The sequence below is a fragment of the Phytohabitans sp. LZ39 genome, from assembly GCF_059359075.1.
The window spans coordinates 400,699-512,068 of sequence record NZ_JCADBM010000004.1; the positions used below are offsets into that span (position 1 = coordinate 400,699).

The window sequence follows — 111,370 nt, forward strand, 5'->3', positions numbered from 1 at the left end:
CGCCGTCTCGTCGGGCCTGGCCCGGCTCGGCGTGCCGGTCTCCGTCGAGGTCTCCCCGGTCCGCCGCCACGGCTTCCGGGCCGCTCACCTCCGCGTGGTCGCGCCGTCCTCTGACGTCCACCGTGGACTGTCCGATGTGCTCGGTGTGCTCTCGTCGCTGTCCGGCCCCGCTCATGACTTCGCGGTGGCGGTCTTCACCCGGCTCGCCGAGGCGGAGGCGCGGGTGCACGGGTCGACGGTGGACGAGGTGCACTTCCACGAGGTCGGCGCGCTGGACGCGATCGCCGACGTGGCCGGCTGCGCGCTGGCCCTGCACGACCTGGCGCTGCTGGAGGACACGATTCGCGTGGTCTCGCCCGTCGCCGTGGGTTCGGGCACGGTCCGCACCGCACACGGCCCGCTGCCGGTGCCGGCCCCCGCGGTGGCCGAGCTGCTCACCGCGGCCGGCGCCCCGATCGCCGCACACCCGGCGACGATGGAGCTGTGCACCCCCACGGGCGCCGCGCTGCTGGCCACGCTCGCCACCGCCTGGGGCCCACCACCGGCGATGACCCCGTCAGCGGTAGGCGTAGGCGCCGGCACCGCCGACCCACCCACCCACGCGAACGTGCTCCGCGTGCTCGTCGGCGCGGGAGATCCTTCCGCTTCCGCGGCCTGGCAGGAGGGCGAGCTCTTCCAGGTCGAGGCCACAGTGGACGACCTCGACCCACGCGTCTGGCCCGACCTCCTCGAAGAGCTGCGCTCGGTCGGCGCCGCCGACGCCTGGTGCGTGCCCACCCTGATGCGCAAGGGCCGCCCCGGCCAGGTGCTGACCGTGCTCGTCGACGCGGCACGCCTCGACCTGGCCTGCCGCGTCGTCTTCAGGTGGACCACGACACTCGGCCTCCGCGTACAGCCGGTGCGTCGCCGCACTCTCCGCCGCGACACGCTGACGGTGACGGTGGCCGGCTCGGAGGTCCGCGTAAAGCGCGCGTTCATGGGCGACGAGGTGGTGACCGCCCAGCCGGAGTACGACGACGCGCTCGCCGCCGCCCGCACGCTGGGCCTCCCGGTCACCGAGGTGCTGGACGCCGCCCGCGCCGCCGCGACTGCTCCTCCGCCGCCTCGCTAGGGGCTCCGCAGCGCCGCTTCGCTAGGGGCTCCGCAACGCCGTCTCCACCCGGGTGAGAGCGTCCTGGAACGGCCACGCCTCGACGACGGGCACACCGGCACGGCCGGCGTCGGCGACCAGGGAAGCGTTGTAGCCCACGCTCACCCGGGCCCGGAACCGCTGCTCACCGGCGTGCGGTTCGCGAGCCAGCAGGTTGGCGACAAGCCGGTCCTCGTCCGGCTCGCTGAGCACGACGGCGCGGACTCCGCACAGGCCGACCACGAGGTCTGGCAGGAGATAGTCACCTTCGAGGACGACCGGCGCCGCACTGTCGACGTGGTCGGCGATGACCGCGCGAAACCCGACCGCCAGCTCCGCCGCGACCGCCCGCGTGTGCTCGACGATCTGCTCCACCGACCACGACCGCGCCGCGGGATCGCTCTCCCACCTGTGCAGCGCCGGATGGGTGGCCGGTGTGGTGAGCGCCATCAGCGCGGTCACCACATCGTCCGCCTCGGCCAGCGGCACGCCGAGCCGCACGGCCAACGGACGTGCGACGGTGGACTTGCCGACGCCGGCGGCGCCACAGATCACGGTGACAATCCAATCCACCGTCGAATCCTCGCAGACGCCAGACACCGAGCCCACACGTCCATCCGCGAGGGCGCGCAATAGTACAGTGCCATCTGACTGAAGCGCGCCCCAATCACGTTCGACGATCCAAATTATCTGGAACGTGTCCCTGATGCGCGATTCTTCTCGACTCATTACACCGATAACGTGGTTTCATTGCCCTTGATCGACGAAAAGGACCTGGTGGTCTTGGCGGCGACGCGTGACTATTAGTGGGTGTTGTCGGATGAGTTGGCCCAGCTCAAGGTCCTCGCGACCGAGTGCGCTGACGCATCGACATGGACGCTCTCCGATGCCACGCTTGTCGATTGTTTGGACACCATTCACCAGGTCGTGGCGGCTATTACCGCGGCCCAGTCGCACATTGTTCGGGAAATCGACGGTCGCGGTCTGGCCGTCGCTCAGCACGCTTCCAGCACCGCAGTGTGGTTGCGCGAGCATTTGCGGATCAGCATCCACGCGGCGAAGCGGATGCTCGCTCTGGCGGCGGCGCTCGACCAGCGGCCCGCCCTGGATACGGCCCTGACCACCGGCGCTGTCAACGCCGAGCAGGCCGCCGTCATCGCGGCCGCGATCGCCGAGTTGCCCGCCGACCTCGGCCCCGATCTGGTAGACGAGGCCGAGACGGTGTTGATCGGCCAGGCCGGGCAGTTCGAGCCGACTATCCTGCGCAAGGCTGGCGAGCGGATCCTCGTCCACGTGGCACCCGAGATAGCCGACGCCGCGGATGCTGCCGCTTTGCGGCGGATGGAAGAGCAGGCGTTTGAAAAGCGGGTGTTTCACCTGACCCGGCGCGGTGATGGTCGGGTGCGTTTGACCGGCTGGCTGGACGAGGCCGGCGCGGCCGCGGTCAACGCGGCGTTGGATCCGTTGTGCGCGCCGCGCCATGACCTCTATGAGCCGCGCACTCCCGGCCAGCGGCGCGCCGACGCCTTGGTCGAGGTCTGCGGGCTGGCCACCCGCACCGAGCAGCTGCCGGACAGTGGTGGACAGCGGCCGCATGTGGTGGTGACCGTGCCATTCGACGTGCTGCATCAGAAGCTCGGCATCGGCATGCTCGACACCGGCGGCCGGCTCAGCGCCACCCAGATCCGCCAGCTGGCCTGTGACGCGCGGCTGATCCCCGCGGTGCTGGGCAGCAACGGACAGGTGCTGGATGTGGGGCGCGGGCGGCGGCTATTCACCGGGGCGGTGCGCAGCGCGTTGGAGCTACGCGATCGCGGGTGCGCGTTCCCGGGTTGTGATCGGCCGCCACGCTGGTGCGACGGGCACCACATCCGCTCCTGGGTGGACGGCTGGCCGACCAGCCTGGACAACGGCGTGCTGTTGTGCGGCTACCACCACCGGATCATCCACCGTGGACACTGGATCGTCCGGCTCGGCGAGGATGGGTTGCCGGAGTTCGTCCCACCCGCCTATGTGGACCCGCGGCGGCGACCCCGGCGCAACCTTTACCACCTCAGGACGTGAGAGACGGACGCCGCGCCAACCGCACCCGAAGCGTGCCGGGCTTGGCCCGCGGACGTGGCAGTGGAGGCCGGGGGTTTCGGCGAGCCCTGGCGAGCCGCCGGCCGGAGCGATGCCCGCGGGAGCATGCGGCGGGCGACTGGCACGAACCGGGGCAAAAGAAAAACCCACCCCTAGACAGGGAGTTAGCTAATTGCCATAATCCCTTCGTGCTTGAGGTGTTGAAGGCGCTCGCCAACGACAAGCGTCTCCTCATCCTGGAGTGGCTCAAGGAGCCGACCGCCCACTTCCCGCCGCAGCGCGACGGCGACCTCGTCGACGACGGCGTGTGCGCGCTCTTCATCACCGAAAAGCTCGGGGTGAGCGCGCCGACGGCGGGCGAGCACCTCAAGGTGCTCAGCGGCGCCGGCCTCATCCGCGGCAAGAAGATCAAGCAGTGGGTCTTCTACAAGCGCGACGAGGAGCGGATCGCCCAGGTCAAGCGGATGCTGCACGACGACTGGTGAAAGGCGACGCGGAGATGACGGACACCTACGAACGCTTCATCGGCTTCCTCGACGAGGGCGGCGCGCGCTACCGCTTCGTCGACCACGCCCCCGAAGGGCGTACGGAGCTGGTGAGCGAGCTGCGCGGCAACGCCCTCGCCGCCGCCGCGAAGTGCCTCGTCATCATGGTGAAGCTGGGCAAGAAGACCACGCGCTACGTGCTGGCCGTCGTCCCCGGTGACGCCAAAGTGGACATCGCGGCGGTGCGCGACATGCTCGGCGGCACATACGCGTCGTTCGCGTCGGCGGACCGGGCCGAGGCGCTCGCCGGCAGCGCGAGCGGCACGATCCTGCCGGTCAGCTTCCACCCCGACCTGGAGCTGGTGGTCGATCCGGCGCTGGTCGCGCACCCGGAGATCTTCTTCAACGCGGCCCGGCTGGACCGGTCGGTCGCCCTCGACACCGACGACTACCTCCGCCTGGCGAGCCCACGCCTCGCACAGATCGCTGCCTGAGGCCGCTGGCAGCGGCCGATGACGCACGGTGGACCTTGCAACGCCGCCATTACCGAGCGTAGCGTCGGAGACGCACCGCCTGCCGCTGACCGGACAAGCTCCTGGGAGGCAGCAGTGACCCGGAAGTCCAGCGCCGTCGCCGCCGTCGCCGTCCTGATCGCCGCCGGATGCGGTCAGTCACCGGACGAGCCGGCGGGCCAGGCCGCGCCCACCCAGACAAGCGCGCCACCACCCGCGCCACAGACCCAGGCGACACCGCCACCCACGCCCGCCCAGCCCGCACCGGCACCGCCCGCCGCGCCGCAGGTGCTGCCGGTGCCCGTTCCTGTGCCGGTGCCGTACGCCGTGCCCGAGGGCTATGCGCCGCTCGGTCAGATCGCCATCCTGGAGCAGGAGGCGAACCTGCGGGCCCACCCCAACACGACGTCGACCGTGCTCGCCGAGCTGCCCGCCGGCACGCCGGTCGACGTGGTGTGCTGGGTTTCCGGCGAGCCCACGTACGGCAGCGACAAGTACGGCTCGATGTGGCTCAGCCTTGCCAGCGGCGGCTACGTCCACTCGTATCTCGCGACATCCGTGGACGTAGCCCCCTGCTGAACGTCAGTAGCCGTACCGCGACTTGAGGTGGCGCCACCAGTCGCGGAACATCCACATGTCGAACGTCGTGATCTGGCTCGCGCTGCCCGCCTTCATGATGAAACCCTGGCCAGGCGTGGGGTCCCAGTCGTAGAAGTCGTCCAGCCCGTACGTGTGCCCGAGCTCGTGCAGGAAGATGGTGATGTTTTCGGAGTTGCGGGCGTTGACGAAGTACTCGCGGCCCATCCGCTGGCCCCAGTCACCGCCGGCGCCGCCGCCGAAGCCGTCGGTCAGCCACAGCGAGTGGTCGTAGTGGCGCGACGCGCCGCCGGGGCAGTTGGGGTAGTTGCCGCTCTGGTTGAAGAAGCGTCCACATGGCTCGGAGCACTGTGGAGCGTTTTCGCGGATGTTGTTGACGTAGATGTCGACCGAGTTGTCCGTCCACTGTAGCTGGTTGCGGTCGCGCACAGCCCAGCCGACGATGTTCACCGGCACGTTCGTGTACGGGAAGGCGTTGTGCCCCACCATCACGTCCATCCACTTCTTGTACTGCCGCCTCAGCGCCGCGTGGATCTCGTCGCGCAGCTGGGCCGTCACCGTCGCCGAGGAGTCCCACCGCACGCAGTAGTTGATGTACCCGCGGTTGGCGAAGAGCTGGTCCCAGCCGTAGTTGCGGAACCCGTACAGGTTGCCGTTGTTGTACGTCTGCTCCTGGTGCTGCCACACGGCGTTCAGCGGCGACACGAGGTTGGCCGGCGGGTTCCACCCGCTGGTGGGCGGCGGCGGACTCGTGGTGGGCGGGGGTGCCGTCGTGGGCGGCGGCGCGGTCGTCACGGGCGGCGTCGTCGGGGTGCCCGGCGAGCCCGTGCAGGCCACGCCGTTCACCGCGAACGACGTCGGGTTCGTGTTGGTGGTGCTGAACTGGCCGTTGAAGCCGAACGACACGGTGCCGTTCGTGGCCACCGATCCGTTGTAGCTCGCGTTGGTGGCCGTGACCGCGGCACCGCTCTGGGTGACCGTCGCGTTCCACGCCTGCGCCACCGACTGCCCGGAGGGGAACGACCAGGTGAGCCGCCATCCGTTGAGCGGGTCACCCACGTTGGTGATGCCGACGTTCGCGGTGAAGCCGCCGCTCCACTGGGAGGTGACGGAGTAGTTCACCCGGCAGGCCACGGCCGCCTCGGCGGACGTCGCCACCAGGAGGCCCCCGGCTAAGAACGCCACGACGGCACCGGACGTCAGGACTGCACGTTTCATCATGCTCCTTCGCATGCTCGTGCGACCTCGCCCGGCGACCGCTACATAGTTTGGTCTCCATACATTACCGGGTGATATCGTGCCGTCAACGATCGGAGTGAATATGTTTAGATCTCGATGGCTGGCGGGCCTAACGGTCCTGGCGGCCACCGTGCCACTGGCCGCGGCGGCCCCTGCTCAGGCCGCCATTCCCCTCGACCAGATAACTGTCAACACCACCCAGGTCGCGTTCGGACTCCAGCGTCCCACCGCGATCGCCGGCATCGACAACGGGCGCCTGCTCATCACCGAGAAGCTCGGCATCGTCCGGCTCTACGACCCCACCACCGGCCTTGCCGCCGCACCCGTCCTCGACATCCGCTCGAAGATCGACACATCCGGCAACGAGCGCGGCCTCCTCGGCATCGCGACGGCTCCCGACTTCGCCACCAGCCAGAACCTGTACGTGGCGTACACCGCGCTCCCCGACGGCACGCTCACCCTCTCCCGGGTCCGCCTCGGCGACCCCGCCAGCGAGCAGGTGATCCTGACCCAGGCGCACTCCGAGTTCTCCAACCACAACGGTGGCGAGGTGAAGTTCGGCGGCGACGGCTACCTGTACTGGAGCCTCGGCGACGGCGGCGCGGCCGACGACCCGCTCGCCAGTGGCCAGAACCTCGGCACGCTGCTCGGCAAGATCGTGCGCCTCGACGTGAGCCGCACCTGCGGCACCCAGGCGTACTGCGTGCCGGCGGACAACCCGTTCGTCGGCCGGGCCGGCGCCCGCCCCGAGATCTGGACGTGGGGGCTGCGCAACCCGTGGCGCTTCTCGTTCGACACCCGTGCCGGCGGCGACAACTCACTGTGGATCGCCGACGTCGGCCAGGGCACGTGGGAAGAGGTCAACCACCTCGACGCCGCACAGGGCGGCGCCAACCTGGGCTGGTCGTGCCGTGAGGGCCGGGTGGTCTTCAACGCCGAGCGGTGCGTCGGCGGCGAGACGTACGTCGACCCCACGCTCGTCTACCAGACCAGTGCCGAGGGCTGCGCGGTGATCGGCGGTTTCGTCTACCGCGGCGCCCAGTTCGCCGACATCGCCGGCGGCACGTACTTCGCCACCGACTACTGCTCGGCCACGTTCTGGGGCATCCGCAAGCTCGCCGACGGCAGCCACCAGACCCAGAAGCTGAACACGCCCGACATCGTGCAGCCGACGAGCCTCGGCGTCGACTCCAACGGAGAGCTGTACCTCGTCAACGACCTGCCCGGCCAGCTGCACAAGATCTCGTTCGGCCAGGTCACGCCGCCGGCGCCCTGCCGCGTCACCTACGAGACGCAGGTCTGGGGCACCGGCTTCCGCGCCACTGTCAAGGTAACCAACACCGGTCCCCTGCCGATCAACGGCTGGACGGTCGGCTGGACGTTCTCCGGACCGCAGCGGGTCGGCAGCTCCTGGAACGCCACCATCACCCAGAGCGGCGCGGCCGTCTCCGCGAAGAACCCCGGCTGGAACGGCACCATCGCACCCGGCGCCACGGCCGAGTTCGGCTTCCTGGGCACACCCGGCGGCGCGCAGCCCGCGCCGGCCGCCTTCACGCTCAACGGCAACACCTGCGGGTAGGGAATCCGGCGGCCGGGCTCAGGTCCCGGGTCCGGCCGCCGGACCCACCCCCGTTACCCCGCTACGCGCCCGCCGAATCCAGGCGCGCAAGCTGCTCGGCCTCCAGCTTGACGTCCAGGGCGGGCAAGGCCGCCGCGAACTGTTCGACCGTGCGCGGCCCGAGCAGCGTCACCATCGCCGGATCGGTCTGGTGCAGCAGCCAGGCGATGACGAGCTGGTTAGGCGTGACGCCCAATTCCCCCGCCAGGTCGGTGAGGACGGCCAGCCGCGCCTCGGCGTCCGGCCCCTCGTACGCGGACATCATGTCGTGCCCGCGCCGCTTTTCCGGGTCGTCGTAGATTCCCTTGAGGATCGGCGAGTACGCGACGAGCGTGACCTCCGGGTTGGCCCGCAGGAAGTCCATCTGCTCGTCGTCCACGATGGACGCGTGCGAAAGCCCGGCCCGCCGCCGCAGGTAGCTGTGCTGCTGCTGCAACGCGACCGGCGCCACCCACCCGTTGCGTGAGGCCACCTGCCGCACCCGCTCCAGCCGCCAAGTGCGCACATTGGACCATCCGATGTAGCGCACCTTGCCGGCCTTGACCACCTCGTCCAGCGCCCGCAACGTCTCTTCGATCGGCGTGTTCCGGTCGTCGACGTGCACGTAGTACAGGTCGATGTGGTCGGTACCGAGCCGCCGCAGGCTGTCGTCGACCGCACGCCGCAGCGTGTCACCGCCCGCGCCCTCGTACTCATTGCGCACGACCTCCCACGGCGCGCCCCGCACCTCGTCGGCGCGCTCGACCCACGCACTCCCCTTGGTGGCGAGGAAGACGTCGTCCCGCCGCCCCCGCTTGGCAAACCACCGGCCGAGCAACGCCTCGCTCTCCCCACCGCGGGCTCCGGGCGCGGTCCACCAGGCGTAGCAGTTGGCGGTGTCGACAAAGCTCCCGCCCGCCGCGAGATAGCGGTCGAGGATCTCGAACGAATCGGCCTCGCTGGTGCGGGTCCCCATGAGCATCGCGCCGAGAGCGAGCCGGCTGACCCGCTCCCCCGTGTCTCCGAGTGCAACGGTATCCATGACGCCGACGCTAGGACTTCGAGCGCACGCGAAGTCAAAGCCCATTTTCAAAAAGCACATTTGCCCACGTCCGCGTCACCTGCGGACCGCATGCTCCCGCGGGCACCGCTCCGGCCGGCGGCTCGCAGCGCTCGCCGAGACCCCCGGCCTCCACTGCCAGCTCCGCGCGACAAGCCCACCAGCGCGCGCTTCCACGACCGCGGTTCTCCGCTCCTTCAGGTTTGTCTGGTTGCGGCTAGCGCGCCTCCGGCGGAGCATGGGGCTTCGCACGCCGGCTGCGGCTTGGCGGGTTGGGCCAACGACCATCGCTACCCACGCGCGCCGATCAAGGGACCAGACGACCCTCCCGCCGGCTAGTCAGGGGATATTTCCGGACCACCATGGGTTCGCCGCGCGAGCTTCGCAAGCCCGGTGCCCACCACGCTTCGGTGATCGTTAGCCCAAAACCCGCGTCCGTGCCGGCGTGTCACACGGGTTCCGGGCTAACGATCACGACGCCTCCCAAATCCCGAGCCGATCGTCCCGTCACCTGGGAGATGCAGGTCTGCGGCGGCCGCATCGCATGATCGTTAGCCCGTTATGGGCGTGGTCTTCGGCGTGTCACAGCCATTTCGGGCGAACGATCATGACGCCCCCACACGCCGAGCCACATCCCCAAACAGTGGGAAAGGTAGGCCGGCGATCATCGTGTTTCGCGGCCCGGCCACCTCTAAGCCGCAGCCAGCGGGCGAAGCCCGAGCCGTGCCGTATGCCGTCGTCCACCCGCACGGGGAGCAGACCAGCGCCGGGGCCGCCACGACCCGCGCACCGTGACGATCAGACGGCGGCTGGCGGCCCCGGCGCTGGCCTGCTCGGCTCAGCCTGGACGACGGCATACGACACGGCTCCCCACCGCAACCACCCACCAAGAACGGTGAACAAGCCGGGAACGGCCCGGCCGGAGCCCGAGGCCCCGCCGGAGGCGCAGCAGTAACCGCAACCACAAACCGCTGAGCAAGGGACAAGCGGCTCCTAGATTTCGAAGTTCCCCGGGCTGGTGACGCTGCGTCAGGATTTCGCAGGTAGGGGCTTGTCCCGCGGAGCCGGCAGTGGACGGCCGGGGGTTTCGGCGAGCGCTGCGAGCCGCCGGCCGGGAGCGGTGCCCGCGGGAGCATACGGTCTACAGCTGACGCGGACGTGGGCAAATATGTCCGCCCGAAGGGCGAGAAGCCCGACGCCGAAAGTCTCTACAGCGCCCTGCGGAGCCAGTCCTCGACGCCGGCGACGTGGACCGTCGCCCAGGAGCGGGCCAGCTCGGGCTGGCGCGAGGCGATGGCCTCCAGGATCGCGGCGTGCTGTTCGCGGGTCTTGGCGACCGCGCCCTCCTGGGTGAGGCCGCGCCAGATGCGGGCGCGGGTGGTGGGGCCGGAGAGGCTGTCGATGAGTGAGCAGAGCACGTTGTTGCCGGAGCCGGCCGCGATCCGCCGGTGAAACTCGAGGTCGTTGGCGACCAGCGCGTCGATGGTGGGTTCTTCGCCGAGCTCGGCGAGCACCTCGCGCAGGCCGTCGATGTCGTCGTCGGTCATCCGTTGGGCGGCCAGGGCGGTGGCGGAGGGTTCGAGGATGCGCCGCACCTCGAGGAACTCCAGCACCGTGTCGTCGCGGTGGAAGTCGACGACGAAGCTCAGCGCGTCGAGCAGGAGGCCGGGCGCGAGGCTTGTCACGTAGGTGCCGTCGCCCTGGCGTACGTCGAGCACGCGGATGAGCGAGAGGGCCTTGACGGCTTCGCGCAGGGAGTTGCGGGAGAGGCCGAGGCGTTCGGCGAGGTCGGCCTCGCGCGGGAGCCGGTCGCCGGGGCGCATCTCCCCGGACACGATCATGCCTTTGATCTTGTCGATCGCCTCGTCGGTGACCGCCATATGTCGCCCTCCCACCCAGATCGCCGGTGCCTCCGGGCTACGGTCGTAGATCGTACGTCCGTAGCGCCGTGCCGCCGAACACATCGGCCCGCTCGGTCGCGGACAGCGGCGGTAGCGCGTCGGCGAGCGCCTGCTTCACGCGGCCGTAGGGGGCGGCCAGCAGGCAGACCGGCCAGTCCGAGCCGAACATCAGGCGCTCGGGGCCGAACGCGTCCACCGCCACCGCCACGAACGGGGCCAGGTCGCCCACCGTCCACGTGCTCCAGTCGGCCTCGGTGACGAGGCCGGAGAGCTTGGCGGTGACGTTGCGGAGGGCGGCGAGCGCGTGCAGGGCACCGCGCCAGGTTTCCGAGGCGCCGGCGGCGATCGGCGGCTTGCCGAGGTGGTCCAGCACGAAGCGGACCTCCGGCAGCTCGCCGGCGAGGCGGGCCGCCGCGGCCAGCTGGTCGGCGCGCACCACGAGGTCGAACGGGAGCCCGGCGGCCGCGACGGTACGCAGGCCGCGGCGCACGTCCGCGCGGTCGAGGTAGCCGGGGTCCTTCTCCCCCTGCACCTGGGAGCGGATACCCACCAGGCGCTCGCCGCCGGGCAGGGCGCGGTAACCGGCGAGGGTGTCGGCTAGCGCCGGGTCGGCCGGGTCGGCCCACGCCACCACGCCGGCGATCAGCGGGGAGTCCTTGGCGTGCCCGAGCAGCAGGGCCGCCTCGGCGGTGTCGCACCGCCCGCCCTCGACCAGGACGGTCCGCGCCACGCCGGTGCCCTCGACCGCGGCGGCCAGGTCGTCGGGGCCGAAGGTGCGGCGGATCGGGGCGAGGCTCGGCTGGTCGAGCCAGGTGTACCCCTGGTCGGCGCCCCACAGGTGGTGGTGGGCGTCGACGACGGTCATGTGCCGCCGCCCGGCACCGGGGCGTCGGGGCGGAGCAACCCTTCGGCGACGAGGTCGGCCCACAGCTCCTTCGGTGGCGGGTCGGCGTGCGCGAGGGCGGCGTTGCGGCGTACCTGGTCGGGGTCCTGCGCACCGACCACGACCGACGCGACGGCCGGATGCGCCGCCGCGAACGCGATCGCCGCGGCCGGGAGCGACGTGCCGTGCCGGGCGCAGGTGGCGGCGAGCGCGCGGGCCCGGTCGAGCACAGTGGACGGTGCCGGGCCGTACTCGTACGGCAGGCCCTGGTGCGGCCGATCCTCGGCGAGCAGCCCGCTGTTGAAGACGCCCGCCACGACGGCGCCGACGCCGCGCCGCGCGCACTCGGGCAGCAGCGTGTCGAGGGCGGGCTGTTCGAGCAGGGTGTACCGGCCGGCGATCATCACGAAGTCGACGCCGGTGTCGCGGGCGAAGCGGTGCAGCACCTCCCATTGTTTGCTGCCCACGCCGACCGCCCGCACCACGCCCTGTGCCCGCAGGTCGGCCAGCGCCGGGTACGCCTCGTCGAGCGCCGCCGCCATGTGGTCTTCCGGGTCGTGGACGAGCACCAGGTCGACCCGGTCGAGGCCGAGCCGGGCGAGGCTCTCGTCGAGCGAGCGGCGTACCCCGTCGGCGCTGAAGTCCCACACCCGGCGGTGGTCGGCGGGCACCGCGAAGCCCTCGCCGTCGCGGCGGCCGGCGCCCGCCGGGTCGGGCACGAGCCGGCGCCCGACCTTGGTGCTGACCACGTACTCGGCTCGCGGCAGGCCGCGGACCGCCGCGCCGAGGCGGCGCTCGGAGAGGCCCAAGCCGTAGTGCGGCGCGGTGTCGAAGTAGCGGATGCCGGCGTCCCAGGCGGCGGCGACGGTGCGGGCGGCGGTGGCGTCGTCGACCTCGTGGTAGAGGTTGCCGAGCTGGGCGCAGCCCAGGCCCAGCCGGCCGAGCTCTACTGGCCTGGTCGCTCGCTCAGCGTCGTCGTGGTCCCGGTCCGCCGGGCCCCGCTCACTCGTAGCATTCACGGCAGCTCCCAGACCAGCTTGATCCCGGAGTCGGCGCCGGAGTAGTCGTCTTCGACCTCGAGGAGCTCGGCCATCCGGGCCTGCCACGGGATGTTGGCCGGATGGTCGCGGAGCGCGTCCCGCATCTCCTTGTAGTCGTCGACCTCGACCAGGTGGAAGAGGTCGCGGCCGTCGCGCCAGATCCGCCAGGCGTGCACGCCGGCCGCCCGCAGCGCGGCGTCGAGCTCCGCCGGGATCGTCGCGTGGACCTCCTCGTACTCGCTCTCCTTGCCCGGCTTCAATCGGGTGTGCAGCGCGATGCGGTGGAACGGCCGCCCGATGGTGCGGCCAGCGCCGGGTGTCGACGCTGAGTCTGATGGTTCCCTCGCAAGCTCGGTCACGGCGAACCTCCGATGTTTGGTGTGGGCTCACGGCTGCCGCAGGCGCAGGCCCTGCATCCCGCCGTCGACGGCGAGGACCGTGCCGGTGGTGGACGCGGCGGCCGGGCTGGCCAGGAACACGATCGCGGCGGCCACGTCCTCGGCGCTGACCAGCCGACCGGTGGGCTGGCGGGCGCGGAGCGCGGCGAGCTCGGCCTCCGGGTCGGCCGCGGTGTCGAGCAGGCGGCGCACCCACGGCGTGTCGACGGTGCCGGGGTTGACGCAGTTGACCCGGATGCCCTCGCGCACGTGGTCGGCGGCCATCGCCAGGGTCAGCGACTGCACCGCACCCTTGCTGGCACTGTAGAGCGCCCGCGCGGGCAGGCCGACGGTGGCCGCGATCGAGCAGGTGTTGACGATCGCGGCGTGCGGTGAGGCGCGCAGGTGCGGCAGCGCGGCGCGGGTGACCCGCACGATGCCGACCACGTTGACGTCGAGCACGCGCAGCCACTCGTCGTCGGGGTTGGTCTCGACGGTGCCCTGCGCGCCGATCCCGGCGTTGTTGACGAGCACGTCGAGGCCGCCGAGCGCGTCCGCCGCCGCGGCGACCCCGGCGCGCACCGACGCGTCGTCGCGCACGTCGGTGCCGAATCCCAGCAGTGGCTCGGGCAGCCCCTCGGGCTTGAGGTCGAGGCACGCCACCCGGGCGCCCCGCGCGGCGAGCAGCTGGGCCGTCGCCAGCCCGATGCCGGACGCGCCACCGGTGACGACGGCGCGCCGGCCCGCGAAGTCTGTCAGCTCCATATTGGACCGTCCGGATAGGAGTAGTCGACAAGCGTCTCCGGCCGCATCGTAGCGCTGAAACCGGGCGCGGTCGGCGCGACGTACCGCCCGTCGCGCACCACCGCCGGGTCGACGAAGTGCTCGTGCAGGTGGTCCGCGAACTCGATGACGCGGTCGTCCATGCTCGTCGACACCGCCACGAAGTCGAACATGGACAGATGCCGGACCATCTCGCACAGGCCCACGCCGCCGGCGTGCGGGCAGACCGGCACGCCGTACTTGGCCGCCAGCAACAGGATCGCCACGTTTTCGTTGACCCCGGCGACGCGGACGGCGTCGATCTGCACGTACGACACCGCGCTCAGCTGGAGCAACTGCTTGAAAACCACCCGGTTTTGCACGTGCTCGCCGGTGGCCACCCCGATCGGAGCGATCTGCCGGGCGATCGCGGCGTGGCCGAGCACGTCGTCGGGGCTGGTCGGCTCCTCCACCCACCACGGCTCGAACTCGGCCAGCGCCCGCACCCACTCCACCGCCGCGCCCACGTCCCACCGCTGGTTGGCGTCGATGGCGATGCGCACGTCCGGCCCGCACACGTCGCGGGCGATCCGCAGGCGCCGTACGTCGTCCGCGAGGTCGGCGCCGACCTTCAGCTTGACCTGCTTGAACCCCTGCTCGACGGCCTCCTTGCACAGGCGGCGGAGCTTGTCGTCGTCGTAGCCGAGCCAGCCCGGCGTGGTGGTGTAGGCGGGGTAGCCGCCGTCGAGCAGCGCCGCCTCCCGCTCGGCCCGGCCGGGCTCCGCGCGGCGCAGGATCTCCAGCGCCTCGTCGGGGGTGAGCGCGTCCGTCAGGTACCGGAAGTCGACGAGCGCGACGAGCTCCTCGGGCGACATGCGTGCGAGCAGCCGCCACAGCGGAAGGCCGGCACGCTTGGCCTTGAGGTCCCAGAGCGCGTTGACCACGGCCGCGATCGCCATGTGCATCACGCCCTTCTCCGGGCCCAGCCAGCGCAGCTGCGAGTCGTGCACGAGGTCTCGCCACACCCCGCCGAGGTCGTCGAGCGTGGCCTCCAGGGGCCGGCCGACCAGGTAGGGCGCGAGCGCCGCGATCGCCGCGGACTGCACGTCGTTACCCCGCCCGATCGTGAACGCGAAGCCGTGCCCCTCGTGCCCGTCCGGCGCGTCCGTGCGGAGCACCACGTAGGCGGCCGAGTAGTCCGGATCGGGGTTCATCGCGTCGGAGCCGTCCAACTCCCGGGACGTCGGAAACCGGATGTCATAGGTGTCCAGCGCGACGATCCTCATACATCCGATGTCTACCAGTCCCCTCCGACCGGCACAAGGACACAGCCCCTGTGGGATAGTTGTCGCGATGATCACCATCAGCCCCCTCCGCCCGGAGGACCGCGCCGCATGGGAGGTCCTGGCCCGCGGCTACAAGGCGTTCTACGAGACGCCGGTGCCCGACGAGGGCTACACGGAAACCTGGCGCCGCCTGCTCGGCCCCGAAGACCTGCACGGCACCGGCGCCTGGCTGGACGGCCGGCTGGTCGGCATCGCGCACTACCTCTTCCACGCCACGGTCTGGCAGCCCGACTACTGCTACCTCCAGGACCTCTTCGTCGACGAGACCGCCCGCGGCAAGGGCGCCGCCCGCGCACTCATCGAGGAGGTGGCCCGCGCCGCCCGCACCCGCGGCGCCGCGCGCCTCTACTGGACCACGAAACAGGACAACGTGACAGCGCGGGCCCTCTACGACAAGGTCGCCGTCTTCACCGGCTTCATCCGGTACGACTACGCCGCCCCGGCCTAGAGACCTTTCGGGGTCCGGGTCGCCGCTCGTCGCGGCGTTGCTTCAAGGCAGATTTGCCCACGTCCGCGTCAGCGGCGGACCGTATGCTCCCGCGGGCACCGCTCCCGGCCGGCGGCTCGCAGCGCTCGCCGAAATCCCCGGCCGTCCACTGCCAGCTCCGCGAGACAAGCCCCGCCCGGGGTCTTCGCGGGGCCTACCTGCGCCATCCTGACGCAGCGTAACCAGCCAAAGGGACCAGACTTCGAGATCTAGCAGACTTAGGGTTGAAATAGCGCCCTAACCCTCCTAGATCTCGAACCTCGCGCCGCTCACACCCTCGTGGCGGTTACACACGGCGACGACAACCCCGTTGCCTTCCCGGATCGCCGATTCGGGAACGGGCATTGTGGACAAACGCCGACCACCGCCTGACGCGAGCCCGTCACCCCGCCCCCTTTCCTGCCGGCCGGTCGCGCGCAGGGGTGAGCGCGACCAACGGCGGACGGGTGAGGCCGCGGGAGCAACGGTCCGGACCACGACGGACATCGCGGTAGCTCAAATCTCTGTCCAAATAGGGGTCGAAGCCACCCCGACTCCGAAAGGTCTCTAGTGACCTTCCACCCCCAGACCAGCGGCGCCCCGCACTCACCGCAACCAACAGCGGAGCTGGAGCCCGCGGGAGCAACGACGGGCGACCACACGCGGACGCGGGCATACAAAGAGGTTCGCAACAAACGAGCACGTCGCCGCCTAAGGTGACGGCGTGACCCACACGTCTGCCAGGCGGCCCTGGTACCGGCCGATGGTGGCCCGCCACCCCGACGAGCCGCACCGCGCGTCGACTCCGCTCGAGCTCTTCTTCGACCTGTGCTTCGTGGTCGCGGTCGCGCAGGCGGCCGCCCAGCTGCACCACGACGTCGCCGAGGACCACATCGGGCACGCGGTGCCCAGCTACCTGATGGTGTTCTTCGCGATCTGGTGGGCGTGGATGAACTTCACCTGGTTCGCGTCCGCCTACGACACCGACGACGACGTGTACCGGATCACCACGCTGGTGCAGGTCACGGGCGCGCTCGTGCTGGCGGCCGGGGTGCCTCGCGCGTTCGCGGACGCGGACTTCTCGGTGATCACGTACGGCTACGTGCTCATGCGGCTGGCCATGGTCGTGCAGTGGCTGCGGGTGGCGCACACCGACGTGCACCCGGGGCGGCGGGCGGTCGGGCGGCGGTACGCGATCGGCATCACGCTCGTCCAGGTCGGCTGGGTGCTGCGCCTCGTGCTCCAGGACGGGGTACTCCCGGACGCGGCGCTGGTGCCCGGCTTCGTGCTGCTGGTGCTGGCCGAGCTCGCGGTGCCGATCTGGGCCGAGCGGGTGGCCGAGACGACGTGGCACCCGGAGCACATCGCCGAGCGGTACGGGCTGTTCACCATCATCGTGCTCGGCGAGTCGATCCTGGCCGCCAGCGTCGCGGTGCAGAGCGCGCTCGACGAGGACGCCGAGCTCGGCGGCCTGCTGCGGGTGGCGGGTCCGGGCATCGTGATCGTGTTCGGGATGTGGTGGCTGTACTTCGACCGCCCGGCCAGCCGGCTGCTCACGTCGATGCGGGTGGCCCTCTTCTGGGGGTACGGCCACTATCTGATCTTCGCCTCGGCCGCGGCGGCCGGTGCGGGGCTGGCGGTCGCCGTGGACTACGAGACGCACAAGGCGCACCTGGGCGGCGTCGCGGTCGGTTACGCGGTGGCGGTGCCGGTCGCCGTGTACCTGTTCAGCGTCTGGCTCCTGCACGTGCGGCCGCACCAGCGGGGGTTGATCGTCGTGGCGTACCCGGCCGCCGCGGTACTGGCGTTGCTGGCGCCGCTCACGCCCGAGCCGGTGCCGGTGACGGCGGCCGTGGTGGCCGCGCTGGTCGCGACGACGGTGGTGGCCGCACACCGCGGAGACGAGCGCCTGGCGCCTTCCCTATCCACGTAAACGCGGCGGTGTGGCGGCCAGCGCGTCCCGGACCGGAGCGTCCCACAGGCGGGCGGCCGCCGCGGGATCCACCGTCACCTGGCGGGCGCGGCGCAGCAGCAGGTGGTCGGCGATCCGCCAGAGGGTGTCCTCGACGGCTGCGAGGTCGGCGTCGTCCAGGTCGGGGCGGCGCCGCGCCAGCCGCTCCCGCTCCGCGCGCACGATGAGGCCGACGCGGTACGCCAGGTCGTCGTGCCAGCAACCACCATCGATCGACACGCGTACACTTTAATACTACCAGCCGTAGTAGTCATCGCCCCCAAGGGAAGATCGGGCGGCGCCGTTTAGGCTCATGCTGGTGGACGAGATGGACTGGGCTCTGCTGCGTGAGCTTCAGCGGGACGCCCGGCTGTCCTACAGCGAGCTGTCCCGCCGCGTGCACCTCTCGCCGCCCGCCGTGGCCGAGCGGGTGCGGCGGCTGGAGCGCATCGGCGTGGTGACCGGCTACCACGCGCACGTCGACCTGGCCAAGGCCGGCCGCCACGTGGTCGCGGTGATCCGGATGTCCTGCTACGGCGCGCGCTGCGTGCTGCGCGACCCGGACGTGGCCGCCTGGCCGGAGGTGCTGGAGATCCACCGCGTCACCGGCGACGCCTGCTGCATCCTCAAGGTGGCGACGCGCGCCATGGAGGAGTTCGAGGCGGTCATCGACCGGCTGGCGCCGTACGGGCAGCCCTCCAGCACGATGGTGCTCTCGACACCCCTCTCCTGGCGCCCCGTGGATCCCTAGCCGCGCGCCACCAGCTCCGCGATCTGCACGGCGTTGAGCGCGGCGCCCTTGCGCAGGTTGTCGCTGGAGCAGAAGAACGAGATGCCGTGCTCGACGGTCTCGTCGGCGCGGATCCGCCCCACGTACGTCGGGTCCTTGCCGGCCGCCTGGATCGGGGTGGGCACGTCGGACAGCTCCACGCCGGGCGCGGCGGCGACCAGCTCCCGCGCCCGCGCGGGGCTCAGCGGCGCCGCGAAGCGGGCGTTGACCTGGAGCGAGTGCCCCGTGTAGACCGGCACCCGCACGCACGTGCCGGCCACCTTCAGCTCCGGGATGCCGAGGATCTTGCGGCTCTCGTTGCGGAGCTTCTGCTCCTCGTCGGTCTCGTCGGAGCCGTCGTCGACGATCGAGCCGGCCAGCGGCAGCACGTTGAAGGCGATCGACCGCGCGTACACCCGGGGGGCCGGGATCTGCACCGCCTCACCGTCGAAGGCCAGCTCGGCGGCGCGGTCGGCGACCTTGCGCACCTGCTCGTCGAGCTCGGCCACGCCGGCCAGGCCGCTGCCGGACACCGCCTGGTAGGTGGCCACCACCATGCTCACCAGCCCGGCCTCCGCGTGCAGCGGGCGCAACACCGGCATCGCGGCCATGGTCGTGCAGTTCGGGTTGGCGATGATGCCCTTGGGCCGGTGCGCGGCGGCGTCGGGGTTGACCTCCGACACCACCAGGGGTACCTCCGGGTCCATCCGCCACGCCGAGGAGTTGTCGATCACGACCGCGCCGGCCTCGGCGACGCGCGGCGCCAGCTCCTTGGCGGTGCCCTTCCCGGCCGAGAAGAGCACGATGTCGAGCCCCCGGTAGTCGGCCGTGGCCGCGTCCTCCACCGTGACCTCGGTGTCGCCCCACGGCAGCGGCCGCCCGGCGGAGCGCGCGGAGGCGAAAAGGCGGAGACGCTCCACGGGGAAGGCCCGCTCGGCCAGCACCCGCCGCATGACGCCACCCACCTGGCCGGTGGCACCCACAATCCCGATCTGCATGGCCGCCACGCTACCTGTCCCCGATATCGGCGGCAGCGATGAATTCCCAGGGTGTGGGCGGTCTTACCCCGGATGGCGCGGTGTAAATGGCCGCGAAATGTCGGAGGGGTACGGCACGATGGTGCCGTTCTGGAAGGGGTGATGATGGAAATCGCGATCGAGGCAGACGGCCTCGTCAAGAAATACGGCTCCGTGGTGGCCCTCGACGGCCTAGATCTTTCGGTGCCGCAGGGCACGGTGATGGGCCTGCTGGGGCCCAACGGGGCCGGTAAGACCACCGCGGTGCGGGTGTTCACGACGCTGCTCAAGCCCGACGCGGGCCGCGCCCGGGTGGCCGGCCTCGACGTGGTCGCCGACGCCCGCCGGCTGCGCGGCATGATCGGCCTCTCGGGGCAGTACGCGGCGGTCGACGAGCACCTCACCGGCTTCGAAAACCTCGACATGGTGGGCCGCCTCTACGGCTTCACGGCGAAGGCGAGCCGGTCGCGGGCGCGCGAGCTGCTGGCGCGTTTCGACCTGGAGGAGGCCGCCGACCGCCCGGTAAAGGGCTACTCGGGCGGCATGCGGCGCCGGCTCGACCTGGCCGGTGCGCTTGTCGCGCAGCCGCCGGTGCTGTTCCTCGACGAGCCGACCACCGGCCTCGACCCGCGCAGCCGCCTCGACGTGTGGGATCTGATCTCCGAGCTCGTGGCGGCCGGCAGCACGCTGCTGCTCACCACGCAGTACCTGGAGGAGGCCGACCAGCTGGCCAGCCGGATCGCCGTGATCGACCACGGCAAGGTGATCGCGCTCGGCACCTCCGACGACCTCAAGGCACAGGTCGGCGGCGAGCGGCTGGAGCTGACCGTCAGTACGCCGGCCGACATCTCGAGCGCCACCGCGGTGCTCTCCCCCCTCGCCTCCGGCGAGATCACCGTCGACGAGACGGCCCGCCGCCTCACCGTCCCCGTGACCGGTGGCGCGTCCGCGCTGATGGAGAGCCTGCGCCGGCTCGACGCCGAGGCGGTCAAGGTGCTCGACGTGGGGCTGCGCCGCCCGAGCCTCGACGACGTGTTCCTGACGCTGACCGGCCACGCCGCCGAGGAGGAGCAGTCGTGACCACCGAGTCCGTGATGGCCAACCCGACCCTCAAGCCGCTGCGCGACGGCATCACCGTCGCCCGGCGCAATCTCATCAAGATCAAGCGAGTGCCCGACCTGCTGGTCTTCTCCACGCTCTCGCCCATCATGTTCGTGCTGCTGTTCGCCTACGTGTTCGGCAGCGCGATCGACGTGCCCGGCGTCTCCTACCGCGAATACCTGATGGCCGGCATCTTCACCCAGACGGTGCTCTTCGGCTCGACGCTCACCGGCTACGGCCTGGCCGACGACATCCAGAAGGGCATCGTCGACCGCTTCCGCTCGCTGCCGATGGCCCGCTCGGCGCTGCTCGTCGGCCGCACCACCAGCGACCTGGCCAACAACATCATCGTCATCATCGTGATGTCGCTGACCGGCCTGGTCGTCGGCTGGCGCATCCACTCGTCGGTGCTGGAGGCGCTGGGCGGCTTCGCGCTGCTGCTGCTGTTCGCGTACGCGTTCTCGTGGGTCTTCGCCGTGGTCGGCCTCTCGGTGCGCAGCCCCGAGGTGGTCAACAACGCCAGCTTCATCTTCATCTTCCCGCTGACGTTCATCGCCAACACCTTCGTGGGCGTGACCGACCTGCCGGGGCCGCTGAAGGCGTTCGCGGAGTGGAACCCTGTGTCCGCGGTGACGCAGGCGGCGCGGGAGCTGTTCGGCAACACCAATCCGGCCGTGCCCCAGCCGGATGCCTGGCCCCTTCAGCACCCGGTGATCACCAGCCTTGCCTGGGTCGCGGTGCTGTTGGCGATCTCGGTGCCGCTGGCGGTCAACCGCTACAAGAAGGCCGCCTCGCGGTAGGGCCTTCGCACGACTGGAACACCAGTGCTGTTATCCGAGCGGTTTGACAGCACTGGTGTTCCAGTCGTCGCGACTTTCCGCTCACGATCATCGCCGCGCGCGGGCCGGCCATCGCCAGGCGCGGGCCAGCCATCGCGGGCGCGCGGGCCAGCCACCGCGGGCGCGCGGGCCAGCCATCGCCGGGCGCGCGGGCCAGCCTCAGGGCCAGCGGTCGTCCGGATGTGGCGGGCGGTAGGGGTCCGGGGCGGCTGGGCCGCGGCGTGGCCGACGCTCGCCCGGCACGTAGCGCTCGCCGTCCGGATCGCCCGCCGCGTAGCGCTCGCCGCGCGGCGGGGCGTATCGGGCGTCCCGCGGAGGCTGGCCGGCCCCGGTCTGCGCGCCGACCCCGCTCTGTGCGGCGTCGTCGCGCGGGCCCGCGGGCGCGCGGCGCTGAGCCGGCGGGCGGCGCTCCGGCGCCTGCTCCCCCACGCGCGGCCGCCCACCCGGGCCACCGCGCGGATCACGCACGCCCGGAGCGCCCCGGCCCACCGACGGCGCCGGGTATTGGTCGTCAGTGGTGCCGCGCCCACGTGCGGGGCGAGCGGCCGCCGGCGGCCTGTCCGGCTCCCGGCCGGCAGGGCGGTAGACCCTCTCGGACGCGTCACCACGACCCGACGCCCTGTCCGGCTCCCGCCCGGCAGGACGGTAGACCCTCTCCGACGCCTCACCACGACCCGGCGCCGCCCGCCGGCCAGCCGGCTCCCGGTCGGGCGGACGGTAGAGCCTGTCGGGCGCGTCGCCGCGATTCGGCGCCGCCCGGCGGGCGGCCGGCGGCGGAGGTCCCGCGGCCCTGGCGCCGCCTGGGCGGGTCCGCGCGCCGGCGCCCAGGGCGGCGCGGCGTTCGGCCAGGGCGGCCCGGCGGGCGCGCACGACGGCGCGTCTGCGGCCGGCCGCCAGCAGCATCACGAGCACTATCGCCACCAACGCGACCGTCAGGCCGATCACGGCGGCCGAGGACGAGCCCGGCACCCCGTCCGCGGGGCGGGCGGCGCCCTCGGCCGCCGTGGCCGCGCCGTCGGGGGTGGGTGTCGGCTCGGGGTCCAGCTCGCCGGGGTCGACGAGGCGGCCGACCGAGGCGCCGGCCGGCAACGCGAAGCCCCAGTCGAGCAGCTTGCCGGTCTGCTCGGACGCGCGGATCGGCCGCGCCTCGGCGCCGAGCACCGCGGCCACCAGCGTGCGGTCGCCGCGCTTGGCGGCGCCGACGAACGAGTGGCGGGCCAGCGTCGTGAAGCCGCTCTTGCCGCCCAGCGCGCCGGGGTACTTCTGCAACAGGCCGTTGTCGTTCTGGATCTGGAAGCCGCGCGTGTCCTTGGGCGGTTGGGGCGGGATCTTCGCCGTGCGCGCCGCCACGTACTTGCGGAAGTCGGGCATCGCGAACGCGGCGCGGGCGATCAGCACCAGGTCGTACGCGCTGGTGAACTGCCCCGCCCCGTCGAGCCCCGAGGGCGTGACCGCGTGGGTCTGTAGGGCGCCCAGGCGGCGGGCCTCGGCGTTCATCATGGCGACGCCGCCGGCCCGGCCCTTGTCACCGCCGCCGACGCGGGCCAGCACGTTGGCGGCGTCGTTGCCGGAGTCGAAGAGCAGGCCGTACCAGAGCGTTTCGATCGGGTACTTGCCGCCTTCGAGCAGGCCGACCGCGGAGCTGCCGCTCTCGATGTCGAGGTCGCCGCGCGTCACTTGCACGACCTGCTTGGGGTCGAGCTTGGGGATCATCGTGGCGGCCAGCAGCACCTTCTGCACGCTCGCCGGCGTCTGGTATCCGTGCGCGTCGCACGCCCCGAGGACCTGGCCGGTGTCCAGGTCGGCGACCAGCCACGTGCTGGCGGTGAGCTTCGGCGGCGCGGGCGCGCCGGCGGGGATCGCGAGGCCGGTGGTGGCGAGCGCCTCGCCGCCGACCCGCGCGTTGGCCGGGTCGAGGGCGGGCGCCTTCGGCTTGGGCGGGCGCTTTGGGGGCGGCGAGAGCTTTTCGGTGGGGCACGGCACCGCCGGGGCAGCCTTCGCGACCGGCCCCACCGCCTCGGCTGGCCCGGCCTTCGCGACCGGCCTCACCACCGGCGCCGCCTTCGCGACCGGCGCGTCCTCCGCGAGCGGCGCGGCCACCGCGAGCGGCGCGGCCACCGCGACCGGGGCCGCAGCGGCGACCGGGGCGGCCATGGCGACCGGCGCGGGTCCCAACACGGCCGCGAGCACCGAGCCAACCAATGCCGCGACCAGGACCCGTCCGTTCATCGCGATCAGGCTAGCCAAACAGAGGAGTCCTCGCATCCCCCGGTGGCGCTGAGCCGCGAATCAGGGCCGGCCGCGCTCAGAGCCCGGCCGCGCTCAGGCCAGGAGCGAGCGCAGCTCCGCGTCGAGGTCGACGTATCCGCCCTCGCGGCCGCGCGGCACGATCGCGAGCATATCGGCCGCGAACCGGCACAGCGGCAGCCGCGGCAGGTCGATGCCGAGCACGTCGCGGCCGTTGCGCAGCACCACGCTCACCACGGTGCCGCCGGGCTGTAGGCCGACCAGCACATCGCCCTGCCCGGCCGTGCCGGTCAGGCCCGCGATCAGCAGGTCGCGCGCGAACACCCAGCACGACGCCGCCGTCGCGTCGGCGCTGACGATCAAGTGGACCGCGTACGGGTCGTCCGCGGCATAGCCCAGCCCGACGCTGACCCTGCCGTCCACCGTCGCCGAATACGCATGGCCCTCCAGGAGCTGCCATGCCGAGCGCTTCGTCGCCAACCCATCCTCCTCGTCGAAGACCTTATATGTACGTTGGCAACAGCGCTTCGGTTGAACCCGAAAAGACACATAGGCAAAACCGAGCGTGACCGGGGGCACACGCGCACAGGATGGTCACCCGGAACGCGGACCCGAGGTGGCAGTCTGGAGGTCATGCGGACGCGCACCGATCTTGTCGAAGACCTCATGAGCCGGTTCCCGCACATCCCGCGGGAGGCCGTGCTCAAGGAAGATCTGCTCCGCGGGGGCATGGCGTTCGACGAGTCGGTGCTCACCGACGGTGACGACGGCGAGGTCAAGCCGAAGTCGTACTTCATCTTCTCCTTCGACCACCGCACGCTCCCCGAGCTCGGCGCCGCCGCCCTGCGCCGCCCGCCGGAGGAGGTCGTGCTCACCGGTGGGCCCTACGAGCTGCGCCGCACCGTGGTGTCCGTGCGGGTCAACCCGGACTCCCCGTACCGCGTGATGGCGGGCGACGACGGCGTGGCGCGCCTGCACCTCGACGGCCGGCCGATCGCGGACGTCGGGCTCCCGCCGATGCCCGACTACTACCGCCACACCCTCGCCAACGGCAAGTCGGTGATGGAGGTGGCGCCCACGATCCAGTGGGGCTACCTGATCTACCTGACGGTCTTCCGGGTGTGCCAGTACTTCGGCGCCAAGGAGGAGTGCCAGTACTGCGACATCAACCACAACTGGCGGCAGCACAAGGCGGCGGGCCGGCCGTACACGGGCGTGAAGCCGGTCGAGGAGGTGCTCGAGGCTCTCGCGATCATCGACCGTTACGACACGGCCGGCACCTCCCACGCGTACACGCTGACCGGCGGCAGCGTGACGTCCAAGGTGGACGGTCTCGCGGAGGCCGACTTCTACGGGCGCTACGCCAAGGCGATCGAGGAGCGCTTCCCGGGCCGGTGGATCGGCAAGGTGGTGGCCCAGGCGCTGCCCCGCGCCGACGTGCAGCGCTTCCGCGACTACGGCGTGCAGATCTACCACCCCAACTACGAGGTGTGGGACAAGCGGCTCTTCGAGCTCTACTGCCCCGGCAAGGAGCGGTACGTGGGGCGCGAGGAGTGGCACCGCCGCATCCTCGAGTCGGCCGAGGTCTTCGGGCCGCGCAACGTGATCCCCAACTTCGTCGCCGGCATCGAGATGGCCGAGCCGTTCGGCTTCACCACGGTCGACGAGGCGATCGCGTCGACGACGGAGGGCCTCCAGTACTTCATGTCCCGCGGCATCCTCCCCCGCTTCACCACCTGGTGTCCGGAACCGACCACGCCGCTTGGCCGCACCAACCCGCACGGCGCGCCGCTGGAGTACCACATCCGGCTGCTCGAGACGTACCGCGCGACGATGGAGGCCAACGGCCTGTCGACTCCACCCGGGTACGGCCCGCCGGGCGCCGGCAACGCGGTGTTCTCGGTCAGCTCCTTCATGGACACGCTGCCGGCCGACGCGCCCGTGTCGGCGTGACAGTCCTCGTCTTCTCCCGGACCACGGGGTTTCGCCACGCCTCGATACCGGCGGGAATCGAGACGTTTCAGCAGCTGGCCGGCGACGTCGAGGCCACCGAGGACCCGGCCGCCCTGGAGCGCCTCGACGAGTTCGCCGCCGTCGTCTTCCTCAACACCAACGGCGAGGTGCTCACCGGCGCCGGGCGGGCGGCCCTGGAAAGGTTCGTGCGGGGCGGCGGCGGCTTCCTCGGCGTGCACTCGGCGGCGGCGACCGAGTACGACTGGCCGTTCTACGGTGAGCTCGTCGGCGCGTGGTTCGACCGGCACCCTGCCGTGCAGCCCGCCACGATCACCGTGTCCGATCCAGATCACCCGGCAACCGACCATCTCCCGACGGCGTGGGCGCGGGTCGACGAGTGGTACGACTTCCGCTCCCGGCCGGACGCGCGGGTGCTGCTGCGGGTCGACGAGTCGACGTACGAGGGCGGTGGCATGGGCGCCGACCACCCGGTCGCGTGGTGCCACGAGCGGCTCGGCGGCCGGTCCTTCTACACCGCGCTCGGCCACACGATCGAGTCCTACGCCGAGCCGGCATTTCGGCGACATCTCTCGAAAGCACTGCGCTGGGTAACTAACATATCCACGCATGGGCATTGATGAGAGAACATCTCGACGGGCCTTCATCGCGTCCGCGTCGGCGGCCGCCGCTGTGCCATTGATCGGTGCGGCGGCCCCGGCGTCGGCCGGCGGCCACGGGACACCACCCGGGCCGGGCCGCCCCATCCACCCCCAACGGCCGAGCCGCGCCCTCCGGGCACTGCTCGACGACATCGACCGCCGCCGCATCGAGGCCACCGTGCGCCGCCTCGTCGCGTTCGGCACCCGCCACACCCTTTCCAGCCAGGACGACCCCGTCCGCGGTATCGGCGCCGCGCGGGACTGGATCTTCGACCAGCTCAGCGGGTACGCCGCGGCGTCCGGCGGCCGGATGACCGTGGAGAAGCAGTCGTACACGCAGGAGCCAGGCCCGCGCATCCCGGTGCCGACGGTGATCAGCAACGTGCTGGCCACGCTGCGCGGCACCGTCTCCCCCGAGCGGGTGTACGTGATCTCGGGCCACTACGACTCGCGCGTCAGCGACGTGCTCAACGCGACCGCCGACTCCCCCGGCGCCAACGACGACGCGTCCGGCGTGGCGGTGGTGATGGAGCTCGCCCGGCTCTTCGCCACCCGGCCGACCGCGGCCACGCTCGTCTTCACCGCGGTCGCCGGTGAGGAGCAGGGCCTGTTCGGCTCGGCGTTCCAGGCACGGCAGTACAAGGCGGCCGGCACCGACGTCCAGGGCATGTTCAGCAACGACATCATCGGCAGCAGCCTCGCCGACGACGGCACCCGCGACCCGCGCACGATCCGGCTCTTCGCCGAGGGCGTGCCGACCGCGGAGACGCCGGCCGAGGCCACGGTGCGGCAATCAGTGGGCGGTGAAAACGATTCGCCTTCACGCCAGCTCGCCCGCTTCGTGCAAGACGTGGCGGAAAACGACGCGACCGGAATGGACGTCCGCATCATCTATCGCCGCGACCGCTATTTGCGCGGCAGCGACCACATCTCGTACCTCCAGCAGGGTTACCCGGCGGCCCGCTTCACCGAGCCGAACGAGGATTTCCGCCACCAGCACCAGGACGTGCGCGTCGAGGACGGCGTGCAGTTCGGCGACCTGCCCGAATTCTGCGACTTCGGCTTCATCACGCGGGTCGCCAAGGTCAACGGCGCCGCGCTGTGGTCGCTGGCCAACGGCCCCGGCACACCCAAGGGCGTCAACATCCTCACCGCCGCGCTCACCAACGACACGACTTTGCGCTGGCAGCGGGGCACGGATCCGGATCTCGCCGGGTACGAGGTGGTGTGGCGGGAGACGACCGCGCCCGAGTGGACGCACGTGATCCCGGTCGGCGACGTCACCACGGCCACGATCGACCTGTCGAAGGACAACGTGTTCTTCGGCGTGCGGGCGGTGGACCGGGCAGGTCTGCGGAGCCCGGTCGCTTTCCCCACACCCGCGTCCAGCTGACTCGGGCGGTTCCGACCGATTCGGTCAGTTCCCCTTTCTTTGGTGCTTTCCGGCCGCGCGAAATGCGCGGCCGGACCCATTTCTCCCACGCGCCGAGAATCATGTTTCCGACAGACCGCGCTCTTCCCAACCGGATCCCCAAAGCGATCATTGACGGCCGTTAAGATGACGCGCAATTCACCGCTGTGTTACGGATCGATTGCCATCTGTACGTACGGGGCGCGGTGAGCGACGTGCGGCGACGTTGCCGCATCCGTGCGGTGGGTGGCGCCTCGGCGCCGCGGCGAGCGAGGTGGCTGAGTGATTCGGGTCCTCCTGGGCCAGCGGGGCCGGTTGGTCCGCGAGGCGCTGTCGGCGGTCATGGCCTCGGCCGACGACCTCGAGGTCGTGGCCGAGCTGTCCCGCGCCGACGAGGTATTGCCGACCGCCCGCCGCGACCGGCCGCACGTGGCGGTGCTCGACGTGGCGCTGCCCGGTCCGGTCGCCGTGGCCGACCTGTGCCCGACGCTGTGCGCCGCGCTGCCCGCGTGCGGGGTGCTGATCCTGCTCGACCGCCAGTCCGGCGCGGGCGTCGGCCGCTCGCTGGCCCGCCTGGCGCCCCGGGTCGGCTTCCTGGGCACCGAGACCTCGCCGTACGACCTGGTCGAGAGCGTGCGCCAGCTGGCCCGCGGCGAGCCGGTGCTCGACGCCGAGGTGGCCGTCGCCGCGCTCACCGCCGACGAAAACCCGCTGACCGACCGCGAGTGCGAGGTGCTCCGCATGGCACTTGACGGCGCCCCGGCCAAGGAGATCGCGCAACGGCTATACCTGAGCGCCGGGACGGTGCGTAACTACCTGTCCCGCATCCTCGCCAAGACCGGCGCCCGCACCCGCATCGAGGCGATCCGCATCGCCCAGGACTCCGGCTGGATCTGACGGGTCGGCCGCGGACCAGTGGCCGACCAGCTCGCGGTAGAGCGGCGACGTGGCCAGCAGTGCCTCGTGGTCGCCGAGCGCGGCGCCGGTGCCGTCGAGCACGAGCACCCGCCGCGCCCGAAACGCGGAGCTGATGCGGTGGGCGATCACGATGAGCGTCCCCTCCCGGGCCGCGAACGCCTCCTCCGCCACCCGCTCGGCCGCCGGGTCGAGGTGGCAGGTCGCCTCGTCGAGCACCGCGATCGGTGCCGGCGAGAGATAAGCGCGGGCCAGCGCGAGCTGCTGCCGCTCCCCCGCCGACAGCTCGGCCGGGCGCAGGTCGGCGTCGAGTCCGCCGAGGCGGGCGACCAGCCCGGCCGCGCCGACCGCCGCCGCGGCCGCCTCGACGTCGGCGGTGGACGCCGAAGGGCGCAGGTAGGTGAGGTTGTCCCGGACGGTGCCGGCGAACGCGTACGCCTCCTGCGGGATCAGCACGCGCGCCGGCTCCGGCAGGTCGACCGCCGCGCACCCGCCCACGAGCACCGTGCCGGCGCCGGGCCGGAGCAGGCCGCACACCAGGCCGGCCAGCGTGGACTTGCCGATGCCGCTCGGGCCGACGACCGCGAGGTGGTCGCCCTCGGGCAGGTCGAGGTCGAGGGCGCGGAGCACCGGCTCGGCGTGCGGCCCGTAGGCGAACGTGACGCCGCGCAGCGCCACCGCGTACCCGCGCGGGGTGGCCGCCCGGTGCGGCGGCGGTGGCTGGTCGGCGGCGTCCAGGACGCGGCTGAGCGTCACCACGAAGCGCAGGCCGCTGCCGCCGAGCCCGTTGAAGAGGCGGCCCAGGGCCGGCTGGAGTCCGAAGAGGACGTAGGTCAGCCCACCCAGGACGGCGCCGGCGGTCACGCCGTTGCCGACCAGCCACGGTCCGGCGGCGAGGACGACGATCAGCGGGACCCAGCCGCCGAACACGAAACAGAGCGTGCGGAGCACCGACACCCACGCGAGGCCGCGCTCGGCGGCCGCCTGGTCGGCGATCGGGCCGCTGACCATCGCGGCCGCGTGGTCCTCGGCGCCCCGCGCGGCGATGTCGCGGGTGGCGGCGAGCACCGAGCCGGTGGTGGTGGCCAGGCGCTCGTCGGCGCGGACGGCGGTGCGGTAGCGGTCGGCGGCGAGCCCGAGCGTCGCCACGAACGCGAGGCACCCCAGCAGGAACGGGGGCAGGATCAGCAGCGCGATCAGCGGCGCGATCGAGAGCAGGCCGGCGACGGCGCCGACGACCGTGACGAGGAAGCCGCGGCAGACCACGATCAGCCCGGCGTACGTGTCGCGGACGGTCTCCACCTGCCGGGTCAGCCGCGCCACCGCGCCGTCGTCCGCCCGCCCGGCCGCCCCGGCCCGCAGCGCGCCCTTGACCACGCGGCGGACGAGGTCGTCGCGGACCGGCTCGACGAGGTCGCTGAGGGCGCGGAAGACCTGCCGCGCGCCGACCGCGCCGGCCAGGCCGGAGACCAGGAGGACGCCCAGCCAGGCCATCCCGACCATGGGGCGGCCGGCGAGGAAGCCGTCGTCGACCGCGCGCGCGACGGCGAGGCCGAGCACCGCCGACGGGAGCGCCTCGGGCACCGACCACGCGACGAGCGCCAGCGAGGGCCGCCGTCGCAGACCCGCGACCGCGTACCTCAGCTCCCGCTTCATCGCGCCCTCCGCTCCGCGCCGTGGCTCACTGGAACACCTCGCGGTACTCCGGGTCGGCCCACAGGTCGGCGTGGCGACCCACCGCCCGCACCCGACCCTCGGCCAGCCACACGACAAGGTCGGCGCGGCCCGCGGTGGCGGCGCGGTGGGTGACGACCAATCTGGTACGGCCGGCGCCCGACCCGGTCAACGCGGCCGCGATCCGCACCTCGGTCGCGGTGTCCACACTGGACGTGGCGTCGTCGAGTACGAGCAGCCGGTCGGCGTGCCAGGCGCGGGCGAGGCCGAGCCGCTGCGCCTCGCCACCGGACATGGGCGCCTCGTCGAGCGGCGTGTCGTATCCCTCGGGGAGCCGGCTGACGAACTCGTGCGCGTGCGTGGCGTGCGCCGCCGCGCGTACCCGGTCGCGGGGAAGCCCGAGCCCGACGGCGTCGGCGACCGTGCCGCCCACCAGGACCGGCCGTTCGAAGGCGCAGCCGACCGCCGCGCGCAGCGCGGGGCGGCTGAGCTCGGCCAGCGGCACGCCGTCGAGGAGCACGCGGCCGGAGTCGGGGTCGCGCAGGCGGGCGGCGAGCGCGGCGAGCACCGACTTGCCCGCCCCGGAACGGCCGACCACCGCGACGGTCGCGCCGCCGGGCACCATCAGGTCGACTCCGTGGAGCAGCGCGGCGCCGTCGTCGCCCCGGGCCGTGACCCCTTGGAACTCCACGGTGCCCGGCCCGTCCGGCACAGTGGACTGTCCATGCTGGACGGCGGGGGTGTCGAGGATCTCGGCCGCCCGCCGGACGCCGGCCCGGGAGCGGGCCAGCCGGCCGAGCACACCGGTGAGGGTGCTGAGCCCGGCGCCGATGGTCGCGTACCGGCTGGCGGCGAAGAGCTCCCCGGCGCTGATCCGCCCGTCGGAGAGCGCGAGGCCGCCGGCGGCGAGCACGGCGATCAGGATGAGCGGCCCGACGACCGCCGCCTGCGCGCTGGCGCGGGCCAGCACCCGCCAGGTGTCCGCGCCGTGCCGGTGCAGCTCGTCGAGGGGTTCGAGGATCCGCCGCTCCTCACGGTCGACCGTGCCGGCGGCGGCGATGGTGCGCGCGCCGACGAGGGACTCGGTGAGGCGGGCGGAGATGCGGCCCTGGGTCCGCTGGTACGCCGCGACGGCCCGCGTCGTCTGCTGCGTGAACGCCCGCAGCACGAGGGCGACGAGCGCGAGCCCCGCGAGCAGGACCACGGCCAGCCAGGGGTCGATGAGGGCCAGCAACACCAGCGCGCCGGCCGGCGGAAGCAAAGCGGTCGCGGCCGAGACGAGGGCGACGCCAGCCTGCCCGGCCTCGGCGGCGTTTCCGGAGACCCGGCTGACGAGGTCGCCGTTGTCGAAGACCCGCCCGACGCGCGGCCCGACCGCGAGGGTGTGCCGGATCAACCAGCCGCGCAGCCACGCGGTGGCGCCCGCGGCGCTGGCGGTGCCCGCGTACGCGCCGGCGATCTCGATGGCCATGCTCAGCAGCACGAGCCCGCACGCGACGAGCACCCACCGCCCGCTCGAGGCGTCCGCTCCGCCCGCGACGATGGCGTCGATCGCCCGGCCCAGCACCGCCGGCAGAGTCAGGGTGACCGCGGCGCCGGCCACCGCGGCGAGCGCCATGACCGGGAGCCACGCCCCACCTTTCCGGCCGACCGTGGCGAGCGTCGCCGTCACATAGACTCCCTTCCAGCGCCACGGCCCCGGGCGACCGACATTCGTCCGGGACCGTGGCTTCAGCGGAGCTGCTGGATCAGTTGTGGCAAAGCAGCAGGCTCAGGTTGCTCTCGTGGCACAGGGTGAGGCTGACGTTGCTGGGCGGGCAGCTGGCGCTCGCGCTGCTGCCGTGGCCGCCGCCGTCGCCGCCGGTCTCGAAAGCCTTGGTCTCCATCGCCTGAAGGTCGAGCAGTGCCATGGTGGTTCCTCCCTCTAACTGGGTGTTACCTGTCCCGCACCGGTCGGTGCGGGAGACTGTGGGGCGGTGCGCCGCGCGCTGGGGTGCAGCAGCGGCGCGTGCACCGGTTCGCCGTGCAGCGCGGCGCCGAGCGCCAGCAGCACGCCGGCGGTGCCGGTGGCGAGGTCCATCGAAAGGCGCATGAGCGTGGTGCCTGGGAAGGCGAAGCCGTCGCCGTACGGCACGGCGTGCCAGCCCATGTTGCGCACCTGCGTGGCCACGCGCGGGTCGGTGGCCGGATCGGGGCTGCGGCTCGCCAGGTAGAGCAGCGTGCCGGCGCGGCCGTTGAAGAGGCCGGGGAAGACGTACAGCTTGGACTCGGCGGCCAGTTCGGCGCCCCGGGCCGCCGCGGCGAACTCCTCGTCGTCCCGCCGGGCCAGGTACTCGTCGAGCACCAGCCCGACGCCCACGCTGCCCACGTCGAGGTACGGCATCGTGCGCCAGTCTTCGTTGACGTGCAGCTCGCCGGTGTCGCGGGTCATGCAGCGGCGAAGATCCTGCCGCAGGGCCACGGCGGCGTGGTCGAGGTACGCGGGGTCGCCGGTGTCGTCGTAGGCGCGCAGCAGCAGCAACGCCGGACCCGAAGAACCCTGCATCAGCCCCGCGTGCGGGTGCTTTCCGCCGCTGATCTCCGGCACGGAGTCGACCGGGCCCAGCCGCTCGGCGACGAGCTCGGCGGCCCGGTGCGCGGCGACCCGCAGCGCCGGCTCGCCGGTGTGGTCGGCGAAGTGCAGCAGGTTGAGCCCGATGCCCGCCAGGCCGCCCTGCAAGTCCAACCCGAGCGACTGCCAGTCTTCGCGCAGGCACATGTCGATCGCCTCGAGCGCCGCCTGGCGGTGGCCGAGGTGGTCCAGGACGAACGCGACGCCGTGCAGCCCGTCGTAGAGGCCGGGCGTGGTGCCGCTTTCCGGGCTGCCGGCCTTGGCGAGCAGCCACTGCTCTAGCTCCTCGTGGCGGCCGGCACCGGTGACCGACAGCGCGTACAGGACACCGGCGGCGCCGTACGCCATGTTGATCCCGCCGCCGGCCGAGAACTGCCGGACGTCGCCCGGGAACAGGCGGTCGTCGCGGTCGGGCGTGGCGCTGGCGAGGATCGCCCGGGTGAGGTCGTCGCGCAGCCGCGGCCATTCGACGTGCCAGGGTGGCGGCGCCGGCGCGCCGGGCGCGATCACCTCGGCGCCCTCCTCCAGGAACTCCCGCGGCACCGGATAGTGCTCGGCGACGACCTCCACGTGGTGGCGCACCTTCGGCCGGTGGATCCACACCATGTTGCTCAGCGGGAGGAAGAGCGCGAAGCGCAGGCAGGCCAGGCCGTACCGGTCGACGTCCAGTCCCTTCGTGCCGCGCGGCGCGCTGAAGCCCTGGTTGCCGAGCGCCGGCCAGGTCGCCTGCTCGACCGGCGCGGCCACCTCGAAGTCGAGGAGGTACACCCTGTCGTCCTCGGTGACCATCACGTTGTGCATGTGCATGTCGCCGTAGACGACGCCCCGCTCGTTGATGCCGCGGATCGTCTCGGACACCTGCGCGAAGATGCCGAGTGCCCACTCGGCGTACTCCGCCGTCTCCGCCTCGCCGGCGTTGATTTTGGTGAGCGGGAAGCGCCGCACGACGGCCCGGCTCAGCGACACCGCGTCGACGTACTCCATCGCCAGGAAGCGGTGCTCGCCGACCCAGAAGAGGTCGAGCACCTCGGGGACACCGGGGACGCCGGCGAGGCGGCGCAGCACGTCGTACTCCCACTCGACGCGGTGTGCCGCGTCCTCGCCGCGACCGTCGATGCCGGCGTGCGGCCGGCCCTCCTTGAGCACGACGGGCCGGCCGGTCGCCTTCTCCGTGCCGGCGTAGACGCCGCCGCCGTTGGAGAAGTGCAGCACGCGCTCGATCTCGTACGGCAGGTCGGCGACGCTGACCGCGTTGCGGGCGGCGAGGTGCGGCGCGAGGAAGTCGGGCAGCGTCACCCACTCCGGCACGTAGAACACCGGGTCGCGGCGGTCCGGCACCAGGGTGCCGGTCGCGTCGGCGATCGCCGGCACGACCGAGCCGTCCGGTGCGACGCAGTAGCGGCGGCTGAACGCGCCGTACCGCACATGCAGCGGGCCGGCGCCCCAGCGCAGGTCGCTGAGGATGTACGGGTTGGGCTCGCCGTCGAGCAGCTCGCCCAGCTCGCGCAGGATGGTGTGGCAGGCGTCGTCGTCGGCGGGGTAGATCGTGACGAGCTTGCCGCTGTAGCCGCGGGGCGCGTACTTGGTGACGCGGCCGACGAGCGCGCTCGGCGAGAGGAGGAACTTGAAGTTGATGCCGCGCGGCATGCAGTAGTCCCAGACGGTGTCGAGGATCTTGTCCGCGTTGCTCAGGGTGGCGGATACGTGGATCTTCCAGCCCTGGTCCGGGAGGTCGCTCTGGTCACACAGGAACGTCCACCAGTCACCCGACTCTTTGCGGGTCCAGCCGTCGGCGAGGGGGCGGTCGGCGGTGCGAAACGGTGCCTTCTTGGCGGCGTGGTGGACGTCGTAGAACAACGGACTCGCCGCGCAGAACGCTTCGTATCGATAGTCCATCCGGCCACTCGCCTTCGTTCCTTCGTATTGGTGATGCTCATCCTGACGACTGAGGTGGGCCTCTCCTAGTGCCCACCGTCACGTCTGCCAAATGAGGAAGGCGGCACCTACGTATGCGTATTTCACATGTCGATAGTGGCAATACCTATCGCGGCTATAGGCCTTTGTCGATCAGATCCAACCTGATTCCTGCGCGATACGCACGGCTTCGATGCGCGTGCGCGCGCCCACCTTCGCCACCACTCGGGACAGGTAGTTGCGCACGGTGCCGGGCGAGAGATGCAGCCGGGCCGCGATGTCCTTGGCCGGCGAACCGGTCGCCGCGATCTCCAGGATCTCGGCCTCGCGGTCGGTCAGCGGGTTCTTCCGGTTGAGCGCCGCGGCCGCCAACCGAGCGTCGGCGACCGCCTCACCGCGGGCCAGCCGCCGCACCCCGTCGACGACCCGCTGCGGTGCGACCTGGTCGCCCAGAAACCCGCACGGCTGCGCCTGATGGCGTACGGCCAACGCGAGCCGCCGCGCCTGCTTGTGCGAGGCGAGGACGAGCGCCGGGCACGGAAGACAGGGGGTGCGGCGCTCACCCGCCATCACGCCGAGGTCGGTCACGACCACGTCGGGCCGGAGCGACCGGATGAGGGCCGCGGCGTCGTCGCCGCCGTCCCCCTCACCCACCACGTGGATGTCGTCCTGCGCTGACAGGACGAACGCGAGCGCTCCCCGAACGAGCGCTCCATCGAGGATCAGCAATGTCCGGATCACGGTTACTCTTTAGCACACGATCATGACGGCCGCTTGACGAGTGCCCTTACCGCGACTTTTCTCCCCGTTACCCCGTAGTTCTCGAGGCGCGTTTCACGCTGAATGAAACCCCTATTCACCCACTCACTTCGAGATCGTGACCCACGGGAGGATGGCCGTCCGGCTATCATGCCGGCCCGGCGATTACCGCTCGAAACTGAGCTGCCAATCAGTAAACGGCGGAGGGCCCCGGGTGACCGCACCCCGGGGCCCCTCTCGCCGAACGCGCCTACTCGTAGGCGATCGCTTGCAGGACGTTCAGCCGGGCGGCGCGCCAGGCCGGCCACAGCGCGGCAAGGACGCCCGCGACCACGGCGACCACCACGAAGACGATCAGGCTGACCCACGGGATCGCGACCACGGTGAGGAAGTCGCGCTCGATCAGGGCCGACGACAGCGCGGCACCGAGCCCCACCCCGACGATGATCCCGAGCAGGCAGCCGAACACCGCCATCACCACCGACTCCGTAGCCACCATGCGCATCACGCCGCGCCGGTTGAGCCCGACCGCGCGGAGCAGGCCCAGCTCGCGGGTCCGCTCGAAGATGCTCAGCAGCAACGTGTTGAGGATGCCGAGCAGCGCGATGAGGATGGCCACGCCCAGCAGCACGTAGATGATGCCGAGCGCGATGTCGACGAAGCTGTTGAACTCCTCCAGCAGGCTGGACCGGTCGCCCACCGTCACCAGTGGATAGTCGGCCATGACGCGCTCGATGTCGGCGACCACCGCGTCGGTGTTCGCGCCCTGGTCGAGGCTGACGTAGCCCTGGTAGGCCAGCGGGCCGCCGAAGCTGGCCACGGCCGCCTTGGGCACGATCATCGAGTCGGTCCAGATCGGCGTGGACTCGTAGACGCCGATCAGGCGGTACGGCTGCTCGCCGCCCTTGTCGAACTGGACCGGGACGCTCTGGCCGACCTCCCAGCCACGCGACTTGAACGTGTTTTCGTCGGTGACGAACTCGCCCGGCTGGAGCGTGCGCAGCTCGCCCTCGACCGCCTTCATCGAGAACATGTCCCGGCCCACGGCGAGGTCGTCCATCGCCAGCACGCCGCCGAACGGCGCGCTGCCGCCGTCCACCTTCGACTCGATCGACACGTAGAAGGGCTGGGCCTGGTCGACGCCGGGCACGGCCCGCACGTTGTCCAGGGCCTTCTCCGGGAAGCCGACCTCGCCGGGCGGGCCGGCGGTGTTGCTGGTCTGGATGATGACCTCGGCGCCGACGGAGGCGTTGATGGTCTGGTCGATCGTCTTGGTGAACGACTCGCCCAGCACGGTCGCCGCGCTCACCAGCGTCACCCCGATCATCAGGGCGGCGGCGGTGACCGCGGTGCGGCGCGGGTTGCGCAGCGCGTTGCGCACGCCGAGGCGGCCGCTCATGCCCCAGCCGACCGCCCGGCCGATCAGCCCCGCGATCGGCTTGGTCAGCAGCGGCGACATGATCACCACGCCGAGGAACGTGAGCAGCGAGCCGAACAGCAGCGGGGTGAGCGACGAGCCGACCAGGCCGAGCACCAGCAGCGCGACGCCCGGCACCGCGAACACGAGGCCGACGATGGTGAGCACCTTCAGCGGCTTGTCCGGGCGGGACACCTCGCGCATCGCCGCGAGCGGCGGCACCGCCGAGGCGCGGATCGCCGGGACGAACGCGGAGACGACCGTGACCGTGACGCCCACGAGGTACGCGAGGATCACCGGCGTGGCGCTCACCGTGATGCCGGCCCCGGGCAGCTGGGCGCCGATGAGCGCGGTCAGCGCGGCGCTGCCGGCGAGGCCGAGCCCGATGCCGGCGAGCAGGCCGAGCGTGGAGCCGACCACGCCCACGAGCACCGCCTCGATCAGCACCGAGCCGGTCACCTGTCCCCAACTCGCCCCCATCGCGCGGAACAGGGCCAGCTCCGAGGCGCGCTGGGCGACCAGGATGTTGAACGTGTTGAAGATCAGGAAGATGCCGACCAGCAGCGCCACGATCGCGAACGGACCGAAGAAGTACGTGGTGAGCTGCGAGAGCCCCGCCTGCACGTCGTTGGCCGCGTCCTCGTTGGCCTGCTCGCCGGTCTTCGCCTCGAACCCGGTCGGCACGATCGGCGCCACCTGCTCGCGCAGCTGCTCCTGGGTCACGCCGTCGCGCGCGGAGAGCAGAGCCGAGGAGAAGAGCCCCTCCTGCCCGTAGAACGTGCGCTGGGCGAAGGACTGCTCGAAGAGAACGAGCGTCTCGCCGGCCAGCGACTCGCGGTCGCCGTCGTAGACCGCGATGCCGGTGATGGTGAACTCGCGCGCCTCGTTCACCTCGGGCAGGTAGACCTTGAGGCGGTCGCCGGTCTTCGAGTGGGTCTGCTCCGCCGTGTACCGCGTGATCGCGACCTCGGTGTCCGACGACGGCCAGCGGCCGTCGGCGAGCTCGACAAGGGCGAGCTCGTCGTCGCTGTTGCGCGAGCCGCCGATCTGCGGCGCGCCGGACGTGGTGACCGGCTTGCCATCCTGCCGGTCGAACGGGATCACGCCGAGCGCGCTCACGTCGCCGTAGACCGCCCGCGCGCCGGGCAGCGCGGCCATCGCGTCGATCTGCGCCTGAGTGATCTTGGGCAGCGGGTCCTGGTCCTGGCCGTCTTCGGTGAGCGCCACCTGGACGTCGACGTGCTGGTTGATGTTCGTGAAGAGCCGCTCGAAGCGGGCGCCCAGCGAGTCGGTGAGCACGAACGCGCCGGACAGGAACGACACGCCCAGCACGATCGCCACGATCGCGAGCGTGAGCCGCAGCTTGCGCGAGAAGAGGCTCTTGAGGCTGGCCCGCAACATCACGCGCCGCCCGTCGTCACGTCGAGGTGCTTGAGCTTGTCGAGCACGCCCTCGGCGGTGGGCTCGGCCATCTCGTCGACGATGTGGCCGTCGGCGAGGAAGATGACCCGGTCCGCGTACGAGGCGGCGTTGGGGTCGTGGGTGACCATCACGATGGTCTGCCCGAAGTCGCGCACCGAGTTGCGCAGGAAGCCGAGCACCTCGGCGCCGGAGCGGGAGTCGAGGTTTCCGGTCGGCTCGTCGGCGAAGACCACGTCCGGCCGCGACACCAGCGCCCGCGCGCACGCCACCCGCTGCTGCTGGCCGCCGGAGAGCTGGCTGGGCCGGTGGCCGAGCCGGTCGCCGAGGTTGACGGTGGTGATCACCGTCTTGTACCAGTCGGGGTCGGGCTTGCGGCCGGCGATGGAGAGCGGCAGCAGGATGTTTTCCTCGGCGGTGAGCGTCGGCAGCAGGTTGAACTGCTGGAAGATGAAGCCCACCCGGTCGCGGCGCAGCTTCGTCAGGCCGCTGTCGCCGAGCCCGGTGATCTGCGTGTCACCGATGAAGGCCTGCCCCCGGCTGAGCGCGTCGAGCCCGGCGAGGCAGTGCATGAGCGTCGACTTGCCCGAGCCGGACGGACCCATGATCGCGGTGAAGCGGCCCTTTTCGAGCTCGACGCTCACGCCGCGAAGCGCGATCACCTGCGCCTCGCCGCTGCCGTATACCTTCCACGCGTCGACCGCTCGGGCGGCGATTTCCGTGGTCGTTGTCGTCATGCCACACACCGTAAGGGCAGACGACCGCCGATCCGTCCTACCTGAGGAGGGTCGCGGCCTCACCCTAAGGAAGGTCTCCCGGCTCCGCCACTCCTACCCGACCCCCGAACTCCGCGGCCGCCGCGGCGACGGCGGACGCCGGGTCGGTGCCCGGCCACAGGTGGGTGAGCACCAGCCGCCCCACGCCCGCCGCCTCCGCCCATCCGCCGGCGAGGCGGGCGCTGCCGAGGTAGGCCCGCGAGTCTTCCGGCACCTCGTCCACATAGGTCGCGTCTGCGATCAGCACGTCGGCGCCGCGGGCCAGCTCCACCACCGCTTGGCTCGGGCCGGTGTCCCCTGTGTACACGAGCGTGCGCCTGCCCGCCGCCAGCCGAAGACCCGCGTTCGGCAGCCAGTGCGGCAGCAGCCGGGTCTCCACACTGAACGGTCCGATGTGGAACGCGTCGCCCGGCGCGAACGGGCGCGGATCGTACGCGGCGTCGAGCATCCCCGGCCGGTCGAGCGCGAGCACGGCGTCCAGCGCGCCGGGCGGGGCGTACACGGCGAGGGGTGGCGGCGGGTCGTCCGCGAGCGCCCGCGCGCGCAGCAGCGGGTTGAGGTCGGCGCAGTGGTCGGGGTGGCCGTGGCTCACGTACACCGCGTCGACGCCGCCGGCGGGCACGTGCGCGAGGAGGCGGGGCAGCGTGGCGTACCCCGCCTCGACGAGCAGCCGGAACCCGTCGTGCTCCACCAGGAAGCCGCTGCACGCCTGGCCGGCGTCCGGCCACGCGCCGCAGCCACCGAGGACGGTCAGGCGCACTTGGCCGCGAGCTCCGCCAGCAGGGGTACCGTGTGCGGCTGGTGCGGCTGCCGGCAGGAGAAGATGACCTGGTCGACACCGTGCTCGCCGAGCCGCCCCACGACCTCTTCCAGCTCGCCGGCGGTCGACCGCGCGGTCAGCACCGCGAGGGCGGTCTTCTCGATGTCGCCGTACGGGCGGCCCTCCCGCGCGCAGTGCTCGCGCAGCACGTCGAGCTTGTGCGGCAGCTCCGGGGTGTCGAAGAGGTTGGTGGCGTCCGCGTACCTCGCGACCAGGCGCAGCGTCTTCTTCTCCCCGCCGCCGCCGACGAGGATCCGCGGGTGCGGACGGCTCACCGCCGGTGGCGAGTTGAGTGGGCGGTCGAGCGTGTAGTGCTTGCCCGCGAACGGGCTCTCGTCGCCGGACCACATCCGCTTGGCGATCCGCAGCGTCTCCTCCAGCTGCTCGAAGCGCTCGGACACCGGCGGGAACGGGACGCCCAGGCCGGCCGACTCCTCCGCGTTCCAGGCGGCGCCGACGCCGAACCAGGCCCGCCCGCCGGAGAGCACGTCGAGCGTGGTGACCGTCTTGACCAGGATGCCGGGGTGGCGGTACACGACGCCGGTGACCATGGTGCCGAGCGTGATCCGCTCGGTGATCGCGGCCGCGTAGGACAGCGCCGAGTAGCCCTCCAGCATCGGCTCCTCGGCCGCGCCGACGCCCCGGATCTGGAAGAAGTGGTCCATCACCCAGAGGCTGGCCAGACCCGCCTGGTCGGCGTCGCGGGCGATGCGGGCGAAGGTGGGGGCGATCCGCTCCTGACCGCCGGGGTACGTGAAGCTGGGAATCTGGATGCCGATACGCACGGGCCCAAACCTACCCGCGTCATCCTCGAGGATGATCCGCGACGACGGGCGCCTGCCCGTACCGTGGGATCGTGCACCGGCTCAACCTGTGGCTGCGTGGCCATCCGTGGGTGGGCGACGCGGCGCTCGTCGCGTTCATGCTCTTCAGCTGGTCGCTACAGACCGGCCACGGGTGGCGGCCGCTGTGGGTGCAGGCGCTGGTGCTCGGCGGCCTGTTGCTGCCGCTGCTGTGGCGCCGCCGCCACCCGCTGCCCGCGGCGGCGGTCGTGCTGGCGTCGGCGGCCGCGGTCTACGCGGTGGAGCCGTGGGCCCACCAGCTGCCGGTCGCGGTGCTGGCACTCGACATCATGGTGTACACGCTGGTGGTCCAGGGCCGGCGCCGCCCGGCGGCCGTGCTGGCCGCGCTGACCGTCGGGTTCTACCTCGCGTGCACGCTGACCTGGTTCGAGTCGACGGATTGGGTGGCGGCCTCGGCCGGCTACCTGCTGATGGTCGCGCTCGCGTGGGCGGTCGGCGAGTTCATGCGGGCCCGCCGGGCGTACGACGCGGAGAAGGAGGCCCGCGCCGCCGCCGAGGAGCGCAACCGCATCGCCCGCGAGCTGCACGACGTGCTCGCGCACAGCGTGAGCGTGATGGTGGTCAACGCCGAGGGCGCCGCCCTGATGCGCCACTCGGATCCGGCGGTGGTCGACCGCACGCTCCAGACGATCAGCGCCACCGGCCGGGCCGCGCTCGCCGAGCTGCGCCGGCTGGTGGAGTCCTCGTCCCGCGAGCCGCAGCCGACCGCGGCCGACCTGCGCGAGCTGGCCGAACGGGTCGGCGCCGACCTGGCCGTGACCGGCGACGCCGAGGGCCTGCCGGCGAGCGCGGCCCTCCAGGCGTACCGCATCGTGCAGGAGGCCCTCACCAACGTGGTCAAGCACGCCCCGGCCGGCGCGGCCACCCACGTCAGCGTCGACTTCGGGGTGGCGGGCCGGGACCGGCGGGTACGCATCGAGGTCACCAACTCCGGCGGCACCCCGGTCAAGGTGCCGGCCCTGCCCTCATCCGGACACGGGCTGACCGGGATGCGCGAGCGGGTCGCCCTCTTCGACGGCACGTTCGACGCCGGCCCCACCCGCGACGGCGGCTTCCGCGTCGCCGCGACGCTCCAGGTGGACGCCGCGTGAGCGCCGACGCCGCCGGGGTGCTGATCTGCGACGACCAGGAGCTGATGCGGGTCGGCCTGCGCATGATCGTGGACAGCCAGCCCGACCTCACGGTGGTCGGCGAGGCCGCGGACGGCGCGGCCGCCGTCGCGCTGGCGCTGGAGCTCAAACCCGACCTGGTACTCATGGACGTGCGCATGCCGCGCCTGGACGGCGTCGCCGCCACGGAGCGGATCTGCGCCGCGCTCCCCGCCACCCGCGTGCTCGTGATCACGACGTTCGACCTCGACGAGTACGCCTACGCCGCGCTGCGCGCCGGTGCGAGCGGCTTCCTGGTCAAGGACTCCCCCGCCGCCGAGATGCTGGTGGCGATGCGCGGCGTCCTGCGCGGCGACGCGATGGTCGCGCCCTCGGTCACCCGCCGCCTCCTCGACCGCTACGTCACCGGCGTCGCCCCGGCCGACGCCGACCCCCGCCTGGCCTCGCTCACCGACCGCGAACGCGAGGTGCTGGGCCTGGTCGCCCGCGGCCTGTCCAACGCCGAGATCGCCGGAAAGCTCTTCCTGGGGGAGACGACGGTCAAGACCCACGTCGCCCGCATCCTCGCCAAGCTCCAGATCCGCGACCGCGTCCACGCGGTGGTCCTGGCCTACGAAACCGGTCTGGTACGCCCCGGCGGCTAAACCACGCTCCGGTGGCAACATCTTGCCCCCCGTTTCCACGGCGGGGACACTCGCCCGATGCCGATGCCCGGACGCGCGGCGAACGCCCTCGACTGGCTCCTCGTCTTCGTCACCCTCTGCCGGAGGAGTCGGCTACCCGCGCCGGACCTCCAGGAGCGCCGGCGCGACCGCGCCGGCCGCAACCGCTATCTGGACGCTTACTGGCGCGAGCAACGAGTCCACGTCGAGGTAGACGGCGCGCACCACATGGACGCCGGGCAGTGGGAGGCCGACATGCGCCGCCAGAACGAAGTCTGGCTACGCGGCGACCGCGTCCTCCGCTTCTCCGCCTGGCAGGTCCGCCACCACCCCACCTACGTCGTCGCGCTACTCCGCAGCGCGTTAGGCCTCGCGATCTAGAACGTTTAGGGCTGATATAGCGCACAAAGCGTTCTAGATCTGGAGGACGAGCGCGACGGCCGACCAGGGTGACGCGCGGCTACAAGATCGACTGCGACTGTCGCTGCTATGTCGATCACGAGGGAGTTTTTGCGGCGGCCTTGGGTTACCGGGGCGGTGGCGGCCAGCTCGGCGCGGCTCGCGGCCGCGATGACGGACGGGCTCGACCTGGAGCGGGCCGCCACCGTGGTGGAGCTGGGACCCGGCACGGGTGCGATCACCGAGGCGATCCTGCCGCGGCTCGCCGCCGGCACGCGGCTCGTGGCCGTCGAGCTCAACCCGGTGCTGGCCGCGCGGCTCGCGGAGCGCTACCGGCACGACGCGCGCGTGACGGTCGTCAGCGGCTCGGCGGCCGAGCTCGCCGGCATCGTGCCGGAGCCGGTCGACGCGGTCGTCTCGGGTCTGCCGTGGACGGTCATGCCCGCGGCGCTCCAACGGCGCGTCCTCGACGCGGTGACGGCCGTACTCCAGCCGCGCGGGCGGTTCAGCACGTTCGCGTACGCGCACGCGGGCTGGACGCCGCCGGCCAGGCGGTTCGCGGCCGAGCTCGCCGCCCGCTTCTCCACCGTGGAGCGGAGCCGGATGGTGTGGGCCAACCTGCCGCCCGCGTACGTGCACCGGGCCGGCGAGCCGCGCGTCAGCCCGCGTGGACCGCGGATTCCATCAGGGCGCGCAGCTCTGGACGCTGGAGGTCCGCGGTCGAGCGGAGCTTGACGTGGCGGTGCACCTTGCCCTTGCCCTCCATGAGGCCGGCCGGGTCGGGCAGCGCGGCGCCGCGGGCGATGCCGAGCGTCACGTGCGCGCGGTACGCCGCGACGGTGAAGTACAGCCCCTTGTAGCCGGGCGCCGTGCCGAACCCGACCAGGTCGGTGTCGACGGTCACGACCGGGTCCGGGAGCACGTCGGTGACCAGCGCGCAGGTCCGCCGCGCCAGGTCCGCCGTCGCCGGGTCGACGCCGGCGAGCCAGCCCTCCAGCTCATCGTCCACGCCAGCGACTATGCCACGTCCGATTCCCGCCAGCCTCGGACGCCCGGATGCGCGAGCGTGTAGGCATGACGACATACAAGATCCAGGCCCTGCCGGCCGCCGTCCTCGACGCCGTCCGGGCGACCGGGCGCGACGCTTCGGGCAACGCCGTCGAGCGGATGGTCGCCGGCGGTGGCGAGCCGCTCCGCTGCTGCCTGCGCGACGCGACCGGCGGCGAGGAGCTGATGCTGTTCGGCTACGAGCCGCCGCTGCCGCCCAGCCCGTACCGCGAGGTGGGTGCCGTCTTCGCCCACGCCGAGCCGTGTCCCGGCCCGGACCCGGCGGCCGCCACGTATCCCGCAGGGTGGCGGGGGCGCAAGCAGGTGCTCCGCGCGTACGACGAGCGGGGCTGGATCCACCCGGCAACCCGGGTGCACGACGGCAGCGACCCGGAGGCCGCGATCGCACGCGTGCTCGCCGAGCCGGGCGTCGTACGGGTGCACAGCCGCAACGTCGCCTACGGCTGCTACATGTTCACCGTGACGCCGGTGCGGGACTCGTAGCCGGCACGAGTTCGAAGTGGACGGTGCGGCCGAAGCGAGACCGCCCCAGCCGGTGCGTCAGCGGCACGACGACGCCGTGCAGGAGCGGGTGCTTGGCGCGCAGCAGCCGCGCCGCGTACCGGTCCTCCGCACCGTGCAGCAGGCGCATCCGGGCCGGTACCACCGCACCGGTCACGCGGCCGCGACCGGTCGACGGCGCGATCACCGCGCGGGGGTCGCGGCGCAGCCGCCGGGTCTTGAGCGACTTCTCGAAGCTCCGCACGAACGCCCGTTCGCCGTCGACGGCGACGCTCACCGGGCTGCCGCCCGGGCGGCCGTCCTTGCGGTACGTGGTCAGCAGCACCGTCTTCTGCCGCGTGAACGGGGCCAGCGCCGGGCTCGCCGCCACCGACACCTCGCCGACGACCCAGCCGAGCTGCCGCAGCCGCACGAGCGCCGCGGCGCCGGCGAAGAGCGCCATCGCGCCGATCAGCCACGGATCCGACCCGCGGCCGCCGAGGTCGAGGTCACCGGCGTGGTTGACGGCGTGCACCGCGTTCGCGACGAAGAAGCCGCCGAGCGCGGTGGCCAGCCCGTCCGCCCAGACGAGCGCGAGCAGCAGCGACACCGCGAGGCCGAGCTGGAAGGCGCCCAGGTCGTGCACGAAGTGCTCGTGCCGCGGGAAGTCCACGAAGTCGGCGAACGAGCCCGGCGCGGCGAGGCACCACACCGCCGCCGCGCCGGTGAGCAGCGCGCCGAGGAGCGTGACCAAAACGACGTAAACGTTCTTCTTCGCAACCATGTGGGGTGGACGGGCGGGCCGGGCGAATCGTGACAGGCCGCTAATGTGGTGCCCGTGACTAGGCCGGACTGGGCTCCCTACGGTGTCGACCTCGACCGGCCCAACGCGGCCCGGGTGTACGACTTCTACCTCGGCGGCGCGCACAACTTCGCCATCGACCGCCAGATGGCCGCGCAGGCGCTCGCCGGTTGGCCCGAGCTGCCGTTGATCATGCGGGCCAATAGGGCGTTCCTGCGGCGGGCGGTGCGCTTCCTGGCCCACTCGGGCGTGCGGCAGTTTCTCGACCTTGGCTCCGGCATACCGACCGTGGGCAACGTGCACGAGGTGGCGCGGGCCGAGGATCCGGCGTCCCGCGTGGTGTACGTCGACATCGACCCGGTCGCGGTCGCGCACAGCCGCGCGATCCTCGACGGCGACCCGCGGGTCACGCCCGTCCAGGCCGACCTGCGCTCCCCCGCCCACGTGCTCGACCTGGCCGTGCGCGAGGGCGGGCTCGACCTCACCCAGCCGGTCGCGGTGCTGATGGTGGCGGTGCTGCACTTCGTGCCCGACACCGACGACCCGGCCGGCGTGATCGCCGAGTACCGCGACGCCACCGCGCCCGGCAGCGCGATCGCCATCTGCCACGCCACGGCGGAGGGGCAGGGCGACAAGGCCGACGAGCACCGCGCGCTGTACGCCCGCACGCCTACTCCGATGACGATGCGCTCGCACGCCGAGGTGAGCCGCCTCCTCGCGGGATACGAGCTGGTCGAGCCGGGCCTGGTGTACATGTCGCAGTGGCGGCCGGACGACGACGAGCTGCCCGCCCGGCCGGAGGACTACCCCGGGTACGCGGCCGTCGGATTCCACTAGCCCCCGTGGGAACCCCCGGGGCCCCATGACCGACTATCCATACGTGGGGTGCGAAGAGTTTCGCGAGGCGCTGTCCGCGCGCCTCGACGGGGAGGACGATCCGGCCGAGCGTGCGGCGACCGACGCGCACGTGGCCGGCTGTGCGGCGTGCCGGCAGTGGTTCGACGCCGCCGCCCAGGTAACCCGGATGGCCCGCACCAGCGTGGTCACGCACGAGGTCACGGTGAGCGACGAGGTGCTCGCCGCCGCTCCCGGCCGCGGGCGGGCCCGCCTGGTCCGCGCGGTACGGGTGGCGCTCGGCGCGCTGGGCGTGGTGCAGTTCCTGCTCGGCGCCGCGCAGATCGGCGGCTTCGCGGCAGGGCGCCACCTGCACACGTTCGGTGTGGGGCCGGACCACCTGTGGCACGAGTCGGCCGCCTGGAACGTCGCGGTCGGCGCCGGCTTCGCCTGGATCGCGCTCATGCGGGGCCCGGGCTCGGGGCTGATCCCCACGCTGACCGCCTTCGTGGCCGCGCTCAGCCTGCTCACCGCGAGTGACATCATCGCCGGCCGGGTGGATCTCGGACGGGTGTTGAGCCACGCGTTCATCCTGGTCGGGTACGTGCTGGTGGTCCTGCTGTCGCGCCTCCAGCCGGCACGCGGCGGCCCGGCCGGCGGCCAGCGCACGCCCCGCCGGGCGTGGCGGGTCAGCTTCGACGAGGTGGACCAGCCGCCGGCCCGCCCGGCGCTGCGCCTGGTCCGCGACCGCCCCGCACAGGCCCGCCGGGCGGCGTGACGAACCAGCCGCGCTAAATAGTTGACTCTGACTAGTCGGTACCGGATAGTTGGTACTGACTGAAGGAGGAGTCATGGCGCGCAAAGTCTCCAACCTGCTGGCACTGGCGGTGCTGTCCTACCTGATCCAGCGCCCCATGCACCCCTACGAGCTCAGTCGCACGCTGCGCGAGCACGGCGACGCCCGCAGCATCAAGTTCAACCACGGCTCGCTGTACATGGTGGTGGGGCAGCTCGACAAGGCCGGCTTCATCGCCGAGCACGAGACCTCGCGCGAGGGCCAGCGCCCCGAGCGCACCGTCTACGCCATCACCGACGCCGGACGGGCCGAGCTGCGCGACTGGATGCGCGACCTGGTCGAGCACCCCCAGCACGAGTACCCGCAGTTCGTCGCCGCGCTCTCGCTGATCGCGGCGCTGCCGCCGAGCGAGGTGCTGCCCCTGCTGCGGCGGCGGCTCGACCGGCTCGCCACCGAGCGCGACGAGATCCACGCGCTCGTCGAGCGCACGCTCGCCACCGGCGTGCCGGCGCTGTTCCTCGTCGAGGAGGAGTTTCGGCTGGCGCTGCTGGCGGCCGAGTCCGCGTTCGTCGAGCGCTTCATCGCACAGACCATCGATCCGCGGGCCGGATGGGGCCGCCAGTGGGCCGAGTTCCACGGCGAGCCGGCACCGGAAGACGAAAGGTAGGAACAATGACGCGCGTACGTACGGCCCTCGTCATCGGCGGCGGCATCGCCGGCCCGGCGGCGGCCATCGCCCTGCGCAAGGCCGGCATCGAGGCGACCGTCCACGAGGCACACCCCGGCGGCGCGGACGGCGCCGGCGTCTTCCTGACCCTCGGCTCGAACGGCATCGACGCGCTGCGCGTGCTCGACGCGGCCGACCCGATCCTGTCCACCGGCTTCGCCACGCCCGCGATGGTGCTGCGCAGCGGCACCGGCAAGCGGCTCGGCGAGAGCGTGATGACCACGCGCGAGGCGACCGGCACCACGAGCCGCACGATGAAGCGCGCCGACCTCTACGCCGCGCTGCACCAGCAGGCCGTGGCCCGCGGCATCACCGTGATCCGTGGCAAGCGTCTCGTCGCGGCCGAGGAGACCCCGGACGGGGTGCGGGCCAGGTTCGCCGACGGCACCGAGGCCACCGCGGACGTGCTTGTCGGCTGCGACGGGGTGCACTCCACGGTGCGGCGCGTCATCGACCCGGCCGCGCCCGAGCCCACCTACGTCGGTCTCATCTCCAACGGCGGCTACGCCCGCGGTGTCACCGTCGACAGCGCGCCGGGCGACTACGAGATGATCTTCGGGCGCAAGGCCTTCTTCGGGTACGCCATGTCCCCCGACGGCGAGGTCTGGTGGTTCGCCAACGTGCCCCGCCGGCCCGAGCCCGCCCGCGGCGAGGTGGAGCGGGTCGGCACCGAGGAGTGGCGGGCCCGCCTGCTGGAGCTCTTCGCCGCCGACGCCGGCCCGGCGCTGCCGCTGATCCGCGCCACCCCGGCCGAGGAGTTCGCCGCGATGACGCCGGTCCACGCGATCCCGCACCTGCCCCGCTGGCACAGCCGCCGCATGGTGGTGATCGGGGACGCCGCGCACGCACCGTCGCCAAGCTCCGGCCAGGGCGCCTCACTCTCCGTTGAGGACGCCGTGGTACTGGCGAAGTCGTTGCGTGACACGGACGACCCGGCCGACGCGTTCGCGAGGTTCGAGGCGGTCCGCCGCCCGCGGGTCGAGCAGATCGTCAAGTGGGCCGCGAAAGTCAACAGCGGCAAGGCCGCCGGCCCGGTGGCGCGGGTCTTCCGCGACGCGATGCTGCCGGTGGTCCTGAAGCTGACCGCGAACAGCAAGACCATCCGCGACACGTACGCCCACAAGCTCGAATGGGACGCCCCGGCCGGCGCGGGCCTGCCGTCGCGGGGCTAGCCTCGTCGGATGCCCGAGCTCATCGCCCCCACCCCGCGGCTGCGCGACTCCTGGCTGGCGGCGCGCGAGGAGTGGGGGCGCGGCGTGCATCAGGCCGGCGGCGGGCTGGAGGAGTTCGACGACGTCGACACGGCCGCGGGTTTCGCCGCCTGGACCGAGCGGCTGCGCCGGATGTCCGACGAGTCGGTGCCGCTCGCCGAGGGCTGGGTGCACGCCACGTACTGGTGGATCGTCGAGCGCGACGCCTACCTGGGCGCGATCTCGCTGAGGCACCGCCTCAACGACTTCCTGCTGCGCGCCGGCGGCCACATCGGCTACGGCGTACGCCCGTCGGCGCGGGGTCGTGGCCTGGCGACGTGGGCGCTCGGCGCGGTGCTGGGGCACGCGCGCGCCCGGGGGATCGACCGGGTGTTGATCAGCTGCACGGTCGACAACACCGCGTCGGCGCGGGTGATCGAGCGCCACGGCGGCGTCGCCGAAGACGAGCGGGACAGCGAGCTGGGCCGGATCCGGCGGTACTGGATCGACCTGGCGGGCGGCCCGCCACGGGGGTGACCCGCGGCGAGCCGCCCCGAGCGGCTACCTCAGGCCGAAGTGGATGGTGCGGGTGAGGGTGGCGTTGTCGTCGTCGCCGTCGAGCGACCAGACCATCGCGCCGCCCAGGCCGCGGGTCCTGATGTAGAGCACCTTCTGGAGCACCACGGCGGGGTCGTCGTAGGTCCAGAACGTGGTGCCGTCCCACAGCCACGCGTGGCCGGCGCGCAGGTCGCGGTGCACGGTGAAGCCGGCGGAGGGCAGGGTCTTCAGCTTCTTGTAGTCTTCGCTGCCCGCCTCGAACGTGGCCGGCGCCGGGCCGGTCGCGGTGCCGAAGAGGCCGTTCTGCCCGCCGGTCACGCCGGTCCAGCCGCGGCCGAAGTACGGGATGCCGAGCACGAGCTCGCGGCGCGGCGCGCCCCGGTCGATCCACGCCTGGATGGTGGAGTCGGCGGAGAAGTCGGGGTTGTCGGGCGCGCCGGCCGGCACGCGCAGCGCGGACTGCTGGTTGGCCCGCATCTCCCAGGTGCCGTGGAAGTCGTACCCCTGCACGGTCGCGAAGTCCAGGTACTTGAAGATCTTCTTGACCTCGAAGCCGGCGTCGATGGTGGCCGGCGCGGCCGGGACGAACGCGGTCAGCGCGTAGTGCTTGCGGTTGGCCTTGCCCAGCACGTCGAGCTGGCGGCGGAACTCGGCCAGCAGCAGCGTGAAGTTCAGCTTGTCCTCGGGGCGTACCACGTTGCCCGGCTCGCCGTTCGAGCCCGGCCACTCCCAGTCGAGGTCGATGCCGTCGAAGACGCCGGCGAGCGAGCCGGGGCCGCCGGCGCTGCCGTCCGGGTTGGGCAGGTTGCCCTTGAGGTACAGGTCGATGCAGGAGGCGACGAACTTCTTGCGCGAGGCGTCGGTCAGCGCCGCGTTGGAGAAGTACGTCGACCAGCTCCACCCGCCGAGCGAGATGAGCGCCTTCAGGTTCTTGTGCTTGGCCTTGAGCTTCTGGAGCTGGCCGAAGTTGCCGTTGAGCGGCTCGCCCCAGGTGTCCGCGACGCCGTCGACGCTCTCTTCGGCCGGCACCGGACGCTGGTAGTCGGCCCACGCGTCACCTTCGCCCGGCCCGCCGTCCACATAGCAGCGACCGTCTTCGGTGACGTTGCCGAACGCGTAGTTGATGTGGGTGAGGCGGCTCGCCGCCCCGGAAGTGTCGAGCTTCTTGACCGGGAACGCCCGGCCGTAGATACCCCATTGGGTGAAGTAGCCGACCCGGACGAAGCTGTCCCGGTGCGTGCCGGCGCTGGCGGCGGACGGGGCCGCGGCCGCGCCCGCGAGAACGGTGGTCATGGCAATTGCGACGCCGAGCAGTCTGCGCATGCGCAGAACAGTAAGGATACTTTCCTGTTCTGACAAGAGGACGAACAAGGGGACACATTTCAATCAGCTACGCGGGCCCCGGATCGAATACATTAACTACCACGTAACGGTGCCGACATCAGTACCTGGGGAGTAAAGATGACGAACCGCATAAAGCTCCACTCCGGAATCTCCCGCCGCGGCCTGCTCGGGCTCGGCCTGGGCGTCGCCGCCGCACCCGCGCTGAGCGCCTGCGGCGGCGTGTCGACAAGCGGCGGCGACGGCGGCGAGGGGTCGGTCAACTTCCTCTCCACCCAGTTCACGCAGGTCGAGGAGAGACAGCGCTTCGAGAAGATCCTCGGCGACCGGGTGACCGGCCAGAAGGTCGCGTTCAACCCCGTCGACGCGCCCACGTTCGCCACCACGGTCAAGTCCCAACTGGACGCCGGCAAGGTGCAGCTCAGCCTCCTCGGCGGCCTGCACGGCGACCTCGCCCCGCACGCCGGCCGCCTGGTCGACCTCGACGACGTGCTCGGCGGGCTCGGCGACCGCGGCTTCGCGTCCGACCTCACCGACCTGGCCAAGCTCTCCGGCGGCACCACCAAGTACGTGCCGTGGATGCAGGCCACCTACGTGCTCGCGGTCAACAAGAAGGCCCTCGAGTGGCTGCCCAGCGGGGCCGACGTGCAAAAGCTGACCTACGACCAGCTGCTCAGCTGGATGACCGCGGCCCGCCAGGCCAACGGCAACAAGCCGGTCTTCGGCATCCCGGCCGGCCCGAAGGGGCTCTACCACCGGTTCTTCCAGGGCTTCCTGCTGCCCAGCTTCACCGGCGGGCAGGTGACGACGTTCCGCAGCCCGGACGCGGTGACCGCGTGGCAGTACATGAAGCAGCTGTGGGGGCAGACCGTACCCGCGTCGACCAACTACGACAGCATGCAGGAGCCGCTCCAGCGCGGCGAGGTGCTGGTCGCCTGGGACCACGTGGCCCGGCTGCGCGACGCGCCCGGCGACAAGCCCGACGACTGGGTGATGGTGCCGGCGCCCACCGGCCCGAAGGGCCTCGGCTACATGCTCGTCGTCGCCGGCCTCGCCATCCCGAACGGCGCGCCCTCCGCCGACCAGGCCAAGGAGGTCATCAAGGCGCTGACCACCGGTGAGGTGCAGGTCGACGTGCTCCGGCAGAACGCGTTCTTCCCGGTCACCAACGCCCAGGTCCCCACCGACCTGCCCGGCGCGGTCAGCCTCGAGGCCACCGCGGTCAAGGCGCAGCAGGCGGCGTCCGGCGCGATCGTGTCGCTGCCACCGGTCGGCGTCGGCGCCCGCGACCAGGAGGTGGGGCAGGTCTTCAAGAACGCGTTCAAGGAGATCTGCCTCGACGGCAAGCCGGTGCAGGGCGTGCTGGACGCGCAGGCCCGGCAGCTCAACACCATCCTCGACGAGCTCAAGGTGGCGTGCTGGCGCCCCGACCCCGCCGGCTCCCCCTGCCGGGTCGCGTAGTGGTCCGCAAAAGAGCCCGCGTACCGGCGGCGGTGCTGCTCATCGCGCCGTCGCTGGTGGTGATGACCGCGCTGTTCGCCTGGCCGCTGCTCGTGGGCGTCGGCCAGGCGTTCAGCGGGCCGGACGGGCCGACCACCGGGTACGTGCGGCGGATGCTCGACGACCCGTACTTCTGGCCCGCCGTGCGCAACACCGCGCTGCTGGTCGTGGTGTTGGTGCCGCTCCAGTTCGCGTTCGCGCTGACGATGGCGCTGCTGCTGCGCGAGCGGCCACGTTTTCACGGCGCGCATTTCTTCGTCTGGGTGATACCCCTCGCGGTCAGCGACCTCGCCGCCGGCCTGGTGTGGCTGTCGATCTTCGCCGACCGCGGCTACCTCAACTCCACGTTGGACCACCTGGGCCTCGACGGCTATGCCTGGCTGTCGTACGAGAACACGACCTCGATGTTCCTCGCCGTGGTGGTCGCCGAGCTGTGGCGGTCGACCTCGCTCGTGCTGGTCATCGTGGTCGCCGGCCTCCAGGGCATCCCGAAGGACTACGACGAGGCGGCGGCGGTCTTCGGCGCCACCTACTGGCAGCGGCTGCGCCACGTGGTGCTCCCCCAGCTCCGGCCGAGCCTCCAGGTCGCGCTGATCCTGCGCACGATCCTGGCGCTGGAGACGTTCGCGGTGGCGCAGGCGCTCACCGGCCGCAACCTGCCGCTGCTCGTCGGCGAGACCTACCAGTGGTACAACGTGCTCCAGAACCCCAACGTCGCCTCCGCCATCGCGCTGGTCGTGCTGGCCGTGTCGATGCTGGCCGCCGTCGGCTACCTGCGGCTGCTGCGCGACCGGACGGTGACGAGATGAGCCGCCGCCGTCGCTGGAATCGCGCGGCCGTCCAGGCCGCCTGCGTCGCGATCACCCTTTTCATGGGGGTACCGCTTTACTTGATCACACTCGCGGCCCTGTCCAGCCGCGCGTCGCTCAACGAGTTCCCGCTGCCACTGGTGCCCACGGACCCGTCGACGGAGACGATGTCGACGTTCCTCGAGTCGACGGGCGTGACCGGCGGCTTCCTCAACTCCCTGACCGTAGGCCTGCTGACGGTCGTGGCGGCGCTGCTCGTGGGCGTGCCGGCCGGTTACGCGGTGGCCCGCTACACGTTCCGGGGCAGGGACACGTACCAGCTTTTCCTGCTGCTCATCCGGGCGCTGCCGATCGTCGTGCTCTCCGTCCCTCTGGCGCGCATCTTCCTGGACACGGGCCTGTACGACACGACGTACGCGGTGACGCTCATCCACACCGCCCTCGCCCTGCCGACCACGGTGCTCATCACCGCGGCGATCTTCGTGGGCGTACCCCGCGAGCACGAGGAAGCCGCCATGATCTTCGGGGCGTCGCCCGCGCGGGCCTTCCTGCGCGTGGTGGCCCCGCAGGCGCTGCCGGGCATCGCCGCGGCCGCGATGTTCGCGTTCATGCTCTCCTGGAACGAGGTGCTCGGCGCCACCGTGCTGACCCTCAACCAGCGCACCCTGCCCGCGCAGGTGCTCACCACCCTTTCCGACTCGCCGCTGGCTTACCGCTTCGCCGGCGGCCTCGCGCTGGTGCTGCCAGCCGTGGTCTTCATCGCCGTGATGCGGCGCTATCTGCTCAACATGTGGGGGACGACGCTGCGATGAGCGCTGTAGTGGTGCGAAACCTCGTCAAGACGTACGCCGGCGGCGACCGCCGCGCCACCGACGACGTGTCGCTGGAGGTGGCCGACGGCGAGTTCCTGGTGCTGGTCGGCCCGAGCGGCTGCGGCAAGACCACGCTGCTGCGCATGGTCGCCGGCCTGGAGTCGCCCGACAGCGGCACGGTCAGCATCGCCGGCAAGGACGTCACCGACCTGCCCGCCCGCCAGCGCGGGCTGTCCATGGTCTTCCAGTCGTACGCGATCTTCCCGCACATGAAGGTCCGCCAGAACATCGGCTTCGGCCTCACCATGCGCAAGGTCCCCAAGGACGAGGTCGACCGCCGCGTCAAGCAGGCCGCCGAGCTGCTCCACCTGGAGGAGTACCTGGACCGCTACCCCGCCCAGCTCTCCGGCGGCCAACGCCAGCGGGTGGCGGTGGCCCGCGCGATCGTGGTCGACGCCGCCGTCCTGCTGATGGACGAACCACTGTCCAACCTGGACGCGCTGCTGCGGCTACAGTTTCGTGCCGAGCTGAAGCGGATCGTCAGCCAGCTCGGCACCACCACCCTCTACGTGACACACGACCAGGCCGAGGCCATGTCACTGGGCGACCGCGTCGCGGTGATGCGCGAGGGCAAGGTGACCCAGCTGGGCGCCCCCCTGGAGGTGTACGACCGCCCGGCCAACCAGTTCGTCGGCGGCTTCCTCGGCTCTCCGCCGATGAACTTCCTGACCGCCCGCGTGACCCGGGGCACCCTGGCGATCGGCGACGCCACGCTGCCCGCGCCCGACCATCTGTCCACCTGGGACGGACGCGAGGTGGTGATGGGCGTCCGCGCCGAGAACATCCAGGTCGCGACGGACCCGGCCGAGGGCTGGGTGCCCGCCCGGGTCGAGGTGGTCGAACCCACCGGCGCCGCCCTGCTCCTGACCGTCCGCCTGGCCGACGAGCAACTGAAGGTCCAGGCCCCCGCGACGTTCCCGGCCCGCCCCGACACCGGCGTACACCTCCGCGCCGCACCTGACGCGCTGCGCTTCTACGACCCCTCGACCGGCCTGGCCCTGACCTCCGACCGGTCACATGATCAGGGCCCGTAGCCCCGCGACCACCGTGCGCCGGTCCGGTTCGCCGGTGAGCGTGTGCTGGACCGCCCACCCCGGCACCAGCGCGAACAGGGCCGCCCCCACCGCGCCCACGTCCGCGTCCGGCGCGAGTTCGCCGCGGTCGCGGGCCCGCCGGGCGAGTGTCACGAAGGTGGCGCGCATCGGCGCGTAGCGGGCGGCCATCAGCTTGTGCAGGCCGGGATCGCGGGCGGCGCCGGCCCACACCTCGAGCGCGAGCGGAAACGCGCCGCCCGGACCGGTTTCCGCCTCGGCGTAGGCGAGTGCCTGGTCGATCGCCTCCAGGAGCGGGGCCGCCGCCGGGTCGGCGGCGAAGCGGACGAACGCGGCGATGACCCGGTCGGTCGCGTCCTCGGCGACCGCCAGCACGATCTCCTCCTTGCCGCTGAAGTAGCGGTAGACGGCGCCCACCGACAGGCCCGCCTCCTCGATCACCTCCTGCATCGACGTGGCCTGGAAGCCCTTGCGCAGGAAGCACGTCCGCGCGGCGTCGATGATCTGGCGGCGGCGGGCGGCGAGGTGGGCTTCGGTGCGGCGTGGCATGACACACATCGTAAAACGAACGCTCGTTCTTGACATCAGATGCCCGTCGATGGGAGTCTGGGCGCAAGAGAATGAGTGTTCGTTTTAGAGGAGTTGTCATGGCTCAGCCGGGAGATGGCACCACCCGTACGCCAGCTCGCCGCCGCCCCTCGCCCGCCGCCCTCGCCCTGGTGATCGCGGTCGGCGTGGTGGCGCTGCAAGCGCTGCTCGTGCCCCTGTTCAGCGCGCCCGCGGCCAAGATCGAGCCGCGCGACCTGCCGGTGGTCGTCGCGGGGCCCGCGCCGGCCGCCGACGGGTTCGCCGGCCAGCTCGAGTCGGCCCGCCCGGGCGCGTTCGAGATCACCAGGCTCGCGGACGCCGCGGCGGCCGACGAGGCGCTGCGCGACCGCGACGCGTACGCCGCCTTCGTGGTCGGGCCGGACGGGCTCACGCTGCGCACCGCGCCGGCCGCCAGCCCCACGGTCGCGACGCTGCTCACCCAGGCCTCCGCGCAGATGAACGGTGGCCAGCCCGTCCGCACCGTCGAGGTCGTGCCGCTGGACCAGGACGACCCGCGGGGCACGGGGTTCGCCAGCGGGTTCCTGCCGCTCGCGATCACCTCGCTGCTCGCCGGCGCCGCGATCTACTTCGCCACCCGCGGGCGCCGGCCGCGCCTTGCCGGCCTGGTCGGGTACGCGGTGCTGGCCGGCCTCGTCTCGGCCGCGGTGCTCCAGATCTGGCTCGGCGTGATCCCGGGCACCTACCTGGCCAACGCCGCCGCGATCGGGCTCTTCACGCTCGCGGTCGCCGCCTCGGTCGCCGGCCTCGCCTCGGTGCTCGGCGAGGCGGGCATCGGGCTCGGCGCGCTGGTGGTCTTCCTGATCGGCAACGCGCTCTCCGGGGTCTCCTCGGCGCCGCAGCTGCTCCCCCAGCCGTGGGGCGAGGTGGGCCAGTGGCTGCCGATCGGGGCGGGTGGCACGCTGCTCCGCTCGACCGCGTTCTTCGACGGAGCGGGCGCCTCGCGGGCGGTGTGGATCCTGGCCGGGTACGCGATCGTGGGTCTGGCGCTGGTGGCGCTGGGCCGGACCAAGGCGGAAGCGGCCACGCCGGCGCCCGCCGAGGACAAGGTCGCCACCACTGTCTAAAGCGGAGAGTCACAGTGGATCCCGCCCGGGAGCGATCCCGGGCGGGATCTCGCACGAGCGTGATGATGTAGCATCGGGCAGCTTGGGCAGTGCGTGACAACTCCCTTCTGATATTTTGCTTTGTTCGAGGAGGCTCGATGCCGACGGGCCGGCCGGCACCCCCCACACACCGGACCCTCGCCGACGCCGCCACCGCGCAGCTGCACGAGGCGATCCTGGCCGGCGATCTCGCCGCCGGTTCGCCGCTGCGCCTGACCGACCTCGCGGAAAGCCTCGGCATGAGCATGATGCCGGTCCGCGAGGCGATCCGGCGGCTTGATTCGCTCGGCCTCGTCGAGGTCGTGCCACACAAGGGCGCGTGGGTCCGCGAGCTGACCCTCGACGACGCGCACGACACCCACGAGATGCGGCTGCTGCTGGAGATCACGGCGATCGAGCGCGCGGCGCCCCGGTTCACCGACCGCGACACCGAGCGGGCCCGCGCCGCGCTCGACCGCCACGTCAGTGCCAGCCAGCTCGGCGACCAGGCCGCGGCCCGCCAGGCGCACACCGACTACCACTTCGCGATCTACGCGGCGGCCGGCTCTCGTTGGCTGCTGCGCGCGCTGGAGCCGGTCTGGCAAAACAGCGAGCGCTACCGTTTCGCCGGCACCCGCAGCCCGGAGGCGGCCGCCGAGCGGCACCGCGAGCACCAGGCGATCCTGGCCGCCTGCATGGCCCGCGACGCGGTGGCCGCGGTCGAGGCGCTGCGCGTGCACATCCACAACTCCCGCTCCCGCGTCATCCAGAAGATGACCCGGCTCGACGAAAAGGACGCCTAGGTGGCGGAGCAGCAGCCCGAGCTCGGACCGGTCGGCTACCGCATCATCCTGGAAAACGACCTGGTGCGGGTCTGGCAGGTCATGCTCGGGCCGGGCGAGACCCAGCCGCTGCACCACCACGAGCACCCATACCTGGTGATCACGATCGAGGGCGCGATCAACCTCGTCGAGACGGTCGACGGCCAGCTCCGTGACGCACCCGAGCCGACCGGCAACGTGATCTTCCGTCCGCCGGGCGACACCCACACGCTCACGAACGTCGGTGAGACGCGCTACGTGGCGCGCATCGTCGAGTTCAAGACACAGTAGAGCGTGCGGGTGGCCCTCGGCTCAGGACAGCGCGACGTAAAGCAGCGCGCCGACCAGGGCGGCGAACGCCAGCAGCAGCCCGCCGACCAGCAGGGTCTCCCCCGCGCCGCCGCCTTCTCCGGTGGTCTTCCGGTCGCCCACGATTCCGCTCCAAGGTTTGATATCTGATCAAAACTCGGCTCGGAGCATAGCGAGATCCCACGATCTTGGGAAGGTCCGGACGGATCTGTCGAATTTTGGGCGTACGAGACGGCGTGGCGACGCCTCCTGTGTATAGAAAAAGTGTCATACCTGAAGGCGACACTCTTGTAGTCGGAAGCCGTTGAAGCGGAAGGCGCATTGGTGGGCAGTAACCATGTATCAGCTGGATCTTTGCAGGTGCGAGGCGCTCTTCGCCTCCGACCTACAGCACTCACAGCACCCCGACCCGACTGACGTGCGCGCGGCGGTGGCGCACACCATCTCCCGGCTGGGCGAGACCGCCTGCCTGGCCCGGATGGCGCAGGAGTTCGGCGATCACCCCGAGGAGGCCGCGGCGCGCATGCGCTGGGCCCGCGAGGCGGTGGAGTCGGCCTACGCACACCACATCCCGACACCGCGCAGTCCCCTGCGGACCGCCGCACCCTGAGGCCCCGACGAGCAGGCCTCTGGCGGTAGCGGAGGACCGCCAGGGCCCGGGCCTCCCCAGGCCCTGCCTCGTGGATCTCGGTAGAGCGAGGCAAGGTCCAAGAGCCAGGCCTTAGGTGTCGATCGGCGACGGAGCCGCGACGTCCGCAAAGCGAAACAGGCCCGGCTCCGGCTCCACGCGGGCGGCCCGCAGGATAAAGCTGACGGCGTGATACCAGCCGCAGAGCGCGAGCAGGTCGAGCAGCTGCCCCTCGTCGAAGTAGCGGCGCAGCTCGGCCCAGAGCCGGTCGTCCACGTCGGAGTGCTCGTGCAGCTGCTCGACGAGCTCCATCAGGGCCCGGTCGCGCGGCTCGCACCAGCAGGGGTCGGCGCTGGAGCCGTGCGCCATCGAGCGCATCTGCTCCTCGGTAAAGCCGGCCCGCTCCGACCAGACCGCCATGTGCAGGCCCCAGTGGTACTCACAGCCGCACAGCGCGCAGGTGCGCCCGATGATGACCTCCCGGGCGCGCAGGTCGACGCTGAGCGCGGTGCTCAGCTCATACCCCATCCACTCGCTCATGGCGTGTGCCATCCGCCGGTTGCGCGCGAAGGTGCGGGCCACCCGTAACGGCGGGATCCCCGGGGGGATCATGCGGGCGAACAGGGCCTCGATCTCCGGCGGAAAGGGCTCCTCCACCGGTGGAATGCGTACCACCACGCCATCGCCTCCAGACAGCGCCCGGCCATAGATCCATCTATGACGATATACCCCTAGGACCCCCTATGAGCCCTAAAGTTGTCCCCTATGGCGAGCTGGGAGGACGTGCGGCGGCTGGCGCTGGACCTGCCGGAGACCGACGAGCACGAGTCGTACGAGGGTGCCCGTGCCTGGCGGGTGAAGGAAAAGGGCTTCGTCTGGGAGCGGCCGCTGCGCAAGAGCGACCTCGCGGCCCTCGGAGAGGCGGCGCCGGACGGGCCGATCCTCTGCGCCCGGGTCCCCGACGAGGGTGCCAAGCAGGCGCTGATCGCGGACGACCCGTCCGTGTACTTCACGACACCGCACTTCAACGGGTACCCGGCCGTGCTGGTGCGGCTGGAGCGCATCGGCACGGCCGAGCTGCGGGAGCTTGTGGTGGAGGCGTGGCTGGCGAGGGCGCCGAAGCGCCTCGCCAAGCAGTTTCAGGAGGGCACGTAGAACTTCGTCGTCGCCTCGACGGCCGCCGCGACCACCTCGGGATCGCCGCCCGCCGCCAGATGCGCCTCGCCCCACGCCGCCGCGCTACGCCGGCTGAGCTCCTTGGCCTCCGGCGACGACTCGAACTCGGCCGGGTCGCCGAGGCTCTCCCCGGCCAGGTGCGCGACAAGGCCGAGCAGGCCGAGATCCCAACCCACGCCGGTCGCGCCCGGACCGTACGTCGGGAAGAAGACCGGGTCGACCACGGCCGCGTGCACCAGCTCGAACTCGGTGTCGCCGTCCGGGCCGGGCGACAGCCGCACCTCCACCTCGCTGGTGCCGTCCGCGGCCTCCGGGCCGAAGAGCCAGGACACCTTCAGCAGGCGCGGCGGCTCGCAGCGGAGGATCTCGCCGCCGGCGTTGCCCTCCAGCTGGTATCGCCCGCCGAGCCGCAGGTCGCCGCTGACCGGGAGGAACCACCGGCGCAGCCGCTCCGCGGTGGTGATGGCGTCCCAGACGTCTTCGATCTCCGCGTCGTACCGCCGGCGGAGCACCACCGCGTAGGCCTCGCCGGCCGGCACGCTGCCCTTGCCCAGCTCGCGGTGTGCGGCGGCCAGCTCGTCGAGTAGGTCCTTCATGTCTCATCCCCATCGATGTCGGAAAGGCTTTCGGTCCGGCGTGCGCGCTTGCCCCGCGCCAGCTCGGTGGCCAGCGCGTCGAGTCGCTGGCTCCAGAACCGGCGAAACGGCTCCAGCCACGCGTCGACCTCGCGCAATGGCGCGGGCTCGACCGCGTAGAGCCGGCGGGTGCCCTCGGCCCGGACCGACGCGAACCCGCTGTCCCGCAACACGCGCAGGTGCTGCGAGACAGCGGGCTGGGAGATCCCGAACTCGGCCCGGATCACCTCCGTGACCGCCCCGGAGGTCAGCTCGCCACCGGCGAGCAGCTCCAGGATGCGGCGGCGCACGGGGTCACCGAGGACGTCGAACGCGTGCACGGGCCAGACTATGCCAGCCGCCGCTTATATAAGTCAAGACTGCTCCAGCACCGACAGCACGTTGCCGGCCGGGTCGGCGAACCACGCGATCGCGGGCCCGTTGCCGCGCATGACGCCCTTGTCGTCCTGGGGGAAGTCGTCGTAGCGGAGCGTCGAGACGCCCCGCGCGGCGAGGTCGTCCACCGCCTTGTCGACGTCGCCGACCGGGAAGTTGAGGATTGTGAACGTGGCGGGCGTGTGGTTTTCCTTCGGGTAGACCAGGATCTGCGATCCGCCCTCGATGTGGAGGGTGAGCATGCCGTGCTCCTCGGTGACCTTCAGGCCCAGCGTGCCGGCGTAGAACGCCTTCGCGGCGGCGATGTCGTCCACCGAGAAACCGCTGAACGCCTTGGCGCTTTCGAACATGGTGTTCTCCTATCTCGCGTATGCCATCCGTGATCCGTACAGCTGATCGACCACACACCGTGCCCAACGCATGCGTGGGGCGGCGGTCTCGGGGTGGTCGCCGTAGGCCGCGGCCACGTCGGCGGCCACGCCACGCGTTCCACCGTGTGAGCGGATCGCGGTGCGGATGGCGGCGTCGACGTCCGCGTAGGACGGGGTGGAGCCGGCGGAAATGTGGCTGGTGAAAAGAGCCTCGGCGCGGGCGGCGGTCAGCGGGTCGATCGTGATGTTCATCGGACTCTCCTCCTCGGTAACAAGCCTTCAAGGAGTAGGACTACCCGGCTCCGGCGAACTCATCGGAACTCGCGAAGAATCCACGGATCTATCTATTCGCGTCCATTGTGGGTAGGGTCGCCGATGCCGACGGGGCGGGGGCCCCGCCGGATCGATTGGGGGAGAAGTATGCGTCGACGCATCGCGATGGTCGCTGCCTGCTTACTGGCGGCTGTCACACTCGCACCGGGTGGAGCCGCCGCGCGGGCCAACCCGGATGTGGACACCAAGAAGGCACTGGCGAACGGCCTCCAGGTCGCACCCAAGTCGACCGCGAAGAGCAAGACGGCCAACGCCAAGCCCGCCGGGGCCAACCCGTACCTCGCGCTCCTGCCCGACCCCGCCGCCGCGGACCTCTCCGGCTGGGACAGGTACCTGGCCGCGCAGGGCAAGGAGCGGGCGAAGACGAAGGCGAAGACACAGCAGCGGGCGCTCGCGGCCGCGCCGATCCTGGTCGACGAGGACGAGCCGACCGGCGTGCGCGGCTCCAACGACACTCCGGCCACCGCGCAGCGGGTCCCCGGCTTCGGCACCAACACCGGCCAGAACCCCGCGGCCCGCGTGCTCGGCACCCTCTCGCCCGAGCCGGTGAGCGCCGAGGACGTCGACCCCAACACCGAGGACGACGGCTCGATCCCGCTCGCCGGCGACACCGGCATCGGTGAGACCCGCGACGGCATCCGGACCTCGGGCGTGGTCGGCGACGGCCCGCACGGCAGCGCCGGCTCCGGTTCCGGTGACTTCGACGTGTACAAGCTGACCGCCACGGCCGGCGACAGCATCACCGCCGACATCGACACCACCACCGAGGAGCTCGACTCGATCCTGCTGCTGCTCGACGCGGAGGGCGAGATCATCGCCACCGCCGACGACGACGGCGTCAGCTTCGACAGCCTGCTCAACTTCCAGTTCACCGAGTCGGGCACCTACTACCTCTTCGTCACCGGGTTCCTGACCCTGCCGGACGACCCGTTCGACTCGGGCAGCGGCAGCGGCGCGGAGAGCGAGGGGCCGTACAACTTGACGATCCTGGTGGGCCAGTCGGACTTCGACTTCTTCGCGGTGCGGCTGCGCAAGGGCGACGTGCTCGGCGCCACGGTGTCCGGCAGCGCCGCGCGCCTGGCCGTGTACGACACGGTGCCGCGCGAGGTGCAGGGCTCCACCCAGGACGCCTCGTTCATCTTCCCGGTCGACACCCCGCTCCCCGGCGGCGGCAACGCGGTCGTCGACTACGTCGCCGAGACGGCCGGCTGGCACTACGTCGCGGTGACCTCCGGCAGCGGCACGTACGACGTGACCGTCGAGGCGCACCGGCCGACCCTGGAAGGCGCGACGCCGCCGGTGCAGACGCTCTTCCTCGACTTCGACGGCGCGCGGGTCAACACCGCACCGTTCGGCGGGCCGGGCGTGCGGACGCTGAGCCCGTTCGAGGCGTTCCTCGGCCGGTGGGGCCTGACCCGCGCCGACGAGGACGCGGTGATCGACGCCGTGATCGCCACGGTGACCGAAAACCTCAAGAGCGACCTCCAGGCCAGCGGCCTCAACAGCCGCTTCCGGCTCCAGATCAAGAACAGCCGCGACCACCGGGACACGTTCGGACAGGAGAACGTGAGCCGCATCGTCGTCGGCGGCACGATCGACGAGTCGGGTGTGCCGACGATCGGCATCGCGCAGACCATCGACCCGGGCAACTTCGAGACCGAGGAGACCGCGCTCGTGCTCCTCGACATCCTCAGCGACCCGGCCGGTGACGACGCCTCGCTGAACACCTACATCACGCCGGCCAGCGACAAGGTGGCCTTCGTCGGGCGGGCGCTCGGCAACGTGGTCTCGCACGAGGCCGGGCACTTCTTCGGCGACTGGCACGTCGACCAGTTCAACGACATCCCCAACCTCATGGACCAGGGCGGCAACTTCCCGGTCATGTTCGCGGTGGGGCCGGACAACGTCGGCGGCACCGAGGACGACACCGACGTCGACTTCGGCGAGGACGTCTTCAACCCGGGTGAGGGCTTCACCGGCACGGAGGACACCCTCAGCCGCATCGTCTTCGGCGTCACCAGCTGATTTTGGTCAAACTGAGCCGGAGCCCAGGAACATCTGGGCTCCGGCTCACCCATAACCAGATCTTCGGCCGTCCGTGGCGAAAAGTGGCCCCTCCAGGGGCCAGAATTCGCCACGCACACGCCGCTCCCCTGCCCCGTCTGTGCGGGCAGGTCGACAGCCCACGCAGCCGGGCCCCGTGGGGCCCGGCTGCGTGACGCTAGGGGTGAGCGTGAGCAACGACGGACGCGATCGCTGGCTAAGGACGTCCGGGTTGATCTAGGTATACCTAGCGCCTCCTTACGCCTGCTCCGGGCGCTGGGTAAGGCCCCCGGAGGGGCCAAGATACGCAAGCGCTCCCGATGTGGTCGCACCCCTTACCGGCCGAGGATGGACACATCAGCGGTACGAGGGAAACCACGAGGGAGAAAACGATGTTCATGCACCCGGACCAGTTTCTGACCCAGGCCAACGCCCGCCACCGCGAGCTCGTCGCCGAGGGCGACCGGGGGCGGCTGCTGGCCTCCGCGCGCAAGGCGCTCCGGGCCCGCCGCGCACGCCAAGCGGCGCCCGTGCGGGGGCAGCCCGCCGGTACGCTGGCCTCGTGCGAGCCGTCCGTGGCGGTGCCAGCCCGGTGATGATCGGGCGCGAACGCGAGCTGCGCCGACTGGCGCAGCTCGCGTCGGCGCGCGTGCCCGCCGTCGCCGTGATCGCCGGCGAGCCCGGCATCGGCAAGACCCGCCTGGTGCAGGAGCTGCTCGACGCGCTGCCGCCGGAGACCGTCGTGCTGGTCGGGCAGGCCGAGCCCGGCTCGCTGTCCCGGCCGTACGAGGTGCTGCTCGACGCGATCGACGGCCGCGCCGAGGTCGACGAGGAGCAGCTTGCCGCGCTCGGCGACCCCAAACGCAGCCCGGTCGAGCGGCTGCACACCGGCCTCGCGATCCTCGCCGACCTGGTCGGCGACTCCCCCGCCGTCATCGTCTTCGAAGACCTGCACTGGGCCGACTCGGAGAGCGCCGCGCTGTTCGAGCGGATCGCCGACCAGCGCGGGCCGCGCCTGCTGGTCGGCACCTACCGGCCCGACGAGGTGACCCGGCGGCAGCCGGTGGCCGGGCTGCTCGCCCGCCTGGAGCGGCGGCACACCGTCTCGCACGTGCGCCTCGACCGGCTCACCCCCTCGCAGACGGCGGCGCTGCTCGCGGCCGCGACCGGCGGGCCGGTGCCGATGCGCGCGGCGACCGCGCTGCACCACCGCACCGGCGGCAACCCGTTCTTCCTGGAGGAGCTGCTGCGCAGCATGCCCGGCTGCCAGCTCGACGACATCGTCGACCAGCCGCTGCCGTGGAGCCTCGCCGACCTGCTCCGCCGCCAGACCGACGACCTCGACCGGGTCAGCCACGGCGTCGTGGAGGCGGCCGCGGTGCTCGGCCAGCGCATCCCGTTCGACCTGCTCGCCGGCGTCACCGGCGCCACCGAAAACGAGCTGATCCAGGTGCTGCGCGACCTGGTCACCCGGGGCGTGCTGGTGGAGTCCGGGGAAGACGAGTTCGCGTTCCGGCACGCGCTGTTCCGCGAGGCGATCGCCGACCAGATGCTCGGCCGCCAGCGGCGCCGGCTGCACGAGGCCGCGCTGGAGGCGCTGCTCGCCGCCGGCTCGTCCGACCCGGCCATGCTCGCCCACCACGCCCGCGGCGCCGGGCGGTACGACGACATGGTGGCCGCCGCCCGCCGCGGTGCCGCGCTCTACCTGTCGATCGGCTCCGCGTACCAGGCGCTCCAGCTCGCCGAGATGGGGCTGGAGGAGGTGCCCGAAGACCCGGAGCTGCTCTCCGCCGCCGCCCGCGCCGCCTGGCTGGCCGGGCTGCTCGACGACGCTGTGCGATACGGGCGCGGCTGGCGCGACGTGGCCGCCTCGACCACCGACCGCGCCGAGTCGCTCTACCTGCTGGTCCGCCTCGCCTGGGAGTCCCGCGAGTGGGACGAGATGGGCGACCTGACCCGCGAGATCGAGACGCTGATCGAGGAGCTGCCGCCCGGCGCCGACCAGGCCCGCGCGATGACCGCGATCGCCCAGTCCTCGATGCTGCGCGACGACCTGCCGGCCACGATGCGCTGGACCGAGCGGGCGATGGAGCTGGCCGAGGAGTTCGACCTGCCGCAGGTCCGCCTCGCCGCCCTCGTCGAAAAGGGCTCGGCGCTCGTCGAGGTGCCGGCCCGCGCCGCCGAGGGGCGGGCGATCCTCTCCGGCATGGTCGACGAGGCGGAGAAGGCCGGCGAGTGGGTCCTGGCCGCCCGCGCGCTGAGCAACCTCGTGCAGGGCGAGCCGCCCGAGTCGCCGGCCGAGTTCGCCGAGGTGCTGGAGCGGATGCGCACCGACGCCGAGCGGGCCGGCTTCGAGTCGCTCGCGGTCGCCGGCTACTTCCAGGGCCGGGCCCGCCTCGCGATGCGCGCCGGCGACCTCGAGGCCGGCATCGAGGCCCTCGAAGAGGGGCGCGAGCAGGATCGCGGGTTCCTGCGCCACGGCCGGCGGGCCGACTACCACGGCGTCTTCCTCGCCGGCCTCTACCTGGAGGCGGGCGAGCTCGACAACGTCGAGAAGGTGATCGCGGAGCTGGCCGCCGTGCCCCGCCTGCCGAAGACATCGCTGCCCGGCCTCACGTTCCACCTCGCCTGCCGGCGCGGCGACCGGGCGACCGCCGAGTCCACTTTGGACGTGCTACTCGCCGAGATGGCCAAGCAGACCTGGCACAGCGGCGAGCAGGCACACGACCTCGTCTCCGCCGCGCTGGAGCTGGGGCTGCCGCTGGAGCGGCTCGACGAGATGGCCGCCGTGCTGCTCGACCACACCAGCTGGGACGCCTACCGCGTGCTCGTCGACGCGCAGATCGCCGAGGCGCGGGGCCGGCACGCCGACGCGCTGACCGGCTATCTGTCCATCGTGGACGCCGACATCCTGCCGCCCTCGACCCGCGGCACCGTGCGGCTCGGCGCGGCCCGCTGCCTGCTGGCCGCCGACCGCCGCGCGGAGGCCACGGCCCAGGTCGAGGCGGCCGCGGCCCTGCTCGCCTCGTGGGGTGGCTGGCGGGTGGCGCAGCTGGAGCAGGCGCGCGCGATGCTCGGCCTCGCTCCCGCCGACGCGGCACCCGCGGTGACCGGGGTGGCGGCGCTGACCCCGCGCGAGCGGGAGGTGGCGTTGCTGATCAGCGACGGGCTGACCAACACCGAGCTGGCCCGCCGGCTCTACATCTCACCGAAGACCGCCGCCGTGCACGTCTCCAACATCCTCCGGAAGCTGGGCGTGTCGTCCCGGACGGAGGTCGCCGACGCCGTCGGCCGCTCCACCTAGCCACTCGTCGCTGCTCACGTCCATGCCGCGCCGCCGGCGCGGTGCGGGCGCCGCGGGTGCCGCCGGCTTCGGCGCACGGGGCCGGCGGGTCGCCGCGAACGCGGCCAGCGCCGTGGTCAGCGGCACCGCGGCGATCAGGCCCATCGTGCCGACCACGCTGCGGACGATCTCCTGGGCGAGCATCTGCGAGGTGAGCGCCTCGCCCAGCGGCGCGTTGCCGGCGGCGAGCAGGATCAGCAGCGGCAGCGAGGCACCCGCGTACGCCAGCACGAGCGTGTTGATCACCGAGGTGATGTGTGCCCGACCGACCCGCGCCGCCGCCCGGTAGAGGCGGGTCGCCGGCAGCGCCGGGTTGGCGTGCGCCAGCTCGCTGACCGTCACCGCCTGGGTGACCGCCACGTCGTCGAGCACGCCGAGCGAGCCGATCAGGATGCCGGCCAGCAGCAGACCCTGCATGTTCACGTCGGTGTACACGATCGTCAGGAAGTTGGTCTCCTCGGTGCCCACCCCCGTCAGGTGCAACGCGGCGGTGGCGCCGGCGGCGAGCAGGCCGGTGAGCGTGAGGCTGGCGAGCGTGCCGACCACCGCCACGGTCGTCGGCACCGTGAAGCCGTGCGTCAGGTACAGCACCGACAGCATGATCGCGGCCGAGCCCACGACCGCGACGAGCAGCGGCGAACGCCCGTCGAGGATCGCCGGCACGATGAAGAACAGCAGCACCCCGAACGTGACGGCGAGCCCGCCGAGCGCCGCCAGCCCTCGCCACCGCCCGAAGGCCACGACCGCGAGCGCGAACGCGACGGCGAGCACCCACAGCCCGGTGCCCCGCTGGTGGTCGAGGATCTGGTAGTCGACGCCGCTGGCCGTGCCCTCGGTGTGGATCAGCGTGAGGTGGTCGCCCTGGCCGATCTCCGGCGAGCCCGGGCCGCGCGGCAGGTCGGTCTCGATCTGCCGGCCCTTTTCGGGCCCGGACGTCAGCTTGATCGTGACCGTGCCGCACTGCTGCGGGCCGCCCTTCGGCGTGACCTGCGGCTGGTCGGGCAGCTCCGGGCACGGCGTGATCGCGACCGCGACCACGTCACCGGTGACCTGCGGCTCGTCGCTCTGCTGGTCGGCGCCGACGTCGCCGCGCGGCCACAGGAGCACCATCGCCACGATCGTCACGACCGCCGCGCAGGCGAGCACGATCAGCGCGGTGCGCCCCGCCCGCTGGTGGTGTGGCCGATCCCCACTGTGCTGGTGGTGGTGCGCGTCCATCGCGCCAAACTATCGTTTCCGGCCCGCGATCAGTCGCGGTGGTCGCCGGTGGCGCCGTCGAGGAGCTCACGCACGATGTCCATGTGGCCGGTGTGGCGGGCGGTCTCCTCGATCATGTGGATCAGCGCCCACCGCATCGTCACCGCCTCGCCGAACCACGCCGTGCCCACGTCGTCGAGGTCGAGCTCGGCGATCACCCGGTCGGCCGCCGCGCGGGACCGGGCGTAGAAGGCGAGCACGTCGGCGGTGCTCTCCCCCGGCTCGACCCGCAGGTCGGCCTCGGGATCGTCGTCGTCGAACGGCAGCGGCTCGGTCTCCCGCCCGAACGTCTGGCAGAACCATCCGTACTCGTTGGCCGCGAGGTGCTTGACAAGGCCGAGCAGGTTGGTGCCCGAGGGGGTCAGGCGGCGCCGCAGGCGCTCGTCGTCGAGGCCTTCGACCTTCCAGAGCACGACCTCGCGATGGCGGTCGAGGCTGGCCTGGAGGCTTTCCTTCTCACCGCCGGTATACGGCACCGATTTCGTCACAGCGCGGACGTTAACAGCACCCACCGACACACTCACGGGCATTTCAGGGTGTGATGCCGCGCTCACCGCCCGTACTCCATCGATGTGTGTCGCCCCGAGCGGCTCGCGCGTCGCGTAGCATCTGCCGGCGTGACCCAGCCACCGAGACAGTTCGCCGAGGACGCCCCCACCGTGCAGTTCACCGCGGTGGGCACGCCGGAGCCGCGGCGGAGCCGGAAGCGGATCTTCCTCGCGGGCGGGATCACCGCGGCCGTGCTCCTCGCCGCCGGCGGTTCCGCCGCTTACGCGTACTCGGGCGAGGTGCCGCGCGGCACGAAGGTGCTCGGCGTCGAGCTGGGCGCGAAGAGCAAGGCGGACGCGGCGGCCGCGCTGCGCGCCGGGCTCGCCGGCCAGGCCGAGCGCCTCGAGGCGCCGTTGCCGGTGCGGCTGGGCGAGCGGGTCGTGGAGATCAAGCCGGCCGACGTGGGGCTGGGCGTCGACGTCGACGCCACGGTGGCGGCGGCCGCGGAGAGCGGCGGCGGGCCGTTGCGCCGGCTCTTCGGCTCGCGCGAGGTGGCACCGGTGATCACCGTCGACGCGGCGAAGGCCGACGGGGTGCTGCGCGCCGCGCTCGGCAAGGACGCGCAGGCGATGCGGATGCCGGCCGTGACGTTCTCCGGCACGACGCCGAAGGCGGTGCACCCCAAGCCCGGCAAGGGCATCGACGGGGAAAAGTCCGCGCAGGCGCTGCGCGAGGGCTGGCTCGGCATCCACCCGGTACCGGTGCCGCTGGTCGACATCCACCCCGCGACCTCCGCCGAAGAGGTCGACAAGCTCGTCGCCGACCTGGCCAAGCCCGCGGTGGCGGGGCCGGTGACCGTGACCACCGACCGCGGCGCCGTGACCGTGCCGCCGGCCGCGATCGCGAAGAGCCTGGTGCTCACCGCCGACAAGACCGGCAAGATCAACCCTCGGGTCGACGAGAAGAAGCTGCGCGCGGCGCTCGCCGGCCCGCTCGCCAAGGTCGAGGTCGAGGCGAAGGACGCGACGATCGCGCTCAAGGCCGGCAAGCCGGCGGTCGTGCCCGGCGTCGACGGCCACCGCCTCGACACCGCCAAGCTCAGCACCGACCTGCTCGCCGTGCTACCCAAGACCGACGGCCGCACCGTCGCCGGCACGCTGGCCACCGCGAAGCCGAAGGTCACCGAGGAGGCCGTGGCCAAGCTCGGCGTCAAGGAGAAGGTCTCGACCTTCACCACGAAGTTTCCCGGCGGGCTCTCCTCGCCGCGCAGCCAGAACATCGTGCTGGTGTCGAAGGAGACCAAGGGCGCGTTCGTGCTGCCGGGCAAGACGTTCTCGCTCAACACGCACACCGGCGAGCGCAGCTACCCGCAGGGGTACAAGGACGCGCCGACGATCGTGGGCGGCAAGCTCGTGCCGGGCGCGGGCGGCGGCGTCTCGCAGTTCGTGACCACGCTCTTCAACGCCACCTACTACGCCGGTCTCGAAGACGTCGAGCACAAGCCGCACTCGTACTACTTCAGCCGCTACCCCGCGGTCATCGAGTCGACGATCTACCCGCCGGCGCTGGACTTCCGGTTCCGCAACAACACGCCGTACGGGGTGCTCATCGACACCTCGTACACGTCGAGCACGATCACCGTGTCGATCTGGAGCACGAAGATCTACGACAGCGTGAAGACGGAGTGGGGGCCGCGGCGCAACCCGACGAGCCCGCAGACGAAGTACCTGGAACCCGGTCCGGACTGCATCGAGACGAGCGGGCTGCCCGGCTTCAGCCAGGACGCGTGGCGGGTCTTCCGCAAGGACGGCAAGGAGACCAAGCGGGAGAAGTTCAGCTGGACGTACCAGGCCGAACCACGCTTCATCTGCGACAAAGCACCCAGTTAGACTATTTCGGACATACCCTGAAATAAGATCTCCCACCGTGACGGTCCACATCGTCCGGTATCCGAAGGGGGATCCATGGCTCGCAGCCGCGTCGTCGCAGCCGCCGCCACCGCTCTGCTCCTGCCGCTGTCCGTCCTCCCGGCCTCGGCGGCGCCGGCCCAACCGTGGCCGGCGCCGGCGGACGACACGCGGGAGCTGACCCACAAGCGCTTCACGCTCGACGGCGGGCGCGGGGACGTACCGAAGGCACGCGCGCGGGCCGCCGCACAGACCCCGCCCGTCGGCACCACACGGCAGTGGCTAGGCCTCGACGACGTCAAGGGCGAGATCTACCGCAAGGACTACACGCTGCGCGGCGTCGGCCGGCACATCGAGGTGTGGGTCGCCAACGACCTCGCCTTCCCCGCCGGCGACTGCCGCGCCAAGGTGCCGGGCGCGACGCGGGTCACCGACGCGCAGGTGGCGCACCTGGTCGACGAGTTCGACACCAACATGTACCCGAAGGAGACCGCGGCCTTCAGCACCCCGCCGGACCGGGACGGCACGAACGCCCAGCTCGGGCCGGACGCGAACGGCTCCGGCGGGGTGTACACGGGTGCCGGCGACCGCACGGTCACGCTCGTCGACAACGTGCGCGACGACAACTTCTACGACTTCCCGGCCCACCCCACGTACACGGCCGGCTTCTTCTCCGCGCAGCTCAACGACCTCTTCGACCGCAACGTGATGACGGTCGACGCGTTCGACTGGGCGCACCGCACCGGCCCCAACCCGCCGAACGACCCGACCGGCGACGTGTGCACCAGCCGGCCGGCCCGGCCCAACCTGTACGAGGGCACGTTCGCGCACGAGTGGCAGCACCTGCTCCAGCACTACACGGACCCGCTCGAGACCACGTGGGTCAACGAGGGGCTCTCCGACTTCGCGCAGACGCTGACCGGGTACGTGGACGCGCGCGCGACCGTCCACCAGCGCGGCGCGGACAGCCACATCTTCTGCTTCCAGGGCTTCGGCACGGTCCGCACGGACTTCAACACCAACCCGCGCGACTGCGGCGGCCCGGAGAACTCGCTCACCCTGTGGGGCGAGAGCCCGAACCCGAACGCGACGCTCGCCGACTACGGCAACGCGTACTCGTTCATGCTCTTCCTCCACGACCGGTACGGCACCGACCTCATCTCCCGCCTGCACCGCGACGGCAAGCGTCAAGGGCTGGCGAGCGTGGCGGCGGCGCTGAAAGCCGAGGGCGTGCGCGACATGTACGAGGTGATCCACGACTACCAGTCGATGGTGCTGCTCGACAAGCTCGTGCCCGGTTGGCGTGTCTACGGGGTCGCGAAGAGCCGCGTCACCACCCGAAGCCTCCGCTCGACGGTCAACCTGGCCAACCCGGCGGTCAACGCCACGCCCGGCGCCGCGCCCAACGGCGCCGATTACGTGCCGCTCGCGGTACCCGGCCGCGACCTGCGCTCGGTCCGCTTCGACGGCGCTCGCACGCTGCCGCCGCTCCCCCTCGCCTGGACCGTCGTGAAGAACGACCCGGACCGGCGCGACAACCCGGTGCTCTGGTCGGGCAACGCCAGCGACCTCGACAGCGCCGCGGTCACCACCGTCACCGTGCCGTCGAGCGGGGCGACCCTGCGGCTGCTCGCCAAGTACGGCGCCGAGGCGGGCTTCGACTACGGCTACGTGATGGTCTCCGCCGACCGCGGGAAGACGTACACGCCGGTGGCCGGCGACAAGACCGTCGAGGGCCCGCTCGGGCCGGCGCTCAACGGGAAGACCAACGGCTTCGAACCACACACCTTCGACCTTTCCCGGTACGCGGGGAAGACCGTGCTGCTCGGTTTCCGGTACGTGAGCGACGCCGGCGTCAACGAGGGCGGCCTGCTTGTCGACGACGTCCGGCTCGGCGGCACGCTGGTCAGCGACGGCGCGAGCCTGGCCGCGTTCGACTCGCCCACCGAGATCCGGGCGACCGAGACGCACAACTGGAACCTGCGCCTGGTCGGCCTCGACGCGAAGCGGAAGGTGGCGGTGCAGGTGGAGGTCGACGGGCGGCGCGCGGTGCGGCTCGACCCGGTGCGGCTGGCCGCGCTGAAGCTCTTCCCGAAGGTGGTCGCGATCGTGGCCTACGACGAGCCGACCGAGCAGGTCGGCCAGTACGCCCCGTACACGCTGACGGTGAACGGCGAGCGCCAGCCCGGCGGCGCGGCGCCCGCGGCCTGAGCCCCAGGGGCGCCATCCCGCGCGGGTGGCGCCCCACCTACTGCTCCAGCTTCGACCAACCGCGAAGGGCGAGGCCGCGGGAGCAACGGTCTGGACCACGACGGACATCGCGGCAGCTCAAATCCCCGTGGTGGCGGCCTCCCGGCGGTCGTAGGCGGCGCGGGCCGCGGCGATCTCCTCCTGGTGCTCCTCGGTCCAGGTGACCAGCGACTTGATCGTCTCGTGCAGGGTGCAGCCCAGGTCGGTCAGCGCGTACTCCACCTTCGGGGGCACCACCGGGTAGACGGTGCGCCGGACCAGGCCGTCGCGCTCCAGCTGGCGCAGGGTCACGGTGAGCATGCGCTGGCTGATCCCGTCGATCTCGTGGCGCAGCTCGGTGAAGCGCAGCGTGCGCCGCTCCAGCAGCGCGATGACCAGCAGCGACCACTTGTCGGCGACCCGGTCGAGGATCTGGCGGACCTCGCAGTCCTCCCGGGTGTCCCACTGGAAGGGGTCGGAGTCGTCGTCGGTGACGTCGCAGCGACTAAGTGACTTCGAAGTGCCTTCTTCCATGCCTTCTGATGTTGCCGCAGGATTCGAATGGTTACAAGAGGGAACCGACAAGCATTCGAGTAACTGGGGAGCGGAACACGTGGCGACGACACGACCCACACGGCGGGCCTGGGCGGTCCTGTTCGTGCTCTGCGGCGCGATCTTCCTGGAGGGCATCGACATCTCGATGCTGGGCGTCGCCCTCCCCTCGATCCGCGCCGACCTGGGCATGACCACCGGCGCGCTCTCCTGGGTGGTCAGCGCCTACGTGCTCGGATACGGCGGCTTCATGCTGCTCGGCGGGCGCGCGGCCGACCTCTGGGGGCGGCGCCGGGTGTTCCTGGTGTGCCTCGGGGTGTTCATCCTCTTCTCCGGCCTGGGCGGGCTGGCGCAGGAGGGCTGGGTGCTGATCGCCGCGCGGTTCGTGACCGGGGTGGCGGCCGCGTTCATGACGCCGGCCGGGCTGTCGATCATCACGACCACCTTTGCGGAGGGGCCGCAACGCAACAAAGCCCTCCTGGTGTACGCGGGTACGGCCGCCGGCGGCTTCTCGCTCGGCATGGTGGTCGGCGGGCTGTTGACGGCGGCGAGCTGGCGCTGGGTCTTCTTCGCCCCGGTCATCCTGGCCACCGCGATCCTCCTGGCCGGCATACGGCTCATCCCCCGCACCCGGCAAGGCGCCACCGCGAACGGCGGCTTCGACCTCGCCGGGGCCACCACCATCACCGGCGCGATGCTGCTGCTGGTACTCACCGTCGTGCGGGCACCGGACGTCCACATCGGATGGACGGCGGGCACGCTGGCCGCGAGCGCCGCGCTGCTGGCCGCGTTCGTGGCGATCGAACGCCGCTCGGCCGCACCGCTCGTGCGCCTCGGGCTGCTGCGCTCCGGCCCGCTGGTCCGCGCCAACGTGGGTGCGATGGCACTGACCGGCTCGTTCTTCGGGTTCCAGTTCGTCACCGTGCTGTACCTCCAGGAGCTGCGCGGCTGGTCGACCGTGCAGACCGGGCTCACGCTGATGGTCGTGGGCATCGACTCGGTGCTCGCGCCGACCCTCACGCCGAAGCTCGTCGAGCGGTGGGGCAACGTCCGTGTGATCTTCGGCGGCTTCCTGCTGGCGGCCCTCGCCTACGCGCTGTTCCTGCCGCTGGGCGCCGACTGGACGTACCCGATGATGCTCCCGACCCTGATCCTCACCGGCCTGGCGTTCGCGCTGGCCTACGGGCCGCTGACCATCGCCGCCACGGACGGCGTCGACGAGGCCGAGCAGGGGGTGGCCGGCGGGCTGCTCAACTCGTCGTTCCAGTTTGGCAGCGCGCTCGGGCTCGCCCTGGTCACCGCCGTCAACGTCGCCGCCACCGAGGCCGGCGACGCGCTGGACGGGTACCGCGCGGGGCTGGTCGTGCCGGTCGTGGCCGCGCTGGTCGGCGCGGCGGTGATGGCGGTGGGGCTGCGCCGCCGCGCGCCCGAGACGGCGGCGGCGCGCGAAGCCGTCAGGGTATGAGCAGCAGCTTGCCCGTCGTGCGGCGGGACTCGAGGTCGGCGTGGGCGCGCGCCGCCTCGGCGAGCGGGTAGCGGCCGCCGACGGTCACCTTCAGGGTGCCGTCGGCGACCCATCGCAGCACGTCGCCGGCGCGGCGGCGCAGCTCGTCGACGGACGCGACGAAGTGCCCGAGCGTCGGCCGGGTCAGGAACAGCGAGCCGCCGCCCTGCAAGCGGTTGACGTCGAAGGGCTCCGGCTTGCCGCTCGCGTACCCGTAGAGCACCAGCGTGCCGCGGACCCGGAGGCTGTCGAGGCTGGCGTCGAAGGTGTCCCGCCCCACCCCGTCGTACACCGCGGCGACGCCCTCCCCGCCGGTCAGCTCGCGGACCCGCTCGGCCACGCCGTCGTACCCGATGACCTCGGCGGCGCCGGCGGCGCGGGCGAGCTTCTCCTTCTCGGCGGTGGAGACGGTGCCGACGACCCGCGCGCCGAGGCTCGTGGCGAGCTGGGTGAGCAGCAGGCCCATGCCGCCGGCGGCGGCGTGCACGAGCACGGTGTCGCCGGCCCGCACCGGGTAGCTGTCGTGCAGCAGGTAGTGCGCGGTCAGGCCCTGGAGCAGCACGGCCGCGGCCTGCTCGTCGGTGACGCCCGCGGGGATCGGCAGGGCCCGCTCGGCCGGGGTGACCGCGTACCGGGCGTACGCGCCGGCGAGGTCGTTGGAGACCACCCGGTCGCCGACCTTGGGCGCGGTGACGCCCGGCCCCACCGCCTCGACCACGCCGGCCCCCTCGGTGCCGGGCACGAACGGCAGCCCGACCTGGTACAAGCCGCTGCGGTGGTAGATCTCGACGAAGTTGACGCCGGCGGCGGTCAACCGCACGAGCACCTCGCCGGGGCCCGGCTCGGGCGTCGGCAGGTCGGTCAGCGTGAGCACGTCGGGCCCGCCGGGCGCGGCCACCTGGATAGCGTCCATGCCGGAGAGCCTATGCCGCGACGCCTCGGACCTGTCTGACGACCGCGGCGGCGTGCTGGTCGGCCCAGGCGACCGCCGCGTCGCCGGCGCCGCCATTGGCCAGCGCCGGCTCCAGCACCGCGAGCGGGGGCACCGGCAGGCGGGCGCCGAGCTCGGCCAGCAGGTCGCGCAGGGCCGCGGAGACCGACCGCAGGTGCGCCTCGGAGGCGGCCACCGCCACGGGTACGGCCACCGCGCCAGCCAGCGCGCCCGCCGCCAACTGGTCGAGGAAGACCTTGAGCAGCCCGGTGTACGTGCCCTTGTAGGCGGGTGTGGCGACGACGAGCAGCCGGGCGGCGCGTACCACCGCGAACGGGTCCTCGACCGCACCGGACCCGCAGGCCGGCTCGGGGCCGAACGTGACGCCGACCAGGTCGGCCAGCTCCAGGACGACCCGGCCGTCGAGCGGGGCCGCGATCGCGTCCGCGGTGGCTTCGGCGAGGGCGCGGGTGCGGGAGGCGGGACGGGGGTTGCCGACGAGCACGACGAGTTCACTCACACGGCTAATCCTACCTGATTGATAGGCTATCGCGGCGGGCCCATCCCATCCCAGGGGTCGTAGTCGACCTCCAGCGGCTCCTGCTCGGGCCGCTCCGCCTCGGGCACGTGCTGGAGGTTGACCCGGATCCGGTACCAGATCGAGCTGCGCCCGCGCATCCCGTCGACCAGGATGTCCGCCGGCTCCAGCTTTTCCACAGTGGACGGATGGCGGGCCTTCCACCGCTCCAGACCCGCCATGGCCTCGGGCTTGGTCTTGGCGCGGGCGATCTCGATGAGCGGCATGGTCTGCTGGCGCCGGCCGGTGCCCTTCGGCGGCTTTTCCGCGGGGCCCAGCCGCTTGGCCAGGTCGAGCAGCCCGTCGAGCGTGCCGTAGGCGGTGTCCATGCCCTGCCACGGGTCGCCGATCGCCGCGTACCGCTCGCGCACCACCGGCAGCGTGAACTCCTCCGGCCGGCAGTCGCGCACCTCGTCCCAGGACAGCGGCGTGGAGACGCGGGCGTCCCGGTTGGGGCGCACCGAGTAGGCGGAGGCGACGGTGCGGTCCTTCGCGTTCTGGTTGAAGTCGACGAACACCCCCTCCCGCTCCTCCTTCCACCACTTGCTCGTGGCCAGGTCGGGTGCGCGGTTTTCCACCTCGCGGGCGACGGTCTCGGCGGCGAGGCGCACGTCCTTGTACAGCCAGCGCGGCTCGATCCGGACGAAGATGTGGAAGCCGCGCGAGCCGGACGTCTTGGGCCACCCGGTCAGCCCGTAGTCGGACAGCACCTCCTTGGCCACCATCGCCACGTCGACGATCTGCCGCCACTCCACGCCCGGCACCGGGTCGAGGTCGATGCGCAGCTCGTCGGGGCGGTCGAGGTCTTCGGCGAGCACCGGGTGCGGGTTGAGGTCGACACAGCCCAGGTTGATCACCCAGGCGAGCGCGGCCGCGTCGCGCACCACGGTCTCCTCGGCGGAACGGCCGGACGCGTACTTGAGCTCGGCCACCTCGATCCAGTCGGGCCGCTTGGTGGGCGCCCGCTTTTGCCAGATCGCCTCCTCGTCGATGCCCTTGACGAACCGCTTGAGCACCATCGGCCGCCCGCGCACCCCGCGCAGGGCGCCGTCGGCCACGGCGAGGTAGTAGTTGACCAGGTCGAGCTTGGTGTGACCGCCGGCCGCGAAAACCACCTTGTCGGGGTGGGTGATCGTCACCTCGCGGCCGGCGACTTCGATGACCGCCGGCGTCGACATGTCCCTACTCTCTCAGAGCGGCACCGATGTCTTCGTCAACTCCGACGTCAGCGTGAAGCCGGAGATCGTGACCTCCTGCTTGACCAGGCCGAAGCCGGGCTTCAACCAGAACGTCCCGCTGGCCTCGGTCACGCCGGCGAAGCCGGCGCCCAGATCAAGGTCCAGATCTATCTTGTACGCCTCCGCGGTGCCCGCCGGCACGGTCACCGACTCGGTGCCGGTGCTGCTCACGGTGTACGTCACCGGCTGGCTCCCGCCGGCGGCCCCCGGGCCGCTCACCTCGATCGCGGTGCGGCCGGTGCCCTTTTTACCGGCCTCCAGGTCGGCGACCGGCGGCACCGACAGGTCCTCACCGGCGCCCTCGACCGTGAACCCCGCGGCCGACGCGGCGAACGCGCCGATGTCGACGGTCAGCCCGCCATCCGCCCGGGTCACGAACTCCCGCTTGGCGGCCGGGGCGGTGCCCTTCTCCGTCACGGTCACCGTGCGCCCCTTCGCACCCTCGGTGACACTGTCGACGGTGACCGAGGTGGTGCCGCTGACCACGCCGCCCAGCTTGTACTCCAGCGTGGCCCCCTCGACCGGCGGGTAGAAGTAGAGCCCGCTGTCGGCGGGCGCGGCCGGTGCGGTGGTGGTAGTGGTGGCGGGCTCGTTGGCCGCGGGCGGCGGCGTCTCCTTGCCGCCCGACTCGCACGCCGTCACGGGCAGGGCCAGGACCAGCACGGCGGGCAGGGCCAGCCAGCGCCGTCGGGGCTTGATCACGCCGCATCCTCCGTACACGAGGGGCTCGGACCCCCGCCAGGCTACCCGCCCCGGTCGAGGGTCCGGCCCGCCTTCGGCCGTGCCACTACAGCAGGTCGAGGTCGACCGCCTCGGCCATCGCGCGCATGCCGGCGTCGTTGGGGTGCAGCGCGTCACCCGCGTCGAACTCGGCACGCATCCGGTCCGGGTCGTCCGGGTCGGCCAGTGCCCGGTCGTAGTCGAACACCGCGTCGTACTCGCCGCTGGTGCGGATCCAGTGGTTGAGCGCGTCGCGCACCGCCTCGCCGCGGGCGGTGTCGTAGCCCGGGTACGGGCAACCCTTCGACGGCGTGACCGTGGCCCCGATGATCCGCACACCGCGCCAGTGCGCGGCCCGGATGAGCGCCTGGTGCCCGGCGATCAGTTGCGCGGCCGTCACCGGCGTGCCGGCCGCCTCGCCGCCGCCGATGTCGTTGATGCCCTCCAGCACGATCACGGTACGCACGCCAGGCTGGCTCAGCGCGTCGCGCCGGAAGCGCTCCACGCCCGCCGTGCCGAAGCCGGGCAGGTCGGTCAGGACCTTGTTGCCGCCGATGCCGGCGTTGACGACGCCGGTCGGCCGCCCCGCGGCCACGAGCCTCTCGGCGAGCTCGTCCGGGTAGCGGTTGTCGGCGTCCAACGTGGACAGCGCGCCGTCGGTGATCGAGTCGCCGAAGGCCACCACCGTGCCACGGCTGCCCTTCGTCGGCCCGCTGACGTCCACACCGGACAGGTAGTAGGAGGAGGTGGACGTCTCGTCGAACGCCGCGGCGTCGCGGTCGAAGCGGTGGTCGCCATCGGCCCGGTACACGGTGGCGGTGGCGAACGGGTGGAAGGTGGCCGGCCCGGTGGGCCCGTCGAAGTAGAGCGTCACGGTCAGCCGCTCCAGCGGCGAGACCCGCAGGGCCACGGTGTCGGAGGACGCCTCCCGCCCGGCCGGCACCACGGTCGACTGGCGCCCCCGGAAGGTGACCGACCGCAGCGAACCCGCCCGCACCGCCGCGCCCTCCGCCGCGCGGCCGATCGTGGCACCGGTGAGCCGCAGCGGACCGTCACCGTACACGTTGGACACCCGGATCCGCACCGTCGAGCCGCCCCGGCTGAGCCGCACGACCTGGCGCACCGAGTGGTTGTCGAAGCCGCCGGACCAGTTCGGCTCCCCGAAGTAGTCGGGGAACGCCGCGATCAGCGAGCTCCCCCAGCCCCCCGCCCAACGCCCAGGGTCACGACCCTGGTGCGCGGCGGCGGGCGACGTGGTGGCGGTGGTCGCGAGGAGCGCGGCGACCGCGGCTGCGGGCAGTGCCCGATAGATACCCCTGAGCAGCATGCCGCCCAGATTAACGTCCACCACTGTCTCTACCGCATCCTAGGAGGCTAGCCCACCTTCCCTCGGCTGCGGTCCCGGGCTGGCGATCCGCTCGTCGTGGGTCAGTGGCCGAGCAGGGCGCGGACCTCGGCGCGGCTGGAGATGCCGAGCTTCGCGTACGCGCGGGCCAGGTGGTTGTTGACCGTCTTGACCTCCAGGCCGAGGCGCTCGGCGATGTGCTTGCTGCTGTGGTGGGCGGCCAGGAGCACGACCTCGCGTTCCCGGGCGGTGAGCAGTTCGGCGACCTCGTCGTTGACCAGCAGCGGTGTGCGGGCCGGGGCGCACCTGGCGCGCGCGCCTTCCGAACGGCCGCGTACCAGGTGTGCCTGCCCGCGCCGCCCCGCGCGGCGGAAGAGGCGGGCGGCGGCCGTGGCGGCCTCGGCGGCCAGGAGGTCCTGGCCCAGTCGTTCGAACGCCTGCGCGGCGCGGGCCAGCGGCCCGCCGTCGCCGCGGGAGAGGCCGTGCCCGGCCAGCGCCAGTGCCTCGGCGAAGGGCGTGCCCAGCCGGGCGGCCAGCGCGTCCAGGCGGCGGCGGTCGACCGGGCCGCCCAGCCGGCCGGCGTCGTAGAGGGCGGCGGCCTCCACTGTGGGCAGTTCGGCGGCGCGGGCCAGGTCGGCGGCGCGGCGGGCGGCCTCCACCGCGTCGGCCTGGGCGCCGCGGGACATGGCCGCCCAGGCGTGGGAGAGCTCCAGCCACGGGGCGAAGACGCGGTTGGGGCCGGCGCCGGCCGCGCCCGCCTCGGCCAGCCAGCCGGCCGCCTCCTCGGGGTCGCCGCCCAGCGCCGCGACCGTGGCCAGCGCGGCGGCGCAGTGGCGGCGGAAGCGGAAGGTGTCGTTCTCCTCGAAGCCGGCGAGGGCCTCGCGCAGCAGCGCGCCGGCGGGTTCCAGGTGGCCCTGCGCGGCGCCGACGAGGCCGGCGAAGAGCGCCCAGCCGCTCACCATCATCGGCAGGCCGGCCTCGACCGACGCGCGGTAGCCCTGGTCCGCGATCGCCCGCGCGCGTACCAGGTCGCCGGTCGCCAGGTGGGCCAGGCAGTCGGCGATCTGGATCTCGTGCGTGCCCCAGGGCATCAGCTCGCGGTGGGCGACCGCGACTGGCATCCCGCGTTCCCGGATGGTCGCCGCCTGGTCGAGCCGGCCGAGGAAGCCGGCGGCCGCCGTGCCGCCCGCGGTGGCCCAGATGACGGCCCGCGGGTGGGCGCCGGGGCGGTCGAGCACCCGGGCGGCCGCGTCGAGGGCCTCGGCGCACCGGCCGTCGAACATCAGGATCCGGCAGAGCGTCCCGTCGGCGAGGTCGCCGCGATCGGCCAGCATCCGCTCGGCCGCGGCGGCGCTGCCGAGTCCCCAGTAGAGGGCGTCCGCGCCGGACCCGGCGAACCCGTCCTCGATCGCCGCCAGCTCCCCGTCCCGTCCGACGAACGGCCACGCATCCATCGACGTCACCTCCCCCAGTCACAGATGGTTCGCCGCCGTGCGGGGGGCGGATGGGTGGCCTTCGAAGTCGGAAACCGGACTGCACTACGTCTATACATATCGCGTATAGACGTGGTGTACAGTGCTCGGCATGTCGATCGGACAGACCTTCCTGGGGCTGCTGGAGTCCAGCCCACGGCACGGATACGACCTCAAGCGCGCCTATGACGAGCGGTTCGCCCGCAGCCGCCCGCTGCACTTCGGGCAGGTCTACGCCACGCTCTCCCGCCTGCTCAAAAGCGGCCTCGTGGAGGTCGAAAGCGTGGAGCCGGGCGGCGGGCCGGAGCGCAAGCGCTACGCGATCACCGAGGCCGGCGTGACCGACGTGTCGCGGTGGCTGGCCCAGCCGGAAAAGCCCGAGCCCTACCTGCAAAACACGCTGTACACCAAGGTGGTGCTCGCGCTGCTCACCGGCCGGCCGGCGGCCGACCTGCTCGACTCCCAGCGGGCCGAGCACCTGCGCCTGATGCGCGAGCTGACCCGGCGCAAGGCCGGCGGCGACCTCGCCGAGCAGCTGATCTGCGACCACGCGCTCTTCCACCTGGAGGCCGACCTGCGGTGGCTCGAGCTGACCGCCGCCCGCCTCGACGAGCTGGCGAAAGAGGTCACGGCATGACCTCGTTGCTCGTCGCGGAGGAGCTGCGCAAGTCGTTCGGCGCGACGCCCGCGCTCGACGGCGCCTCGCTGGAGATCGACGCGGGCGAGGTCGTCGCGGTGATGGGCCCGTCCGGCTCGGGCAAGTCGACGCTGCTGCACTGCGTCGCCGGCATCGTGCGCCCCGACTCCGGCCGCGTCGTCTACGCCGGCCGCGAGGTCTCGCGGATGGGCGACGGCGAGCGGAGCGCGCTGCGGCGGTCGCAGTTCGGGTTCGTGTTCCAGTTCGGGCAGCTCGTGCCGGAGCTGACCTGCCTGGAAAACGTGGCGCTGCCGCTGCGGCTGGAGCGGGTGCGCCGGCGGGAGGCGGAGCGGCGGGCCGCCGAGTGGCTGGAGCGCCTGGAGGTCGGCGACGTCGCGGGCAAGCGGCCGGGCGAGGTCTCCGGCGGGCAGGGGCAGCGGGTCGCGGTGGCCCGCGCGCTCGTCACCGCACCCAAGGTAATCTTCGCGGACGAGCCCACGGGTGCGCTCGACTCGCTCAACGGCGAGCGGGTCATGCGCCTGCTCACCACGGCCGCCCGGGAGGCGCGCGCCGCGGTGGTGCTGGTGACCCACGAGGCGCGCGTCGCGGCGTACTCGGACCGGGAGGTCGTCGTCCGCGACGGCCGCACCCGCGACCTGGCCCGGACGGCGTGATGAGGGATCTGCTGATGGGCGCGCGGCTGGCGTTCGCCGGCGGGCGTGACGGGTGGACCCGGGCCGTGCTGACCGCGCTCGGCGTGGGCATCGGGGTGTCGATGCTGCTGCTCGCCGCCTCGGTGCCGGGCGCACTCGGCGCGCGGGAGGCGCGCGGCGACGCCCGTGACATCCAGGTCGGGCAGGCGCTCGCGGCGGGCCCGGCCACGCTGCTGGTCGCCCGGGTCGACACCGAGTTTCGCGGCACACCGGTGCGCGGCACGATCGTGCGGCCGGAGGGCCCGCGGGCACCGGCGCCGCCGGGTGTCGCCGCCTTCCCCGGGGCCGGCGAGGTGGTCGTCTCCCCCGCGCTGCGCGACCTGCTGGAGTCCGGCGACGGCGCGCTCTTCGCACCCCGGCTCGGCGGCGCGCGGGTGGTCGGCACGATCGGCGACGAGGGGCTGGCCGGCCCAGGCGAGCTGGCCTACTACCTCGGCAGCGACACGCTGGGCACGGACCGGGCGTCCCGCGTCGACGGGTTCGGGACCACGGCGGCGGGCGAGCCCTTCGGGACGCTGCTCGTGCTGCTCATCGTGATCATCTTCGTGGTGCTGCTGCTGCCCATCGTGGTGTTCCTCGGCGCGGCCGTGCGGTTCGGTGGCGAGCGCCGCGACCGGCGGATGGCCGCCTTCCGCCTGGTCGGCGCCGACCGGCGGATGACCCGGCGCCTCGCCGCCGGCGAGGCGGCCGCGGGCGCGCTGCTCGGCGTCGCGGTCGGCGGGGTGCTCTTCGTCCTGGGCCGCCAGCTCGTGCCGCTGTTCACGCTCTGGGACCTCAGCGTCTTCGCCGACGACATCCGGCCCGGCCTCGCCGCGGCGCTGGTCGTCACGTTCGCGGTGCCCGCTCTCGCCGTCGTGGTCAGCATGGTCGCGCTGCGCGGCGTGGTGATCGAGCCGCTCGGCGTGGTCCGCCGCGCCACCGGCGTGCGCCGCCGGCTGTGGTGGCGGCTGATCCTGCCGCTGCTCGGCGTCGTGCTGCTCTACCCGCTCGCCGGCGACGTCCGCACCGCCAGGGGCGACACCCAGTATCAGGTCGCGGTCGGCGCCGTCCTCCTGCTGATCGGCGCGGTCACCCTCCTGCCGTGGCTGATCGACCTTGTGGTACGCCGGATGCGCGGCGGCGCCGTGCCCTGGCAGCTCGCCGTCCGCCGGCTCCAGGTCGACAGCGGCACGTCCGCCCGGCTGGTCAACGGCATCGCGGTCGCGGTCGCCGGCACGATCGGGCTCCAGATGCTCTTCGCCGCCGCGCAGCACGAGTACACGACCCCCACCGGGCAGGACACGAGCCGCGCGCAGGCGTTCGTGCAGCTGTCGACCGGCGACGGTGCCGGCGCGCTCGCCAGGCTCGCCGCCTCCCCGGGCGTCACGAAGGTCACCGGTACCCTCCAGGTGGGTGCCTCCCACGCGGGCGCGCCGGACCGGTTGGCCGTCGTCCACATCGGAGACTGTGCGTCCCTCGCCGAGATGGCCTATGTGGACGGCTGCACCGACGGCGACGTGTTCATGACCGACGGCGAGGTGGCGCGCGGCGACCGCCTGAGGTTCGACGAGGGCCCACAGTGGACGGTGCCGGTGGCCGCCCGCCGGGTCCAGGTCCGCCCCGACCCGATGGGCTGGACCCGGAGCGGCGTGCTCGCCACGCCCGCCGCGCTCGACGCGGGCCGCCTCGGCACGTTGGTCGTCGGCGCCTACCTGCAAACCGACCGCGACGACCCCGACGCCGCCGAGCACGTCCGCAACGCGGCCGCCGCCGTCAGCCCGCTCGCCTCCGTCGACACGCTGTCGAACACCGAGGAGGCGCGCCGCTTCACCAACATCCGGCGCGGGCTCTACATCGGCACGGTCGTCACGCTCCTGCTCGTCGGCGCCAGCCTGCTGGTGGGCGTGCTGGAGCACCTGCGCGAGCGCCGCCGCCTGCTGGCCATGCTCGTCGCGGTGGGCACCCGCCGCGGCACCCTCGTCTTGTCGGTGGTCTGGCAGACGGTCGTGCCCGTGGTGCTCGGCCTCGCGCTGGCGGTCGTGTTCGGGCTGGCGCTGGGCGTGGCGCTGCTGCGCATGGTGCGCGTCACGATCTCGATCAGCTGGCCGGTGGTGGGCCTGTCGGTCGGCCTCGCGGCGGCGGTGATGGCGGTGGTCACGCTGTCGAGCCTGCCTCCGCTGTGGCGCCTCATGCGTCCCGACGGCCTCCGCACGGAGTAAGCCCCCGCGTGGCCGTGGTGGCCGGGTTCGTAAATGGTGCGGTGCGGACTCCTCGCGGCGACGCGTGCCGATCATCGTGGTGGGCACCCCCGTTGTCACGGCAGAAAACGGGAAGGAGAACTCGTGTCCGCCACGACCACATCCTCGGGGATCCGGCCGTTCAGGATCGAAGTCCCCCAGGAGGAGCTCGACGAGCTACGCGTGCGGGTGAAGGCCGCACGCTGGCCGGAAAGGGAAACCGTCCCCGACCAGTCGCAGGGCGTACAACTCCAGACGATCCAGGAGCTGGCGCGCTACTGGGCGTCCGACTACGACTGGCGCGACGTCGAGGAGAGGCTGAACGCCCTACCGCAGTTCATCACCAACATCGACGGGCTGGACATCCACTTCGTCCACGTCCGCTCACCGCACGAGAACGCGTTGCCGATCGTCATCACGCACGGCTGGCCGGGCTCGATCATCGAACAGATGAAGATCATCGACCTGCTGGCCAACCCGACGGCACACGGCGGGAGCGCGTCGGACGCGTTCGACGTGGTGGTGCCGTCGATGCCGGGCTACGGCTTCTCCGGCAAGCCGACCGCGAAGGGCTGGGGCCCCGAGCACATCGCCACCGCCTGGACCGAGCTGATGAAGCGCCTCGGGTACAACCGGTTCGTGGCGCAGGGCGGCGACTGGGGCGCGCTCGTCACCGACTTCATGGGCGTGCAGGCGCCGCCTGAGCTGCTCGGCATCCACACCAACATGCCGGGCACGGTGCCGCCGGACATCGACAAGGCGGTGCAGACCGGCGCGCCGATGCCGGAGGGGCTGTCCGACGACGAGAAGCGCGCGTTCGAGCAGATGGCGTTCTTCTTCAAGCACGTCGCGTACGCGCTGATCATGCAGACCCGGCCGCAGACGCTGACCGGCCTGGCCGACTCGCCGGTGGGGCTGGCCTCGTTCATGCTCGACCACGACGCGGCCAGCCTGGAGATGATCTCCCGCGCGTTCGCCGGGCGGAAGGAGGGCCTGTCGCGCGACGACGTCCTCGACAACATCACGCTCTTCTGGCTGACGAACACGGCCGTCTCGGCGGCCCGCCTCTACGCGGAGAACGACAACTCGTTCCTCGCCACCAAGGGCGTGACCGTACCGGCGGCGGTGAGCGTCTTCCCGGACGAGCTCTACCAGGCGCCGCGCAGCTGGACGGAGCAGGCGTATCCGAACCTGATCCATTACAACCAGCTGGACCGCGGCGGGCACTTCGCGGCCTGGGAGCAGCCCGAGCTCCTCGCCGAGGAGGTACGCGCCGGCTTCCGGTCGCTCCGCTGAGCGGTCGTCCGTCTACAGAGGATGGACCCAGACCAGCAGCGGTGGTTCGTCGCCCGGGGCCGCGTCGTCCACGGTCAGCTCGATCTCGACCGGGACCGCGGCCTTCGGGTCGGCGAGCAGGTAGGCCGCCACGATCGAGGCCAGGTCGCCGGTCGCCCGGTAGTCGCTCCCGAACGGGAGGTCGTGCGCCGGGCGGGAGGTGATCCCGCAGCGCAGCTGGCCGGCCCGCTCCTCGTGCCAGACGTAGAAGACGGCCGGGCCGCGCACCCGCTCGCGGAGCGTGGCCACGGTGGCGTGGAAGGCGCGGACCACCTCGGGGACGGTCAGGATGGCGCGCTCGACCGACGGGGCGTCGAGCCAGTGGCTGTTGCCGGCCTCGGCGTGCGGATCGCCGGGCGCCAGCGTCACCTCGTGATGGGCGATCGCCGCGATGGCCTCCAGGAGCACGGCCGGCTACGCTACCGCCTCCGCCTGGACGGCGGGCTCGTGACGCACCGGGAAATTGACGGAGCTCGCGATGAAGCAGTCCCGGTGCGCGTCTTCGTGCAGCCGCGTCGCGGCGTCGACCATGTCGGGCGCGGCGACCGTGACCTCGGGCCGGAGCACGACCTCGGTGAAGTGCCCGCCGTTGCCCTCCTGCTCCATCGCGCCGAGCGCCCGGTCGATGTAGCCGGTCACCACGACGCCGGCCACCGCGCAGTGGTGCAGGTACGACAGCATGTGGCACTCGGCGAGGGCGGCGACCAGCAGCAGCTCGGGGTTCCACCGCGCCTTGTCGCCGCGGAAGGCCGGGTCGGCGCTGCCCGCGATGCCCGGCCGGCCGTCGGTCTCGACGTCGTGGTCGCGGCCGTAGTCGCGGTATCCGCTGGTGCCGCCGCCACGGTTGCCGGTCCACGTCACGGCGACCTCGTACGAATGCGTCCGTCCCATGGCTGGAATCGTATGGGGCGGCGGTTTCACCGCGCTTTCAGCGCCGCGTGGATCCCACCGCCGGTACGGTAGGCGGCGATGGACGATCCCCTGGAGCTCGTCCGGCGGCGGGGTGCCGCGGCCCAGCTGTGCGTCATCCGGGACGGGCGCGTCGTCCTCGACGAGGCGGTCGGCTGCGCGCCGGACTCGCTCTTCTGGATCTTCTCGACCAGCAAGCCATACGTGGCGTTGCTCGTCCACCTGCTCGCCGAGCGGGGCGCCCTGTCGCTGGACGAGCCGGTGGCCAGGTACTGGCCGGAGTTCGCCCAGCGGGACAAGGGCGGCATCACCGTGCGGCACGTGCTCCAGCACCGGGCCGGCCTGCCGGTGGCGCGGAGCGTGGTAGGCGACGCCCTCGCCATGACCGACTGGCGCCGCTCGGTCCGCGCGCTCGAACGGGCCCGCCCGCGGTACGCGCCCGGCCAGGTGCCCGCCTACCACCTGCTCAGCTACGGCTTCCTGCTCGGCGAGACGGCCCGCCGGGTGGGCGGCGCGCCGGTCGACGCGCTGCTGCGCGGCGAGCTGCTCGACCCGCTCGGGCTCGGCGACACCCACCTCGGCCTGCCCGGCCGGCTGTGGCGGCGGCACGTGCCGGTACGCGGGCTGAGCGGCGCGCGGGTCAGCGCCGCCTACTTCAACCGCCGCGCCACGCGCGGGGCGGTCGTGCCGGCCGCGGGCGTCTCGGCCACCGCCCGGGACGTGGCGCGCTTCTACCAGATGCTCGTCGGCGGCGGCACGCTCGACGGGGTTCGGGTACTCGCGCCGGAGACGATCGAGGCCGCCCGCCGGCCCTCCAGCGAGGGTGAGGTCGACCGCTTCCTGCGCCTGGCGATCCGCTGGTCGGAGGGGTTTCAGCTGGGCGGGCCCGCGGACGACCCGGCGACGAGCCGGCCGATGGGGCGGCTGAGCAGCCCGCTCACGTTCGGGCACAACGGCAGCAACTGCTGCCTGGCCTGGGCCGACCCGACCCGGCGGCTCGCCTTCGCGTACCTGACCAACCTGCTCCTGCCCGGCCACGACGGCGCCCGCCACCAGGCCGCGGTGAGCGACGCGGTGCTGGGGGGTGTTTCATAAGGGCATGGCCGGCCCGCGGCGGACCCTTGTGAAACACGACCTAGCCACCCAGGGTGGCGGCGACTGAGCGGAGCGCGTCGACCACCAGCTGGGCGGCGGGGCTCGGCTCGTAGCGGCCGCGGCGGTGCACGAGCTCCAGGCGGCGGGTGCCGGCCGCGGTGGCCGGAAGCACGCGCACGCCGGGCTGGTCGGCGGGGAGGGCGAGGGCCGGCACGACGCCCGCGGCCAGGCCCGCCGCCACGATCGCCAGCACGGCCGGAAACTCCAGGCACTCGTGCGGCCGGTCGAGCACCGCGTCGTGGCGGGCGGCCAGCCGGTCGAGCGCCCGGCGCATCGCCGAGCCGGGTGGGCCGTCGACCCACGGCCGCCCGAGCACGGCGTCCAGGCCGGCGAGCGGGCCCCAGGCAGCGGGCACGACCACCCGGTACGGCTCGTCGACCAGCCGGGTGACCCGGAGCCCGGCCGGCCCGGTGCCGGTGTCCCCTTCGCCGACGAACAGGTCGAGCTCGCCCGCCCGCACCGCCTCGCGCCCGGGCTCGAGCTGGCGCACGCGTACCTGTACCCCGGGAGCGGTCGTGGCCACCGCGGCGGCCGCCGGCGCGACGAGATGCCGGACCGCCGTGGGGATCGCGCCCACCGTGACCGGCCCGCTCACCTGGCCGGTCAGCGCCGCGAGGTCGCGCTCGGCGGCGGCCAGCACTTCGGAGAGCCGGCCGGCGTGACCGGCGAGCAGCCGGCCCGCGGTGGTGAGCCCGGCCGAGCGGCGGCCACCCAGCCGCGAACGGTCGAGCAGCGTCACCCCGGTCTCCGCCTCCAGGCGCGCGATGTGCTGCGAGACGGCCGAGGGCGTGAGGTGCAGCGCGGACGCGGCGGCGAGGACGCCGCCCGCGTCTGCCACCGCGCGCAGGACGGCCAGCCGCCGCGGATCGATCGGCATTCGGCAACGCTACAGGCCGCATCCACAAACATTCGATACCGCTGAACACCGGAACGGGGCCACCATGCGCGTATGGACGTGCTCACCGAGGTCGTCGGGTGGGGCGGGGCCGGCTGCCTGCTGCTCGCGTACGCGCTGCTGTCCGCCGGCCGGATCGCCGCCGGCGTGACCTTCCAGCTGCTCAACCTCGCCGGCTCGGCCGGCCTGCTGCTCAACGGCGCGGCGCACGGCGCGTGGCCCTCGGCCGCGCTCAACCTGGTCTGGGTCGCGATCGGGGTGCTCGCGCTCCGCAGGACACCCCGCGAGGAGCCCACTGTGCCAGGATGAACCGCGTGGGGGCGATGATCGCGCTACCCCAGCTGCGGCTGCTGCGGATGGCCAAGGACGCCATGGACCGCGACTGGTCCAGCCCCATCGACCTGGACACGGTGGCCGCGCACGCCGGCTACTCGCGCTACCACTTCGTGCGCCTCTTCCGCGCCGCGTACGGCGAGACGCCCGGCCAGTACCTCAGCCGGCGCCGCATCGAGCGGGCCCAGGAGCTGCTCCGTTCGGCCAACCTCACCGTGACCGAGGTGTGCATGCTGGTCGGGTTCACCAGCCTGGGCACGTTCTGCACGCGGTTCAAGCAGATCGTCGGGGTGACGCCGACCGAGTTCCGGCGCGAGGCGCGCCAGGGGGCGGCCGCGCCGATACCCGGATGTTTCGTGATGTTCTGGGCCGGCGGCTTCGCAACATTCGAGAAGCCCGGCGGACCGCCGCGGCCCTAGCGTCAGCGGTGACGGCCCTTCTGACCAGGAGTGAGACATGATCACGGGACTTGGTATCGCCACGATATGGGTGCTCGACCAGGATTCGGCGAAGGCGTTCTTCGTCGACAAGCTCGGCCTCGAGGAGCGCACCGACATGACGCTCGGCGAGGGCGGCATGCGGTGGGTGACGGTCGGCACCAAGGACCAGCCGGAGCTCCAGCTCACGCTCATGGTGCCCGGCCCGCCGTCGCTCGACCCGGAGTCGGCCGCGCAGCTCAAGGCGCTGATCGCCAAGGGCGTGCTGGGCGCCGGGGCGTTCAACACCGACGACTGCCACGCCGAGTACACGGCGCTGGTGGAGCGCGGCGTGTCGTTCGTGCAGGAGCCGCAGGAGCGCCCCTACGGCATCGAGGCGATCTTCCGCGACGACTCCGGCAACTGGTACAGCCTCACCCAGCCCAGGACGACGCTCGACGAGAGCGCGCCCTGGGCCTGCTGAGCCGTCTCCAGCCCGTCAGCCGCCGGTGGGGCGGAGCGAGATGCCCTTGAGGAACACCTGCCCGATCTGGGCCGGGTCCTTGGCCACCAGCACGCCACCGCCGGTGGTCCGGGTGATCTGGTCGAGCGCGCCGCGGTTCACCGCGTCGCCCAGGCCCAGGATGATCACCTGGATCGGCCGCTTCGGGTCCTTGAGCTCCTCGAGCCGGTTGAGCAGGGCGGGCAGCGAGAGGCCGCCCTCCGGGTCGTCGTTGCCGATGCCGTCGGTGAGGATGAGCACCGAGTTGACCCGGCCCGCCTGCCAGCCGTCCTGCACCGTCTCGTACGCGGCGGCCAGCGTGTCGTACAGGCCGGTGTCGCCGTTCTGCTTCGGCTGGATCCCCGAGATCTTCTGGAGCAGCTCGCCGCGGGTGCTGGCGAGCGGGCCGATCGGCGCGATCTCACGCCAGTCTCTGCCGCCGCCGAGGTTGGTGGAGAAGACCCACACGCCGACCGCCCAGTCGTCGCCGAAGAGCCCCAGCCCCCGGCGGGCGGCCTCCTTGGTGACCTCCATGCGGCTGGCGCCGCCGGCCGTCGGCACCGGGCCGCGCATCGTGCCGGAGATGTCGAAGACGGCGAGCATCCGGGACGGCGCGGTCACGGCCGTCCAGGTGGACAGCGCGGCGTCGACCACCTGCGTGTCGGGCGCCCCGCCCTTGCCCGCGGCGGACGGCGGTGCCGTCTTCGGCGGCGCGCCGGAGGGCGTCGTGAAGCCGGATCCGCCGGAGCCGTCCGGCCCGCGCAGCCCGAGCGCGCCGAGCCGGTCGCGGAACGAGGCCGCGTTGAGCGCCTTGTGCAGCGAGTCGGCCGCCGCGGCCTTGTCCGGGTCGGTGCCGGGCATCACCGCGTACGGGTAGTCGAGCGGCAGCGGCGCCGGGTCGAGGTAGATCGCGGCCAGCGGCACCGGCGGCTTCTTCGCGTTGTACCGGATCACGTCCTCTTCGGACAGTGCCGCGACGCCGAGGCCCTGCGTGATGGAGGCCTGGTCGGCCGCCTGCGGAAACTTCGCCGTCAAGTCGTCGCGCACCGCCGAGCGGCCGCCGGCGAGCAGGCGGAGGGCCGCGGTCTGCGTCTCCCTGGCGTTGCCGCCGGTCTGGCCCGCGGCCGCGCCGAGCGCGAGCAGGCCGGACATGCCGGCCGCGTCGCGGGTCGGCTCGACGAGGCCGGCCCGCAGCCCGCTGCCGGTGAGGATCTGCTGGAGCAGCGCGGGCAGGTCGACCTTCTTGGCGGGCCAGCCGACGCCCTTCGCGACCGGCTCGGGCATCGCGAGCACGACCGGGCTGAGCGCGAGCGACGCGCCGTCGGTCGGCGTGAACCCCGGCGCCGCGGCCCGGAGCCGGTGTAGCCAGATCGAGGAGTCGGAGATCCACACGTCGGGGATCGTGGTGCTGCCGCTCGCCCCGCCGACGCCGGTCAGCGCCACGCCGTGCTTGGCCGCGAGCGCGGCCGCCAGGTCGACGGGACTGGTCTCGCTCACCTCCACGCCGACACAGACGCCGTTGGCGGATGCCCCTTCGGACACCCAGGCGTCGGCGGTGGCCCGCACGTCGGCCACGAGCTCCTGGGGCGCGGCGACGGTCAGTTTGACCTGACCGCTGCACTTATCGCCCGAAAGCTCCTGATATCCGAAGTACGAACCGCCCACGACAACAATGAGCGCCACCGCCGCCGCGATGGCGCCCGCCGCGGGAAAACGTTCTCGCATGCGATGACGGCCAGGCACGGGCTCCATCCTGCTGAGCCGGACGGCTGGTTGCCACCGCCATTCGGTGGAACGTTACCGAGAGGAAAGTTTTCACTAAGATTCGACTACTCTTCGCAGTCGTCGCACTCCAGCGTGTACGCGGATGTTTGCGAAATCGACGCGGGGGTCAATGTCTGGGACATGTCCCGCTCCCCCCTCGCTGTGTTAACTCGCATCGGCTTCATCGGATACGGCCTCGTGCACCTTCTCTTCGCCTGGCTGATCCTCCAGATCGCGTTCGGCAAGCCCACCGAGGAAGGCGACCAGTCCGGCGCACTCCGCACTCTGGCCGAGCAGCCACTAGGGAAATTCCTCGTCATCGCGACCGCGGTCGGCCTGCTCGCGATGGCCATCTGGCAGGCGTACGAGGCGGTCGCCGGCCACCGCGCCGACCGCGGTAAGGAGCGCACCGCCGAGCGGCTCGCCTCCGCCGGCCGCACCATCGCCTACCTCTACTTCGCCTGGACGGCCTTCAAGGTGTACCAGGCCGCCGGCTCGTCCAGCGCCGACAAGCAGCAGAAGCTGAGCAGCGACCTGATGAGCTCCACCGGCGGCCGCTGGCTGGTGGCCCTCGCCGGCATCGCCCTGGCCGCGCTCGGCGCCGGCCTCATCTGGTACGGCGTCGTCAAGCGCTTCGAGAAGCACCTGCTCACCGGCCAGATGAGCCACCGCGCGCGCATGGTCGCGCGGCGGCTGGGCATGGTCGGCTACACCGCCAAGGGCACCGCCTACGGCATCGCCGGCATCCTGTTCACCGTCGCCGCGGTCACCTACGACAAGGAGAAGGCCCGCGGCTTGGACGCGACCCTGGAGACCCTGCGCGAGCAGGCGTACGGCACGGTGCTGCTGGTCGTCATGGCGCTGGGCATCGCCGCGTTCGCCACGTTCTGCGCCGTGCAGGCCCGGTACCGCCAGGTGGACACCCCCGACGTGACGTCCGCGGTCCGCGACAAGGTCTCGGCATGACACGGTTTTCGCTGACGGCCGCGGTGCTCGGCGCGCCGGACGCCCAGGAGCTGGCCGCCTTCTACGAGCGCCTGCTCGGCTGGCACCGCGAGCAGGACGAACCCGACTGGGTCAAACTGGTCCCGCCCGGCGGCGGGACCGGCCTGTCGTTCCAGACCGAGCCCGGCTACGAACCCCCGGTGTGGCCGCACGGCCCCGGCGACCAGCAGATGATGCTCCACCTGGACATCGAGGTCGACGACCTGGCGGCGGCCAGCTCCCACGCGGTCGCGTGCGGCGCCAAGCTGGCCGACTTCCAGCCCCAGGAGGACGTGCGCGTCCACCTGGACCCGGCCGGCCACCCCTTCTGCCTCTGGACCAACCCCTAGGCGGCCAGACGCTAGAGGTCGAGGGTGACGAAGGTCTTGCCGGCCGTGTTCTGGACTTCGACCGCCACCACCTTGTCCGGTGCCACCGCGGCGCTGCCGCTGAGGTTGGTGCCGGCCTGCTCGCCCTGCGGGGAGACGACCCAGCCGGACGCGATCTCGCGCTTGCCGTCGCTGCCGACCACGATGAGCCGGCAGTTTTCGCCGGCGGGGATGCCGCCCACGGAGGCGCTGATCCGCACCCAGCCGAGCGCCGGCACCACCTTCGCGGTCATCCGCACGTCGCCCTGGACCGTGGACTGGACCCGGGTGCCCGGAGGGTCGGGCGAGACGGTCGGCGCGGGGCTCGGGGGCAGCTGGGCGACCTGCTCGGGGGCGGTGCCGCGGCCCAGTGCCACGCCACCGCCGATCGCGCCGGCCAGCAGCACCGCGGCCGCGGCCACGGCGGGCACCCAGCGGCGCCGCGCGGATGACGTGACCTCTTCGCGGACCTGGCGCAGCGTGCGCTGGAGCACGAGGTCGGCGTCGGGCGGGCCGTGCATCAGCGCCTCTGGCGGGATGTCCTGGAGCACGTCCTTCACCGCCTCAAGCTCCACCAGGTCGGCCCGGCAGATCTCGCACTCGGCCAGGTGGGCATCGACATCGCGCCGCTCGTCGGGGTCCAGCGTCTCCAGGACGTACGCGCCGAGCATCTGCGCGTCATGCGCCTCGGCAGTCATCATGCGGCCCCTTTCAGGGCGGCCGACCGCCCGGCGAGCAGCTCTCGTAGGTTCTTCAACGCGTTATGGGAACGGGACTTGACCGTTCCGGCCGGGATGCCGAGCTGCTCGGCGGTCTCGGCGACGCTGCGCCCCTGGAAGTAGATCTCCACCAGGACGCGGCGGTGGTCTTCGGAAAGATGCTCCAACGCTTGCATGGCCACCATCGAGTCGACCACCCGGTCGGCGTGGTCCCGCTCCACTGGCCCGGTCGAGGCGGACTCGGCCACCTCGATCGGGCGGATGGCCCGGGCGCGGGCCTTGTCCGTCATGACGTTACGCGCGACGGTGAACATCCAACCCCTGATCGACCCGGTCTGCTCGGACAGGGTCTCGGCGTGCCGCCAGGCCCGGATGAGGGTCTCCTGGAGCACGTCTTCCGCGAGGGCGCGGTCCCCCGTGATCCTGGTGATGTACGCGAGGATCGCCGCGCCGTGCTGCTCGTAGAGCGACCGGACCAGCGCCTCGTCGCTGGATGTCGGTGGCCGTCGCCTTGCCATCCGCCGTCCCGCCCTTCGTCAGAGAGTCAACACCACTACGGGCACCGGACCGGACCGGTTCACGGGCATCCATCTCCTGTGTTGAGACAGCGCACGACCTGCGCCATCAGCGGCTCGGGCATGAGGTTGACGAAGAACGCGTGGTCGGTGCGCGGCGAGTTGCGCTGCGGCGGGAACGCGTCGATCGCGAAGCGGTCGCCGTCGGGCCGCGGGTACTCGACCGAGATCCGCAGCCGCGGGACGGCGAAGGTGCCCGCCGCGCAGGCGCCGTCGGCGGCCGGGAAGACGAGGTGGGCGCGGTGGTTGTCGCTGTCGAGCCGCCGCCCGTCCCAGCAGCTCGGAAAGTCGAAGACCCGCACCACCCGCTGGCCGCGGCCGCAGAGCGGGTAGCGGTCGGTGCGCCGCTCCGGGGTGCCGGAGCAGGTCCAGGCCCGGGTGGCCTGGCCGGCGGGCGTGGTGGCGGTGTTGGCGTCGCCGACCGCGCCGCGCAGGCGCCGCGGCATGGCGACGACCGGACCGGCCGGGCTGCCGAACGCGGTGAGTGTCACCGCGACCGGCTCCGCGATCTCGCCGTGGGCGCTCTCCCCGGCCCGCGCGCCGGTGCGCAGGACCGGCCAGTAGTACGTGGACCGGTCGCCGTTGGCGCAGCTGGTCGCCGCGCGCGCGAGTGTGTCGTCCGTCGAGTCCACATCGGTCGACAGGTTACCGACATATTCGTGTACGTGGTGGGACGGCCCGACAACACGCGGCGCGACCACCAGGTTCGCGGTGTTGCGGTGCCCTTCCTCGTTTCGCCCGCAGGACCACGTGTACGCGCGGGCGGCCGGCAGGGCGGGTGCGTAAGGCGCGTCGGCGATCTCGACGTAGTCGGCGCCGGGGCGAGGGGACATCCACTGTGGAACGACTAGCGCGGCGGCCACGAACACGAGCCCCACAGCCAGGGCGAGGAAAAACCACGTGAACCGGCCGGCTCCACCCGTCGTATTGGAGCCAACCAAATGAATCACCACACCGCGTCGCTTCCGCTGACTATGCCAGGCGTGGCGACCCACCGCAATGCCGCCGTATCTCGGCCGTCGTATCCCGCCTGAGGAGACAGTCCACATGAGAGCCCCCCGTGTCTTCGCCATGCTCGGCGGCCTGGTCGCCGCCGCCAGCCTCTCCGCCTGCGCCCTGTCCGCGCCGAAGGCCGAGCCGGTCTTCCAGGCCCCCACCGAACCCACCGCCAGCGCCGGCGCGGGTGCCGCCGCGGGCGGCGAGGCACCGGCCGGCATCGGCGGCCCGCAGGTGCTGCGCATCGCCCAGGTCGACGGCTTCTCGCCGCTCCTCGTGAACGGCAAGGGCCGCACGATCTACCGCTTCGACAACGACTCGAACGACCCGCCGACCACCACCTGTGTCGAGGCCTGCCTGAAGACGTGGCAGCCGGTCCTAGCCCCGAACGGCGTCGAGGTGGACGCCGGCCTCGAGGAGGACCTCGTCGGCACCGTGACCCGCCCGGACGGCGACGAGCAGCTCACGCTCAACGGCTGGCCGATGTACTACTTCCACGAGGACCTCAAGCTCGGCCAGACCGCCGGGCACGGCACCGGCAACGCCTGGTTCGCGATCTCGCCAAGCGGCGGCCGCGCGGAGAAGTCCGCCGACGGGCCGGCCCCGGCCAACAAGCCGCAGGTGCTGCGGGTCGCCGAGGTCGACGGCCTCACCCCGGCCGTCGTGGTCAACGCCAAGGGCCGCACGATCTACCGGTTCCAGAAGGACGACAACAACCCGCCGCGTACCGCCTGCGCCGGCGACTGCCTCAAGACCTGGCAGCCGGTGCTCGCCCCCAACGGCGTGCAGGTCGACGACGGCATCGACGAGGACCTGGTCGGCGCCATCACCCGGCCGGACGGCAGCAAGCAGCTGACGCTCAAGGGCTGGCCGCTGTACTACTTCCACAAGGACCTGAGCCTCGGCCAGATCGCCGGGCACGGCGTGAAGGACCAGTGGTTCGCGATCACCGCCGGCGGTGGCCGCGCGCAACGGGACTAGACGACCCACTCGGGGGGTACGCACGGGCCGGCGGCCGCCACCGCCGGCCCGTGCGTTGTCGCCGTCAGGGCAGCTCGGACTCCACGGCCTTGACCACCTCGGGGTCGTCGGGGGTGGTGCCGGGGCGGAAGCGCCGCACGACCTCACCCTCCGCGGAGACCAGGAACTTCTCGAAGTTCCACTGGATGTCGCCGGCCTCGCCGTCGCCGTCCGCCACGGCGGTCAATACGCCGTAGAGCGGATGCCGGCCCGGCCCGTTCACCTCGGACTTCTCCAGCAGCGGGAAGGTCACGCCGTAGGTGGTGGAGCAGAACTCGGCGATCTCGTCGGCGGTGCCCGGCTCCTGGCCGCCGAACTGGTTGCACGGCACGCCCAGCACGCTGAACCCGCGCGCGGCGTAGGTCTCGTGCAGCTGTTCCAGGGCGGCGTACTGCGGGGTGAGGCCGCACTTGGAGGCGACGTTCACGATCAGCAGCGCCCGGCCCCGGTAGTCCGCCAGCGAGGCGGGCTCCCCGGCCAGCGTGCGGACGGGGATGTCGTATATCGTCATGCGCTCAATCATGCCGGCGCCCGGATGGCGCGGCTGTGCCCGCCTCACTACCGGCGTGCCCGGCGATGGCCCGCCCCGTTAGCGGTGGGCCCGGCGCCAGCCGGCGAACGCCACCCCGAGCCCGGCCACGCCCAGCGCGGCGAGCCGGGCGGCGGTCCACCGCCGGTGGTGCCAGCCACCGTCCAGAGCGGACTCGTCGTCGCCCGGCGCGAAGACCGCGCCGGAGGTCGGCGCGGCCGGCTCGTCCCGGAAGGTGGTCCGGCCGGCGTATCCGCCCATGACCCGTTCGAGCAGGCCGGGCGCGAGCTTCCACTGCTGGGCGAGCAGCGCGCCCGCCCGGCCCGCGTGCGCCTCGCGGCGCGGGTGTTCGAGCAGCCGCACGAGCCGCCGGGCGGCCACGTCGGGCGCGTACACCGGCGGGATCGGCCCGACCCGCACGCCGGTGTGGTTGGCGGCGTGCCGGTACATCGGGGTGTCGATCGACGAGGGCAGCAGCACGCACACCGAGATCTGGCGGTCGCCGGCGAGCCGCAGCTCCTGCCGGACCGCGCCGGACAGCGCGCGCACGCCGTGCTTGGCCGTGGTGTAGCCGCTCAGGTACGGCACGGTCACCTCGCCGAGTACCGACGCGACGTTGACGATGACGCCGCCGCCGGTGGCCCGCAGGTGGGTGATCGCGGTGCGGGTGCCGTACGCGACGCCGAGCAGGTCGGTCTCGATCACCCGGCGGAACTCGTCGATCGGTTCGTCGGTGAACGTGCCGTACGCGGCGACCGAGGCGTTGTTGACCCAGGCGTCGAGCCGGCCGAACTCCTCGACCGCCCGCCGGCCCAGCGCCTCCACGGCCGCCGGGTCGGCGACGTCCACCGCCACCCCGATCGCCCGGCCGCCCCGCGCCTGGCAGGCGCTGACGACGTGGGCCGTGGCGCGCGGGCGTCGGGCCCCAACGACGACGGCCGCGCCGCGGCGGGCCAGGCGCAGCGCGGTGGCCGCGCCGATCCCGCCCGACCCGCCGGTGACGACCACGACGGAGTCCGCCAGGTCACGGATGAGAGGCACGCGGCCTCCCGGTCGCCGGGCGCGTGGAGCCGGTGTCGGCCAGCGAGCTGGGTGCGTCCGGGTTCGCGCCCTCGTGCACGCCGATGCCGAGCCGGTCGACGAGCTCGCCGCCGAACCAGGCGGCGGCGCCGCCGAGCGCGACCGCGATCACCTCGAGGGTGAAGGCGCCGCCGCCGGGCGCGTGGTTGGTGTTGTCCACCCGGACCAGCCACGAGATGGCGAACAGCACGAGCACGGCCGAGTTGAGCGCGCCGTGTATCCGGCCGACACGCTTGGCGCGGGTGCCGGACGGGATGCTGGTCCAGTCGGCGAAGCCGGTGAGCGCGGCGAGCACCGCGCCGATGATGCCGGCCGAGATCATCCAGAACCCGACCTCGGCGAACGTGCCGTTGTCGCTGATCAGGTGGATGAGGTCGAAGATCGTGCCGGTGACGAAGAGCCCGAGCGGAAACACCACCAGCATCTGATGCACCGGGTGCCCGAGGGCTCGCACGCGTGTCTGCACTGTTCCTCCTTACAGATTTTCGGCGCGCCGCTCGGCCAGGTCGGCCAGGCGGCGCAGCGACTCCCTGTTGCGGCGGTGCATGACCAGGTCGTTCACCTTCGTCCGGGCCCACCGCAGCGGACCGGCGCGAAAGTCCTCCGCCAGCCGCACCGTGGTGTGTCCCCGGTCCAGCTCGGTCAGCGTGATCACGACCTCGGCCTCGCCGAGAGGCCACATCCTGGGCCGCAGGTGCAGCAGGCGCGGCTCGTCGCTCGCGATGACGCTGGTGCTGTCGTGTACCGAGACCGGCCAGGGACCGGCCTTGTGGTGGATCTCGGCTCCGGGGGTGGGCCAACCGGCGTCGACGTCGCGGATATGGGCGGTGCCCACCACCCAGTCGCTGTACGACCACCCGTCGGCCAGGACGGCCCAGACCCGGTCGGGAGTCGCCGCCACGGTCCGTTCCACCACAGCCATGGGGTGTCGTTTCCCCGGCCGGGGGCGATTTATGCGCTGTGTCGCATGCGGGTACGGATCCGCACCACCGTGCCCGAGGGGCCGCTGTGGATCTCCATGCCGTCGGTCATCTGACCGGCGATCCACAGCCCCATCCCGCCGTCGCCGGACGGGACGGGCCGGTCGCGGCGCCCGATGTAGGGGTCGGCGGCGAAACCGGGACCGCTGTCCCGTACCTCGCAGAAGAGGTCGCCGTCCGCCCAGACCCGCAGCTCGCCGGCGCCGCCGCCGTGCCGCACGACGTTCGCCATCAGCTCGTTGACCGCGGTGACCCAGTCGCTGGCCTGCTCGGGCGGCAGGCCGCAGTCGTGCGCGAGGGTCTCCACCAGCATGCGGATGGCCGGGAGCCGCCCCGGGACGATCGCGACGGCGAGAAGCGACCGCGTGGGGGCCAGATGGCGATCCGGCGAGCGCCCCACCACCGTGGCCTCCCCCTCCGGGCTGTCCTTCCTGCGACATCGATCACTGCGTGGAGGAATGTACCCAGCTCTGTCCGACTGAACCCCGTCCGTTCGGCCGGCGGTGTGGTGACCGGGCGTCGCACCCGTCCCACGTACTACGCTTCACGCCGTGATCGAAGGGTTGGGGAGTGGCAGCGACGAGCGGCTGCGCCGGATCGAGGCGCTGACCGACACGTCCCTGTCCCAGCTCGACCCCGACGACCTGCTGGACGAGCTGCTCGACCGGGTGCGCGAGGTGCTGCGCACCGACACCGCCGCGCTGCTGCTCCTCGACCCGCACGCCCAGCAGCTTGTCGCGACGGCGGCCAAGGGGCTGGAGAAGGAGGTCCGGGAGGGCTTCCGGGTCTCGGTCGGGCGTGGCTTCGCCGGCCGGGTCGCCGCCGAAAAGCGCGTGGTGGCGCTGATCGACTTCCAGCCGGGCGAGGTCGTCAACCCCCTGTTGTTCGAGGCGGGGCTCCGGTCGCTGCTGGGCGTGCCGATGTTCGCGGCCGGCGAGGTGATCGGCGTGCTGCACGTCGGGTGCCGCGCGCCGCGCGAGTTCAGCCAGGACGACGTGCGGCTGCTCCAGCTCGCCGCCGACCGAGCCAGCGCGGCCGCCCAGGTGCGGGCGAGCACCATCGACCGCACCGCCGCGCTCGCCCTCCAGCGCAGCCTCCTGCCCACCCGCCCGGTCGAGGTGCCCGGCATCGAGACCGCCGCCCGGTACGTGCCGGGTCACGACGCGGGCGTGGGCGGCGACTGGTACGACGTGTTCACGCTGCCCAACGGGTGGCTCGGCGTGGTCATCGGCGACGTCTCCGGGCACGGCCTCGCCTCGGCGGTGGTGATGGGGCGGCTGCGCAGCGCGCTGCGGGCGTACAGCCTGGTCTGCGACGACCCGGGCGAGGCGCTCACCCTGCTCGACCGCAAGGTGCACCACTTCGAGGCCGGCAGCCTCGCCACCGTGCTGTACGCGATGGTCTCGCCGGACCACGAGACGGTCCGGATCTCGCTCGCCGGCCACCTGCGCCCGATCCTCGCGACACCGGGCGAGCCGGCGGTGGTCGCGGAGGTGCCGGTCGACCTGCCGCTCGGCCTCGGCGGCCGCCGCGCCCGGCGCCGGTACACCGAGGTGCCGCTGCCGCCCGGGTCGGTCCTGGTCTGCTACACGGACGGGCTCGTCGAGCGCCGTGACGAGGTGATCGACAAGGGCATCGAGCGTCTGCGCGCCGCCGTCCTGCCCGGCCCGGCGGAGGTGGTGTGCGCCACCGTTATGGCCAGCCTGGCCGAGGAGCGCCCCGGCGACGACATCGCCCTGCTCGCCATCCGCCGCGCCGCCTCCCAGGAAACGTCCAGAGACCGGACGTAGCTTCGCTGGCGTGTCCACCCCGAAGGTCGCCGGCGCCCATAAACGGCGAAAAGCCCCGCTCTGGGCCAGGCTGACCGTCATCGTCGGCGCGGTGCTCATGGTGACGAGCGGCGCGGTGGTCGTCGGCGCCCGCCTGCTGATCTCCCACGTCACCGGCGACATCGCCCAGACGACGCTCATCGACGGCGCGGCCGGTGCCGCCGCCGCCGCGAAGGGCAACGACATCAAGGGCCCGGTCAACCTGCTGCTCGTCGGCCTCGACGAGCGTGAGGGCGGCGACGAGGAGGGTGCCCGGTCGGACACGATCATCATCCTGCACATCCCGGAGAGCCACGACCAGGCCTACCTCGTCTCGATCCCCCGCGACACCCGGGTGCGGATCCCGCCGTACGCGAAGAGCGGCTACCCCGGCGGCACGGCCAAGATCAACGCCGCGTTCGACGCCGGATACGAGGGTCCTGGCACCGAGCTGGAAAAGCGCGCCCGCGGCTTCGACCTGCTCGCCAAGACGATCAACTCGCTCACCGGCATCACGTTCAACGGCGCGGCGATCATCGACTTCACCGGCTTCGAGGCCGTGGTCGACGAGCTGGGCGGCGTCGACATGTGCGTCGACACCCGCGCCGAGTCGATCCACATCGGCGTGACGAAGGACGGCAAGCTGGTCCGCGGCTGGTACAAGGAGGGCGTCGGCATCCAGGGCCTCCCGCCCGGTGCCAAGCCGATGGTCTACGAAAAGGGCTGCCGCCGGATGAACGCGATCGAGGCGCTCGACTACGCCCGCATCCGCAAGAGCCTGCCCGACGGCGACTACGGCCGGCAGCGCCACCAGCAGCAGCTGCTCAAGGCGATCGCGAAGGAGGCCACCAGCACCGGCGTGCTGACCGACCCCCTCAAGCTCAACCGGGTGCTCGAGGCCGCCGGCAAGGCGTTCGTCCTGGACACCCAGGGTGTGCCCGTCGAGGACTTCCTGTTCACGTTCCGTAGCCTCTCCGCCAACGACCTCGCCCTCGTCAAGACCAACGGCGGCAAGTTCGCCTCGGAGACGATCGGTGGGCAGGCCTACGAGACGCTGACCCCGGAGACCATGCGCATGTTCGCCGCGGTCCGCGACGGCACGCTGCCCGAGTTCCTGATGGCCAACCCCGCGTTCCTGGCCCCCAGTTCGTAACGCAGCCCCAGCTCTTGACACGTCTTTGAAGCCGGCGCCGCCTAGGCTGGCCGGCGTGACAGCTTTCACGGGGCCGGTCTTCAGGCCGGGAGACGACGGATACGACGACGAGCGGGCGGGTTTCAACCTGACCGTCGACCACCATCCGGAGCTTGTCGTGGGCGCGACCGGCCCGGACGACGTGATCGCCGCGGTCGACTACGCCACGACGCGCGGCCTGGCGGTGGCCGTGCTGACGACCGGGCACGGGCCCGCGCTGCCCGCCGACGGCCAGGTGCTGGTCAACACCCGCCGCATGGACGAGGTCCGCGTCGACCCGGCGGCCCGCACGGCCCACGTTGGCGGCGGGGTGCGCTGGCAGCAGGTCCTACCGCGCACGGCACCGCACGGCCTGGCCCCGCTCAACGGCTCCAGCCCGAACGTCGGCGTGGTCGGCTACACCCTCGGCGGCGGCGTCGGACCGCTCGGCCGGTCGTACGGCTACGCCGCCGACCGGGTGCGGCGGGTCGACATGGTCACCGCCGACGGCCGGCTGCGCCAGGTCACGGCCGACAGCGAGCCGGAGCTGTTCTGGGCGGTACGCGGCGGCAAGGGCAACTTCGGCGTGGTCGTCGGCCTGGAGTTCGAGCTGGTGCCCGTCGCCCGGCTGTACGGCGGCGCCCTCTTCTTCCCGGCCGAGGCGGCGGCGGACGTGCTGCACGCCTGGGCCCGGTGGGCGCCGACCGTGCCGGAGGAGATGTCCTCCTCGGTGCTGATGCTCCAGTTCCCGCCGCTCCCCCAGATCCCCGAGCCGATCCGCGGCCGGTACATCGCCTGCGTGCGGTTCGCCCACACCGGCACCGCCGAGGAGGGCGAACGCCTGGTGCGGCCCCTGCGCGACGCCGGGCGGCCGATCCTGGACACGCTGGGCGAGCTGCCCTACGCCCAGGTCGGGACGATCTACAACGACCCCACCGAGCCGGCGCCGGCGTACGACTCGAACAGCTCCCTGCACACCCTCGACGAGGCCGCCGTCGACGCGATCCTGTCCCAGGTGGGCCCGGAGGCCGGCTCCCCGCTGGTCATGGAGCTGCGCCAGCTCGGCGGCGCGTACACCCGCGCGCCGGCGATCCCGAGCGCGGTGGGCGGCCGCGACGCCGCGTACGCGCTCTTCGCCGCGGCGCTGCTGCGGCCCGGGCAGGAGGACGCGGTACGCGGCGCGCACGACGCGCTGCACGAGGCGCTGAGCCCGTGGGCCACCGGCGGCTCGACGTTCAACTTCGCCGGCGTCCACGACGCCGCCCCGGAGCGGGTCAGGCGGGCCTTCACGCCCGCCGACTACACGCGCCTCGCGAAGGCCAAGGCCGTCTACGACCCGGACAACGTGTTCCGGATCAACCACAACATCCCGCCCGGTTGATCTTTTCGCCGCTTCTCCGCGTACCCACCGTCAGGAACAGGGGCGGGGATGTGGATGAGCGAGGAACGCGGGCGGCCCGGGGCGTTCGAACTGCTGCCGTGGGTGCCGTCGGTGCTCGGTGTGCTCGTCATGCTCGGGCTGCTCGGCTTCGCCGTGGTCAACCTCCGCCCGTCCGGCGGCGACCTGGCCGCCACGCCCGCGGCTCCGCCGCCGTCCTCCACACCGCCGTTCCTCGCCGGTCCGGCCGAGCCGGAGCCGCCCCCCAACGGCGGGGCGGCGACCGCCCAGACGCCACGGCCGTCGCCGTCACCCTCGCCGCCGACGACCACCCAGGCGCCGCCGCCACCGCCGCTGGTCGGGCGGTTCGTGGTCGTCGACACGTTCAAGGACTCGTTCATCGGTGAGGTGCGGGTGACCAACACCTCGAAGACCGCGCGCGGCTGGACCGTCCGGCTGCGCTTCGGGTCGAGCGTCGGTGGCCTGCGCACGTTCTGGGTCGAGCGGGCGCCACGGCCCACGCTCGAGCGCTCCGGCGACCTGCTCACCTTCACCAGCGGGGCGCCGATCGCCGCCGGCAAGGCGGCCCAACTGCGGTTTCAGCTCGACCGCGACGGCTCCGGCGTCAAACCGTCAGCCTGCTCGGTGAACGGCAGCCCCTGCCTCTGACCGCGGCAACGTGTCCACCGCGTCGCACGGGTCCGGCCTGGGCTCGATGTCGCGAAGGTCGCACGCCACCCGCCGCAGCAGGTGGCGGAGCGCCTGCCGCTCGGTCGGCTCCAGCCCGGCCAGCAGGGTGTCCTCCGCCGCGCGGACCCGCCGCTCCAGATCGGTGTACAGGCCGACACCCGCGTCGGTCGCGACGATCTTGCGCTGGCGGCGGTCGGCGGGGTTGAGCCGCCGCTCGACGAGGCCGGCCGCGACGAGGTCGTCGATCAGGTAGGTCATCACGGTGCGGTCGATGCCCAGATGGGTGGCGAGCGCGAGCTGGCTCGGCTGGTCTCCGTGCACCACGGCGGCGAGCGTCTGGTAGCCGCGCGGACCGTGCGGAACCTCGCCGAGCACCGTGACGACCGAGCTCTGGTAGGCGCTGAGCAGCACTCCCAGGTGCCACCCGAAGTCGCCGTGGTAGGCCGGTCGCGCGCTCGTCATGACGGGAATCATACCGGCCAACACGCGGTTGCCACTATCATCTGTTACGAATACGATCTGCGTCACCACTCATTTGCCCTAGCGGGAGCCCCTACCGATGAACTACGGACATCCGCTCGAGTTCGGCACCTTCGTCACCCCCACCGGCGCGGGCGCGGTGGCGCTCGCCCAGCGCGGCGAGGCTCTCGGCTACGACCTCGTGACGTTCCAGGACCACCCCTACCAGCCGGCCTTCCTCGACACCTGGACGCTGATGTCGTGGGTCGCCGGCCGCACCGAGCGGATCCACATCGCGGCCAACGTCCTCAACGTGCCGCTGCGGCAGCCGGCCGTGCTCGCGCGCGCCGCCGCCAGCCTCGACCTGCTCTCCGGCGGCCGGCTCGACCTCGCGCTCGGCGCGGGAGCGTTCTGGGACGCGATCGAGGCGATGGGCGGCCGGCGGCTCGCGCCCGGCGCGGCGGTCGAGGCGCTCGAAGAGGCGATCGACGTCGTCCGCGGCATCCTCGACGCCGGCGAGCCCGGCCCGCTGCGCTACGCCGGCGCGCACTACCGCCTCCTCGGTGCCGAGCGCGGGCCGCTGCCCCGCCACCACATCCCGATCTGGCTGGGCGCCCGCCGGCGGCGGATGCTGCGGCTGATCGGCCGCAAGGCGGACGGCTGGCTGCCCTCGCTCGGCTACCTGAAGCCCGGCGAGTTCCGCGCCGGTAACAAGATCATCGACGAGGCGGCGGCCGAGGCGGGCCGCGACCCGGCGGAGATCCGCCGCCTGGTCAACATCGCCGGCCGGTTCACCGACCGGCGCGAGTCCTTCCTCCAGGGGCCGCCGCACGCCTGGGTCGACGACCTGCTCCCGCTCGCGGTCGAAGACGGCGTCGGCACGTTCATCCTCATGTCCGACGACGCCGGCACCATGGAGCGCTTCGCGCGCGAGGTCGCGCCGGCGCTGCGCGAGGCGGTCGACCGGGAGCTGCCGGCGCCCCTTCCCACCGGCGCGGCCCGGAGCGGCGCGGTGCGCGCCAAGCGGCGTGCCGGCATCGACTACGACGGCGTGCCACGGTCGCTGGCCGAGACGGCCGTCGAGCCGGGCGACATCGACTACGGCCGGGTGCGGTCCAACTACATGCGCGGCGGCGCCCCCGGCATCGTGCTGCGCCCGCGGAGCACCGCCGAGGTCGCCGACGCGCTCGCGTACGCCCGGCGCCACCCCGACCTGCCGATGGGCGTACGCAGCGGCGGTCACGGCATCAGCGGCCGCTCCACCAACGACGGCGGCATCGTCGTCGACCTCGGCGCCCTCGACGCGATCGAGGTGCTCGACGAGGCCACCCGGCGGGTGCGGGTCGGGCCGGGCGCGCGGTGGAAGCGGGTGGCCGCCGCCCTGGAGCCGTACGGGTGGGCGCTCAGCTCCGGCGACTACGGCGGCGTCGGCGTGGGCGGCCTCGCCACGGCCGGCGGCATCGGCTTCCTCGGCCGCAAGCACGGCCTGACCATCGACCATCTGCGCGCGGTCGAGATGGTGCTCGCCGACGGCTCGGTCGTCCGGGCCAGCGACCCGGAAAACCCCGACCTGTTCTGGGCCGTCCGTGGCGCCGGCGCCAACTTCGGCATCGTCACCGCGTTCGAGTTCGAGGTCGACGAGGTAGGCGACGTCGGCTTCGCCCAGCTCGGCTTCGTCGCCGCCGACATCGCGGGCTTCCTGCGCAGCTTCGGCGAGGCGGCCTCCACCGCACCGCGCGACACGACCGCGTTCCTGGTGGTGGGCCCGCCGCGGCGCGGCCAGCCGGCCACCGGCCAGCTGTACGGTGTGGTCGACTCCGCCGATCCCGACACCGTGCTCGACCAGCTCCAGCCGTTCGCGCGGATGGCTCCCATGTTCCAGCAGCAGGTGGTGATCGCGCCCTACGCCGCGGTGATGGGCATGGCCCCCGACGCCGAGCACCACGGGCAGGGTGAGCCGGTCTCCCGGTCCGCGTTCATCCGCGAGGTGACGCCGGCGTTCGCCGCGGCGGCGGAGCGGCTGCTGCGGAGCGGCGTCGTGTACTTCTTCCAGCTGCGCACCGTCGGCGGCGCGGTCGCCGACGTCGACCCGGAGGCGACCGCGTACGCGCACCGCGACGCCGGCTTCTCGGTGATCGCGATGGGCGTCGACCGGCAGCGCCTCGACAAGCTGTGGGACGGGCTAGGCGAGCACTTCGACGGCCTCTACCTGAGCTTCGAGACCGACCCCCGGCCGGAGCGCCTCGCCGACGCGTTCCCGCCCCGGACGCTGCGCCGCCTCCGGGAGCTGAAGGGGCGCTACGACCCCGACAACGTCTTCCGCGACAACTTCAACATCCGCCCGCTCCGGGACGGGGAGGCATCATGAGCCAGGACCTGCTCTTCGGCACGTTCGTCACGCCGACCAACCAGCCGCCGACGCGGGCCGTCGACCTGGCGGTCGTCAGCGACCGGGCCGGCCTCGACCTCGTGACGTTCCAGGACCACCCGTACCAGCCGCGCTTCCACGACACGTGGACGCTGATGTCCTATGTGGCCTCCCGCACCAGCCGGATCCGGATCACCGGCAACGTCCTCAACCTGCCGCTGCGGCAGCCGGCCGTGCTCGCGCGCAGCGCCGCCAGCCTCGACCTGCTCAGCGGCGGGCGGGTGGAGCTCGGCATCGGCGCGGGCGGCTTCTGGGACGCGATCGAGGCGATGGGCGGCCGCCGGCTGACCCCCGGCCAGGCGGTGGACGCTCTCGGCGAGGCGATCGCGATCATCCGCGAGATCTGGGACCCCGACCGGCCCGGCCCGGTGAAGGTCGACGGCGAGTACTACCGGGTTCACGGCGCCAAGCGCGGCCCCAAGCCGGCGCACGACATCGGGATCTGGGTCGGCGCGTACAAGCCGCGGATGCTGCGGCTGATCGGCCGCTCGGCGGACGGGTGGCTGCCCTCGCTCGGCTACCTGTCCGGCGGGCCGGCCGACCTCGCCGAGATGAACAAGCACATCGACGGCGCCGCGGTCGCCGCCGGCCGCGACCCGGCACTGATCCGGCGGCTGGTGAACGTCGGCGGCCAGTTCGCGCCGACCGGCAAAAGCTTCCTCAACGGCCCCGCCGAGCAGTGGGCCGAAGACCTGGCCGGGCTCACCCTGGAGTACGGCGTCACCGGCTTCGTCGTGGCGAGCGACGACGCGTACACGATCGAGACCTTCGCCGCGGAGGTCGCACCAGCAACGCGCGAGTTGGTCGCGGCCGAGCGCGGATAGATTGGGCGCATGACGACACCCCGGCGGCAGCCACCGGCCCAGCACGTGCTCACGGTGGAGCGCACCGAGTGGCTGACACCCCACCTGGTCCGGGTGGTCGCCGGGGGTGAGTCGCTCGCCGGGTTCACCGACAACGGGCACACCGACGCGTACGTGAAGCTGCTCTTCGTCGACCCCGCGCTCGGCGTCGAGCCGCCCTACGACGTGGCCGCGCTCCGGGCCGCCGGGCACGCGCCGGTCGTGCGCACCTACACCGTGCGCTGGGTCGACCGGGCCGCCCGCCGGCTCGCGATCGACTTCGTGACGCACGGCGACACCGGCGTGGCGGCGGTCTGGGCCGCCCAGGCCGGGCCCGGCGACCGCCTCGTGCTGTCCGGCCCCGGCGGCGGGTACGCGCCCGACCCGGCCGCCGCCTGGCACCTGTTTGCCGGCGACCTGTCCGCGGTGCCGGCCATCGCGGCGGCCCTGGAGGCGCTGCCGGCGGACGCCCGCGGCGTGGCGTACCTCGAGGTCGCCGACCCGGGCGACGCCCTGGAGCTGAAGCACCCCGACCAGGTCGCGGTCCACTGGCTCGTCAACACCGACGAGGGCGACGTCGCCTTCCTGGCCCGCGCGCTCGACGGCGCCGACTGGGCCGGCGGGGCGCAGGTCTTCGTCCACGGCGAGCGCGAGAGCGTCAAGGCCATGCGCGCCGTGCTGCGCGACCGGGACGTACCGCGCGAATCGATCTCGATCTCCGGCTACTGGGCCCGGGGCCGCACCGAAGACGTCTTCCAGGCGGAGAAGCGCGAGCCGATCGGGCGCATAGACTGACGCGCATCCGTTGCCGTACCGGTGGTTGACATGCCCTCTTCGGGTACATACGTTGACCTAGATATTTAACGCAAAGTTTCCGATAGCCGCTCCGGAAGACGTGCGGCCGACCGCTCGTGCATTCGTCGCGCGCCGGTCCGCACACCTCAGAGGTATCGATTTCCCGCGGGCATCCGCGCGACGACCACGGAGGTAAGCGTGGCAAACAGTTCGATGTCCCGGCGGCACTTCCTCAACCTGGCGGCGGGCGCCGGCGCGGGGATGGCGCTAGCCGCGTGCGGCAGCTCGGGACCGGGTACGAGCGGGAGTGGCGGCGGCGAGGCCAGCTACTGGTTCCTCACGGCCGCGCCCGGCGAGCAGATCCGCACCCGCGCCGTCGAGCGCTTCAACAAGGCGAACCCCGACTCCCAGATCAAGCACAACGCGTTCGAAAACGACGCGTACAAGACGAAGATCCGCACCGCGATCGGCGCCGGCCAGGCGCCGACCATCATCTGGGGCTGGGGCGGCGGCGGCCTGAAGAGCTGGGTGGAGGCCGGCGCGGTCGACGACCTGACCGACTGGTTCGGCCAGAACGCGGCGGTGAAGGACCGGCTGTTCCCCTCCTCTTTCGGCGCCGCGACGGTCAACGGCAAGATCTACGCCATGCCGTGCGAGACGGTCGAGCCGATCGTGCTGTTCTACGACAAGCGGGCGTTCGACAAGATCAAAGCCGAGCCGCCGCAGTCGTGGGGCGACATCATGGCCCTCGTGCCCAAGTTCAACGCCGCGGGGATCGCGCCGTTCTCGCTCGCCGGGCAGTCCCGGTGGACCAACATGATGTGGCTGGAGTTCCTCTTCGACCGCATCGGCGGCCCCGAGGTGTTCCAGGCGGTCTTCGACGGCCAGAAGGACGCCTGGTCCCACCCGGCCGCCCTGGACGCGCTCACGAAGGTGCAGGAGCTGGTCAAGGCCAACGGGTTCATCAAGGGCTTCTCCTCCGTCGTCGCCGACGCCAACGCCGACCAGGCGCTGCTCACCACCGGCAAGGCCGCGATGATGGTGCACGGCACCTGGACGTACGGCTCGATGGCCGAGGAGGGTGGCGACTTCGTCTCCGGCGGCAACCTCGGGTACATGAACTTCCCGCCGGTCGAGGGCGGCAAGGGCGACCCGAGCAACACGGTCGGCAACCCCGCGCAGTACCTGTCGATCTCCTCGAAGGCCACGGCCGAGCAGAAGGAGACCGCCAAGAAGTTCTTCTCCACGGCGGTGCTCTCCGACGAGGAGCAGACCGAGTGGCTCGACACCGGTGGCGTGCCGATCGTCAAGGGCGCAGAAACCAAGATGTCCGGTGCGAAGGACCCCGAGTTCCTCAAGTTCATCTACGACACGGCGAGCAACGCGAAGGTCTTCGGGCAGTCCTGGGACCAGGCGCTGAGCCCGACCGCCGCGGAGACGCTGCTCGACAACATCGCCAAGCTCTTCCAGCTGTCGATCTCCCCGCAGCAGTACGTCGACAACATGAACCAGGCCATCGGCAAATGACCGGACTCGCTCCGCCTGCCGTCCGGGTGCGGGCGGCACCAAGCCCGGCCGGCGGGCGTGGCGGGTCACTCTGGTGGATGGCGCTGCCGGCGCTGGCCATCTTCGTCGCGTTCGGCATCGTCCCGCTGGTCGGCGTGCTGGTGCTCAGCTTCACCGAGTGGGACGGCATCGGCGCGATCCACCCCGCCGGCTTCGACAGCTGGCGCGCGGTGCTCACCGATCCGGGGCTGCCGCACGCGCTCTGGGTGACGTTCCTGGTGATGGCGCTCTCCTGGGCGTTCCAGACGCCGGCGAGCCTGCTGATCGGCGTGTTCCTCGCCGGTCGCCAGCGCTACCGCGAGCTCCTCGCCGTGCTCTACTTCATCCCGCTGCTGCTCAGCTCGGCGGCGCTCGCCATCACATACAAGGCGCTGCTCGACCCCAACTTCGGCCTCGGCGCCGGGCTCGGCGTCCCGCTCCTCGCGCAAGACTGGCTGGGCCGCGGCAACCTCGCGCTCGGCGTCGTGGTGTTCGTGGTGTCGTGGCAGTTCATCCCGTTTCACGCGCTGATCTACCAGGGCGGCGTGCGGCAGATCCCGGTCACCCTCTACGAGGCGGCGCAGATCGACGGGGCCGGCCGCCTGCGGCAGTTCTTCAGCATCACACTCCCCCAGCTCAAGTACACGATCATCACCTCGTCGACGCTGATGGTCGTCGGGTCGCTGACCTTCTTCGACCTCATCTTCGTGCTCACCGAGGGCGGCCCCGGCGACGCCACCCGCGTGCTCGCCCTCGACATGTACAAACGGGGTTTCCAGGCCAACCTCATGGGCCCGGCCAGCGCGATCGCGGTGATCCTCGTGCTCGTCGGCCTCGCGCTGGCGCTGCTGCTGCGCCGGCTCGGCGGCCGCGACGCCAGCACCAGCCAGATGGAAGGTATGTGACATGTCGACGACACTGTCGACCGAGCGCGGCGCGGGCGTCGACGCGCCGCCCGAGCAGCCACCGACCCGCGCCGGCGGCGCCTGGCGCCGCAACTGGCTGGGCGGTGCCGCCGGCTGGTTCTGGCTCGTCGTCGTGGTGGTGCCGATCTACTGGATCGTCATCACCAGCCTCAAGTCGCGCACCACCTACTACGCCCAGAACCCGCTGGCCCCACCGACCGACCCCACGCTGGAAAACTACCGCTCGGTCATCGAGTCGGACTTCGCCCGCTACTTCTTCAACAGCGTCGTGGTCACGCTCGGCTCGGTGGTGCCCGCCGTGCTCGTCTCGTTCATGGCCGCGTACGCCATCGTCCGCGGCTCCGCCGCCAACCGCTTTCTCCGCTCGGTCAACGTGCTCTTCCTGATGGGGCTGGCCATCCCGCTGCAAGCCACCATCATCCCGGTCTACCTCATCATCATCCGGCTGCACATGTACGACAGCCTGC

The 111,370-nt window shown here is 72.3% G+C and carries 113 protein-coding genes and 1 pseudogene (2 of these 114 running past the window's edge); 61 read left to right on the plus strand and 53 right to left on the minus strand.

Annotated elements, in window-relative coordinates; genetic code table 11:
* Positions 1-1,111, plus strand: partial view of a nickel pincer cofactor biosynthesis protein LarC gene (larC, locus tag AC5L36_RS10820; RefSeq protein WP_441214824.1) — the 3' portion only. Its footprint begins 89 nt before the window's first position; only the last 1,111 of its 1,200 coding nucleotides appear in the window; its start codon lies off the left edge, out of view; its stop codon occupies positions 1,109-1,111.
* Between the two features lie 21 nt (positions 1,112-1,132).
* On the opposite strand, the gene AC5L36_RS10825 is transcribed toward larC, so the two are convergent.
* On the minus strand, positions 1,133-1,702 hold the full coding sequence (locus AC5L36_RS10825) for a hypothetical protein (RefSeq protein ID WP_441214825.1): 570 nt from the start codon (positions 1,700-1,702) through the stop codon (positions 1,133-1,135).
* A 237-nt stretch (positions 1,703-1,939) separates the two neighbouring features.
* On the opposite strand from AC5L36_RS10825, the gene AC5L36_RS10830 reads away from it, so the two are divergent.
* The 4 genes from AC5L36_RS10830 to AC5L36_RS10845 all read left to right on the plus strand — a co-directional run bounded on the left by AC5L36_RS10830 (position 1,940) and on the right by AC5L36_RS10845 (position 4,787).
* Entirely contained in the window at positions 1,940-3,193 is a 1,254-nt protein-coding gene (locus tag AC5L36_RS10830; protein WP_441214826.1) for an HNH endonuclease signature motif containing protein, read from the plus strand.
* A 206-nt stretch (positions 3,194-3,399) separates the two neighbouring features.
* Positions 3,400-3,696, plus strand: coding sequence for an ArsR/SmtB family transcription factor (locus AC5L36_RS10835; RefSeq protein ID WP_441214827.1), 297 nt, complete (start codon positions 3,400-3,402; stop codon positions 3,694-3,696).
* A gap of 14 nt (positions 3,697-3,710) precedes the next feature.
* Positions 3,711-4,190 carry a YbaK/EbsC family protein gene (locus AC5L36_RS10840; protein ID WP_441214828.1) on the plus strand — a complete coding sequence of 160 codons (480 nt, stop codon included), beginning with the start codon at positions 3,711-3,713 and terminating at the stop codon, positions 4,188-4,190.
* Between the two features lie 114 nt (positions 4,191-4,304).
* A complete protein-coding gene (locus AC5L36_RS10845) occupies positions 4,305-4,787 on the plus strand; it encodes a hypothetical protein (protein ID WP_441214829.1) in 483 nt (160 codons plus the stop codon).
* A gap of 3 nt (positions 4,788-4,790) precedes the next feature.
* On the opposite strand, the gene AC5L36_RS10850 is transcribed toward AC5L36_RS10845, so the two are convergent.
* Positions 4,791-6,023 (minus strand): cellulose-binding domain-containing protein, encoded by a 1,233-nt coding sequence (locus tag AC5L36_RS10850; RefSeq protein ID WP_441214830.1) that lies wholly within the window; start codon positions 6,021-6,023, stop codon positions 4,791-4,793.
* 103 nt (positions 6,024-6,126) lie between these two features.
* Here AC5L36_RS10850 and AC5L36_RS10855 point away from each other — a divergent pair, with 103 nt between their 5' ends.
* On the plus strand, positions 6,127-7,623 hold the full coding sequence (locus AC5L36_RS10855; protein WP_441214831.1) for a PQQ-dependent sugar dehydrogenase: 1,497 nt from the start codon (positions 6,127-6,129) through the stop codon (positions 7,621-7,623).
* A 61-nt stretch (positions 7,624-7,684) separates the two neighbouring features.
* Here AC5L36_RS10855 and AC5L36_RS10860 read toward each other — a convergent pair whose 3' ends face one another.
* The 7 genes from AC5L36_RS10860 to AC5L36_RS10890 form a co-directional block, all read right to left on the minus strand.
* Entirely contained in the window at positions 7,685-8,683 is a 999-nt protein-coding gene (locus tag AC5L36_RS10860; protein WP_441214832.1) for an aldo/keto reductase, read from the minus strand.
* Between the two features lie 1,226 nt (positions 8,684-9,909).
* Positions 9,910-10,581: a FadR/GntR family transcriptional regulator gene (locus tag AC5L36_RS10865; RefSeq protein WP_441214833.1), complete on the minus strand. Its 672-nt coding sequence runs from the start codon at positions 10,579-10,581 to the stop codon at positions 9,910-9,912.
* Positions 10,582-10,618: 37 nt separating this feature from the next.
* Entirely contained in the window at positions 10,619-11,467 is an 849-nt protein-coding gene (locus AC5L36_RS10870; protein ID WP_441214834.1) for an amidohydrolase family protein, read from the minus strand.
* The gene (locus AC5L36_RS10875; RefSeq protein WP_441214835.1) at positions 11,464-12,504 is read right to left on the minus strand and encodes an aldo/keto reductase; all 1,041 of its coding nucleotides are present in this window, start codon (positions 12,502-12,504) and stop codon (positions 11,464-11,466) included. Before AC5L36_RS10875 ends, AC5L36_RS10870 begins: the two co-directional genes overlap by 4 nt.
* Positions 12,501-12,884 (minus strand): L-rhamnose mutarotase, encoded by a 384-nt coding sequence (locus tag AC5L36_RS10880; RefSeq protein WP_441214836.1) that lies wholly within the window; start codon positions 12,882-12,884, stop codon positions 12,501-12,503. The genes AC5L36_RS10875 and AC5L36_RS10880 overlap by 4 nt, the downstream gene beginning before the upstream one ends.
* Before the next feature lie 27 nt (positions 12,885-12,911).
* Complete coding sequence (locus tag AC5L36_RS10885) at positions 12,912-13,667, minus strand: SDR family NAD(P)-dependent oxidoreductase (protein WP_441214837.1); 756 nt, start codon at positions 13,665-13,667, stop codon at positions 12,912-12,914.
* The gene (locus AC5L36_RS10890) at positions 13,658-14,950 is read right to left on the minus strand and encodes an L-fuconate dehydratase (RefSeq protein ID WP_441214838.1); all 1,293 of its coding nucleotides are present in this window, start codon (positions 14,948-14,950) and stop codon (positions 13,658-13,660) included. The genes AC5L36_RS10885 and AC5L36_RS10890 overlap by 10 nt, the downstream gene beginning before the upstream one ends.
* Positions 14,951-15,017: 67 nt before the next feature.
* On the opposite strand from AC5L36_RS10890, the gene AC5L36_RS10895 reads away from it, so the two are divergent.
* Positions 15,018-15,458 carry a GNAT family N-acetyltransferase gene (locus AC5L36_RS10895; RefSeq protein ID WP_441214839.1) on the plus strand — a complete coding sequence of 147 codons (441 nt, stop codon included), beginning with the start codon at positions 15,018-15,020 and terminating at the stop codon, positions 15,456-15,458.
* A gap of 742 nt (positions 15,459-16,200) precedes the next feature.
* On the plus strand, positions 16,201-17,409 hold the full coding sequence (locus AC5L36_RS10900; RefSeq protein ID WP_441214840.1) for a low temperature requirement protein A: 1,209 nt from the start codon (positions 16,201-16,203) through the stop codon (positions 17,407-17,409).
* Here AC5L36_RS10900 and AC5L36_RS10905 read toward each other — a convergent pair.
* Positions 17,398-17,667, minus strand: coding sequence for a hypothetical protein (locus tag AC5L36_RS10905; RefSeq protein WP_441214841.1), 270 nt, complete (start codon positions 17,665-17,667; stop codon positions 17,398-17,400). The two genes, AC5L36_RS10900 and AC5L36_RS10905, sit on opposite strands and share 12 nt — an antisense overlap.
* Positions 17,668-17,746: 79 nt before the next feature.
* Here AC5L36_RS10905 and AC5L36_RS10910 point away from each other — a divergent pair, with 79 nt between their 5' ends.
* The gene (locus AC5L36_RS10910; RefSeq protein WP_441214842.1) at positions 17,747-18,178 is read left to right on the plus strand and encodes an Lrp/AsnC family transcriptional regulator; all 432 of its coding nucleotides are present in this window, start codon (positions 17,747-17,749) and stop codon (positions 18,176-18,178) included.
* Here AC5L36_RS10910 and AC5L36_RS10915 read toward each other — a convergent pair.
* Complete coding sequence (locus AC5L36_RS10915) at positions 18,175-19,194, minus strand: aspartate-semialdehyde dehydrogenase (protein WP_441214843.1); 1,020 nt, start codon at positions 19,192-19,194, stop codon at positions 18,175-18,177. The genes AC5L36_RS10910 and AC5L36_RS10915 overlap by 4 nt on opposite strands.
* 144 nt (positions 19,195-19,338) lie before the next feature.
* On the opposite strand from AC5L36_RS10915, the gene AC5L36_RS10920 reads away from it, so the two are divergent.
* Together AC5L36_RS10920 and AC5L36_RS10925 are read left to right on the plus strand one after the other, a co-directional pair.
* Positions 19,339-20,292 carry an ATP-binding cassette domain-containing protein gene (locus AC5L36_RS10920; protein ID WP_441214844.1) on the plus strand — a complete coding sequence of 318 codons (954 nt, stop codon included), beginning with the start codon at positions 19,339-19,341 and terminating at the stop codon, positions 20,290-20,292.
* A complete protein-coding gene (locus tag AC5L36_RS10925; protein WP_441214845.1) occupies positions 20,289-21,113 on the plus strand; it encodes an ABC transporter permease in 825 nt (274 codons plus the stop codon). Before AC5L36_RS10920 ends, AC5L36_RS10925 begins: the two co-directional genes overlap by 4 nt.
* Before the next feature lie 900 nt (positions 21,114-22,013).
* Here AC5L36_RS10925 and AC5L36_RS10930 read toward each other — a convergent pair.
* Both AC5L36_RS10930 and AC5L36_RS10935 read right to left on the minus strand, forming a co-directional pair.
* Positions 22,014-23,306, minus strand: a pseudogene (locus AC5L36_RS10930) (D-alanyl-D-alanine carboxypeptidase family protein); the annotation flags it as partial.
* A gap of 168 nt (positions 23,307-23,474) precedes the next feature.
* Complete coding sequence (locus tag AC5L36_RS10935) at positions 23,475-23,879, minus strand: SsgA family sporulation/cell division regulator (protein WP_441214846.1); 405 nt, start codon at positions 23,877-23,879, stop codon at positions 23,475-23,477.
* A gap of 153 nt (positions 23,880-24,032) precedes the next feature.
* On the opposite strand from AC5L36_RS10935, the gene AC5L36_RS10940 reads away from it, so the two are divergent.
* The 4 genes from AC5L36_RS10940 (at position 24,033) to AC5L36_RS10955 (ending at position 28,319) form a co-directional block, all read left to right on the plus strand.
* Positions 24,033-25,352: a radical SAM protein gene (locus AC5L36_RS10940; RefSeq protein WP_441214847.1), complete on the plus strand. Its 1,320-nt coding sequence runs from the start codon at positions 24,033-24,035 to the stop codon at positions 25,350-25,352.
* Complete coding sequence (locus AC5L36_RS10945) at positions 25,349-25,990, plus strand: ThuA domain-containing protein (protein WP_441214848.1); 642 nt, start codon at positions 25,349-25,351, stop codon at positions 25,988-25,990. Before AC5L36_RS10940 ends, AC5L36_RS10945 begins: the two co-directional genes overlap by 4 nt.
* Complete coding sequence (locus AC5L36_RS10950) at positions 25,980-27,404, plus strand: M28 family peptidase (RefSeq protein ID WP_441214849.1); 1,425 nt, start codon at positions 25,980-25,982, stop codon at positions 27,402-27,404. The genes AC5L36_RS10945 and AC5L36_RS10950 overlap by 11 nt, the downstream gene beginning before the upstream one ends.
* Before the next feature lie 300 nt (positions 27,405-27,704).
* Complete coding sequence (locus AC5L36_RS10955; RefSeq protein ID WP_441214850.1) at positions 27,705-28,319, plus strand: response regulator transcription factor; 615 nt, start codon at positions 27,705-27,707, stop codon at positions 28,317-28,319.
* On the opposite strand, the gene AC5L36_RS10960 is transcribed toward AC5L36_RS10955, so the two are convergent.
* From AC5L36_RS10960 to AC5L36_RS11000, 9 genes are all read right to left on the minus strand, one after another.
* Positions 28,206-29,993, minus strand: coding sequence for an ATP-binding cassette domain-containing protein (locus AC5L36_RS10960; protein WP_441214851.1), 1,788 nt, complete (start codon positions 29,991-29,993; stop codon positions 28,206-28,208). The genes AC5L36_RS10955 and AC5L36_RS10960 overlap by 114 nt on opposite strands.
* Positions 29,994-30,018: 25 nt before the next feature.
* A complete protein-coding gene (locus AC5L36_RS10965; RefSeq protein WP_441214852.1) occupies positions 30,019-31,683 on the minus strand; it encodes an ABC transporter ATP-binding protein in 1,665 nt (554 codons plus the stop codon).
* A 76-nt stretch (positions 31,684-31,759) separates the two neighbouring features.
* Positions 31,760-31,921: a SapB/AmfS family lanthipeptide gene (locus AC5L36_RS10970; RefSeq protein ID WP_441214853.1), complete on the minus strand. Its 162-nt coding sequence runs from the start codon at positions 31,919-31,921 to the stop codon at positions 31,760-31,762.
* A gap of 14 nt (positions 31,922-31,935) precedes the next feature.
* Positions 31,936-34,518, minus strand: coding sequence for a class III lanthionine synthetase LanKC (lanKC, locus tag AC5L36_RS10975; RefSeq protein ID WP_441214854.1), 2,583 nt, complete (start codon positions 34,516-34,518; stop codon positions 31,936-31,938).
* Positions 34,519-34,689: 171 nt separating this feature from the next.
* Complete coding sequence (locus AC5L36_RS10980; protein WP_441214855.1) at positions 34,690-35,277, minus strand: response regulator transcription factor; 588 nt, start codon at positions 35,275-35,277, stop codon at positions 34,690-34,692.
* Positions 35,278-35,545: 268 nt separating this feature from the next.
* The gene (locus tag AC5L36_RS10985; protein ID WP_441214959.1) at positions 35,546-38,113 is read right to left on the minus strand and encodes an ABC transporter permease; all 2,568 of its coding nucleotides are present in this window, start codon (positions 38,111-38,113) and stop codon (positions 35,546-35,548) included.
* Positions 38,113-38,868 (minus strand): ABC transporter ATP-binding protein, encoded by a 756-nt coding sequence (locus tag AC5L36_RS10990; protein ID WP_441214856.1) that lies wholly within the window; start codon positions 38,866-38,868, stop codon positions 38,113-38,115. The genes AC5L36_RS10985 and AC5L36_RS10990 overlap by 1 nt, the downstream gene beginning before the upstream one ends.
* A 64-nt stretch (positions 38,869-38,932) precedes the next feature.
* On the minus strand, positions 38,933-39,667 hold the full coding sequence (locus AC5L36_RS10995) for an MBL fold metallo-hydrolase (protein WP_441214857.1): 735 nt from the start codon (positions 39,665-39,667) through the stop codon (positions 38,933-38,935).
* A complete protein-coding gene (locus AC5L36_RS11000) occupies positions 39,658-40,512 on the minus strand; it encodes an LLM class F420-dependent oxidoreductase (RefSeq protein ID WP_441214858.1) in 855 nt (284 codons plus the stop codon). The genes AC5L36_RS10995 and AC5L36_RS11000 overlap by 10 nt, the downstream gene beginning before the upstream one ends.
* A gap of 71 nt (positions 40,513-40,583) precedes the next feature.
* Here AC5L36_RS11000 and AC5L36_RS11005 point away from each other — a divergent pair, with 71 nt between their 5' ends.
* The 4 genes from AC5L36_RS11005 (at position 40,584) to AC5L36_RS11020 (ending at position 43,495) form a co-directional block, all read left to right on the plus strand.
* Positions 40,584-41,681, plus strand: a complete 1,098-nt coding sequence (locus AC5L36_RS11005) for a sensor histidine kinase (protein WP_441214859.1) — start codon at positions 40,584-40,586, stop codon at positions 41,679-41,681.
* Positions 41,678-42,343 (plus strand): response regulator, encoded by a 666-nt coding sequence (locus AC5L36_RS11010; protein ID WP_441214860.1) that lies wholly within the window; start codon positions 41,678-41,680, stop codon positions 42,341-42,343. Before AC5L36_RS11005 ends, AC5L36_RS11010 begins: the two co-directional genes overlap by 4 nt.
* Positions 42,344-42,400: 57 nt before the next feature.
* On the plus strand, positions 42,401-42,742 hold the full coding sequence (locus tag AC5L36_RS11015; protein WP_441214861.1) for an endonuclease domain-containing protein: 342 nt from the start codon (positions 42,401-42,403) through the stop codon (positions 42,740-42,742).
* A 108-nt stretch (positions 42,743-42,850) separates the two neighbouring features.
* The gene (locus tag AC5L36_RS11020; protein ID WP_441214862.1) at positions 42,851-43,495 is read left to right on the plus strand and encodes a class I SAM-dependent methyltransferase; all 645 of its coding nucleotides are present in this window, start codon (positions 42,851-42,853) and stop codon (positions 43,493-43,495) included.
* Here the strand turns inward: AC5L36_RS11020 and AC5L36_RS11025 are convergent.
* The gene (locus AC5L36_RS11025; protein WP_441214863.1) at positions 43,419-43,769 is read right to left on the minus strand and encodes a DUF1801 domain-containing protein; all 351 of its coding nucleotides are present in this window, start codon (positions 43,767-43,769) and stop codon (positions 43,419-43,421) included. The two genes, AC5L36_RS11020 and AC5L36_RS11025, sit on opposite strands and share 77 nt — an antisense overlap.
* 65 nt (positions 43,770-43,834) lie before the next feature.
* Between AC5L36_RS11025 and AC5L36_RS11030 the strand changes: the two genes are divergently transcribed.
* Positions 43,835-44,311, plus strand: a complete 477-nt coding sequence (locus AC5L36_RS11030; RefSeq protein ID WP_441214864.1) for a DUF1203 domain-containing protein — start codon at positions 43,835-43,837, stop codon at positions 44,309-44,311.
* Here the strand turns inward: AC5L36_RS11030 and AC5L36_RS11035 are convergent.
* Complete coding sequence (locus AC5L36_RS11035) at positions 44,283-45,092, minus strand: PPOX class F420-dependent oxidoreductase (RefSeq protein WP_441214865.1); 810 nt, start codon at positions 45,090-45,092, stop codon at positions 44,283-44,285. The two genes, AC5L36_RS11030 and AC5L36_RS11035, sit on opposite strands and share 29 nt — an antisense overlap.
* A 54-nt stretch (positions 45,093-45,146) precedes the next feature.
* Between AC5L36_RS11035 and AC5L36_RS11040 the strand changes: the two genes are divergently transcribed.
* The 5 genes from AC5L36_RS11040 (at position 45,147) to AC5L36_RS11060 (ending at position 49,194) form a co-directional block, all read left to right on the plus strand.
* Positions 45,147-45,947, plus strand: coding sequence for an SAM-dependent methyltransferase (locus tag AC5L36_RS11040; RefSeq protein ID WP_441214866.1), 801 nt, complete (start codon positions 45,147-45,149; stop codon positions 45,945-45,947).
* Between the two features lie 25 nt (positions 45,948-45,972).
* Complete coding sequence (locus AC5L36_RS11045) at positions 45,973-46,722, plus strand: zf-HC2 domain-containing protein (protein WP_441214867.1); 750 nt, start codon at positions 45,973-45,975, stop codon at positions 46,720-46,722.
* A 73-nt stretch (positions 46,723-46,795) separates the two neighbouring features.
* Complete coding sequence (locus AC5L36_RS11050) at positions 46,796-47,407, plus strand: PadR family transcriptional regulator (RefSeq protein WP_441214868.1); 612 nt, start codon at positions 46,796-46,798, stop codon at positions 47,405-47,407.
* A 5-nt stretch (positions 47,408-47,412) separates the two neighbouring features.
* On the plus strand, positions 47,413-48,639 hold the full coding sequence (locus AC5L36_RS11055) for an FAD-dependent oxidoreductase (RefSeq protein WP_441214869.1): 1,227 nt from the start codon (positions 47,413-47,415) through the stop codon (positions 48,637-48,639).
* Positions 48,640-48,648: 9 nt separating this feature from the next.
* A complete protein-coding gene (locus tag AC5L36_RS11060) occupies positions 48,649-49,194 on the plus strand; it encodes a GNAT family N-acetyltransferase (RefSeq protein ID WP_441214870.1) in 546 nt (181 codons plus the stop codon).
* A gap of 24 nt (positions 49,195-49,218) precedes the next feature.
* On the opposite strand, the gene AC5L36_RS11065 is transcribed toward AC5L36_RS11060, so the two are convergent.
* Entirely contained in the window at positions 49,219-50,538 is a 1,320-nt protein-coding gene (locus AC5L36_RS11065) for a glycoside hydrolase family 18 protein (protein ID WP_441214871.1), read from the minus strand.
* A 138-nt stretch (positions 50,539-50,676) separates the two neighbouring features.
* Here AC5L36_RS11065 and AC5L36_RS11070 point away from each other — a divergent pair, with 138 nt between their 5' ends.
* From AC5L36_RS11070 to AC5L36_RS11085, 4 genes are read left to right on the plus strand one after another with little or no spacing between them, the layout of a single operon-like run.
* Positions 50,677-52,017 (plus strand): ABC transporter substrate-binding protein, encoded by a 1,341-nt coding sequence (locus AC5L36_RS11070; protein WP_441214872.1) that lies wholly within the window; start codon positions 50,677-50,679, stop codon positions 52,015-52,017.
* Complete coding sequence (locus AC5L36_RS11075; RefSeq protein WP_441214873.1) at positions 52,017-52,865, plus strand: carbohydrate ABC transporter permease; 849 nt, start codon at positions 52,017-52,019, stop codon at positions 52,863-52,865. The genes AC5L36_RS11070 and AC5L36_RS11075 overlap by 1 nt, the downstream gene beginning before the upstream one ends.
* Complete coding sequence (locus tag AC5L36_RS11080; RefSeq protein ID WP_441214874.1) at positions 52,862-53,677, plus strand: carbohydrate ABC transporter permease; 816 nt, start codon at positions 52,862-52,864, stop codon at positions 53,675-53,677. The genes AC5L36_RS11075 and AC5L36_RS11080 overlap by 4 nt, the downstream gene beginning before the upstream one ends.
* Positions 53,674-54,771, plus strand: a complete 1,098-nt coding sequence (locus AC5L36_RS11085) for an ABC transporter ATP-binding protein (protein ID WP_441214875.1) — start codon at positions 53,674-53,676, stop codon at positions 54,769-54,771. Before AC5L36_RS11080 ends, AC5L36_RS11085 begins: the two co-directional genes overlap by 4 nt.
* On the opposite strand, the gene AC5L36_RS11090 is transcribed toward AC5L36_RS11085, so the two are convergent.
* Complete coding sequence (locus AC5L36_RS11090; protein ID WP_441214876.1) at positions 54,751-55,338, minus strand: TetR/AcrR family transcriptional regulator; 588 nt, start codon at positions 55,336-55,338, stop codon at positions 54,751-54,753. The genes AC5L36_RS11085 and AC5L36_RS11090 overlap by 21 nt on opposite strands.
* Before the next feature lie 98 nt (positions 55,339-55,436).
* Between AC5L36_RS11090 and AC5L36_RS11095 the strand changes: the two genes are divergently transcribed.
* The 4 genes from AC5L36_RS11095 to AC5L36_RS11110 all read left to right on the plus strand — a co-directional run bounded on the left by AC5L36_RS11095 (position 55,437) and on the right by AC5L36_RS11110 (position 58,220).
* Positions 55,437-56,462: a hypothetical protein gene (locus AC5L36_RS11095; protein WP_441214877.1), complete on the plus strand. Its 1,026-nt coding sequence runs from the start codon at positions 55,437-55,439 to the stop codon at positions 56,460-56,462.
* Between the two features lie 137 nt (positions 56,463-56,599).
* Positions 56,600-57,283: a GntR family transcriptional regulator gene (locus AC5L36_RS11100; protein ID WP_441214878.1), complete on the plus strand. Its 684-nt coding sequence runs from the start codon at positions 56,600-56,602 to the stop codon at positions 57,281-57,283.
* Positions 57,284-57,592: a cupin domain-containing protein gene (locus AC5L36_RS11105; RefSeq protein WP_441214879.1), complete on the plus strand. Its 309-nt coding sequence runs from the start codon at positions 57,284-57,286 to the stop codon at positions 57,590-57,592. It begins immediately after the preceding gene.
* Between the two features lie 355 nt (positions 57,593-57,947).
* Positions 57,948-58,220 carry a hypothetical protein gene (locus AC5L36_RS11110; protein WP_441214880.1) on the plus strand — a complete coding sequence of 91 codons (273 nt, stop codon included), beginning with the start codon at positions 57,948-57,950 and terminating at the stop codon, positions 58,218-58,220.
* 111 nt (positions 58,221-58,331) lie between these two features.
* Here the strand turns inward: AC5L36_RS11110 and AC5L36_RS11115 are convergent, their stop codons facing one another.
* Positions 58,332-58,916 carry a carboxymuconolactone decarboxylase family protein gene (locus AC5L36_RS11115; RefSeq protein WP_441214881.1) on the minus strand — a complete coding sequence of 195 codons (585 nt, stop codon included), beginning with the start codon at positions 58,914-58,916 and terminating at the stop codon, positions 58,332-58,334.
* An 87-nt stretch (positions 58,917-59,003) separates the two neighbouring features.
* Here AC5L36_RS11115 and AC5L36_RS11120 point away from each other — a divergent pair, with 87 nt between their 5' ends.
* Positions 59,004-59,393, plus strand: coding sequence for an MmcQ/YjbR family DNA-binding protein (locus AC5L36_RS11120; RefSeq protein WP_441214882.1), 390 nt, complete (start codon positions 59,004-59,006; stop codon positions 59,391-59,393).
* Here AC5L36_RS11120 and AC5L36_RS11125 read toward each other — a convergent pair.
* The 4 genes from AC5L36_RS11125 to AC5L36_RS11140 are packed head-to-tail and all read right to left on the minus strand — an operon-like array spanning position 59,378 to position 61,047.
* The gene (locus AC5L36_RS11125; protein WP_441214883.1) at positions 59,378-60,010 is read right to left on the minus strand and encodes an SRPBCC family protein; all 633 of its coding nucleotides are present in this window, start codon (positions 60,008-60,010) and stop codon (positions 59,378-59,380) included. The two genes, AC5L36_RS11120 and AC5L36_RS11125, sit on opposite strands and share 16 nt — an antisense overlap.
* Positions 60,007-60,369 (minus strand): ArsR/SmtB family transcription factor, encoded by a 363-nt coding sequence (locus AC5L36_RS11130; RefSeq protein ID WP_441214884.1) that lies wholly within the window; start codon positions 60,367-60,369, stop codon positions 60,007-60,009. The genes AC5L36_RS11125 and AC5L36_RS11130 overlap by 4 nt, the downstream gene beginning before the upstream one ends.
* 33 nt (positions 60,370-60,402) lie before the next feature.
* Positions 60,403-60,774, minus strand: a complete 372-nt coding sequence (locus AC5L36_RS11135; RefSeq protein ID WP_441214885.1) for a VOC family protein — start codon at positions 60,772-60,774, stop codon at positions 60,403-60,405.
* 9 nt (positions 60,775-60,783) lie between these two features.
* On the minus strand, positions 60,784-61,047 hold the full coding sequence (locus AC5L36_RS11140) for a hypothetical protein (RefSeq protein ID WP_441214886.1): 264 nt from the start codon (positions 61,045-61,047) through the stop codon (positions 60,784-60,786).
* A gap of 168 nt (positions 61,048-61,215) precedes the next feature.
* Here AC5L36_RS11140 and AC5L36_RS11145 point away from each other — a divergent pair, with 168 nt between their 5' ends.
* The 3 genes from AC5L36_RS11145 (at position 61,216) to AC5L36_RS11155 (ending at position 66,475) form a co-directional block, all read left to right on the plus strand.
* Entirely contained in the window at positions 61,216-63,153 is a 1,938-nt protein-coding gene (locus AC5L36_RS11145; protein WP_441214887.1) for a PPC domain-containing protein, read from the plus strand.
* A gap of 410 nt (positions 63,154-63,563) precedes the next feature.
* Positions 63,564-63,767 carry a hypothetical protein gene (locus tag AC5L36_RS11150; RefSeq protein ID WP_441214888.1) on the plus strand — a complete coding sequence of 68 codons (204 nt, stop codon included), beginning with the start codon at positions 63,564-63,566 and terminating at the stop codon, positions 63,765-63,767.
* A complete protein-coding gene (locus AC5L36_RS11155; RefSeq protein WP_441214889.1) occupies positions 63,734-66,475 on the plus strand; it encodes an ATP-binding protein in 2,742 nt (913 codons plus the stop codon). The genes AC5L36_RS11150 and AC5L36_RS11155 overlap by 34 nt, the downstream gene beginning before the upstream one ends.
* Here AC5L36_RS11155 and AC5L36_RS11160 read toward each other — a convergent pair.
* Positions 66,377-67,732 carry a YibE/F family protein gene (locus AC5L36_RS11160; RefSeq protein ID WP_441214890.1) on the minus strand — a complete coding sequence of 452 codons (1,356 nt, stop codon included), beginning with the start codon at positions 67,730-67,732 and terminating at the stop codon, positions 66,377-66,379. The two genes, AC5L36_RS11155 and AC5L36_RS11160, sit on opposite strands and share 99 nt — an antisense overlap.
* Positions 67,733-67,761: 29 nt before the next feature.
* Positions 67,762-68,259 (minus strand): DinB family protein, encoded by a 498-nt coding sequence (locus AC5L36_RS11165; protein ID WP_441214891.1) that lies wholly within the window; start codon positions 68,257-68,259, stop codon positions 67,762-67,764.
* Positions 68,260-68,388: 129 nt separating this feature from the next.
* Between AC5L36_RS11165 and AC5L36_RS11170 the strand changes: the two genes are divergently transcribed.
* Together AC5L36_RS11170 and AC5L36_RS11175 are read left to right on the plus strand one after the other, a co-directional pair.
* Complete coding sequence (locus tag AC5L36_RS11170) at positions 68,389-70,149, plus strand: VanW family protein (RefSeq protein WP_441214892.1); 1,761 nt, start codon at positions 68,389-68,391, stop codon at positions 70,147-70,149.
* Positions 70,150-70,224: 75 nt separating this feature from the next.
* Positions 70,225-72,378, plus strand: coding sequence for a peptidase M6 immune inhibitor A (locus AC5L36_RS11175; RefSeq protein WP_441214893.1), 2,154 nt, complete (start codon positions 70,225-70,227; stop codon positions 72,376-72,378).
* A 117-nt stretch (positions 72,379-72,495) separates the two neighbouring features.
* On the opposite strand, the gene AC5L36_RS11180 is transcribed toward AC5L36_RS11175, so the two are convergent.
* Positions 72,496-72,930 (minus strand): winged helix-turn-helix transcriptional regulator, encoded by a 435-nt coding sequence (locus AC5L36_RS11180; RefSeq protein ID WP_441214894.1) that lies wholly within the window; start codon positions 72,928-72,930, stop codon positions 72,496-72,498.
* Positions 72,931-73,009: 79 nt separating this feature from the next.
* On the opposite strand from AC5L36_RS11180, the gene AC5L36_RS11185 reads away from it, so the two are divergent.
* Positions 73,010-74,413: an MFS transporter gene (locus AC5L36_RS11185; RefSeq protein ID WP_441214895.1), complete on the plus strand. Its 1,404-nt coding sequence runs from the start codon at positions 73,010-73,012 to the stop codon at positions 74,411-74,413.
* Here AC5L36_RS11185 and AC5L36_RS11190 read toward each other — a convergent pair.
* The 6 genes from AC5L36_RS11190 to AC5L36_RS11215 all read right to left on the minus strand — a co-directional run bounded on the left by AC5L36_RS11190 (position 74,403) and on the right by AC5L36_RS11215 (position 80,717).
* Positions 74,403-75,365 (minus strand): quinone oxidoreductase family protein, encoded by a 963-nt coding sequence (locus tag AC5L36_RS11190; protein ID WP_441214896.1) that lies wholly within the window; start codon positions 75,363-75,365, stop codon positions 74,403-74,405. The genes AC5L36_RS11185 and AC5L36_RS11190 overlap by 11 nt on opposite strands.
* 10 nt (positions 75,366-75,375) lie before the next feature.
* Positions 75,376-75,903 carry an NAD(P)H-dependent oxidoreductase gene (locus tag AC5L36_RS11195; protein ID WP_441214897.1) on the minus strand — a complete coding sequence of 176 codons (528 nt, stop codon included), beginning with the start codon at positions 75,901-75,903 and terminating at the stop codon, positions 75,376-75,378.
* A gap of 26 nt (positions 75,904-75,929) precedes the next feature.
* Entirely contained in the window at positions 75,930-77,138 is a 1,209-nt protein-coding gene (locus tag AC5L36_RS11200; protein WP_441214898.1) for a DNA polymerase domain-containing protein, read from the minus strand.
* 12 nt (positions 77,139-77,150) lie between these two features.
* Complete coding sequence (locus AC5L36_RS11205) at positions 77,151-77,900, minus strand: TapB family protein (protein WP_441214899.1); 750 nt, start codon at positions 77,898-77,900, stop codon at positions 77,151-77,153.
* Positions 77,901-77,985: 85 nt separating this feature from the next.
* A complete protein-coding gene (locus AC5L36_RS11210; RefSeq protein ID WP_441214900.1) occupies positions 77,986-79,245 on the minus strand; it encodes an SGNH/GDSL hydrolase family protein in 1,260 nt (419 codons plus the stop codon).
* Positions 79,246-79,346: 101 nt separating this feature from the next.
* Positions 79,347-80,717, minus strand: a complete 1,371-nt coding sequence (locus AC5L36_RS11215) for a helix-turn-helix transcriptional regulator (RefSeq protein ID WP_441214901.1) — start codon at positions 80,715-80,717, stop codon at positions 79,347-79,349.
* A gap of 130 nt (positions 80,718-80,847) precedes the next feature.
* On the opposite strand from AC5L36_RS11215, the gene AC5L36_RS11220 reads away from it, so the two are divergent.
* The 4 genes from AC5L36_RS11220 (at position 80,848) to AC5L36_RS11235 (ending at position 85,597) form a co-directional block, all read left to right on the plus strand.
* Positions 80,848-81,372: a PadR family transcriptional regulator gene (locus AC5L36_RS11220; protein WP_441214902.1), complete on the plus strand. Its 525-nt coding sequence runs from the start codon at positions 80,848-80,850 to the stop codon at positions 81,370-81,372.
* Positions 81,369-82,046, plus strand: coding sequence for an ABC transporter ATP-binding protein (locus AC5L36_RS11225; RefSeq protein WP_441214903.1), 678 nt, complete (start codon positions 81,369-81,371; stop codon positions 82,044-82,046). Before AC5L36_RS11220 ends, AC5L36_RS11225 begins: the two co-directional genes overlap by 4 nt.
* Positions 82,046-84,283, plus strand: coding sequence for an FtsX-like permease family protein (locus tag AC5L36_RS11230; RefSeq protein ID WP_441214904.1), 2,238 nt, complete (start codon positions 82,046-82,048; stop codon positions 84,281-84,283). The genes AC5L36_RS11225 and AC5L36_RS11230 overlap by 1 nt, the downstream gene beginning before the upstream one ends.
* Positions 84,284-84,406: 123 nt before the next feature.
* Positions 84,407-85,597 (plus strand): epoxide hydrolase family protein, encoded by a 1,191-nt coding sequence (locus tag AC5L36_RS11235; RefSeq protein WP_441214905.1) that lies wholly within the window; start codon positions 84,407-84,409, stop codon positions 85,595-85,597.
* Between the two features lie 12 nt (positions 85,598-85,609).
* Here AC5L36_RS11235 and AC5L36_RS11240 read toward each other — a convergent pair whose 3' ends face one another.
* Both AC5L36_RS11240 and AC5L36_RS11245 read right to left on the minus strand, forming a co-directional pair.
* Positions 85,610-86,044 (minus strand): hypothetical protein, encoded by a 435-nt coding sequence (locus tag AC5L36_RS11240; protein WP_441214906.1) that lies wholly within the window; start codon positions 86,042-86,044, stop codon positions 85,610-85,612.
* A gap of 6 nt (positions 86,045-86,050) precedes the next feature.
* The gene (locus tag AC5L36_RS11245; protein ID WP_441214907.1) at positions 86,051-86,527 is read right to left on the minus strand and encodes an OsmC family protein; all 477 of its coding nucleotides are present in this window, start codon (positions 86,525-86,527) and stop codon (positions 86,051-86,053) included.
* Positions 86,528-86,605: 78 nt separating this feature from the next.
* Between AC5L36_RS11245 and AC5L36_RS11250 the strand changes: the two genes are divergently transcribed.
* A complete protein-coding gene (locus AC5L36_RS11250) occupies positions 86,606-87,640 on the plus strand; it encodes a serine hydrolase domain-containing protein (RefSeq protein ID WP_441214908.1) in 1,035 nt (344 codons plus the stop codon).
* A 40-nt stretch (positions 87,641-87,680) separates the two neighbouring features.
* Here the strand turns inward: AC5L36_RS11250 and AC5L36_RS11255 are convergent, their stop codons facing one another.
* A complete protein-coding gene (locus AC5L36_RS11255) occupies positions 87,681-88,577 on the minus strand; it encodes a LysR family transcriptional regulator (RefSeq protein ID WP_441214909.1) in 897 nt (298 codons plus the stop codon).
* A gap of 72 nt (positions 88,578-88,649) precedes the next feature.
* Between AC5L36_RS11255 and AC5L36_RS11260 the strand changes: the two genes are divergently transcribed.
* The 3 genes from AC5L36_RS11260 to AC5L36_RS11270 are packed head-to-tail and all read left to right on the plus strand — an operon-like array spanning position 88,650 to position 89,828.
* Positions 88,650-88,904 carry a CBU_0592 family membrane protein gene (locus tag AC5L36_RS11260; RefSeq protein ID WP_441214910.1) on the plus strand — a complete coding sequence of 85 codons (255 nt, stop codon included), beginning with the start codon at positions 88,650-88,652 and terminating at the stop codon, positions 88,902-88,904.
* Positions 88,901-89,347: a helix-turn-helix transcriptional regulator gene (locus AC5L36_RS11265; protein WP_441214911.1), complete on the plus strand. Its 447-nt coding sequence runs from the start codon at positions 88,901-88,903 to the stop codon at positions 89,345-89,347. Before AC5L36_RS11260 ends, AC5L36_RS11265 begins: the two co-directional genes overlap by 4 nt.
* Before the next feature lie 37 nt (positions 89,348-89,384).
* Positions 89,385-89,828: a VOC family protein gene (locus AC5L36_RS11270; protein ID WP_441214912.1), complete on the plus strand. Its 444-nt coding sequence runs from the start codon at positions 89,385-89,387 to the stop codon at positions 89,826-89,828.
* Positions 89,829-89,843: 15 nt separating this feature from the next.
* On the opposite strand, the gene AC5L36_RS11275 is transcribed toward AC5L36_RS11270, so the two are convergent.
* Positions 89,844-91,571: a substrate-binding domain-containing protein gene (locus AC5L36_RS11275; protein WP_441214913.1), complete on the minus strand. Its 1,728-nt coding sequence runs from the start codon at positions 91,569-91,571 to the stop codon at positions 89,844-89,846.
* A 180-nt stretch (positions 91,572-91,751) separates the two neighbouring features.
* Between AC5L36_RS11275 and AC5L36_RS11280 the strand changes: the two genes are divergently transcribed.
* Entirely contained in the window at positions 91,752-92,576 is an 825-nt protein-coding gene (locus tag AC5L36_RS11280) for a DUF1206 domain-containing protein (protein ID WP_441214914.1), read from the plus strand.
* Positions 92,573-92,944 carry a VOC family protein gene (locus AC5L36_RS11285; protein ID WP_441214915.1) on the plus strand — a complete coding sequence of 124 codons (372 nt, stop codon included), beginning with the start codon at positions 92,573-92,575 and terminating at the stop codon, positions 92,942-92,944. The genes AC5L36_RS11280 and AC5L36_RS11285 overlap by 4 nt, the downstream gene beginning before the upstream one ends.
* 11 nt (positions 92,945-92,955) lie before the next feature.
* On the opposite strand, the gene AC5L36_RS11290 is transcribed toward AC5L36_RS11285, so the two are convergent.
* The 3 genes from AC5L36_RS11290 to AC5L36_RS11300 are packed head-to-tail and all read right to left on the minus strand — an operon-like array spanning position 92,956 to position 95,134.
* Entirely contained in the window at positions 92,956-93,660 is a 705-nt protein-coding gene (locus AC5L36_RS11290) for an anti-sigma factor family protein (RefSeq protein ID WP_441214916.1), read from the minus strand.
* Positions 93,660-94,199 carry a sigma-70 family RNA polymerase sigma factor gene (locus AC5L36_RS11295; RefSeq protein WP_441214917.1) on the minus strand — a complete coding sequence of 180 codons (540 nt, stop codon included), beginning with the start codon at positions 94,197-94,199 and terminating at the stop codon, positions 93,660-93,662. Before AC5L36_RS11295 ends, AC5L36_RS11290 begins: the two co-directional genes overlap by 1 nt.
* Before the next feature lie 59 nt (positions 94,200-94,258).
* Entirely contained in the window at positions 94,259-95,134 is an 876-nt protein-coding gene (locus tag AC5L36_RS11300; protein WP_441214918.1) for a DUF1996 domain-containing protein, read from the minus strand.
* Positions 95,135-95,303: 169 nt separating this feature from the next.
* Between AC5L36_RS11300 and AC5L36_RS11305 the strand changes: the two genes are divergently transcribed.
* Positions 95,304-96,233 carry a hypothetical protein gene (locus AC5L36_RS11305; RefSeq protein WP_441214919.1) on the plus strand — a complete coding sequence of 310 codons (930 nt, stop codon included), beginning with the start codon at positions 95,304-95,306 and terminating at the stop codon, positions 96,231-96,233.
* Positions 96,234-96,297: 64 nt separating this feature from the next.
* Here AC5L36_RS11305 and AC5L36_RS11310 read toward each other — a convergent pair whose 3' ends face one another.
* The 5 genes from AC5L36_RS11310 to AC5L36_RS11330 form a co-directional block, all read right to left on the minus strand.
* The gene (locus AC5L36_RS11310; protein ID WP_441214920.1) at positions 96,298-96,783 is read right to left on the minus strand and encodes a glutathione peroxidase; all 486 of its coding nucleotides are present in this window, start codon (positions 96,781-96,783) and stop codon (positions 96,298-96,300) included.
* A 78-nt stretch (positions 96,784-96,861) separates the two neighbouring features.
* Positions 96,862-97,842 carry an SDR family NAD(P)-dependent oxidoreductase gene (locus AC5L36_RS11315; protein WP_441214921.1) on the minus strand — a complete coding sequence of 327 codons (981 nt, stop codon included), beginning with the start codon at positions 97,840-97,842 and terminating at the stop codon, positions 96,862-96,864.
* The gene (locus AC5L36_RS11320) at positions 97,826-98,347 is read right to left on the minus strand and encodes a DUF2231 domain-containing protein (RefSeq protein WP_441214922.1); all 522 of its coding nucleotides are present in this window, start codon (positions 98,345-98,347) and stop codon (positions 97,826-97,828) included. Before AC5L36_RS11320 ends, AC5L36_RS11315 begins: the two co-directional genes overlap by 17 nt.
* Positions 98,348-98,356: 9 nt before the next feature.
* Positions 98,357-98,803, minus strand: coding sequence for an SRPBCC family protein (locus AC5L36_RS11325; RefSeq protein ID WP_441214923.1), 447 nt, complete (start codon positions 98,801-98,803; stop codon positions 98,357-98,359).
* Positions 98,804-98,832: 29 nt separating this feature from the next.
* On the minus strand, positions 98,833-99,264 hold the full coding sequence (locus AC5L36_RS11330; RefSeq protein WP_441214924.1) for an ATP-binding protein: 432 nt from the start codon (positions 99,262-99,264) through the stop codon (positions 98,833-98,835).
* Between the two features lie 148 nt (positions 99,265-99,412).
* Between AC5L36_RS11330 and AC5L36_RS11335 the strand changes: the two genes are divergently transcribed.
* Genes AC5L36_RS11335 through AC5L36_RS11350 form a run of 4 tightly spaced genes read left to right on the plus strand, consistent with a single transcriptional unit; the run spans position 99,413 to position 103,887 of the window.
* Positions 99,413-100,651: a PP2C family protein-serine/threonine phosphatase gene (locus AC5L36_RS11335; RefSeq protein WP_441214925.1), complete on the plus strand. Its 1,239-nt coding sequence runs from the start codon at positions 99,413-99,415 to the stop codon at positions 100,649-100,651.
* Positions 100,652-100,661: 10 nt separating this feature from the next.
* Positions 100,662-101,822 (plus strand): LCP family protein, encoded by a 1,161-nt coding sequence (locus AC5L36_RS11340; protein WP_441214926.1) that lies wholly within the window; start codon positions 100,662-100,664, stop codon positions 101,820-101,822.
* Between the two features lie 55 nt (positions 101,823-101,877).
* Positions 101,878-103,221, plus strand: a complete 1,344-nt coding sequence (locus tag AC5L36_RS11345; protein ID WP_441214927.1) for an FAD-binding oxidoreductase — start codon at positions 101,878-101,880, stop codon at positions 103,219-103,221.
* A gap of 54 nt (positions 103,222-103,275) precedes the next feature.
* A complete protein-coding gene (locus AC5L36_RS11350; RefSeq protein ID WP_441214928.1) occupies positions 103,276-103,887 on the plus strand; it encodes a cellulose binding domain-containing protein in 612 nt (203 codons plus the stop codon).
* Here AC5L36_RS11350 and AC5L36_RS11355 read toward each other — a convergent pair.
* Entirely contained in the window at positions 103,852-104,370 is a 519-nt protein-coding gene (locus tag AC5L36_RS11355; RefSeq protein ID WP_441214929.1) for a MarR family winged helix-turn-helix transcriptional regulator, read from the minus strand. The genes AC5L36_RS11350 and AC5L36_RS11355 overlap by 36 nt on opposite strands.
* A gap of 97 nt (positions 104,371-104,467) precedes the next feature.
* Between AC5L36_RS11355 and AC5L36_RS11360 the strand changes: the two genes are divergently transcribed.
* The 6 genes from AC5L36_RS11360 to AC5L36_RS11385 form a co-directional block, all read left to right on the plus strand.
* Complete coding sequence (locus tag AC5L36_RS11360) at positions 104,468-106,735, plus strand: LLM class flavin-dependent oxidoreductase (protein ID WP_441214930.1); 2,268 nt, start codon at positions 104,468-104,470, stop codon at positions 106,733-106,735.
* Positions 106,732-107,619, plus strand: a complete 888-nt coding sequence (locus AC5L36_RS11365; RefSeq protein WP_441214931.1) for an LLM class flavin-dependent oxidoreductase — start codon at positions 106,732-106,734, stop codon at positions 107,617-107,619. Before AC5L36_RS11360 ends, AC5L36_RS11365 begins: the two co-directional genes overlap by 4 nt.
* Before the next feature lie 9 nt (positions 107,620-107,628).
* Complete coding sequence (locus tag AC5L36_RS11370; protein WP_441214932.1) at positions 107,629-108,432, plus strand: siderophore-interacting protein; 804 nt, start codon at positions 107,629-107,631, stop codon at positions 108,430-108,432.
* 198 nt (positions 108,433-108,630) lie between these two features.
* On the plus strand, positions 108,631-109,959 hold the full coding sequence (locus AC5L36_RS11375) for an extracellular solute-binding protein (RefSeq protein WP_441214933.1): 1,329 nt from the start codon (positions 108,631-108,633) through the stop codon (positions 109,957-109,959).
* Positions 109,956-110,882, plus strand: a complete 927-nt coding sequence (locus tag AC5L36_RS11380; RefSeq protein ID WP_441214934.1) for a carbohydrate ABC transporter permease — start codon at positions 109,956-109,958, stop codon at positions 110,880-110,882. Before AC5L36_RS11375 ends, AC5L36_RS11380 begins: the two co-directional genes overlap by 4 nt.
* A 1-nt stretch (position 110,883) precedes the next feature.
* Positions 110,884-111,370: the 5' portion of a carbohydrate ABC transporter permease gene (locus AC5L36_RS11385; RefSeq protein WP_441214935.1), read on the plus strand. The gene runs 413 nt beyond the window's last position; 487 of the gene's 900 nt are visible here — the first part of the coding sequence; it begins with the start codon at positions 110,884-110,886; its stop codon lies beyond the right edge, outside the window.

Excerpts from the sequence above, each read along its gene's own strand:
- AC5L36_RS11015 (WP_441214861.1), top strand. The coding sequence starts at position 42,401 with ATGCCGATGCCCGGACGCGCGGCGAACGCCCTCGACTGGCTCCTCGTC.
- AC5L36_RS11055 (WP_441214869.1), top strand. The coding sequence starts at position 47,413 with ATGACGCGCGTACGTACGGCCCTCGTCATCGGCGGCGGCATCGCCGGC.
- AC5L36_RS10990 (WP_441214856.1), bottom strand. The coding sequence starts at position 38,868 with ATGACGACAACGACCACGGAAATCGCCGCCCGAGCGGTCGACGCGTGG.
- AC5L36_RS11245 (WP_441214907.1), bottom strand. The coding sequence starts at position 86,527 with ATGGGACGGACGCATTCGTACGAGGTCGCCGTGACGTGGACCGGCAAC.
- AC5L36_RS11255 (WP_441214909.1), bottom strand. The coding sequence starts at position 88,577 with ATGCCGATCGATCCGCGGCGGCTGGCCGTCCTGCGCGCGGTGGCAGAC.
- AC5L36_RS10920 (WP_441214844.1), top strand. The coding sequence starts at position 19,339 with ATGGAAATCGCGATCGAGGCAGACGGCCTCGTCAAGAAATACGGCTCC.
- AC5L36_RS11360 (WP_441214930.1), top strand. The coding sequence starts at position 104,468 with ATGAACTACGGACATCCGCTCGAGTTCGGCACCTTCGTCACCCCCACC.
- AC5L36_RS11110 (WP_441214880.1), top strand. The coding sequence starts at position 57,948 with ATGTATCAGCTGGATCTTTGCAGGTGCGAGGCGCTCTTCGCCTCCGAC.
- AC5L36_RS11100 (WP_441214878.1), top strand. The coding sequence starts at position 56,600 with ATGCCGACGGGCCGGCCGGCACCCCCCACACACCGGACCCTCGCCGAC.
- AC5L36_RS11225 (WP_441214903.1), top strand. The coding sequence starts at position 81,369 with ATGACCTCGTTGCTCGTCGCGGAGGAGCTGCGCAAGTCGTTCGGCGCG.
- AC5L36_RS11125 (WP_441214883.1), bottom strand. The coding sequence starts at position 60,010 with ATGAAGGACCTACTCGACGAGCTGGCCGCCGCACACCGCGAGCTGGGC.
- AC5L36_RS11035 (WP_441214865.1), bottom strand. The coding sequence starts at position 45,092 with ATGGTTGCGAAGAAGAACGTTTACGTCGTTTTGGTCACGCTCCTCGGC.
- AC5L36_RS10870 (WP_441214834.1), bottom strand. The coding sequence starts at position 11,467 with ATGACCGTCGTCGACGCCCACCACCACCTGTGGGGCGCCGACCAGGGG.
- AC5L36_RS10985 (WP_441214959.1), bottom strand. The coding sequence starts at position 38,113 with ATGTTGCGGGCCAGCCTCAAGAGCCTCTTCTCGCGCAAGCTGCGGCTC.
- AC5L36_RS11190 (WP_441214896.1), bottom strand. The coding sequence starts at position 75,365 with ATGGACGCTATCCAGGTGGCCGCGCCCGGCGGGCCCGACGTGCTCACG.
- AC5L36_RS11290 (WP_441214916.1), bottom strand. The coding sequence starts at position 93,660 with ATGACTGCCGAGGCGCATGACGCGCAGATGCTCGGCGCGTACGTCCTG.
- AC5L36_RS11120 (WP_441214882.1), top strand. The coding sequence starts at position 59,004 with ATGGCGAGCTGGGAGGACGTGCGGCGGCTGGCGCTGGACCTGCCGGAG.
- AC5L36_RS11310 (WP_441214920.1), bottom strand. The coding sequence starts at position 96,783 with ATGACGATATACGACATCCCCGTCCGCACGCTGGCCGGGGAGCCCGCC.
- AC5L36_RS11295 (WP_441214917.1), bottom strand. The coding sequence starts at position 94,199 with ATGGCAAGGCGACGGCCACCGACATCCAGCGACGAGGCGCTGGTCCGG.
- lanKC (WP_441214854.1), bottom strand. The coding sequence starts at position 34,518 with ATGGACTATCGATACGAAGCGTTCTGCGCGGCGAGTCCGTTGTTCTAC.
- AC5L36_RS11365 (WP_441214931.1), top strand. The coding sequence starts at position 106,732 with ATGAGCCAGGACCTGCTCTTCGGCACGTTCGTCACGCCGACCAACCAG.
- AC5L36_RS11260 (WP_441214910.1), top strand. The coding sequence starts at position 88,650 with ATGGACGTGCTCACCGAGGTCGTCGGGTGGGGCGGGGCCGGCTGCCTG.
- AC5L36_RS11085 (WP_441214875.1), top strand. The coding sequence starts at position 53,674 with ATGAGCGCTGTAGTGGTGCGAAACCTCGTCAAGACGTACGCCGGCGGC.
- AC5L36_RS10915 (WP_441214843.1), bottom strand. The coding sequence starts at position 19,194 with ATGCAGATCGGGATTGTGGGTGCCACCGGCCAGGTGGGTGGCGTCATG.
- AC5L36_RS11305 (WP_441214919.1), top strand. The coding sequence starts at position 95,304 with ATGAGAGCCCCCCGTGTCTTCGCCATGCTCGGCGGCCTGGTCGCCGCC.
- AC5L36_RS11210 (WP_441214900.1), bottom strand. The coding sequence starts at position 79,245 with ATGCTGCTCAGGGGTATCTATCGGGCACTGCCCGCAGCCGCGGTCGCC.
- AC5L36_RS10950 (WP_441214849.1), top strand. The coding sequence starts at position 25,980 with ATGGGCATTGATGAGAGAACATCTCGACGGGCCTTCATCGCGTCCGCG.
- AC5L36_RS10895 (WP_441214839.1), top strand. The coding sequence starts at position 15,018 with ATGATCACCATCAGCCCCCTCCGCCCGGAGGACCGCGCCGCATGGGAG.
- AC5L36_RS10840 (WP_441214828.1), top strand. The coding sequence starts at position 3,711 with ATGACGGACACCTACGAACGCTTCATCGGCTTCCTCGACGAGGGCGGC.
- AC5L36_RS11160 (WP_441214890.1), bottom strand. The coding sequence starts at position 67,732 with ATGGACGCGCACCACCACCAGCACAGTGGGGATCGGCCACACCACCAG.
- AC5L36_RS10865 (WP_441214833.1), bottom strand. The coding sequence starts at position 10,581 with ATGGCGGTCACCGACGAGGCGATCGACAAGATCAAAGGCATGATCGTG.
- AC5L36_RS11045 (WP_441214867.1), top strand. The coding sequence starts at position 45,973 with ATGACCGACTATCCATACGTGGGGTGCGAAGAGTTTCGCGAGGCGCTG.
- AC5L36_RS10855 (WP_441214831.1), top strand. The coding sequence starts at position 6,127 with ATGTTTAGATCTCGATGGCTGGCGGGCCTAACGGTCCTGGCGGCCACC.
- AC5L36_RS11175 (WP_441214893.1), top strand. The coding sequence starts at position 70,225 with ATGGCTCGCAGCCGCGTCGTCGCAGCCGCCGCCACCGCTCTGCTCCTG.
- AC5L36_RS10970 (WP_441214853.1), bottom strand. The coding sequence starts at position 31,921 with ATGGCACTGCTCGACCTTCAGGCGATGGAGACCAAGGCTTTCGAGACC.
- AC5L36_RS10850 (WP_441214830.1), bottom strand. The coding sequence starts at position 6,023 with ATGAAACGTGCAGTCCTGACGTCCGGTGCCGTCGTGGCGTTCTTAGCC.
- AC5L36_RS11200 (WP_441214898.1), bottom strand. The coding sequence starts at position 77,138 with ATGTCGACGCCGGCGGTCATCGAAGTCGCCGGCCGCGAGGTGACGATC.
- AC5L36_RS10940 (WP_441214847.1), top strand. The coding sequence starts at position 24,033 with ATGCGGACGCGCACCGATCTTGTCGAAGACCTCATGAGCCGGTTCCCG.
- AC5L36_RS11220 (WP_441214902.1), top strand. The coding sequence starts at position 80,848 with ATGTCGATCGGACAGACCTTCCTGGGGCTGCTGGAGTCCAGCCCACGG.
- AC5L36_RS10860 (WP_441214832.1), bottom strand. The coding sequence starts at position 8,683 with ATGGATACCGTTGCACTCGGAGACACGGGGGAGCGGGTCAGCCGGCTC.
- AC5L36_RS10890 (WP_441214838.1), bottom strand. The coding sequence starts at position 14,950 with ATGAGGATCGTCGCGCTGGACACCTATGACATCCGGTTTCCGACGTCC.
- AC5L36_RS11080 (WP_441214874.1), top strand. The coding sequence starts at position 52,862 with ATGAGCCGCCGCCGTCGCTGGAATCGCGCGGCCGTCCAGGCCGCCTGC.
- AC5L36_RS11265 (WP_441214911.1), top strand. The coding sequence starts at position 88,901 with ATGAACCGCGTGGGGGCGATGATCGCGCTACCCCAGCTGCGGCTGCTG.
- AC5L36_RS11380 (WP_441214934.1), top strand. The coding sequence starts at position 109,956 with ATGACCGGACTCGCTCCGCCTGCCGTCCGGGTGCGGGCGGCACCAAGC.
- AC5L36_RS11065 (WP_441214871.1), bottom strand. The coding sequence starts at position 50,538 with ATGCGCAGACTGCTCGGCGTCGCAATTGCCATGACCACCGTTCTCGCG.
- AC5L36_RS11070 (WP_441214872.1), top strand. The coding sequence starts at position 50,677 with ATGACGAACCGCATAAAGCTCCACTCCGGAATCTCCCGCCGCGGCCTG.
- AC5L36_RS11350 (WP_441214928.1), top strand. The coding sequence starts at position 103,276 with ATGAGCGAGGAACGCGGGCGGCCCGGGGCGTTCGAACTGCTGCCGTGG.
- AC5L36_RS10885 (WP_441214837.1), bottom strand. The coding sequence starts at position 13,667 with ATGGAGCTGACAGACTTCGCGGGCCGGCGCGCCGTCGTCACCGGTGGC.
- AC5L36_RS11095 (WP_441214877.1), top strand. The coding sequence starts at position 55,437 with ATGGCTCAGCCGGGAGATGGCACCACCCGTACGCCAGCTCGCCGCCGC.
- AC5L36_RS11355 (WP_441214929.1), bottom strand. The coding sequence starts at position 104,370 with ATGACGAGCGCGCGACCGGCCTACCACGGCGACTTCGGGTGGCACCTG.
- AC5L36_RS11275 (WP_441214913.1), bottom strand. The coding sequence starts at position 91,571 with ATGCGAGAACGTTTTCCCGCGGCGGGCGCCATCGCGGCGGCGGTGGCG.
- AC5L36_RS11250 (WP_441214908.1), top strand. The coding sequence starts at position 86,606 with ATGGACGATCCCCTGGAGCTCGTCCGGCGGCGGGGTGCCGCGGCCCAG.
- AC5L36_RS11145 (WP_441214887.1), top strand. The coding sequence starts at position 61,216 with ATGCGTCGACGCATCGCGATGGTCGCTGCCTGCTTACTGGCGGCTGTC.
- AC5L36_RS11325 (WP_441214923.1), bottom strand. The coding sequence starts at position 98,803 with ATGGCTGTGGTGGAACGGACCGTGGCGGCGACTCCCGACCGGGTCTGG.
- AC5L36_RS10960 (WP_441214851.1), bottom strand. The coding sequence starts at position 29,993 with ATGAAGCGGGAGCTGAGGTACGCGGTCGCGGGTCTGCGACGGCGGCCC.
- AC5L36_RS11140 (WP_441214886.1), bottom strand. The coding sequence starts at position 61,047 with ATGAACATCACGATCGACCCGCTGACCGCCGCCCGCGCCGAGGCTCTT.
- AC5L36_RS11280 (WP_441214914.1), top strand. The coding sequence starts at position 91,752 with ATGTCCCGCTCCCCCCTCGCTGTGTTAACTCGCATCGGCTTCATCGGA.
- AC5L36_RS11215 (WP_441214901.1), bottom strand. The coding sequence starts at position 80,717 with ATGGATGCGTGGCCGTTCGTCGGACGGGACGGGGAGCTGGCGGCGATC.
- AC5L36_RS11370 (WP_441214932.1), top strand. The coding sequence starts at position 107,629 with ATGACGACACCCCGGCGGCAGCCACCGGCCCAGCACGTGCTCACGGTG.
- AC5L36_RS11285 (WP_441214915.1), top strand. The coding sequence starts at position 92,573 with ATGACACGGTTTTCGCTGACGGCCGCGGTGCTCGGCGCGCCGGACGCC.
- AC5L36_RS11020 (WP_441214862.1), top strand. The coding sequence starts at position 42,851 with ATGTCGATCACGAGGGAGTTTTTGCGGCGGCCTTGGGTTACCGGGGCG.
- AC5L36_RS11230 (WP_441214904.1), top strand. The coding sequence starts at position 82,046 with ATGAGGGATCTGCTGATGGGCGCGCGGCTGGCGTTCGCCGGCGGGCGT.
- AC5L36_RS11050 (WP_441214868.1), top strand. The coding sequence starts at position 46,796 with ATGGCGCGCAAAGTCTCCAACCTGCTGGCACTGGCGGTGCTGTCCTAC.
- AC5L36_RS11030 (WP_441214864.1), top strand. The coding sequence starts at position 43,835 with ATGACGACATACAAGATCCAGGCCCTGCCGGCCGCCGTCCTCGACGCC.
- AC5L36_RS11135 (WP_441214885.1), bottom strand. The coding sequence starts at position 60,774 with ATGTTCGAAAGCGCCAAGGCGTTCAGCGGTTTCTCGGTGGACGACATC.
- AC5L36_RS11090 (WP_441214876.1), bottom strand. The coding sequence starts at position 55,338 with ATGCCACGCCGCACCGAAGCCCACCTCGCCGCCCGCCGCCGCCAGATC.
- AC5L36_RS11180 (WP_441214894.1), bottom strand. The coding sequence starts at position 72,930 with ATGGAAGAAGGCACTTCGAAGTCACTTAGTCGCTGCGACGTCACCGAC.
- AC5L36_RS11060 (WP_441214870.1), top strand. The coding sequence starts at position 48,649 with ATGCCCGAGCTCATCGCCCCCACCCCGCGGCTGCGCGACTCCTGGCTG.
- AC5L36_RS11150 (WP_441214888.1), top strand. The coding sequence starts at position 63,564 with ATGTTCATGCACCCGGACCAGTTTCTGACCCAGGCCAACGCCCGCCAC.
- AC5L36_RS11270 (WP_441214912.1), top strand. The coding sequence starts at position 89,385 with ATGATCACGGGACTTGGTATCGCCACGATATGGGTGCTCGACCAGGAT.